This is a genomic window from Ensifer meliloti (assembly GCF_030064585.1).
GTDB lineage: Bacteria > Pseudomonadota > Alphaproteobacteria > Rhizobiales > Rhizobiaceae > Sinorhizobium > Sinorhizobium meliloti.
The window spans coordinates 1,584,881-1,697,252 of record NZ_CP120365.1 but is presented as its reverse complement, the minus strand read 5'-3'; the positions used below and the strand labels follow the sequence as shown (position 1 = coordinate 1,697,252).

105 protein-coding genes, 1 tRNA gene, 1 other RNA gene and 2 pseudogenes are annotated in these 112,372 nt (G+C 63.2%); 66 read left to right on the top strand and 43 right to left on the bottom strand.

What is annotated here, in order from left to right:
- Window positions 1-478 precede the first annotated feature (478 nt).
- From PZL22_RS15330 to tkt, 5 genes are all read right to left on the bottom strand, one after another.
- A complete protein-coding gene (locus PZL22_RS15330) occupies window positions 479-1,642 on the bottom strand; it encodes an IS4-like element ISRm16 family transposase (RefSeq protein WP_003537933.1) in 1,164 nt (387 codons plus the stop codon).
- 357 nt (window positions 1,643-1,999) lie between these two features.
- Window positions 2,000-3,199: a phosphoglycerate kinase gene (locus PZL22_RS15325; RefSeq protein WP_003535994.1), complete on the bottom strand. Its 1,200-nt coding sequence runs from the start codon at window positions 3,197-3,199 to the stop codon at window positions 2,000-2,002.
- Window positions 3,199-3,789, bottom strand: a complete 591-nt coding sequence (locus PZL22_RS15320; RefSeq protein WP_003535993.1) for a putative glycolipid-binding domain-containing protein — start codon at window positions 3,787-3,789, stop codon at window positions 3,199-3,201. Before PZL22_RS15320 ends, PZL22_RS15325 begins: the two co-directional genes overlap by 1 nt.
- A gap of 5 nt (window positions 3,790-3,794) precedes the next feature.
- Window positions 3,795-4,805 (bottom strand): type I glyceraldehyde-3-phosphate dehydrogenase, encoded by a 1,011-nt coding sequence (gene gap, locus PZL22_RS15315; protein ID WP_003535991.1) that lies wholly within the window; start codon window positions 4,803-4,805, stop codon window positions 3,795-3,797.
- A 69-nt stretch (window positions 4,806-4,874) separates the two neighbouring features.
- Complete coding sequence (gene tkt / locus PZL22_RS15310; protein ID WP_003535989.1) at window positions 4,875-6,857, bottom strand: transketolase; 1,983 nt, start codon at window positions 6,855-6,857, stop codon at window positions 4,875-4,877.
- 399 nt (window positions 6,858-7,256) lie between these two features.
- Here tkt and PZL22_RS15305 point away from each other — a divergent pair, with 399 nt between their 5' ends.
- The 3 genes from PZL22_RS15305 to ssrS all read left to right on the top strand — a co-directional run bounded on the left by PZL22_RS15305 (window position 7,257) and on the right by ssrS (window position 8,159).
- Window positions 7,257-7,526, top strand: a complete 270-nt coding sequence (locus PZL22_RS15305; protein ID WP_003535987.1) for a DUF4164 domain-containing protein — start codon at window positions 7,257-7,259, stop codon at window positions 7,524-7,526.
- Between the two features lie 12 nt (window positions 7,527-7,538).
- A complete protein-coding gene (locus PZL22_RS15300) occupies window positions 7,539-7,916 on the top strand; it encodes a cell division protein ZapA (protein WP_003535985.1) in 378 nt (125 codons plus the stop codon).
- A gap of 84 nt (window positions 7,917-8,000) precedes the next feature.
- A non-coding RNA gene (ssrS, locus tag PZL22_RS15295) (6S RNA) lies at window positions 8,001-8,159 on the top strand.
- A 90-nt stretch (window positions 8,160-8,249) separates the two neighbouring features.
- Here ssrS and PZL22_RS15290 read toward each other — a convergent pair.
- Window positions 8,250-9,041, bottom strand: a pseudogene (locus PZL22_RS15290) (LysR family transcriptional regulator); the annotation flags it as partial.
- Window positions 9,042-9,149: 108 nt separating this feature from the next.
- Between PZL22_RS15290 and PZL22_RS31420 the strand changes: the two are divergent.
- From PZL22_RS31420 to PZL22_RS15260, 7 genes are all read left to right on the top strand, one after another.
- Complete coding sequence (locus tag PZL22_RS31420) at window positions 9,150-9,383, top strand: hypothetical protein (RefSeq protein WP_003535981.1); 234 nt, start codon at window positions 9,150-9,152, stop codon at window positions 9,381-9,383.
- A 166-nt stretch (window positions 9,384-9,549) separates the two neighbouring features.
- The gene (locus PZL22_RS15285) at window positions 9,550-10,131 is read left to right on the top strand and encodes a 5-formyltetrahydrofolate cyclo-ligase (protein WP_027993298.1); all 582 of its coding nucleotides are present in this window, start codon (window positions 9,550-9,552) and stop codon (window positions 10,129-10,131) included.
- Between the two features lie 109 nt (window positions 10,132-10,240).
- A complete protein-coding gene (locus tag PZL22_RS15280; protein ID WP_003535977.1) occupies window positions 10,241-11,065 on the top strand; it encodes a TIGR00282 family metallophosphoesterase in 825 nt (274 codons plus the stop codon).
- Between the two features lie 352 nt (window positions 11,066-11,417).
- Complete coding sequence (locus PZL22_RS15275; RefSeq protein ID WP_003535976.1) at window positions 11,418-12,575, top strand: efflux RND transporter periplasmic adaptor subunit; 1,158 nt, start codon at window positions 11,418-11,420, stop codon at window positions 12,573-12,575.
- A complete protein-coding gene (locus PZL22_RS15270) occupies window positions 12,572-15,748 on the top strand; it encodes an efflux RND transporter permease subunit (protein ID WP_003535974.1) in 3,177 nt (1,058 codons plus the stop codon). Before PZL22_RS15275 ends, PZL22_RS15270 begins: the two co-directional genes overlap by 4 nt.
- A gap of 172 nt (window positions 15,749-15,920) precedes the next feature.
- A complete protein-coding gene (locus PZL22_RS15265; RefSeq protein WP_284718705.1) occupies window positions 15,921-16,754 on the top strand; it encodes an MBL fold metallo-hydrolase in 834 nt (277 codons plus the stop codon).
- Between the two features lie 116 nt (window positions 16,755-16,870).
- Complete coding sequence (locus PZL22_RS15260; RefSeq protein ID WP_010970171.1) at window positions 16,871-17,617, top strand: YebC/PmpR family DNA-binding transcriptional regulator; 747 nt, start codon at window positions 16,871-16,873, stop codon at window positions 17,615-17,617.
- 186 nt (window positions 17,618-17,803) lie between these two features.
- On the opposite strand, the gene PZL22_RS15255 is transcribed toward PZL22_RS15260, so the two are convergent.
- Complete coding sequence (locus PZL22_RS15255; protein ID WP_003535967.1) at window positions 17,804-18,793, bottom strand: LLM class flavin-dependent oxidoreductase; 990 nt, start codon at window positions 18,791-18,793, stop codon at window positions 17,804-17,806.
- Window positions 18,794-18,961: 168 nt separating this feature from the next.
- On the opposite strand from PZL22_RS15255, the gene ruvC reads away from it, so the two are divergent.
- From ruvC to PZL22_RS15235, 4 genes are all read left to right on the top strand, one after another.
- The gene (ruvC, locus tag PZL22_RS15250; protein ID WP_003535966.1) at window positions 18,962-19,474 is read left to right on the top strand and encodes a crossover junction endodeoxyribonuclease RuvC; all 513 of its coding nucleotides are present in this window, start codon (window positions 18,962-18,964) and stop codon (window positions 19,472-19,474) included.
- 74 nt (window positions 19,475-19,548) lie between these two features.
- Window positions 19,549-20,166: a Holliday junction branch migration protein RuvA gene (ruvA, locus tag PZL22_RS15245; protein ID WP_003535964.1), complete on the top strand. Its 618-nt coding sequence runs from the start codon at window positions 19,549-19,551 to the stop codon at window positions 20,164-20,166.
- Between the two features lie 171 nt (window positions 20,167-20,337).
- Window positions 20,338-21,378, top strand: coding sequence for a Holliday junction branch migration DNA helicase RuvB (gene ruvB, locus PZL22_RS15240; RefSeq protein WP_003535962.1), 1,041 nt, complete (start codon window positions 20,338-20,340; stop codon window positions 21,376-21,378).
- Window position 21,379: 1 nt separating this feature from the next.
- On the top strand, window positions 21,380-22,282 hold the full coding sequence (locus PZL22_RS15235; protein WP_003535960.1) for a metallophosphoesterase: 903 nt from the start codon (window positions 21,380-21,382) through the stop codon (window positions 22,280-22,282).
- Window positions 22,283-22,421: 139 nt separating this feature from the next.
- Here PZL22_RS15235 and PZL22_RS15230 read toward each other — a convergent pair whose 3' ends face one another.
- The 3 genes from PZL22_RS15230 to PZL22_RS15220 are packed head-to-tail and all read right to left on the bottom strand — an operon-like array spanning window position 22,422 to window position 25,440.
- The gene (locus tag PZL22_RS15230; RefSeq protein ID WP_003527608.1) at window positions 22,422-23,348 is read right to left on the bottom strand and encodes an NAD-dependent epimerase/dehydratase family protein; all 927 of its coding nucleotides are present in this window, start codon (window positions 23,346-23,348) and stop codon (window positions 22,422-22,424) included.
- Entirely contained in the window at window positions 23,345-24,223 is an 879-nt protein-coding gene (locus PZL22_RS15225; RefSeq protein ID WP_003527606.1) for a glycosyltransferase, read from the bottom strand. The genes PZL22_RS15230 and PZL22_RS15225 overlap by 4 nt, the downstream gene beginning before the upstream one ends.
- On the bottom strand, window positions 24,220-25,440 hold the full coding sequence (locus tag PZL22_RS15220; protein ID WP_003527600.1) for an NAD-dependent epimerase/dehydratase family protein: 1,221 nt from the start codon (window positions 25,438-25,440) through the stop codon (window positions 24,220-24,222). The genes PZL22_RS15225 and PZL22_RS15220 overlap by 4 nt, the downstream gene beginning before the upstream one ends.
- Window positions 25,441-25,567: 127 nt before the next feature.
- Here PZL22_RS15220 and ybgC point away from each other — a divergent pair, with 127 nt between their 5' ends.
- Window positions 25,568-26,023: a tol-pal system-associated acyl-CoA thioesterase gene (ybgC, locus tag PZL22_RS15215; protein ID WP_003527598.1), complete on the top strand. Its 456-nt coding sequence runs from the start codon at window positions 25,568-25,570 to the stop codon at window positions 26,021-26,023.
- Window positions 26,024-26,032: 9 nt separating this feature from the next.
- Here the strand turns inward: ybgC and ligD are convergent, their stop codons facing one another.
- Complete coding sequence (gene ligD / locus PZL22_RS15210; RefSeq protein WP_284718704.1) at window positions 26,033-28,630, bottom strand: DNA ligase D; 2,598 nt, start codon at window positions 28,628-28,630, stop codon at window positions 26,033-26,035.
- A gap of 349 nt (window positions 28,631-28,979) precedes the next feature.
- Between ligD and tolQ the strand changes: the two genes are divergently transcribed.
- The 13 genes from tolQ to serA all read left to right on the top strand — a co-directional run bounded on the left by tolQ (window position 28,980) and on the right by serA (window position 44,935).
- Complete coding sequence (gene tolQ, locus PZL22_RS15205) at window positions 28,980-29,699, top strand: protein TolQ (RefSeq protein ID WP_003527594.1); 720 nt, start codon at window positions 28,980-28,982, stop codon at window positions 29,697-29,699.
- A 27-nt stretch (window positions 29,700-29,726) separates the two neighbouring features.
- Complete coding sequence (gene tolR / locus PZL22_RS15200) at window positions 29,727-30,179, top strand: protein TolR (protein ID WP_284718703.1); 453 nt, start codon at window positions 29,727-29,729, stop codon at window positions 30,177-30,179.
- 8 nt (window positions 30,180-30,187) lie between these two features.
- The gene (locus PZL22_RS15195) at window positions 30,188-31,258 is read left to right on the top strand and encodes a cell envelope integrity protein TolA (protein ID WP_003527590.1); all 1,071 of its coding nucleotides are present in this window, start codon (window positions 30,188-30,190) and stop codon (window positions 31,256-31,258) included.
- A 71-nt stretch (window positions 31,259-31,329) separates the two neighbouring features.
- Window positions 31,330-32,640, top strand: a complete 1,311-nt coding sequence (gene tolB / locus PZL22_RS15190; RefSeq protein WP_010970163.1) for a Tol-Pal system beta propeller repeat protein TolB — start codon at window positions 31,330-31,332, stop codon at window positions 32,638-32,640.
- A gap of 265 nt (window positions 32,641-32,905) precedes the next feature.
- Complete coding sequence (gene pal, locus PZL22_RS15185; protein ID WP_003527588.1) at window positions 32,906-33,436, top strand: peptidoglycan-associated lipoprotein Pal; 531 nt, start codon at window positions 32,906-32,908, stop codon at window positions 33,434-33,436.
- A gap of 191 nt (window positions 33,437-33,627) precedes the next feature.
- Window positions 33,628-34,665 (top strand): tol-pal system protein YbgF, encoded by a 1,038-nt coding sequence (gene ybgF, locus PZL22_RS15180; protein WP_003527587.1) that lies wholly within the window; start codon window positions 33,628-33,630, stop codon window positions 34,663-34,665.
- An 11-nt stretch (window positions 34,666-34,676) separates the two neighbouring features.
- Complete coding sequence (tilS, locus tag PZL22_RS15175; RefSeq protein ID WP_003527586.1) at window positions 34,677-36,038, top strand: tRNA lysidine(34) synthetase TilS; 1,362 nt, start codon at window positions 34,677-34,679, stop codon at window positions 36,036-36,038.
- A 99-nt stretch (window positions 36,039-36,137) separates the two neighbouring features.
- Window positions 36,138-38,075 (top strand): ATP-dependent zinc metalloprotease FtsH, encoded by a 1,938-nt coding sequence (gene ftsH, locus PZL22_RS15170; protein ID WP_003527585.1) that lies wholly within the window; start codon window positions 36,138-36,140, stop codon window positions 38,073-38,075.
- A gap of 322 nt (window positions 38,076-38,397) precedes the next feature.
- Window positions 38,398-39,750: a phosphoglucosamine mutase gene (gene glmM, locus PZL22_RS15165; RefSeq protein ID WP_003527581.1), complete on the top strand. Its 1,353-nt coding sequence runs from the start codon at window positions 38,398-38,400 to the stop codon at window positions 39,748-39,750.
- A gap of 304 nt (window positions 39,751-40,054) precedes the next feature.
- Window positions 40,055-40,930, top strand: coding sequence for an outer membrane protein (locus PZL22_RS15160; protein WP_013844837.1), 876 nt, complete (start codon window positions 40,055-40,057; stop codon window positions 40,928-40,930).
- A gap of 211 nt (window positions 40,931-41,141) precedes the next feature.
- A complete protein-coding gene (locus PZL22_RS15155) occupies window positions 41,142-41,942 on the top strand; it encodes an outer membrane protein (RefSeq protein WP_086017687.1) in 801 nt (266 codons plus the stop codon).
- A gap of 137 nt (window positions 41,943-42,079) precedes the next feature.
- Window positions 42,080-43,258, top strand: coding sequence for a phosphoserine transaminase (locus tag PZL22_RS15150; RefSeq protein WP_003527575.1), 1,179 nt, complete (start codon window positions 42,080-42,082; stop codon window positions 43,256-43,258).
- Between the two features lie 81 nt (window positions 43,259-43,339).
- Window positions 43,340-44,935 (top strand): phosphoglycerate dehydrogenase, encoded by a 1,596-nt coding sequence (gene serA, locus PZL22_RS15145; RefSeq protein ID WP_003527573.1) that lies wholly within the window; start codon window positions 43,340-43,342, stop codon window positions 44,933-44,935.
- Window positions 44,936-45,071: 136 nt separating this feature from the next.
- Here serA and PZL22_RS15140 read toward each other — a convergent pair whose 3' ends face one another.
- On the bottom strand, window positions 45,072-45,962 hold the full coding sequence (locus tag PZL22_RS15140) for a DMT family transporter (RefSeq protein ID WP_003527571.1): 891 nt from the start codon (window positions 45,960-45,962) through the stop codon (window positions 45,072-45,074).
- Window positions 45,963-46,166: 204 nt separating this feature from the next.
- On the opposite strand from PZL22_RS15140, the gene PZL22_RS15135 reads away from it, so the two are divergent.
- Window positions 46,167-47,465 (top strand): adenylosuccinate synthase, encoded by a 1,299-nt coding sequence (locus PZL22_RS15135; RefSeq protein WP_003527570.1) that lies wholly within the window; start codon window positions 46,167-46,169, stop codon window positions 47,463-47,465.
- Window positions 47,466-47,528: 63 nt separating this feature from the next.
- Entirely contained in the window at window positions 47,529-49,793 is a 2,265-nt protein-coding gene (locus tag PZL22_RS15130) for a hypothetical protein (protein WP_127516311.1), read from the top strand.
- Between the two features lie 130 nt (window positions 49,794-49,923).
- On the opposite strand, the gene rpoH is transcribed toward PZL22_RS15130, so the two are convergent.
- Together rpoH and PZL22_RS15120 are read right to left on the bottom strand one after the other, a co-directional pair.
- Window positions 49,924-50,829, bottom strand: a complete 906-nt coding sequence (gene rpoH / locus PZL22_RS15125) for an RNA polymerase sigma factor RpoH (RefSeq protein ID WP_003527567.1) — start codon at window positions 50,827-50,829, stop codon at window positions 49,924-49,926.
- Window positions 50,830-51,026: 197 nt separating this feature from the next.
- Window positions 51,027-52,058, bottom strand: coding sequence for an RluA family pseudouridine synthase (locus PZL22_RS15120; RefSeq protein WP_003527565.1), 1,032 nt, complete (start codon window positions 52,056-52,058; stop codon window positions 51,027-51,029).
- Window positions 52,059-52,087: 29 nt separating this feature from the next.
- Here PZL22_RS15120 and PZL22_RS15115 point away from each other — a divergent pair, with 29 nt between their 5' ends.
- Both PZL22_RS15115 and PZL22_RS15110 read left to right on the top strand, forming a co-directional pair.
- Window positions 52,088-52,471 carry a hypothetical protein gene (locus PZL22_RS15115; protein WP_003527564.1) on the top strand — a complete coding sequence of 128 codons (384 nt, stop codon included), beginning with the start codon at window positions 52,088-52,090 and terminating at the stop codon, window positions 52,469-52,471.
- Between the two features lie 4 nt (window positions 52,472-52,475).
- Window positions 52,476-53,303 carry a TrmH family RNA methyltransferase gene (locus PZL22_RS15110; protein ID WP_003527563.1) on the top strand — a complete coding sequence of 276 codons (828 nt, stop codon included), beginning with the start codon at window positions 52,476-52,478 and terminating at the stop codon, window positions 53,301-53,303.
- 230 nt (window positions 53,304-53,533) lie between these two features.
- Here PZL22_RS15110 and PZL22_RS15105 read toward each other — a convergent pair whose 3' ends face one another.
- Both PZL22_RS15105 and PZL22_RS15100 read right to left on the bottom strand, forming a co-directional pair.
- The gene (locus tag PZL22_RS15105; protein WP_003527562.1) at window positions 53,534-54,616 is read right to left on the bottom strand and encodes a coiled-coil domain-containing protein; all 1,083 of its coding nucleotides are present in this window, start codon (window positions 54,614-54,616) and stop codon (window positions 53,534-53,536) included.
- 148 nt (window positions 54,617-54,764) lie between these two features.
- Complete coding sequence (locus PZL22_RS15100) at window positions 54,765-55,367, bottom strand: DUF1134 domain-containing protein (RefSeq protein WP_010970153.1); 603 nt, start codon at window positions 55,365-55,367, stop codon at window positions 54,765-54,767.
- Between the two features lie 367 nt (window positions 55,368-55,734).
- Between PZL22_RS15100 and chpT the strand changes: the two genes are divergently transcribed.
- The gene (gene chpT / locus PZL22_RS15095; RefSeq protein WP_003527560.1) at window positions 55,735-56,397 is read left to right on the top strand and encodes a histidine phosphotransferase ChpT; all 663 of its coding nucleotides are present in this window, start codon (window positions 55,735-55,737) and stop codon (window positions 56,395-56,397) included.
- Window positions 56,398-56,639: 242 nt separating this feature from the next.
- Window positions 56,640-57,008 (top strand): response regulator, encoded by a 369-nt coding sequence (locus tag PZL22_RS15090; protein WP_080573314.1) that lies wholly within the window; start codon window positions 56,640-56,642, stop codon window positions 57,006-57,008.
- Between the two features lie 374 nt (window positions 57,009-57,382).
- Here PZL22_RS15090 and ctrA read toward each other — a convergent pair whose 3' ends face one another.
- A complete protein-coding gene (gene ctrA, locus PZL22_RS15085) occupies window positions 57,383-58,084 on the bottom strand; it encodes a response regulator transcription factor CtrA (RefSeq protein WP_003527557.1) in 702 nt (233 codons plus the stop codon).
- 550 nt (window positions 58,085-58,634) lie between these two features.
- Here ctrA and PZL22_RS15080 point away from each other — a divergent pair.
- Window positions 58,635-58,985 carry a hypothetical protein gene (locus PZL22_RS15080; protein ID WP_003527555.1) on the top strand — a complete coding sequence of 117 codons (351 nt, stop codon included), beginning with the start codon at window positions 58,635-58,637 and terminating at the stop codon, window positions 58,983-58,985.
- A gap of 172 nt (window positions 58,986-59,157) precedes the next feature.
- On the opposite strand, the gene PZL22_RS15075 is transcribed toward PZL22_RS15080, so the two are convergent.
- Window positions 59,158-59,439, bottom strand: a complete 282-nt coding sequence (locus PZL22_RS15075; RefSeq protein WP_003527553.1) for a GNAT family N-acetyltransferase — start codon at window positions 59,437-59,439, stop codon at window positions 59,158-59,160.
- Between the two features lie 150 nt (window positions 59,440-59,589).
- A complete protein-coding gene (gene sciP / locus PZL22_RS15070) occupies window positions 59,590-59,865 on the bottom strand; it encodes a CtrA inhibitor SciP (RefSeq protein ID WP_003527546.1) in 276 nt (91 codons plus the stop codon).
- Between the two features lie 406 nt (window positions 59,866-60,271).
- Between sciP and PZL22_RS15065 the strand changes: the two genes are divergently transcribed.
- From PZL22_RS15065 to PZL22_RS15035, 7 genes are all read left to right on the top strand, one after another.
- Window positions 60,272-61,015, top strand: a complete 744-nt coding sequence (locus tag PZL22_RS15065) for a helix-turn-helix transcriptional regulator (protein ID WP_003527543.1) — start codon at window positions 60,272-60,274, stop codon at window positions 61,013-61,015.
- A 263-nt stretch (window positions 61,016-61,278) separates the two neighbouring features.
- Complete coding sequence (mnmA, locus tag PZL22_RS15060) at window positions 61,279-62,475, top strand: tRNA 2-thiouridine(34) synthase MnmA (protein WP_013844832.1); 1,197 nt, start codon at window positions 61,279-61,281, stop codon at window positions 62,473-62,475.
- Between the two features lie 134 nt (window positions 62,476-62,609).
- A tRNA-Met gene (locus tag PZL22_RS15055) sits at window positions 62,610-62,686 on the top strand.
- A 547-nt stretch (window positions 62,687-63,233) separates the two neighbouring features.
- Window positions 63,234-63,494 carry a hypothetical protein gene (locus tag PZL22_RS15050; protein WP_003527539.1) on the top strand — a complete coding sequence of 87 codons (261 nt, stop codon included), beginning with the start codon at window positions 63,234-63,236 and terminating at the stop codon, window positions 63,492-63,494.
- A 216-nt stretch (window positions 63,495-63,710) separates the two neighbouring features.
- Window positions 63,711-64,046 carry a hypothetical protein gene (locus PZL22_RS15045; protein ID WP_010970149.1) on the top strand — a complete coding sequence of 112 codons (336 nt, stop codon included), beginning with the start codon at window positions 63,711-63,713 and terminating at the stop codon, window positions 64,044-64,046.
- A 601-nt stretch (window positions 64,047-64,647) separates the two neighbouring features.
- A complete protein-coding gene (locus tag PZL22_RS15040; protein ID WP_014526973.1) occupies window positions 64,648-64,881 on the top strand; it encodes a hypothetical protein in 234 nt (77 codons plus the stop codon).
- Window positions 64,863-65,063, top strand: coding sequence for a hypothetical protein (locus PZL22_RS15035; protein ID WP_003527531.1), 201 nt, complete (start codon window positions 64,863-64,865; stop codon window positions 65,061-65,063). The genes PZL22_RS15040 and PZL22_RS15035 overlap by 19 nt, the downstream gene beginning before the upstream one ends.
- 99 nt (window positions 65,064-65,162) lie before the next feature.
- On the opposite strand, the gene PZL22_RS15030 is transcribed toward PZL22_RS15035, so the two are convergent.
- Window positions 65,163-65,363 (bottom strand): hypothetical protein, encoded by a 201-nt coding sequence (locus tag PZL22_RS15030; protein WP_003527528.1) that lies wholly within the window; start codon window positions 65,361-65,363, stop codon window positions 65,163-65,165.
- Between the two features lie 144 nt (window positions 65,364-65,507).
- On the opposite strand from PZL22_RS15030, the gene PZL22_RS15025 reads away from it, so the two are divergent.
- Window positions 65,508-65,696 carry a hypothetical protein gene (locus tag PZL22_RS15025; RefSeq protein WP_003527526.1) on the top strand — a complete coding sequence of 63 codons (189 nt, stop codon included), beginning with the start codon at window positions 65,508-65,510 and terminating at the stop codon, window positions 65,694-65,696.
- 53 nt (window positions 65,697-65,749) lie between these two features.
- A complete protein-coding gene (locus PZL22_RS15020) occupies window positions 65,750-66,004 on the top strand; it encodes a hypothetical protein (RefSeq protein ID WP_003527524.1) in 255 nt (84 codons plus the stop codon).
- A gap of 54 nt (window positions 66,005-66,058) precedes the next feature.
- Here PZL22_RS15020 and PZL22_RS15015 read toward each other — a convergent pair whose 3' ends face one another.
- From PZL22_RS15015 to hutF, 7 genes and pseudogenes are all read right to left on the bottom strand, one after another.
- Window positions 66,059-66,652 (bottom strand): HutD/Ves family protein, encoded by a 594-nt coding sequence (locus tag PZL22_RS15015; RefSeq protein ID WP_003527522.1) that lies wholly within the window; start codon window positions 66,650-66,652, stop codon window positions 66,059-66,061.
- Window positions 66,640-67,964 (bottom strand): annotated as a pseudogene (locus PZL22_RS15010) (YjiH family protein). Before PZL22_RS15010 ends, PZL22_RS15015 begins: the two are co-directional and overlap by 13 nt.
- 31 nt (window positions 67,965-67,995) lie before the next feature.
- Window positions 67,996-69,495, bottom strand: coding sequence for an HAL/PAL/TAL family ammonia-lyase (locus PZL22_RS15005; RefSeq protein WP_003527520.1), 1,500 nt, complete (start codon window positions 69,493-69,495; stop codon window positions 67,996-67,998).
- Entirely contained in the window at window positions 69,488-70,315 is an 828-nt protein-coding gene (locus tag PZL22_RS15000) for a quaternary amine ABC transporter ATP-binding protein (protein WP_003527518.1), read from the bottom strand. The genes PZL22_RS15005 and PZL22_RS15000 overlap by 8 nt, the downstream gene beginning before the upstream one ends.
- The gene (locus PZL22_RS14995) at window positions 70,308-71,165 is read right to left on the bottom strand and encodes an ABC transporter permease (RefSeq protein ID WP_127516307.1); all 858 of its coding nucleotides are present in this window, start codon (window positions 71,163-71,165) and stop codon (window positions 70,308-70,310) included. Before PZL22_RS14995 ends, PZL22_RS15000 begins: the two co-directional genes overlap by 8 nt.
- Window positions 71,166-71,301: 136 nt before the next feature.
- Entirely contained in the window at window positions 71,302-72,336 is a 1,035-nt protein-coding gene (locus PZL22_RS14990; RefSeq protein ID WP_033048507.1) for an ABC transporter substrate-binding protein, read from the bottom strand.
- Window positions 72,337-72,373: 37 nt separating this feature from the next.
- Window positions 72,374-73,771, bottom strand: a complete 1,398-nt coding sequence (gene hutF / locus PZL22_RS14985; protein ID WP_003527512.1) for a formimidoylglutamate deiminase — start codon at window positions 73,769-73,771, stop codon at window positions 72,374-72,376.
- A 128-nt stretch (window positions 73,772-73,899) separates the two neighbouring features.
- On the opposite strand from hutF, the gene hutC reads away from it, so the two are divergent.
- Both hutC and PZL22_RS14975 read left to right on the top strand, forming a co-directional pair.
- On the top strand, window positions 73,900-74,643 hold the full coding sequence (gene hutC, locus PZL22_RS14980) for a histidine utilization transcriptional repressor HutC (RefSeq protein ID WP_003527510.1): 744 nt from the start codon (window positions 73,900-73,902) through the stop codon (window positions 74,641-74,643).
- 30 nt (window positions 74,644-74,673) lie between these two features.
- On the top strand, window positions 74,674-77,604 hold the full coding sequence (locus PZL22_RS14975) for an aminotransferase (protein WP_162098004.1): 2,931 nt from the start codon (window positions 74,674-74,676) through the stop codon (window positions 77,602-77,604).
- An 86-nt stretch (window positions 77,605-77,690) separates the two neighbouring features.
- Here PZL22_RS14975 and PZL22_RS14970 read toward each other — a convergent pair whose 3' ends face one another.
- The gene (locus tag PZL22_RS14970) at window positions 77,691-78,701 is read right to left on the bottom strand and encodes an amino acid ABC transporter substrate-binding protein (protein ID WP_003527506.1); all 1,011 of its coding nucleotides are present in this window, start codon (window positions 78,699-78,701) and stop codon (window positions 77,691-77,693) included.
- A 98-nt stretch (window positions 78,702-78,799) separates the two neighbouring features.
- Window positions 78,800-81,853 carry an aminotransferase class III-fold pyridoxal phosphate-dependent enzyme gene (locus tag PZL22_RS14965; protein WP_003527504.1) on the bottom strand — a complete coding sequence of 1,018 codons (3,054 nt, stop codon included), beginning with the start codon at window positions 81,851-81,853 and terminating at the stop codon, window positions 78,800-78,802.
- 45 nt (window positions 81,854-81,898) lie between these two features.
- On the opposite strand from PZL22_RS14965, the gene PZL22_RS14960 reads away from it, so the two are divergent.
- Complete coding sequence (locus PZL22_RS14960) at window positions 81,899-82,441, top strand: Lrp/AsnC family transcriptional regulator (protein WP_003527502.1); 543 nt, start codon at window positions 81,899-81,901, stop codon at window positions 82,439-82,441.
- 367 nt (window positions 82,442-82,808) lie between these two features.
- Here PZL22_RS14960 and PZL22_RS14955 read toward each other — a convergent pair whose 3' ends face one another.
- On the bottom strand, window positions 82,809-83,750 hold the full coding sequence (locus PZL22_RS14955) for an AraC family transcriptional regulator (protein WP_003527500.1): 942 nt from the start codon (window positions 83,748-83,750) through the stop codon (window positions 82,809-82,811).
- Window positions 83,751-84,001: 251 nt separating this feature from the next.
- Here PZL22_RS14955 and PZL22_RS14950 point away from each other — a divergent pair, with 251 nt between their 5' ends.
- Complete coding sequence (locus PZL22_RS14950) at window positions 84,002-85,045, top strand: NAD(P)-dependent alcohol dehydrogenase (protein WP_284718702.1); 1,044 nt, start codon at window positions 84,002-84,004, stop codon at window positions 85,043-85,045.
- 24 nt (window positions 85,046-85,069) lie between these two features.
- On the opposite strand, the gene PZL22_RS14945 is transcribed toward PZL22_RS14950, so the two are convergent.
- Both PZL22_RS14945 and PZL22_RS14940 read right to left on the bottom strand, forming a co-directional pair.
- Entirely contained in the window at window positions 85,070-85,534 is a 465-nt protein-coding gene (locus PZL22_RS14945; protein ID WP_010970133.1) for an Lrp/AsnC ligand binding domain-containing protein, read from the bottom strand.
- 22 nt (window positions 85,535-85,556) lie between these two features.
- Entirely contained in the window at window positions 85,557-86,720 is a 1,164-nt protein-coding gene (locus PZL22_RS14940; RefSeq protein ID WP_003527494.1) for a M20 aminoacylase family protein, read from the bottom strand.
- A 251-nt stretch (window positions 86,721-86,971) separates the two neighbouring features.
- Here PZL22_RS14940 and PZL22_RS14935 point away from each other — a divergent pair, with 251 nt between their 5' ends.
- From PZL22_RS14935 to vapC, 4 genes are all read left to right on the top strand, one after another.
- Window positions 86,972-88,054, top strand: a complete 1,083-nt coding sequence (locus PZL22_RS14935; protein ID WP_003527492.1) for a D-alanyl-D-alanine carboxypeptidase family protein — start codon at window positions 86,972-86,974, stop codon at window positions 88,052-88,054.
- 13 nt (window positions 88,055-88,067) lie between these two features.
- The gene (locus tag PZL22_RS14930; RefSeq protein ID WP_003527490.1) at window positions 88,068-89,213 is read left to right on the top strand and encodes a CobW family GTP-binding protein; all 1,146 of its coding nucleotides are present in this window, start codon (window positions 88,068-88,070) and stop codon (window positions 89,211-89,213) included.
- A 108-nt stretch (window positions 89,214-89,321) separates the two neighbouring features.
- Complete coding sequence (gene vapB / locus PZL22_RS14925; RefSeq protein WP_003527488.1) at window positions 89,322-89,555, top strand: type II toxin-antitoxin system antitoxin VapB; 234 nt, start codon at window positions 89,322-89,324, stop codon at window positions 89,553-89,555.
- On the top strand, window positions 89,555-89,953 hold the full coding sequence (gene vapC, locus PZL22_RS14920; RefSeq protein WP_003527486.1) for a type II toxin-antitoxin system toxin VapC: 399 nt from the start codon (window positions 89,555-89,557) through the stop codon (window positions 89,951-89,953). The genes vapB and vapC overlap by 1 nt, the downstream gene beginning before the upstream one ends.
- Window positions 89,954-89,986: 33 nt before the next feature.
- Here the strand turns inward: vapC and PZL22_RS14915 are convergent, their stop codons facing one another.
- From PZL22_RS14915 to PZL22_RS14895, 5 genes are all read right to left on the bottom strand, one after another.
- On the bottom strand, window positions 89,987-90,226 hold the full coding sequence (locus PZL22_RS14915; protein ID WP_033048505.1) for a sulfurtransferase TusA family protein: 240 nt from the start codon (window positions 90,224-90,226) through the stop codon (window positions 89,987-89,989).
- The gene (locus PZL22_RS14910) at window positions 90,226-91,668 is read right to left on the bottom strand and encodes a L,D-transpeptidase family protein (RefSeq protein WP_003527482.1); all 1,443 of its coding nucleotides are present in this window, start codon (window positions 91,666-91,668) and stop codon (window positions 90,226-90,228) included. The genes PZL22_RS14915 and PZL22_RS14910 overlap by 1 nt, the downstream gene beginning before the upstream one ends.
- 244 nt (window positions 91,669-91,912) lie before the next feature.
- Window positions 91,913-92,866, bottom strand: coding sequence for an acetyl-CoA carboxylase carboxyltransferase subunit alpha (locus PZL22_RS14905; protein ID WP_003527479.1), 954 nt, complete (start codon window positions 92,864-92,866; stop codon window positions 91,913-91,915).
- Between the two features lie 63 nt (window positions 92,867-92,929).
- Window positions 92,930-93,865: a site-specific tyrosine recombinase XerD gene (gene xerD / locus PZL22_RS14900; protein WP_003527477.1), complete on the bottom strand. Its 936-nt coding sequence runs from the start codon at window positions 93,863-93,865 to the stop codon at window positions 92,930-92,932.
- Window positions 93,862-94,011 carry a hypothetical protein gene (locus PZL22_RS14895; RefSeq protein ID WP_003527468.1) on the bottom strand — a complete coding sequence of 50 codons (150 nt, stop codon included), beginning with the start codon at window positions 94,009-94,011 and terminating at the stop codon, window positions 93,862-93,864. The genes xerD and PZL22_RS14895 overlap by 4 nt, the downstream gene beginning before the upstream one ends.
- Before the next feature lie 285 nt (window positions 94,012-94,296).
- On the opposite strand from PZL22_RS14895, the gene PZL22_RS14890 reads away from it, so the two are divergent.
- The 5 genes from PZL22_RS14890 (at window position 94,297) to PZL22_RS14870 (ending at window position 97,972) form a co-directional block, all read left to right on the top strand.
- Window positions 94,297-94,572 carry a type II toxin-antitoxin system ParD family antitoxin gene (locus tag PZL22_RS14890; RefSeq protein WP_003527463.1) on the top strand — a complete coding sequence of 92 codons (276 nt, stop codon included), beginning with the start codon at window positions 94,297-94,299 and terminating at the stop codon, window positions 94,570-94,572.
- A complete protein-coding gene (locus tag PZL22_RS14885; protein ID WP_003527462.1) occupies window positions 94,569-94,871 on the top strand; it encodes a type II toxin-antitoxin system RelE/ParE family toxin in 303 nt (100 codons plus the stop codon). Before PZL22_RS14890 ends, PZL22_RS14885 begins: the two co-directional genes overlap by 4 nt.
- An 84-nt stretch (window positions 94,872-94,955) precedes the next feature.
- Entirely contained in the window at window positions 94,956-95,534 is a 579-nt protein-coding gene (locus tag PZL22_RS14880) for a shikimate kinase (RefSeq protein WP_003527461.1), read from the top strand.
- Window positions 95,535-95,537: 3 nt separating this feature from the next.
- The gene (gene aroB, locus PZL22_RS14875; protein ID WP_003527460.1) at window positions 95,538-96,671 is read left to right on the top strand and encodes a 3-dehydroquinate synthase; all 1,134 of its coding nucleotides are present in this window, start codon (window positions 95,538-95,540) and stop codon (window positions 96,669-96,671) included.
- Window positions 96,668-97,972, top strand: coding sequence for an HlyC/CorC family transporter (locus PZL22_RS14870; protein ID WP_003527459.1), 1,305 nt, complete (start codon window positions 96,668-96,670; stop codon window positions 97,970-97,972). The genes aroB and PZL22_RS14870 overlap by 4 nt, the downstream gene beginning before the upstream one ends.
- A 276-nt stretch (window positions 97,973-98,248) precedes the next feature.
- Here the strand turns inward: PZL22_RS14870 and PZL22_RS14865 are convergent, their stop codons facing one another.
- Window positions 98,249-98,530, bottom strand: coding sequence for a BolA family protein (locus PZL22_RS14865; protein ID WP_003527458.1), 282 nt, complete (start codon window positions 98,528-98,530; stop codon window positions 98,249-98,251).
- Window positions 98,531-98,669: 139 nt separating this feature from the next.
- On the opposite strand from PZL22_RS14865, the gene PZL22_RS14860 reads away from it, so the two are divergent.
- From PZL22_RS14860 to PZL22_RS14845, 4 genes are all read left to right on the top strand, one after another.
- On the top strand, window positions 98,670-99,305 hold the full coding sequence (locus PZL22_RS14860) for a J domain-containing protein (RefSeq protein ID WP_003527457.1): 636 nt from the start codon (window positions 98,670-98,672) through the stop codon (window positions 99,303-99,305).
- Window positions 99,306-99,380: 75 nt separating this feature from the next.
- Window positions 99,381-100,376, top strand: a complete 996-nt coding sequence (cobS, locus tag PZL22_RS14855) for a cobaltochelatase subunit CobS (protein WP_003527456.1) — start codon at window positions 99,381-99,383, stop codon at window positions 100,374-100,376.
- Between the two features lie 49 nt (window positions 100,377-100,425).
- Window positions 100,426-102,321, top strand: a complete 1,896-nt coding sequence (cobT, locus tag PZL22_RS14850; RefSeq protein ID WP_284718701.1) for a cobaltochelatase subunit CobT — start codon at window positions 100,426-100,428, stop codon at window positions 102,319-102,321.
- A 311-nt stretch (window positions 102,322-102,632) separates the two neighbouring features.
- Window positions 102,633-103,625: an esterase-like activity of phytase family protein gene (locus PZL22_RS14845; RefSeq protein WP_003527454.1), complete on the top strand. Its 993-nt coding sequence runs from the start codon at window positions 102,633-102,635 to the stop codon at window positions 103,623-103,625.
- Window positions 103,626-103,707: 82 nt separating this feature from the next.
- Here the strand turns inward: PZL22_RS14845 and PZL22_RS14840 are convergent, their stop codons facing one another.
- Complete coding sequence (locus PZL22_RS14840) at window positions 103,708-104,346, bottom strand: VUT family protein (protein WP_003527453.1); 639 nt, start codon at window positions 104,344-104,346, stop codon at window positions 103,708-103,710.
- A gap of 135 nt (window positions 104,347-104,481) precedes the next feature.
- On the bottom strand, window positions 104,482-104,772 hold the full coding sequence (rpmB, locus tag PZL22_RS14835; protein WP_003527451.1) for a 50S ribosomal protein L28: 291 nt from the start codon (window positions 104,770-104,772) through the stop codon (window positions 104,482-104,484).
- Window positions 104,773-105,188: 416 nt separating this feature from the next.
- On the opposite strand from rpmB, the gene PZL22_RS14830 reads away from it, so the two are divergent.
- The gene (locus tag PZL22_RS14830) at window positions 105,189-105,980 is read left to right on the top strand and encodes a DUF3108 domain-containing protein (RefSeq protein ID WP_003527448.1); all 792 of its coding nucleotides are present in this window, start codon (window positions 105,189-105,191) and stop codon (window positions 105,978-105,980) included.
- Window positions 105,981-106,114: 134 nt separating this feature from the next.
- The gene (yddG, locus tag PZL22_RS14825; protein ID WP_003527446.1) at window positions 106,115-107,002 is read left to right on the top strand and encodes an aromatic amino acid exporter YddG; all 888 of its coding nucleotides are present in this window, start codon (window positions 106,115-106,117) and stop codon (window positions 107,000-107,002) included.
- A 3-nt stretch (window positions 107,003-107,005) separates the two neighbouring features.
- On the opposite strand, the gene PZL22_RS14820 is transcribed toward yddG, so the two are convergent.
- Together PZL22_RS14820 and gloB are read right to left on the bottom strand one after the other, a co-directional pair.
- Window positions 107,006-107,446: a cupin domain-containing protein gene (locus PZL22_RS14820; protein ID WP_010970112.1), complete on the bottom strand. Its 441-nt coding sequence runs from the start codon at window positions 107,444-107,446 to the stop codon at window positions 107,006-107,008.
- Between the two features lies 1 nt (window position 107,447).
- Window positions 107,448-108,218, bottom strand: coding sequence for a hydroxyacylglutathione hydrolase (gloB, locus tag PZL22_RS14815; protein WP_003527442.1), 771 nt, complete (start codon window positions 108,216-108,218; stop codon window positions 107,448-107,450).
- A gap of 101 nt (window positions 108,219-108,319) precedes the next feature.
- Between gloB and PZL22_RS14810 the strand changes: the two genes are divergently transcribed.
- The 3 genes from PZL22_RS14810 to PZL22_RS14800 all read left to right on the top strand — a co-directional run bounded on the left by PZL22_RS14810 (window position 108,320) and on the right by PZL22_RS14800 (window position 111,237).
- Entirely contained in the window at window positions 108,320-109,084 is a 765-nt protein-coding gene (locus PZL22_RS14810; RefSeq protein WP_003527440.1) for a class I SAM-dependent methyltransferase, read from the top strand.
- Window positions 109,085-109,207: 123 nt separating this feature from the next.
- Window positions 109,208-110,314: a histidinol-phosphate transaminase gene (gene hisC / locus PZL22_RS14805; RefSeq protein ID WP_003527439.1), complete on the top strand. Its 1,107-nt coding sequence runs from the start codon at window positions 109,208-109,210 to the stop codon at window positions 110,312-110,314.
- Window positions 110,311-111,237, top strand: coding sequence for a prephenate/arogenate dehydrogenase family protein (locus tag PZL22_RS14800; RefSeq protein ID WP_027989821.1), 927 nt, complete (start codon window positions 110,311-110,313; stop codon window positions 111,235-111,237). The genes hisC and PZL22_RS14800 overlap by 4 nt, the downstream gene beginning before the upstream one ends.
- A gap of 31 nt (window positions 111,238-111,268) precedes the next feature.
- On the opposite strand, the gene PZL22_RS14795 is transcribed toward PZL22_RS14800, so the two are convergent.
- Window positions 111,269-112,282: a DUF2125 domain-containing protein gene (locus PZL22_RS14795; RefSeq protein WP_003527436.1), complete on the bottom strand. Its 1,014-nt coding sequence runs from the start codon at window positions 112,280-112,282 to the stop codon at window positions 111,269-111,271.
- Between the last annotated feature and the right edge of the window lie 90 nt (window positions 112,283-112,372).

The window sequence follows — 112,372 nt, the reverse complement described above, 5'->3', positions numbered from 1 at the left end:
AGCGTCGTTCGCACCTCAGGAACAAAGGCGCGTTAACAGAAGATACCGTGCGGGAAAATGGCAGTAAAACGGGCTAAAACGATTTAAATAATTTTAATCGTTTGAAAAGGCATAATTATTTTTGATGGTCAGGTCAGAAGCTCTCCTCGAAAGCCCCTCACCCTAATCCTCTCCGTTCCGACGCTACGGCATGCACATATCTCTTGTTGTCCAGCCCTTCGCGGATTTACTCCGGAGTGGCGGCATCTGTATTTTCCAGCAGTGGCGAGGCTTGCGGATGGAACCTCGGGATCAAGCCCATATGCGCTAACATTGGCATTAGCGGTCACCCGCCCCTCATCCGCCTGCCGGCACCCCGCAGGCGGGGAGAAGGGACAAGCGGCGCCGACTGAACCCCGCATTCACCGCCCGCCCGAGGGAGCGAGTGGGCGCGGCATATCCCTTCTCCCCGCCCGCGGCAGGGCTGTCCGGGGAAAATTCATGCATAGCGGAAGACCATTTGGTTTGGGATGGTCCGGGGTTTTGGTCGGCTTGGATTGACCTGCGGCGGCTTGTGGATTTCGGCGATGCTTTTGCGCTGGAACAGGCACTGGGTGACGAGGTCGGTGAAGCGCAGGATCGGTAGAGGGACGCGGGCGAGGCGGGCGGCGATGCGCAACAGTGCATAGGCGATCATCGCCGCGAAGATCTGCAGGCGGATGGCGTTGTCGTTGTTGCCGAGGAACTTGCGGATCTTGAGGTGCTGTTTGATCCAGCGGAACAGAAGCTCGATCTGCCAGCGATCCTTATAGAGCTGGCCGATCTCGACGGCGGAGCGCTCGAGGTCGTTGGTCAGAAGCGTGATCGTATCGCCGTCCTGGCGCTTGACGATTACCCGGCGCAAGCCGATCGGCAGCTTGGAATCGCCCTTGCTGGCGAGGCTGACCTGGCTGTCTTCGAGGACCAGGAAGCCATCGCCTTGAGGTTGCTCAACGGGGCGTTCAGCGACCAGAGCCAGTCCCATGTTGGTCTTCGGCCGGGTGACGAAACTGGCGCCGGCTTCGGCGATCGCCGTCCACCAGCCGTAATGGCAGTAGCCCTTGTCGAAGACATAGGTTGCGCCCTTTTCGATGGTGATCGTGCGGCCGATCTGGGCGTCGTTGACGTTGGCGTCGGTGATGTCGAGGATGCCTGGACAATCGGCCTTGGGATCATAGACGACATGCAGCTTCATGCCGCGGATGCGGCCGTTCGACTTGGCCCAATCGTACAGCTTACCCAGCGGGATCGGGGTCGAATCGATCAGCCGCAGCATCTTGGTGCCCTCCCGGCGCGTCTGCCGGTCGAGCTGACCGGCCAGAAGCGCGAAGGTCTCGGCGAAGACGGCGACCGGGCGGCGGCGGTTGGCGTCCGACAGCGTCGAGCGCATCAGCCGGCCACTGCCGAGATGGTAATGATGCTGACTGTTGGCGTTGAAGCTCGCCTCCAACCCGCGCAGGCTGGTCGTGGCGCTCAACTGGGCATAGATCAGTGCCACCAGATGATCCCAGCTGGTAAAGCACTTGTCGTAGGCATCCCCGGCATGACGATCCACAATCGCCTGAAAGCTGCGGCGATCAATCGCTTTCAGCAGCTGGGCGAAAATGCTAGGGGTGAACCGCATGCTCCGTCTCCTTTTCTGAGTCTCGACAACCAGAAAATAGACGGAAAAACGCCGTCTGACGGGGCATGCGCCTGCGACATTTCGATTCACCCGGAACTTTCCCCGGACAGCCCTGCGCCCGCGGGGAGAAGGTGGCGGCAGCCGGTTGAGGGGCAACCCCGACCGAGCGCGGTTGAGCCGGTTGGGTTCCCGAGGGATCCCTTTCATGAGCAGTATCCGCCGCACCGGCGCGCAAGAGATATGTGCATGCCGTAGCGTTCCGACGGGGAGAGGGGATTGAAAGTCGCCGCGAATATCCTTCGCCCCGCTTGCGGGGAGAAGGTGGCCGGCAGGCCGGATGAGGGGCTAAAGCCGAGCTCAGTTCCGCTGCCGGAGAACATCTACGCCCGGCAAGGGCTTGCCTTCCATCCATTCGAGGAAGGCGCCGCCGGCGGTCGAGACATAGGTGAAATCGTCCGCGACCTCGGCATGGTTGAGTGCTGCGACCGTGTCGCCGCCACCGGCGACGGAGACGAGCGAGCCTGCGCGCGTGCGGGCTGCCGCGTGTTTCGCTGCTGCCACGGTCGCCCTGTCGAAGGGCGCGATCTCGAAGGCGCCGAGCGGACCGTTCCACACGAGGGTTTCGGCGCGCGAGATCCATTCGTTGATAGCCTCGATCGATTTCGGCCCGACGTCGAGCACCATGGCGTCGGCAGGGATGGCCTTGATATCGACGACCTCGTTGTCGGCACCGGCCTTGAACTCACGGGCAACGACGCCGTCGACCGGAAGCACGATTGCGCATCCCGCTTCCGAGGCGGCCGCGAGGATGGCCTTGGCGGTCTCCGCAAGATCGTGCTCGCAGAGCGACTTTCCGACATCGACGCCTTGCGCCGCGAGGAAGGTGTTGGCCATGCCGCCGCCGATGACCAGCGCGTCGACCTTCTTCACGAGGTTCTGCAGAAGGTCGATCTTGGTCGAGACCTTGGCGCCGCCGACGATCGCGACGACCGGGCGCTTCGGATTGCCGAGCCCCTTTTCAAGCGCTTCGAGCTCCGCCTGCATGGTGCGGCCGGCATAGGCGGGAAGGTGATGGGCAAGCCCCTCGGTCGAGGCGTGGGCGCGATGGGCGGCGGAGAAGGCGTCGTTGACATAGATGTCGCCATTGGCGGCGAGCGCCGTCACGAAGTCCGGATCGTTCTTCTCCTCGCCCTTGTGGAAGCGGGTATTCTCGAGCAGCAGCACTTCGCCGTCGTTCAATTCGGCAATGGCGTTGGCGGCCTTGTCGCCGATGCAGTCGGCAGCGAAATAGACGCGCTGGTCGAGGATCTCCTCGACGGCGGAGGCGATCGCCTTCAGCGACATGTCGGCGACGGGCTCGCCCTTCGGCCGGCCGAAATGCGCGAGCAGAACGACTTTCGCGCCCTTCTCGGAGAGCTCGCGGATGGTCGGCGCCACGCGCTCGATGCGGGTGGTGTCGGTCACCTGGCCGTCCTTGACAGGCACGTTCAGATCGACGCGCACGAGAACGCGCTTGCCGGCGATGTCGGTCAGATCGTCGAGAGTCTTGAAAGTCATCAGATGGTCTCCGGTGATAGTCTCTGGAACAGGGTAGGGTAGTCGATGACGAGGCCGTCCTCGTCCACCGTCAGGTCCGCCGTGAAGCTGCCGTCCGCCGCCTCGTAGCGGTAGAGCTTGCCGTCATCGAGGCAGGTATAATGCTGGCCGTCGACGGTCGGTTCGAAGCTGTCGAAGGGCACGTAAAGCATGTTGAGCCTGGCGGTGCCGGATTGCCGGGTGAGGCCCAGGCGGCGGATCGGCAGCGTGTTCGTGAAGGGCGTGCCGGCGAGGTCGATATCGACGCAGCCATCGAATTGCGGCAAGGCCGTTCCGTCTGCTTTGCGCCAATGGCCGTGCCCATCGGACATGAGGTGCAGCCTCTGCCCTTGGGTCGTTTCTATGAGAAAGGAAAAGACGCGCCAGCCGGCATCGCAGTCGATTCGGTAGCGGACGCCATAGGCCGTTGCGCCGCGTTCGCCGATGAGAACGCTTTCGGCGCGGATGGCCGCGCCGAGCGATGTATCGAAAGTCCTGAGCGTCAGATGTTCGAGCCCTTCCCCTTCGAGCGGACGCCAGCGCACCGTCGTTGAGGAAAGAGCCCGGAACATCGGTCTTAGATGAGCTTGCTCAGGGCAACCGCCGTGTCCGACATGCGGTTGGAGAAGCCCCATTCATTGTCGTACCAGGACAGGATCGATACGAACTTGCCTTCCATCACCTTGGTCTGGTCCATGTGGAAGACCGAGGAACGCGGATCGTGGTTGAAGTCGATCGAGACGTTCGGAGCGAGCGTGTAGCCGAGAACGCCCTTGAGCGGACCGTCGGCGGCAGCCTTGATGGCGGCGTTGATTTCCTCCTTGGTCGTCTCGCGCTTGGCGACGAACTTCAGGTCGACCACCGAGACGTTCGGGGTCGGGACGCGCACGGAGATACCGTCGAGCTTGCCCTTGAGTTCCGGCAGCACGAGGCCGACCGCCTTGGCAGCTCCCGTAGAGGTCGGGATCATCGACAGCGCCGCGGCGCGTGCACGGTAGAGATCCTTGTGCATCTGGTCGAGCGACGGCTGGTCGTTGGTGTAGGAGTGGATCGTCGTCATCATGCCGTGATCGATGCCGACGGCATCGTGCAGCACCTTGGCGACCGGTACCAGGCAGTTGGTCGTGCAGGATGCGTTGGAGATGACGAGATGATCCTTCGTCAGCTTGTCGTGGTTGACGCCGTAGACGACGGTCAGGTCCGCGCCGTCGGCCGGAGCCGAGACGATGACGCGCTTGGCGCCGGCTTCCAGATGAGCGGCTGCCTTGTCGCGGGCGGTGAAGATGCCGGTGCACTCCATCGCGATGTCGACGCCGAGTTCCTTGTGCGGCAGTTCTGCCGGATTGCGGATCGCGGTCACCTTGATCGGCTTGCCGTTGTTGATGACGATCGCGTCGCCGTCGACCTTCACGTCGGCCGGAAAGCGGCCGTGGATGGAATCGAAGCGCAGCAGGTGAGCGTTGGTCTCGACCGGACCGAGGTCGTTGATGGCAACGACTTCGATGTCCGTGCGGCCGGATTCGACGATGGCGCGGAGAACGTTGCGGCCGATGCGGCCAAAACCGTTGATGGCGACTTTCACTGTCATATCGGGTCTCTCCCTGTCAGAATGCGTGTGGTGGGAAGGAGGACATCCGGGAATGTCCTCCAGGCTTGATCAGGACAGCTTGGCTTCGGCGGACGCAACCACGACTTCTGGCGTAATGCCGAAGTGCTTGTAGAGATCCTTGTAGGGGCCCGAAGCACCGAAGCTCGACATGCCGATGAAGATGCCATCGTTGCCGATGAAGTGGTCCCAGCCCTGGCGGATGCCCGCTTCGACGGCGATCTTGACCGGCGACGTGCCGATGATCGCCTGCTGGTAGTCCTCGCTCTGCTCGGCGAAGAGCTCGAAGCAGGGGACGGAGACGACGCGCGTCGCGATGCCCTTGGCGGTCAGCGTCTGGCAGGCCTTGACGGCGATCTCGACTTCCGAGCCGGTGGCGAAGATCGTCACCTGCGCGTCGCTTGCGGAGATCAGGTCATAGGCGCCGCGGGCGCAGAGGTTCTGTTCCTCGTATTCCGTGCGCACCGCCATCAGGTTCTGGCGGGTGAGCGCAAGACCGGAGGGGCGCTTGCGGTTTTCCAGGGCAAGCTGCCAGCATTCGGCGGTCTCCGTCGCATCCGCGGGGCGGAACATCAGGAGATTGGGGATGGCCCGAAGCGCGGCCATGTGCTCGACCGGCTGGTGGGTCGGCCCGTCCTCGCCGAGACCGATGGAATCATGCGTGAGCACGTGGATGACGCGGATGCCCATGAGCGCGGCAAGGCGGATCGACGGGCGGCAATAATCCGAGAAGATCAGGAAGCCGCCGGAATAGGGGATGAGGCCGCCATGCAGCGCCATGCCGTTCATCGCGGCCGCCATGCCGTGCTCGCGCACGCCGTAGTGGATGTAGCGGCCGGAGAAATCGTCCGGGGTGATGGAGTGTGTCTGGCTCGTCTTGGTATTGTTGGAGCCGGTCAGGTCGGCAGAGCCGCCGATCGTCTCGGCAAGTACGCCGTTGATGACTTCCAGCGCATCCTCCGAAGCCTTGCGCGTCGCCGGCGAGGGCTTGGTCTCGGCAAGCTTCTGCTTGTAGGCGCCGATCGCAGAGGCGAGGCTGCCTTCGAGCTCGCCGGAGAAGCGGCGGACGAACTGCGCCTTCTTCTCTGCCTCAGCGGCTTCGAGCCGTTCTTCCCATTCCTTGCGCGCCTTGGCCGACCGCAGGCCTGCGATGCGCCAGGCGTCGAGCACGTCGGAGGGAACCGTGAACGCCTCGGCTTCCCAGCCGAGCGCCTTGCGGGTGGCGGCGATTTCCTCGGCGCCGAGCGGGGAGCCGTGGACCTTGTGCGTACCGGCCTTGTTCGGCGCACCGAAGCCGATCACGGTCTTGCAGGCGATCATGGTCGGCTTGTCGGACTTGTGAGCCTCTTCGATCGCGGCGGCGATCGCTTCGGGATCATGGCCGTCGACGGCGATCGTGTGCCATTTGCTGGCGCGGAAGCGGGCGTGCTGGTCGGTCGAGTCGGCAATGGAGATCGGACCGTCGATCGAGATGTTGTTGTCGTCCCAGAAGACGATCAGCTTGTTGAGCTTCAGGTGGCCGGCAAGCGCGATCGCTTCCTGACTGATCCCTTCCATCAGGCAGCCGTCGCCGGCGAGCACATAGGTATAATGCTCCATCAGTTCGCTGCCGAACTCTTCGCGCAGCTTGCGCTCGGCGATCGCCATGCCGACGGAATTGGCAATGCCCTGGCCGAGCGGACCCGTGGTCGTCTCGATGCCGGCGGCGTGGCCGTATTCCGGGTGACCCGCCGTGCGCGAACCCAGCTGGCGGAAGTTCTTGATCTCGTCGATGGTGATGTCGTCGTAGCCCGTGAGGTAGAGCAGCGAATAGAGCAGCATGGACCCGTGGCCGGCCGACAGGACGAAGCGGTCGCGGTTCGGCCAGGCGGGGTTTTTAGGGTCGAAGCTCAGATAGCGGGTGAACAGCACTGTTGCGATATCGGCGGCGCCCATTGGGAGGCCAGGGTGGCCGGAATTTGCCTTCTCGACGGCGTCCATGGAGAGGAAGCGGATTGCATTCGCCATCCGGTCGTGTTTTTCGCGAGAGATCATGACTGTTCCGTTTGCGTTCGGTGGTCAGGGGACGGTCTCTATCCTCCAAAGACCGCATGAGAAGCGGCAGACACATAGCAGGTGCGTGAGCCGAGTCAATAAATACGGGCCCTCCGCGACCAAATGCGGCGGCCCCGGCGCGGCGCCTCTCGATGGCAGAAACGCCGCCGGTCGGTGGCCGGTTCGGGAGGCGAAATCGACCATCCACAGCTTCCGCAGTTCAATGCCGCGCTTGGCATTGTTGAGACTTGCGTAATAGGTTTAAAAAGAAAAGGGCCGAAGTGATGAACGCTCTACGATTCGGCCTTGGAGCGAGGCGCGTCCAGGCAAGGTGCAAGCGCTCCGCACTTTGTTTTAGGGCAGGGCGAAGCCGCTCCCCCTAGAGAGGTATCGGAAGACATGCCGGCAAAGACGGTCAAGGCGGCGATCGACGAGTTGCGCAACGCGGTTCAGTCTCTTGAAATCGCGATCGACGGCCGCTTCGACAAGGAAAGGGATGTGAGCGAGTTCGAAGGCGAGGTCAGGCGGGTCAACGAGGACCGGTCTCGCCTGGCGCAGGAACTCGACCAATCCCAATTCCGCGCCAACCGGTTGGAAGAGGTCAATCGCGAGGTATCCCGTCGTCTGGTGACGGCGATGGAGACTATTCGCGCGGTGCTGGATCGCTGAGGTTCTGAACGTATGGCGCAGGTGACGGTAACGATCGACGGCAAGGCCTACCGCATGGCTTGCGAGGAAGGGCAGGAAGATCACCTCGGCGACCTCGCGACCAGGTTCGACCAGTATGTCGGCCATCTGAAGGCCCAGTTCGGCGAAATCGGCGACCTCAGGATCACCGTCATGGCGGGGATCATGGTCATGGACGAGTTGAGCGAGGTCAATCGCCGGCTGAAGAGCATCGAAGCGGAAGTGGACGATCTGAAGAGAGGCCGCGATACCGCGCTTTCGGATCAGACGAGAAGCGAGGAGGCGCTTGCCTCGGCGCTCGGCGAAGTGACGGCGCAGATTCAGGATATCGCCGCCAAGCTCAACGGGCGGCCGACTCCCTCGGCAAATTGAGCCCCGCCTGCGATTTCGCAGAAATTATGCAGCTCCATCGCATCCGGCTCTGGTGAAAAGCCCCGGGACGCTCTATATCTGCCAGGCGATCTGCGCTTCCCGACAGGAACCACAATCCCCGGGGCCATACACGATCTCAAGGGGACTGTCCCTGGCCGGACCCGTGGGTCCGGGCATACGGTGCCCACCTACCTAGTAGGTACCCGGGATCGTAAATCATCCATCGGTCGTCGTGGATCGCACTTCTTCCTTTTCCTTCTCGGCCGGTGCCCGGAACGCTCGGCGGATGGCATCCGCCATCGCGTCGACCGTCGGCGACCGGTTCCCGCGCCTCGTCCGCAGCACGACATTGGTCATGTCGATGATGCCGAAGCCGTCCTCCTCGGTAAGTTCCCTGCACCCCGCCGGTATGGCGGTTCGCGACAAGGGTGCGATGGCAAGGCCCGAAATGAGGGCTGCGATGAGGCCGCCGCTCGTGCGGCTCACATATGCGATGCGAGACTCTATGCCGCGGCTCTGCAGGCTCCGCCGGGCCAGTTCGTCGCACCAGCCGCCTTCGGCATAGGTATAGGTCGCGATCGGTACCGGCCGGCGCTCATGGGCACCGTGCTGGTCGCAGGTCGCCCAGACTGTAGGGTTCACCATCAGGACCTCGTTCCGGCTGCGCCCGCCCGGCTCGAAGACGACGGCGATGTCGAGTTCTCCGGCGGCGAGCGCTGCCGAATTGGCCATGGAGGTTTCCTGCCGCACCGTCACCTCCACGCCCGGATGAATGGCAGCGAAGGCGCCAAGTGCCTTCGGAAGCGTGGAGTTGACGTATTCCTCCGAAATCCCGATCCGGACCGAACCCTCGAGCGCCGGCGATCGCATGGCCGCCGCGGTGTCGTCGAGAAGAGAGACGATGCGGCGCGCATTGTCGGCGAGCCGCCGCCCGTCATCGGTCAGTATGACGCCGCGCGAGTGGCGTTCGAAAAGCGCCGAGCCGATGAGCTCCTCGAGCTTGCGGATCTGCATGCTGACGGCCGACTGCGTCCGCCGCACCGTATCGGCAGCCCGCGTCAGGTTGCCGGTGTCGGCGACCGCGAGAAAGGTTCTGAGCAGATCGCTGTCGAGCGGAGTTGACATGCAGTCGCCATAAGAAAACCTGATGACAGACATGGTCGCAATTCATTTGTCAGATGTCAACAAAGGAGAGAGGATCGAGGCTGTCGCTTTCCTCCCGAGGGTCTCGCCATGCCCGTTCTGGTCGTGCCAGCACATCCTGCCGCTCGAAGCTCCCCGTCGCTTGCGACGGCGTTTGCGCGTTGGCGGCTGGGGCTCACCCTTTACATGGAATGGTCGATCGTAAGCCGTCGCGCCGACCCGCACCTGCTGGCAGACGCAGCTATCCCGGACACATATCGTCTCGGATGCGAGGAAGCCATGCGCCAGCGTGAAGCGGTTCGGCATCTGCACTGGATGCTGTAAATCAGCTCCCTCCGGGAAATCGCCATAAAGCGTCGCGATACGCGAACGAGTCGCGAAGCAGTGCAAAAGCGGCGGCCGCATGGTTCCAGCCGGAGGCCGTTTTGCGCTATGGCAGGGGCATTCCGATCATGTAAAAGCGGTTCGGTCTGCCCGGAAGGAAGGTTCGATGTCACCCAGGGATTTGAAGGCAGCGTTGAGGAAGGAGCGGCTGGCGCTCCGCGATGCGATGCCGGCGGAAGTGCGGATCGAGGCGAGCCTTGCAATGGCCGATCATGCCGGCGACATTATCGCGCTCGATCCGGGACACGTCGTCTCGGGCTTCTGGCCGATCCGTTCGGAGGCCGACGTCCGGCCGCTGATGGTGCGGCTCAGGGATCGCGGTGCGCGCCTCTGCCTGCCGGTGATCCTGGACAGCAAGGCCATCGTTTTCCGGGAATTGCTCGACGGCATCGCAGTCGTCGAAACCGGTTTCGGCACCACCGGTCCCGGCCCCGATGCGCCGGAAGTCGATCCGGACATCATGCTCGTACCGCTTTCGGCCTTCGATGCCGTGGGCCATCGGATCGGCTACGGCGCCGGCTATTATGATCGGGCGATCGAGCGGCTGCGTCGCAAAGGCCACATGCCGCGCCTGATCGGGATTGCATTCGACTGCCAGGAAGTGGCATCAGTGCCGGCTGAACCGCACGACGTGGCGCTGGACGCCGTATTGACGGAGAGCGGTTTTCGGCATTTCAGAGCGGGATGAGGATATTGTGCGCGGATTCCGCCACATCCTGTTCTAAATTCATGGAACCGACCACGTGCACGATTTGGAGTCGATCCAAATTGCCTTGGTCCAAGCGGGATTGACCGGCATGCGACTTCTGTTTCTGGGGGATATGGTGGGCAAGACGGGCCGCATGGCCGTCTGGGAGCGCCTCCCGGGACTCGTGAGCGATCTCAAGCTCGACTTCGTCATCGTCAATGGCGAGAACGCAGCCGGCGGGTTCGGCATCACCGAAGACATCTTTCTCGAGACGATCAGCGCCGGCGCCGATGTAGTGACCACCGGCAATCACGTCTGGGATCAGAAGGAGGCGGTGGTCTTCTGCGAGCGGCACGATCAGTTCCTGCGGCCGGCAAACTATCCTGCGGGGACGCCGGGTCGCGGTTCCAATCTTTTCTTCGCGCGAAACGGCGCCCGCGTTCTGGTTGCCAATGTCATGGGGCGGGTCTTCATGCATCCCGAGCTCGACGATCCCTTCAAGACGGCAGAGGCGATCCTCGACGCCTGCCCGCTCGGCGAGCAGGCCGATGCAGTCGTCTTCGATTTTCACGCGGAGGCGACGAGCGAGAAGCAATGCTTCGGCCACTTCGTCGACGGGCGTGCCAGCCTGGTGGTCGGCACGCACACCCATGTGCCGACGGCGGACCATCAGATACTCAACGGTGGCACCGGCTATATGAGCGATGCCGGCATGTGCGGCGACTACGACTCGTCCTTGGGGATGGACAAGGAAGAGCCGCTCAACCGCTTCATCTCGAAGATGCCCAAGGGCCGCTTCGAAGCGGCATCCGGCCCGGCGACCATCTGCGGCGTCGGGATCGAGATTTCGGACCGGACGGGGTTGGCGGAGAAGATCGCGCCGATCAGGATCGGCCCGCGTCTGGCCGAGACGATCCCGCAATTCTGGGTTTGAGCGGCAGAGCTTTCTGTTTCTCCACCTGCAATCCTGCCGCGCCCTGCCTCTGCCGAATTGCCTTTTTTCAAGGGTGACAGACCTTTCAAATGGTGGCAGGTTAGCGACCAAATGAGAGCCGCAATCCACGCGGCCGCTATTCGCAAGTTTCCATGCCCAATAGTTGAAGCGGGATGCGGGCGGAGGCGCCCATACTTTCCCTCGTCCCGCCTTAGTGCAACCGAGCCCTATAGCGCCGCACGTCTGTCGGACGCTTAAAGGTCGCTATAGCGCCCCGGTATTGGAATGTCGCCGCGCCAATTGCAGACCCCGGTGCCGGCGATCTGATGTTCAGGTAATTTGGAGAGCGTGCATGTTGCGAAAGTGGCGTCTGCCGGCCATCGCCGGCGTATTCGTCTCCCTTCTCGTTTCGGCACCGGCGGTCGCGCAGGACGCGCAGATGCCGACGGTGACCGTTGCCAAGCCGGTCGTGCGCGACGTCATCGACGCCGACGAATTCATCGGCCGCTTCGAGGCGGTCGACGAGGTTTCGATCCGCGCGCGGGTCGGAGGCTATCTCGATCAGGTCTTCTTCACCGACGGTGCCATGGTGAAGAAGGGCGACAAGCTCTTCGTCATCGACCAGCGCCCGTTCCGCACCGCTCTTTCCCAGGCGGAAGCCTCGCTCGAGGCAGCGCGATCGACGCTCGTCTTCGCGGAGACCACGTTCAAGCGAACGGAATCGCTCGCCGGAACCGGCACGCTCTCCGTGTCCAGGCTCGACGACGACCGCCGGGCGCTGCTCTCGGCACAGGCGAATGTACGCGGCGCCGAGGCGGCGGTCGAGCGGGCCAAGCTCGATCTCGATTACACCACCATCACCGCGCCGCTGAGCGGCCGCGTCGACCGGCGGCTCATCTCCCCGGGCAATCTCGTCCAGGCGGACCAGACGGTACTGACGACGATCGTCTCGCTCGATCCGATCGATTTCTATTTCGATGTCGACGAGCGCCGGCTGCTTTCCTATGCGCGGACGGCGCGGGAACGCGGCAGCGCGCTGCAGGAAGGGGCCGGCTCCATCCCGGTGCTCGTCACGATCGCCGACGCCAACGAGCCGCCTTTCGAAGGCAAGCTCGATTTCGCCGAGAACCGGGTCGACAACGAGACCGGCACGATGCGGGTGCGCGCCCGCTTTGCGAACCCCAAATTCGTCCTGCAGCCCGGCCTGTTCGGGCGTGTGGAAGTCGAAGGCTCGAATACCTATCGAGCGGTTCTCGTCCCTGACGAGGCAATCGCTGCCGACCAGAACGAACGCATCGTCTATGTGGTCGGCGAGGATGGCAGCGTCGCCACCAAACCGGTCCGTCTTGGCCCGAGGCTCCACGGTTACAGGGTCATCCGCAGCGGCTTGACGGGGGACGAGACAGTCGTCGTCAACGGCCTCATGCGCGTCCGGCCGGGGGTGAAGGTCAAGCCCGAACTCGTCGTCCTGCCCCCCGAGGCCGCGCAATCGGCGGAGAATGCCCAATGAGGTTCGCGCATTTCTTTGTCGACAGACCGATCTTCGCATCGGTGCTATCGATCGTTCTGCTGATCGTCGGCAGCATCGCCTATTTTCAGCTTCCGGTGGCGCAGTATCCGGAGATCGCACCGCCAACCATCGTCGTGCGCGCCTCCTATCCGGGCGCGGATGCGGAGACCGTCGCCAATACCGTTGCTACCCCGCTCGAGCAGGAGATCAACGGCGTGGAGAACATGCTCTACATGTCCTCCTATGCCACCGCTGACGGTTCGATGGCGCTGACGATCACCTTCAAGCTCGGGACCGATCTCGATCAGGCACAGGTGCTGGTGCAGAACCGTGTTTCGATCGCCGAGCCCCGGCTTCCCGAGGAAGTCCGGCGCATCGGCGTCACCACGACGAAGAGCTCGCCGGATCTGATGATGGTCGTTCATCTGCTTTCGCCGAACGACCGCTACGACCAGCTTTATGTTTCCAACTACGCCCGCACGCGCATCCGCGACATATTGGTCCGGCTGGACGGAGTCGGCGACGTTCTTCTGTTCGGCGAGCGTGAATATGCGCTGCGCATCTGGCTCGACCCGCAGAAGCTCTCCGCCTACGGCATGACCGCAGGCGATGTCGTTTCCGCGCTGCGCGAGCAGAACGTCCAGGTCTCGGGCGGCTCCATCGGTGGTCCGCCGATGTCGAGCGACAGCGCCTTTCAGTATACGGTGACCACCGACGGCCGCTTCAGCGACGCTCGTCAGTTCCGCTACGTCATCGTCAAAGCGACCGAAGAAGGCAGGCTCGTCCAGTTGCAGGACGTCGCCCGCATCGAGCTCGGTGCGCGCGAATACGTGACCAACAGCTATCTCAACGGCAGCCCCGCCGTCGCGCTCGGCATCTTCTCCCGCCCCGGCAGCAATGCGCTCGCTGCGGCCGATGCGATCCAGGCGACGATGACCGAACTTTCGCGAGATTTTCCCGAAGGGCTCGAATACAGGATCATCTACAATCCGACGGAATTCATCTCGGAATCCATCGACGAGGTCTACAAGACCATTGCGGAAGCCGCGCTTCTCGTCGCCCTGGTCGTGATCGTGTTCCTGCAGTCGTGGCGCACGGCGATCATTCCCATCGTCGCCATCCCCGTTTCGCTCGTCGGCACATTCGCGCTTCTCTATGCCTTCGGTTTTTCGCTGAACATGCTGACGCTTTTCGGTCTGGTCCTCGCGATCGGCATCGTGGTCGACGACGCGATCGTCGTTGTCGAGAACGTCGAGCGCAACCTCGCGCGCGGGATGACGCCGCGCGAGGCGGCGCATGTGACGATGGACGAGGTGGGCGCAGCGGTTATCGCGATCTCGCTCGTCCTGACGGCTGTGTTCGTGCCGACCGCGTTCATTCCCGGTATTGCCGGGCAGTTCTACCTGCAATTCGCGGTGACGATCGCAGTCGCGACGGTGATCTCCGCGGTCAATTCCCTGACGCTCTCGCCGGCGCTTGCCGCAATCCTGTTGCGGCCGCACGAGAACCACGAGCATGAGAGCCGCAATCCCCTGACGCGGCTCGGCCGCGGGTTTGCCAACGGCTTCAACCGCGGCTTCGACCGCATGGCCGATGGCTATGCATGGACGGTGCGCCACCTCGTCAGGACGCGGATCGCGCTGGCCGGGGCGCTCCTCGTCTTCGTCGCCCTGCTCGGAGCCACCTGGTACATGGCGCAGGTCGTGCCCCGCGGCTTCATACCCACGATGGACCAGGGCTATGCCATCGTCGTCATTCAGCTTCCCGACGGCGCCTCTCTCGAGCGCACCGATAAGGTCGTCCGGCGGGCCTCGGAGATGATCCGCGAGGTACCCGGCGTCAAGGATGCGGTCGCCTTTGCCGGTTTCAACGGCGCGACCTTCACCAATGCATCCAATTCCGGCGTGATCTTCACGCCCTTCGACAGCTTCGAGGAACGCCTCGAGCAAAAGCAGAGCGCTGAACAGATCATCGGCCAGATCTTCGGTGCCATGCAAGGCATTCAGGAGGCTTTCATCATCGCCGTTCCGCCACCCTCCGTGCGAGGCATCGGCAATTCGGGCGGCTTCAAGATGCAGATCATGGACCGGCAGAGCGCCGACATGCGCCGCGCGCTCGGGCTCGCCTATCAGATGATGGGAGCGGCCAACCAGACGGAGGGGCTGACCGGCGTCTTCACCACATTCACGGCCTCCAGCCCGCAATTCTTCCTGGCGATCGACCGCGACAAGGCGCGGGCCCTGAACGTCCCGATCCCCAATATCTTCGAGACGCTCTCGATCAATCTGGGGACGTCCTACGTCAACGATTTCAACGCCTTCGGCCGCGTCTATCAGGTCCGCGCCCAGGCCGACCAGCAATTCCGGCTGGAGCGGGAGGACATACTCGCGCTCAAGGTACGCTCCGCCTCGGGCGCGCTCGTGCCGCTCGGAACGCTCGTCGAAATCCGCGATACGAGCGGTCCGGCGCTCGTCCAGCGCTACAACATGTATGTTTCGGTCCCCGTTCAGGGCAATCCCGCGCCGGGCGTCTCGACGGGCAGCGCCCTCGACAAGATGGAAGCGCTTGCAGGTCAGATCCTGCCGCAGGGCACGACCTTCGAATGGACGGAACTCGCTTTGCAGGAGCGCCAGACCGGCAACACTGCGGTCTTCATCTTCGCTCTTTCGGTGGTCTTCGTCTTCCTGGCGCTCTCGGCGCAATATGAAAGCTGGGTGCTGCCGCTGGCCATCATCCTGATCGTGCCGCTTGCCGTCCTCGCGGCACTTCTCGGCGTTTCGATCCGGGGCTTCGACAACAATGTGCTGACCCAGATCGGGCTCATCGTCCTTATCGGTCTTGCCGCCAAGAACGCGATCCTCATCGTGGAATTCGCCCGCCAGGGCGAGGAGGAGGGCAAGACGCCGATCGAGGCGGCGATCGATGCGAGCCGGCTCAGGCTGCGGCCGATCCTAATGACCGCTTTCGCCTTCATTCTCGGCGTCGTGCCACTGGTCATCGCCACGGGGCCCGGCGCCGAAATGCGCCAGTCTCTCGGTACCGCGGTCTTTGCCGGCATGCTCGGGGTCACCTTCCTCGGCCTGTTCCTGACGCCGGTCTTCTACGTGGCCCTGCGCTCCCTGCGCCGCAAGCCCGCACCGGCGGCTGCGCCGGCGCCGGCGCCGGGAGAGTGAGGAGACCAGGTGCATCGGCAATGACGTAATTGTGAGCGGTTGTCCGTCGTTAGACGCTGGACGCGATCATGACCTTGAATGATCCTGCCTGCCGCCCGGCATGAGCGGCAACGCGGGATGCGGGCGGAATGAGAGAGCAAGTTTTTCATCCCCCATATGTGAGAGGTGAAGGATGCTGCTGCGATACCTTGCCTACACCCTGACCGTCATCTGGCTCATCCATGCGCTCTGGCCGACACCGGCTCACGCGCAGCAGGCGAAAGCCCATGTGAGCCAATGCCAGGCGATCGCGGCAGCCACGCCGGCGGCGACGTTCGCCAGCTTCTCGGCCGCCGATGCCACTCCGGTGGCGTCGGCCGACACGAGCGAGGTGACGATCACCTTTCTCGGCCATTCGACCTTCCTGATCGAAACGCCGGGCGGGGTTTCGATCGCCACGGACTACAACGGCTGGTTCCGGACCCCATCGCCGCCTACGGTGGCGACGATGAACAGGGTCCATTCCAGCCACTACACCCTGGCGCCTGATCCGGCGATCGCGCATGTCCTGCATGGCTGGGGCGACAATGGCGAGCCGGCGGATCATGACCTCGTCGTCGGCGACGCCTATATCCGCAATGTGACGACGGATATCCGTTCAGGCTTCGAGGGCATGGAACGGGACGGCAATTCGATCTTCATTTTCGAGATTGCCGGGCTCTGTATCGGCCATCTCGGCCATCTGCACCACGAGCTCGACGAAAGCCATTACCGGCAGATCGGCCGGCTCGACGTGCTCATGGTGCCGGTGGACGGCGGGCTGACGATGGGCGCGGAGAGCATGAGCCGTGTCGTCTCGCGGCTGCGCTCGGCGCTGATCCTGCCGATGCACAGGCCGATGACCAACGACTTTCTGGCGATGTTCGGCGATGACTTCGACAAGCGCTTCGCCACGGAGCCTTCCGTGAAGGTGTCGCTGCGTTCCCTGCCGAGCAGACCGCTCATCTATGTCCTGCAGGGCGTTTGAGGACCGCTGCAGCGCATTTCCCGCCTCCTGAAAACACGACGCGACTGCTGGACTGGACGCGGCAATGAAACTATAAGGCGCCCGATCTCACCAAAATCACGCATGCAGAGGGCGTCATGGCTGGCCATTCACAGTTCAAGAACATCATGCACCGCAAGGGCCGTCAGGATGCGGTGCGCTCCAAAATGTTTTCCAAGCTCGCGCGCGAAATCACCGTCGCAGCAAAAACCGGCCTTCCCGACCCGACGATGAATCCGCGTCTGCGTCTGGCGATCCAGAACGCCAAGGCGCAGTCGATGCCGAAGGACAATATCGAGCGCGCGGTCAAGAAGGCTGCGGGCGGCGATGCCGAGAATTACGAAGAAGTCCGCTACGAGGGCTACGGCCCGGGCGGCGTCGCGGTCATCGTCGAGGCGCTGACGGACAACCGCAACCGCACCGCCTCCAACGTACGATCCACCTTCACCAAGGCGGGCGGTGCGCTCGGCGAAACCGGTTCGGTTTCCTTCTCCTTCGATCGCGTCGGTGAAATCACCTACAAGCTTTCCGCCGGCGACGCCGACAAGGTGATGGAAGCGGCGATCGAAGCGGGTGCCGACGACGTCGAGACCGATGAGGAAGGTCACACCATCACCTGTGGGTTCGAGGATATCGGCGAGGTGTCGAAGGCCCTCGAAGGCGCGCTCGGCGAGGCGGAGACCGTGAAGGCGGTCTGGAAGCCGCAGAATACCGTGCCGGTCGACGAGGAAAAGGCACAGTCGCTGATGAAGCTCATCGACAATCTCGAAGACGACGACGATGTCCAGAACGTCTACTCGAACTTCGAGGTCTCCGACGAGGTCCTGGCGAAGCTTTCGGCCTGAGGAGAGGAAGGGTACCCCCCTCTGGCCTGCCGGCCATCTCCCCCGCAAGGGGGGAGATCGGCAAGCGGCGATGTTCCACTCAATTCAATTAGGCAGCGTGCACGCACTGCATTCACCGTCGGGTAGGACGGGAGAATGCCCGGCAGGGCAAAGCGGGGCGTATCGGGCCGGTTGCGATCAGAGCACTCAACCCGTTCTCCGGATCCCGCCGAACAGCTTCACCGAACGCAATCGCGCTTCCATGTCGAAAATCGGCATCGAGACGATCAACTCGTCCGCCTTGGTGAGATCGAGAAACGCCTCGATCTTTCGGCGGATCGTCTCGGGGCCGCCGACCACGGCGTAGCTCATTGCGTGGTCGACGAAAATCTTCTCGTCCTGGCTCCAGAGGCCGTCCATCGATTTGACCGGCGGCGGGAAGCGCCCGCGCGCATTGCGGCGAAGCGCGACGAAGGATTGCTGCATGGAGGTGAAGAGGTGGTTCGCCTCCTCGTCCGTGTCCGCTGCGACGCCCATGACTCCGACCATGACATGCGGCTTGTCGAGCTGTGGCGACGGGGTGAAGCGCTCGCGGTATATTTCGAGCGCGGAAAGCAGCATGTCCGGCGCGAAATGCGAGGCGAAGGCGAAGGGAAGGCCGAGCATGCCGGCGAGATGGGCACTGAAATGGCTCGAACCGAGCAGCCAGATCGGCACGTTCGAATCCGCGCCCGGAACGGCGATGATCTTCTGGTCTTCGGTCGCCGGGCCGAGAAGCGCCTGCAGTTCCACGACATCGTTGGGGAAATTGTTGGCGCTCGCCTCCATGTTGCGGCGGAGCGCCTGCGCCGTTCTCATGTCCGTGCCGGGCGCGCGGCCGAGGCCGAGATCGATGCGGCCGGGGTAAAGCGCCGCAAGCGTGCCGAATTGCTCGGCGATGACGAGCGGTGAATGGTTGGGCAGCATGATGCCACCTGAGCCGACGCGGATCGTCCGCGTGGCCGAAGCCACATGCGAAATCACGAGAGACGTCGCGGCGCTGGCAATGCCCTTCATGCCATGGTGTTCGGCCAGCCAGAAGCGCTGATAGCCATTCTCCTCCGCCGCGATTGCCAGCCGCTGCGAATTTTCGAGCGACTCTGCGATGCTGCCCCCTTCGGTGATCGGCGACAGGTCGAGAATGGAAAAGGGGATCATGGCGAGGCTTTCAATTAAGAGAAATTGATCTTCCGCAATGTAGGTTCAAGTTTCCTTACGCCAAGGGTGCCCCGGCGCTTTTAGACAGTACGCGACCATTTCTGTGCAATGTTTTTGTTTTGTTCACTTTTTGCTGGCAGCGTCCCGCCGACCGAAATAGGGTGAAGCATGCAGAATACGATTCGCATCATCGGCATCGATCCGGGCTTGAGGCGCACCGGCTGGGGGGTCATCGAAACGCTCGGCAATTCGCTGCGTTTCGTCGCTTCCGGCACCGTCACTTCCGATGGCGAGTTGGATCTTGCCTCCCGCCTCTGCCAGTTGCATGACGGGCTTGCCGAGGTGGTGCACGGCTACCAGCCGCACGAGGCCGCTGTCGAACAGACCTTCGTCAACAAGGATGCGACCGCCACGCTGAAGCTCGGCCAGGCGCGCGGCATCGCCATGCTGGTGCCGGCCCGGGCGGGCTTGAGGGTCGCGGAATATGCGCCGAACGCCGTCAAGAAGGCCGTGATCGGCGTCGGCCACGGCGAAAAGCAGCAGATACACATGATGTTGAAAGTCCTGATGCCCAAGGCCGAGTTCAAAGGCAACGATGCCGCCGACGCGCTCGCCATCGCCATCTGCCACGCCCATAACAGGCAGGCAGTGACGAGCCGCCTTGCGGCGCTTGCGGGGTAGGTCGTGCGAATGAATATGACGGCAAGCGATACGCCCTCTGGCCGGCAGGTCAAAGGGCGTTGGAGGGCAACCGGATGATTGGCAAGCTCAAGGGCACGATAGACGAGATCGGCGAGGACCACGTGGTTCTCGACGTGCATGGGGTCGGGTATGTCGCCCATTGCTCGGCGCGCACGCTCGGAAAGCTCGGAAGCGCCGGAGAGGCGGCCGTGCTCTTCATCGAGACCTATGTGCGCGAGGATCAGCTGAAGCTGTTCGGGTTCCTGAGCGCGTTGGAGCGCGAATGGTTCCGCCTGCTTCAGAGCGTTCAGGGTGTGGGATCCAAGGTGGCGCTGGCGGTGCTCTCCACGCTGACCCCCGGGGAACTCGCCAATGCCATCGCCTTGCAGGACAAGACGTCGATCTCGCGCGCGCCGGGCGTGGGTCCGAAAGTTGCCGTGCGTATCGTCACCGAACTCAAGAACAAGGCTCCGGCCTTCGCCGGCGAGATGGCACCATCGATCGGCCTCAAGCAGGAGCTCGGCGAAGGCGTTGCCGCAGCGCCGGTTGCGGACGCGGTCTCGGCGCTCACCAATCTCGGCTATTCGCGAGACCAGGCGGCCAACGCCGTTGCGGCTGCGCTGAAAAACGGCGGGGAGGGCGGCGACAGCGCCAAGCTGATCCGCCTCGGCTTGAAGGAACTGTCGCGGTGAGGAAGCGGCGAGCCTTCCTGCGGCCACAAAAGCATTGGAGTAGAGGGACGCTGGCCGTTCTCGCTGGATTGATCCGGGCGCCCCAATTATGGTTGAGCGCGGCAGCGGCGGTGACCGGCCTCAACACCGGCACCCCTATGGCCGCGGACAGCCCGAAACGGAAGCAATGACATGAGCGAAGCCGCACGTCTGATCGCGCCGGAAAAGCGAGGCGAAGACCTCGATGCGACCATGCGCCCGCAGACGCTCGACGAGTTCACCGGCCAGGCTGAAGCCCGCGCCAATCTGAAGATCTTCATCGAGGCGGCGCGCAATCGCGGCGAAGCGCTCGACCACGTGCTCTTCGTCGGCCCGCCCGGGCTCGGCAAGACGACGCTGGCGCAGATCATGGCGAAGGAGCTCGGCGTCAATTTTCGCTCGACTTCCGGCCCGGTGATCGCCAAGGCCGGTGACCTTGCGGCGCTGCTCACCAATCTCGAAGAGCGCGACGTGCTCTTCATCGATGAAATCCACCGCCTCAATCCGGCCGTCGAGGAAATCCTCTATCCGGCCATGGAGGATTTCCAGCTCGACCTCATCATCGGCGAGGGGCCGGCGGCCCGTTCGGTGAAGATCGATCTCGCAAAGTTCACCCTCGTGGCGGCGACGACGCGCCTCGGACTGCTGACGACGCCGCTGCGCGATCGCTTCGGCATCCCCGTGCGGCTCAATTTCTATACGGTCGAGGAGTTGGAGCTGATCGTCCGGCGTGGCGCGCGGCTGATGGGTCTCGGCATGACCGACGAAGGCGCGCGCGAGATTGCCCGCCGGGCGCGCGGAACGCCCCGCATCGCCGGCCGCCTCCTGCGCCGGGTGCGCGACTTCGCCGAGGTCGCACGGGCGGAGGCCGTGACGCTAAAGATTGCCGACGAGGCGCTGACCCGGCTGCTCGTCGACAGCATGGGTCTCGACCAGCTCGACCGGCGCTATCTGACGATGATCGCCCAGAATTTCGGCGGCGGGCCGGTGGGGATCGAGACGATCGCCGCCGGGCTTTCCGAGCCGCGCGACGCGATCGAAGACATCATCGAGCCCTATCTGATCCAGCAGGGCTTCATCCAGCGCACGCCGCGTGGCCGCGTGCTCACGGCGAATGCTTGGAAGCATCTCGGCCTCAATCCGCCACGGGATGTCGAGGCAAGCCAATTCCGGCTGACGCTCGAGGACGACTGAAATGATCACCCGGCGGGGCTTCATGAAGGTCCTCGGCGGTGGATTGGTGAGCGCCGTGGCCCTGGGCAGCTACGCCTTCGGCATCGAACCGCTTGCGCGTCTGAGGGTGGCCCGCTACGCCCTGACGCCACCCGGCTGGAGCCCCGGCCTGAAGCTCCGCCTGGTCGCGCTCGCGGATGTTCATGCCTGCGAACCCTGGATGTCTGCGCGCCGCATCGCATCCATATGCGAGCGCGCCAACGACCTCGGCGGCGACGTGACGGTCCTTCTCGGCGACTACGCTTCCGGCATGAATCTCGTGACGCGCTATGTCCATTCGAGCGAGTGGTCGAAGGCGCTTGCCACGCTCAGGGCACCCCTCGGCGTCCATGCGATCATGGGAAATCATGATTGGTGGGAAGACAGGACCGCCCAGAAGAACGGCGGCGGCGATACCTTCGGCCATCGGGCATTGGCCGGCGTCGGCATTCAGGTGTACAGCAATCGCGCGGTCCGCCTTGAGAAGAGCGGCTTCCCCTTCTGGCTCGCAGGGCTCGAGGACCAGCTTGCGCTCCTGCCGGGACGGAAATGGAAACGCGCGTGGATGGGCGGACTCGACGATCTCGACGGCACGCTTGCACAGGTGACGGACGAGGCGCCTGTGACACTGCTCGCGCACGAGCCGGATATTTTTCCGAAGGTGCCCTCGCGGGTGGCATTGACACTATCCGGTCACACGCATGGCGGACAGGTGCGCTTTGCCGGCCACTCGCCCGTCGTGCCATCGCGTTTCGGCGACCGGTACGCCTATGGTCATATTGTCGAGGGAGATCGCAACCTCATCGTCTCGGGCGGCCTTGGCTGCTCCATTGCACCGATCCGTTTTGGCGTGCCGCCGGAAATTGTGGTCGTCGATCTCGGATGACCGGAATTGCCCCTCATCCGGCTGCCGCCACCTTCTCCCCGCATGCGGGGAGAAGGGACTCGCGGTTTCGTCATTGCAACCAATATCGGCCGCGCATTCGCAGGGGGCATGTCCCCTCTCCCCGCTCGCGGGGAGAGGGTTAGGGTGAGGGGCGAAATCTTGGTTCAACGGTCACAGCTTGCACGGCAAGCTCCCGGATCGTCGCAGCCAGTCTTTCCCTTCCGCCCGGCACCCAGCCGAGAGCGCGCAGCTTCTCCGTCGACATCGTCTTGAATTCGGCCGCTTCCGCTGCCGGCGGCAGAGGGTGCGGGCAGCCGCTTGCAGCCTGGAGAAAGGAGAGGATCTCGCGGTTGTCGGTCAGCACGTCGGAGACGTTGAACACCTGACCGGATATTCTCGCCGGTTCGGTTTCTAGCATGAGGCGGACGGCCTGGGCGACATCGTCGCCGTGGACTTCCGTGCCGATGCGCCTTGGCACCGGCCGGCCGGCAATGTAATCGGAAAAGAGATCGCTCCACTTGTGTTTTCGTCCCGAGCCCGCGGGGCCGTAGACACCGGTGACGCGCAGGCTCGTCGTGACGAAACTGTGGTCGGTCATCGATTTCAAGGCGTTCTCGGTGGCGAGCTTTACCTGTCCGTAGAACGTGTCCGGCTCGACAGGTGACGTCTCAGCGACAACCGGCCGCGCCGTCTCGCCATAGACGGCGCGGCTCGACAGGAAAACGCAGCGCCGTACGCCGGCGGCGCGCGCTTCCTCGAAAAGGCGAACGGAGCCGTCGAGATTGGCGCGGCGGAAACTCGTGGGATCGTCACCCTCGCCTCCGCGATATCTGCCCTCGACATGCTCGAAGGCCGCATGGACGAAATAATAGATATCGTCGAAGGCGCCGGCCTGGTCCGCACCCGCGTCGAGACGGAGCGGCACATGGGCCACCCGTTGCGAATAAAAGCCGGCAGGGGGCGGAGAGCGCCCGCCGACCGTGACTTCATAGCCGTTTGCCAGCAGGTGCTCGACGATGAACCGGCCGACGAATCCGGTGCCGCCGGAGACGAGAACACGGGTCATGGGGACACGCGGCCGGCATGCGGCGGATTGGCAAGACCGGCAATATCGGGAATCTGCTCGCCGCTCAGAAAAGCGTGCCAGAGATCGATCAGCGGGCGCAGCGCATCCGCGCGCGGATGATCCTTCTCCCACGGCTTTTCATACTGGTAATGAAGCACCCCGATCGAGCGCCAGTCCCAAAGCTCAGGCAGGTTGAACCACACATATTGCAGCATGTTCATCGTCACCGGCAGGCCATGCCAATCGGGGAAGAAGCTTTGCAGAAAGGTCTGGTCCGTGCGCGGCCAGAAGGCGTCCGGCGCATCAAGGACCGCGAGCATCTTCTCGAAGGTCGCGACTGCCGGCTCGGCGACGAAGACGCCGGAGTTCAGGCGGTGGAAGTCCGCGAGACTCTCATAGACGTTCGGCGCTGCGGCAAATTCCGGATAGAGAAACAGCTTGTCGATGTTGCGCAACACGATCGCGTCGGCATCGATGAAGATGCAGCGTTCGTACTCCACCAGTTGCCACAGCCTTATCTTGCAGAAATTGTCGAGCGGCGAATGGAAATCGGGCTTGCGTCCTTTTGTGAAGGGGGCCTGCTCATGCACGTTGCGGCGCTGATGCCGGGCGTTGAATTCGTCCGAAAGCGGCAGCAGGTCGGTTTGGATCAGGCGGCAGTCGAATTCGGTCAGCGGCTCGAGGGAGGCGGCATCCACCCCGCCGGTATGGAGCACGACGATATCTGCGGGCGTCCGGGTGAGACGGATCGATCTGAGCAGGGCCCGCGCACCGAGCGCGTAGTCGCTGTTGGTGACGAGCGTCACGAAAGCGTGGCGCGCAGTCACCGTGGAGGAGGAACTGAGCCCCTCCGGACTGGCGAAGACGCGGCTCATGAAACGGATTTCAGCCGCTTGCCCTCCGGATCGTGGTTGATCAAGGGGGCGATGTCCTTCGTCCAGGCGGAAACCGCCGGCACGCGCGAGCGATCGACGCGATAGGCGAATTTCTTCGCCACGTCGACGATCTCCGAAAGCAGCCCGTCTTCGAGGCGAACCGGATTGAGGCCGAGCGCGAGGAATTTCTCGTTCCGCACCACGAGTTCGTTCTCGGCCGCTTCCTTGCGCGGATTGGGCAGCCAGGCGATTTTCGCGCCGGTCATGCGTGCGACCATCTCGGCGAGATCGCGGATGCGATGCGTTTCCGTCATCTGGTTGAATATCTCGACGCGGCTGCCGCGCGCCGGCGGGTTCCTGAGCGCGAGTTCGATGCAGCGCACCGAGTCCTGAATATGGATGAAGGCGCGCGTCTGGCCGCCGGTTCCGTGAACCGTCAGCGGATAGTCGATTGCTGCCTGGATCAGGAAACGATTGAGGACGGTTCCGTAATCGCCGTCATAGTCGAAGCGGTTGATGAGCTGCGGATGACGCCGCGTCTGCTCCGTATGCGTGCCCCAGACGATGCCCTGATGCAGATCGGTGATCCTGAGGCGGTCATTCTTCGCATAGAACTGGAAGAGCAGCTGATCCAGGCACTTGGTCATGTGATAGACGGAGCCCGGATTGGAAGGATAGAGGATTTCCTGGTTCACCGTCTCTCCGCCCATGGTCTCGATGCCGACGGGCAGGTAGCCTTCAGGGATCGCCGCCCCGATCGTGGAATAGCCGTAAACGCCCATCGTACCGAGATGCACGAGATGGGCATCGAGTTCGAGTTCGACCAGTGCGTTCAGGAGATTGTGGGTCGCGTTGACGTTGTTGTTGACCGTGTAGTTCTTGTGCCTGTCGCTCTTCATCGAATAGGGGGCGGCCCGCTGCTCAGCGAAGTGGACGACCGCATCGGGCCGATGCTCCGCCAGCCAGTTCTTCAGGAGTTCGTAGTCGCGGGCGAGATCGATCAGATTGAAGTGGATACGCCGGCCGGTTTCCGCGTGCCAGATGCGCGTGCGCTCCTGGATGGAATCCATCGGCGTCAGGGATTGAACGCCGAGTTCCGTGTCGATCCAGCGGCGGGAGAGATTGTCGAGGATGTGAACCTCGTGGCCCGCATCGGACAAATGCAGGGCGGTGGGCCAGCCGACGAAACCGTCACCGCCGAGGACTGCAATCTTCATGCACGATTCTCCTGCTCGGGAAGAGGACAGGGTCCTGATAGGATAGGATTGTGACAAAGCTGCAGTGCTTGCAAATGTCTTTTTGTTCCTGCACAGGAAAACGCAATAAATCCTCCCGGAGAATGCCATGTCACTGATTTCGCTTGCCGGCGAGCTGACCGAGACCGGCCACCGACTGATCCAGCGGGTCTATTACGAGGACACCGATTTTTCCGGCGTCGTCTACCATGCGCGCTATCTGCATTTCATGGAGCGCGCCCGGACCGACTATCTGCGGCTTCTCGGCGTCGAGCAGGCGTCGCTGGCGATCGAAGGCGACGTGGAAGGCCTCGTCTTCGTCGTCCACCGTATGGAAATCGACTTCAAGGCACCGGCGCGCATGGACGACGTCCTGACCATCGAGACCGCGACCGAAAAGGCCGGCGGCGCAAAAATGATCCTGCAGCAGCAGATCAGGCGCGGCGACGCGCTGCTGATCGCGGCCAAGGTAATCATCGCGGTCATCAACGGTCAGGGGCGGCCACGGCGTCTGCCGGAGGCACTGGCAACGAAATTCCTGGCTGCGCAAGCGGCTTCCGCGTGAGCGGCCGGCTCATTCGACCGAGTTCAATATCTTCTTCGTCAGCGACTGACTGATCTTGCCGATCTCCCGCCACGGATCGGTCCCGGCTTCGATCCGCTCGATAATGTCCGGAATCTGAAACCCGTTGGCGGCTTCGAGGCCTTGGAGTTCTTCCCAGCCGACCGGCGTGGCGACCGGTCCGCCGGAGCGCGCGCGGGTGGAATAGGGCGCGATCGCCGTGGCGCCGCGATCGTTTCTCAGCCAGTCTATGAAAATCTTTCCCTTGCGCTTCGCCTTCGACATGGTGGCGACGAAATTATCCGGATCGCGCTCGGCGATAGATCGCGCGAGCGCTTTCGCGAAGCCTTTGGCCTCCTCCCATTCGGCATGGGGGCGGAGCGGAACGATGACGTGGACGCCCTTGCCGCCGGTCACCATGGGCACTGTTTTCAGGCCGATCTCGGCGAGTTCGTCGCGGAGCCTGACGGCTGCCGCCTTGACTGTCTCGAAGTCGACGCTCGGATCGGGGTCGAGATCGAAGACCAGACGGTCGGGTTTCTCCAGCCGGTCGATGCTTGAACCCCAGATGTGAAACTCGAGCGTCCCCATCTGCACGGCGGCGACGAGGCCCTTGGCATCGTGGATGTACATATAGTTCTCGGTGTCGCCCGATGACTCGGTAATCGGCACTTCCCGGATCGCCTCGGGAAAGCCGTCGCTTGCGTGTTTCTGGAAGAAACAGTGCCGCTCGCCGCCCTGCGGGCAGCGCACCAGCGAAACGGGGTGATCGGCGGCAAAGGGGAGCATCCTCTCGGCGACAACGGCATAATAGCGGGCGAGATCGATCTTGGTGATGCCCTGGCCTTCAAAGAGCACCCGGTCCGGATGGGAGATGCGGATGCCGAGGACATCGGCGTCTCCCTGCACAGGCGGCGTCTTGCGCGTCCTGGCGGAGGATTTGCTCTTGGCGGTCTCCGGCTCCGCTTCTGCCGGCTTCGGTGTCTCCAGTTTCACGGCCCTGGCCTCCTTGTCCTCGCGCAATCCCTCGAATGAACCGTGACGGACATGTCCGTCGGCCGTGAATTCGGCGAAATCCACCTCCGCCACCAGGTCCGGCTCAAGCCATACCGAATTTCGCATTCTCTCTCGCGGCACGCTGTCGAAGGGCGACGTATCGCGCTTGCGCTTTGCGAAGGCCGCGGCGAGGTCCTCCATTGTCTTTCCGCTGAAACCGGTGCCGACGCCGCCACGGTAGATCAGCTTCCCGCCTTCGAAGGTCCCGACGAGCAGCGAGGCGAAGGCACGCCCCTTCTTCGAAGACGGGGTATAGCCACCGATCACGAACTCCTGGCGCTTCGTGCATTTCACCTTGAGCCAGCTTCGGCTGCGCCCGCTGCGATAGGGGGCATCGGCCTCCTTGGCGATTATACCCTCCTGGCCGGCCTTGCATATCGCGGAAAGCACGTGCTCGCCATTGCCGCGGACATGCTCGCTGAATTGTACGGTAGAGGTGGCGCCGAGCGTTTGGAGCAGCGCTTCGAGCCGTTCCTTGCGTTCCACGAGCGGCTTCCGGCTCAGATCCTTGCCGTCGAGCTCGATGAGATCGAAAGCGTAAAGCCGTGTGCTGGCCCCCGTTCTAAGCGCCTTCTGCAGGGCCGAGAAGGTCGATCCGCCTTCCGAAAGCGCCACCACTTCGCCATCGATCAGAGCGGACTGGCAGTCGAGTTCGGCAAGGGCGGCGGCAATTGCCGGGAACTTCTCGGTCCAGTCGAGGCCGTTGCGCGTGTAGCAGCGCACGGTGCCGGCACCGACGGCGCAGACAAGACGGTAGCCGTCGAACTTGGCTTCGTTCAGCCATGCGTCGCCGGCGGGCACCTTGGTCACCAGAGTCGCCAGCTGCGGTGCCTTGAAGGCGGGCAGCTTGCCGGAGGCTTTTCGCGTCGCGCGCGTGCCTGCATTGCCGTTTTCGGCGATCGCGCCGGCCTTGAGATTGGCCGAGATGCTTTTGTTGGAATGCCAGACCCGCGCCCGCTTCTCGCCCCTGCCTTCGGCGATCTCCTCCATCGTCCGGCCGGTAACGATGCTGGTGATGTTCTCGTTGATCAGGCTCTCGCCGTCATCGGAGGTGACATCGTCCGTTTCCTTGACGAGCAGCCAGTTCTCGCGCTTTTCGCCTTCGCGTGGCCGCATGCGCACCAAGGCCCAGCCGCCCTTCATTCGGCTGCCATGCAGCTTGAAGGAGAGCTTGCCCTTCTTCAGGGCTTCTGACGGGTCATCCTCCGGCTCCCACCAGCCGGTATCCCAGAGCATCACGGTACCGCCGCCATACTCTCCCTTCGGTATCGTTCCTTCGAAGTCGCCATAGGCAAGCGGGTGGTCTTCGGTACGCACGGCCAGGCGCTTGTCTTCGGGGTTGAGGCTCGGGCCGCGTGTGACCGCCCAGCTCTTCAGCACGCCCTCCCATTCCAGGCGGAAGTCGTAGTGCAGGCGGGTCGCAGCGTGCTTCTGAACCAGGAACCGCATCCTGTTGTCCCCGCTGCGCCGAGCGACCGCTCCCTTGGGTTCGCTCGTCCGCGTGAAATCGCGGCGCCGGTTATATTCGGAAAGCGGTTCATTGCGAGCGGCCATGGATCGTCAGCCCGATTTCGGCTGGAAGGCTATATGTTTCGGGGACCAGGGGCTCATGGCACCGAAACGTGCGACCTGCTGCGAAGTTCCGTATCGCGCAAGCTCACTCGAACTGCGCGCGCGGTAATACTCCCTTAACCATAATGGTGTCTTAATCCGTGTATCAGGATTTGTGCAGTGCACGTCATCCTTTGACCAAAATTGACGGCAAGAAGGCAGGCTGAAGCGAGTAGATCGCAATGCCGCGATCGGTGGCAATACCGGGGCATTCCTGCTGCAGGACATTTGGGCGACCCGGTCACGAGCATGAGTTGCTCTGCCGGGTGTTTGGATTCGGGGACTGAAATCGATGGAACAGGTTGGATTGGCCGCGACGAGCGACGTGACCCTCTGGTCGCTCTTCATGCAAGCGGGCTTGGTCGTGAAGCTGGTCATGCTGGGGCTCATCGCCGCCTCGGTCTGGACCTGGGCTATCGTCGTCGACAAGAGCCTGAATTACGGGCGTGTCCGCCGGCAGCTCGATAATTTCGAGCAGGTATTCTGGTCGGGTCAGTCGCTGGAGGAGCTCTATCGGACCCTCTCGGACAGGCAGACAAGCGGAATGGGCGCGATCTTCGTTTCGGCCATGCGCGAATGGAAGAAAAGCTTCGAGCGCGGCGCGCGCGCGCCGATCGGCCTGCAGATGCGGATCGACCGCGCGATGGACGTGACGCTCGCCCGTGAATCCGAAGCGCTTGAGGCAAGGCTCGGCTCGCTGGCGACGATCGGCTCGGCTGCCCCCTTCATCGGCCTTTTCGGCACCGTCGTCGGTATCATGACCTCGTTCCAGGCCATCGCCGGTTCCAAGTCCACCAACCTCGCCGTCGTTGCTCCCGGTATCGCCGAAGCGCTGCTTGCGACCGCCATCGGTCTGCTCGCCGCCATTCCTGCCGTTATCGCCTACAACAAGTTCACCGCCGATGCCGGCAAGCTGACGGCACGCATGGAAGCCTTTGCCGACGAGTTCTCCGCCATCCTGTCGCGACAGATCGACGAGAAGCTGCAGCCTTCTCGCCAAGCCGCGCAATAACGACCTCAAAGCACGGAGACCACGCTGATGGGTATGGCAGTTGGCGGAGCCAAGGGGTCGGGCGGCGGGCGCCGCCGCCGCGGCGGCAGAAGAAGCGCGATCAGCGAGATCAACGTCACGCCGCTCGTCGACGTCATGCTGGTTCTCCTCATCATCTTCATGGTGGCTGCGCCGATGATGACGGTCGGCGTGCCGATCGATCTGCCGGAAACGCAGGCGAAGGCCATGAACGCCGATACGCAGCCGATCACCGTCTCGGTCAACCCGGCGGGCGAGATCTTCCTGCAGGAGACGCCGATAGCGATCGACGAGGTCGTCCCGAAGCTCGAGGCGATCGCCACGACCGGCTACAATGAGCGCATCTACGTGCGCGGCGACACCAATGCCGACTACGGCACCGTGATGAAGGTGATGGCACGCATCTCCGCGGCAGGCTTCAAGAACATGGGTCTCGTAACGCTTCAAGAACAAGAGAAGTGATCGTCCGAATGAAGGGCAGTATCGCTACATCTGCTGTCCTCCACGCCCTGGTCCTGACCTGGGCGCTGGTGTCGCTTGGCAGCCCGGCCGATTTCGAGGTCGCGGATGTCGAGGCGCTGCCGGTCGACATCGTGCCGGTCGAGTCGATCACGCAGATCCAGCAGGGCGACAAGAAGGCTCCGGCCAAGGAAAAGGCATCGCCCGTTCCGACCAAGAAGCCGACGCCCGTCGAGAACGCCGAGAATGTCGGCGAGAACGACGTCGACCTGAAGACGCCGCCCACGCCCAATGTCAAGCCGGTCGAGAACGAGTCGGCCGCAGCGCCGCAGAAGACCGAAAAGGCCCCGCCGACGCCGGATCCCGTGAAGGAAGAGATCGAAAAGGTCGAAGAGACCAAGCCGGCCGCCGAGCCCGCCACGGAAGTGGCGGCACTCCCCGAGCCCAAGCAGGAAGTAAAGCCGGATACGAAGCCGGAACCGGCACCGGCGGAAGAGCAGCCCGCGGAAAATCCCGAGGCCGAGGCTCTGCCGGACAGGGTGCCGACGCCGCAGGTGAAGCCCAAGGTCGAAAAGCCCGCGCAGACGGCCAAGACGCCAGAGCGCAAGAAGGAAGAGGTCAAGAAGGAGCAGAAGAAGGCGTCCTCCCAGAAGGAGAGCGACTTCAATGCCGACGAGATCGCGGCGCTGCTCAACAAGCAGGAATCCTCCGGCGGCGGCGCCAAGCGCTCGACCGAGGAGGCGGCCCTCGGCGGCAAGAAGACGACGAGCGGCAACACGCTTTCGCAGAGTGAAATGGACGCGCTTCGCGGCCAGATCCAGAACAACTGGTCGATCATTCCCGGAATGGCCGACGCGGCGGATGTCCGCATCAAGGTGACGATGCGGCTCGACCCGAACGGCGACCTGATCGGCGAACCGGAAGTGGAAGCCAGCGGCGGCTCGGATGCGGCGCGGCGGGCACTCATGGGTGGTGCACGCCGGGCCATCCTGAAGTCCGTTCCCTTCAAGGGGCTGCCGGCCGACAAATACGATTCGTGGAGCGAGGTCGTCGTCAACTTCGACCCGAGCTCGATGCTCTAGACAGGTTGGGCCGGTTGTGGGCGGAATATTGCGCCTCATCCTGCTCGGAACACGAAAGGCTGAAAGGCTTTATGGAAATGCTGAGACGCAATTTTTTCCGCCTCCTGATGGTGCTGGTCGCCGGCTGCGGGCTCATTGCCTCGCCGGCAAATGCGCTCGTCGAGATCAACATCAACAAGGGTAACGTCGAGCCGCTGCCGATCGCGATCACGGACTTCCTGCAGGGCGAACTCGCCCAGAAGATCTCCGGCGTGATTGCCGCCGACCTGAAGCGCTCCGGGCTTTTCGCGCCGATCGACAAGGGCGCCTTCATCGAGAAGATCTCCAATCCCGATGCCACACCGCGTTTCGAGGACTGGAAAGTGATCAACGCGCAGGCGCTCGTCATCGGCCGCGTCACGCAGGAAGGCGACGGCAGGCTGAAGGCGGAGTTCCGCCTTTGGGATACCTTTGCCGGCCAGCAGATGCTCGGTCAGCAGTTCTACACCCAGCCGGAGAACTGGCGCCGGGTCGCCCACATCATTGCCGACGCGATCTATGAGAGGATCACCGGCGAGAAGGGGTATTTCGACACGCGCATCGTCTACGTCGCCGAAAGCGGGCCGAAGAATGCGCGCAAGCGCCAACTCGCCATCATGGACCAGGACGGGGCCAATTCCCGGGCGCTCACCAATTCCAACGACATCGTGCTGACGCCGCGCTTCTCGCCGAACCGTCAGGAAATCACCTATATGTCGTTCGAGAACCAGCAGCCGCGCGTTTATCTGCTTCAGCTTGAAACGGGGCAGCGCGAGGTGGTCGGCAATTTCCCGGGCATGACCTTCGCCCCGCGTTTCTCGCCGGATGGCCAGCGGGTGATCATGAGCCTGCAGCAGGAAGGCAACGCCAACATCTATACGATGGATCTGCGCTCGCGCACGACGACGCGGCTCACCAACACCGCGGCGATCGACACCTCTCCCTCCTATTCGCCGGACGGCAGCCGGATCGTCTTCGAAAGCGACCGCGGCGGCAAGCAGCAGCTCTACGTCATGGGCGCCGACGGCTCCGGCCAGACGCGCATTTCCTTCGGCGACGGTTCCTATTCGACGCCCGTCTGGTCTCCGCGCGGCGACCTCATCGCCTTCACCAAGCAGTCGGGCGGGAAGTTCTCGATCGGCGTCATGAAGCCGGACGGGTCGGGCGAGCGCATTCTCACCACCGGCTTTCACAATGAAGGCCCCACCTGGGCGCCGAACGGCCGTGTCCTGATGTTTTTCCGTCAGAACGCCGGTGCGGGCGGCCCGCAGCTCTATTCGATCGATCTGACGGGCTATAACGAGCAGCTTGTCCAGACGCAGGGCTTCGCCTCGGATCCGGCATGGTCGCCGCTGATGGAATAGGGCATCCGCCGCGAGCCCAATCGAGAGAAATGATGAGATTCAAAGATTTCGGGCCAATACGGCCCGAAATTCTTCGTGATCGCGCGTCCACAGTTATGGCAGGGAATGAGGCGAATGTGCCGCTTTCTCGCCGCAAAGTGCTGGTGTAGCAGGCGCCCCGACGCACATTGTCGATTTGTTAACCATATCCGTTGAAAAGCAATTAACCGCTTCCGGTTACAGTCTGGCAACCGTGAATTTGACACTTCTCAAGGAGACCCGGCCCATGAGCCGAATTGACACCCCGGCAGCAAGCCGCATGCAGACCATCGCCCGCAATCCGGTCATGATCGCGCTCGTCATGACGCTTGCCCTTGCTGGCTGCGCTTCGAAGAAGAACCTGCCGAACGATGCTGCCGGCCTCGGTCTCGGCGCAGGCGCGGCGACCCCGGGCTCGCAGCAGGACTTCACCGTCAACGTCGGCGACCGCATCTTCTTCGATACGGATTCGACGTCGATCCGTGCCGACGCGCAGGCGACGCTCGACCGCCAGGCCCAGTGGCTGGCAAAATATCCGAACTACGGAATCACCATCGAAGGCCATGCCGACGAGCGCGGCACCCGCGAATACAACCTGGCGCTCGGCGCCCGCCGTGCTGCCGCGACCCGCGACTATCTCGTCAGCCGCGGCGTCCCCGGAAACCGCATGCGCACGATCTCCTACGGCAAGGAAAAGCCGGTCGCCGTCTGCGACGACATCTCCTGCTGGTCGCAGAACCGCCGCGCCGTTACCGTGCTCGGTGGCGCCGGCAGCTGATTATTCGGCATAGAAGGTGAATTCGAGGGGCGGTCTACGGGCCGCCCTTTCTTTTTTACCACACTTTGGCCGAACTCCGTTGCTTTTTCACGGGAGTTGGAAAACTGTGCGGCACCCCGCCTCGGAATCGGCAAATGTACTGCGCAACGCGATCCAGGGCGGGATAATCGGTTACGAACAGGACAAATGAAATGAAGAAATTTGTCGTGGCAGGACTGCTTGGCCTCGTGACCCTTGCGGGTCTCGGCTCTACAGCAGATGCCATGCCGCTTTCCGGGCTCTTTGCCCGCACGACGCAGACCGATGCCGGCAGCAAGGGCGACCTTCCGGTAATGAAGGTGCAATCACCCGATATTGCGCGGGTCGGTCAACTCGAGGAACAGATCCGCTCCCTCAATGGGCGTATCGAGGAAATGAGCTTCCAGCTCCTGCAGATGCAGGAGCAGATCCGGAAGTTCCAGGAGGACAACGAGTTCCGCTTCCAGGATCTGGAAAACGGCAGGTCCTCCTCCAAGAAGAGCGGCGCGCTTGAAACGCCGAAATCGAATGATCAGGCGTCCGTCACCCCCGGGGTGACGGATAGCCGGCCGTCGGGCGCTCCGGCTGCCGGCGGCGCCGATATGGCGGGTGTCGATCCCAACGCGCCGGGCGCCGCGCCCGCGCCGGCGACGCTGGGGCAGATCATTTTCGATGAGAACGGCAACCCCGTCTCGGCAACGGCGGGCGTAGAGCCGGGGGCCAACGCCACTCTGCCCGGCGTCGATACAGGGCTTGCGACCCAGGGCGGTGGCCTCAACGACAATCCGGGAAGCGTGCCGGACAGCGGACAGGCGACCGCGTCTCTCAGCGATCCGGGCGATCTCTACCAAGCAGGCTACAGCCACGTGCTTTCCGGCGATTACAGCATCGCAGAGCAGGAATTCCGCGATTACCTCGATGCCTTTCCAAGCGGCGACAAGGCGGCGGATGCGAGCTTCTGGATGGGCGAGGCACAGTATTCGCAAGGCAAGTACAGTGACGCGGCCAAGACCTTCCTCAACGCGCATCAGAGCCACGGCAAGTCACCGAAGGCTCCGGAAATGCTCTTGAAGCTCGGCATGTCCCTCGGCGCCCTCGACAACAAGGAGACCGCCTGCGCCACGCTGCGCGAGGTCAACAAGCGCTATCCGAAAGCATCACCCGCCGTGAAGGCGAAGGTGGCGAGCGAGCAGAGCCGTTTCGGCTGCTGAGGCGGGCCCAGATGCCCCATGCCGTCCTCGATACGGCCCGAAATTTTCTCCGATCCTTTATCACGCCCCGCAGGATCCTGGTTGCCGTCTCCGGTGGCAGCGACTCGATGGGGCTGCTTGTAGCCCTGCATTCGGCGATCGCCGCAGATGAGCGACGCGGATTTTCCCTTGCCGCCTGCACTGTCGACCATGCGCTGAGGCCGCAGTCGGCTCGCGAAGCCGAAGATGTGGCGGCCTTTTGTGCTGCGCTCGGCATTGCCCACCGTATCTGCCGCTGGGAGGGCGCGAAGCCGTCGACCGGCATCCAGGCGGCGGCTCGAAACAAGCGCTACGAATTGCTGGCCGAGGCCGCCGATGCGCTCGGCGCCGATTGCATCGCGACCGGCCATACCCGCGACGACCAGCAGGAGACCGTCGCCATGCGCATTGCCCGCGGCAAGGGTGATGGTGCCGGAGACGGGCAGGGCGAGGGGCATGGCGGCGCCGGCATGGCCGCGTCCATGTTATACGGACGGCGGATCTGGGTGTTGCGGCCGTTTCTCGGCTTGGCGCGCGCCGAGATCCGCAGCTTTCTCCAGGCACGCGGCGTCTCCTGGTTCGACGATCCGAGCAATGCCAACCCCGCCTTCGAGCGGGTCCGGGTGCGTGCCCAGATCGCGACATCCGGAGGGATGCCGACGCCCTTGGGCAACGGGCCCCAGCGCGCCGCCTCTTCCGCCAGAGCCGCCGCCCTGATCGAGAAGCGTATCCGCGTTCACGAGGCGCTCGTCGCGGAGGTCTCGGCGCGGCATGCCGGGGAGATCGACGATCCGGACTGGCGCCGTGCGCTCCTGACGGTCGCGTCGGTTCTCGGCGGGCGCGAGCACATGCCCGCTCTCGCCACGGTGCAGCGGCTTTCGCAGTTCCTGCGATCGGGTGAGCCTGGCCGCATGACGGCGGGACGGGTCGTCTTCGACCGGCGAGCAAGCGGTCTCTATCTCTATCGAGAGGCGCGCAACCTGCCGGTGCTCGCCGTTGGACCGGGCCGGCAGGGCACTTGGGATGGGCGGTTCACGGTAAAGAGCTGCGGGCCGGCGGTTACGGTCGCCGCGGACGCTTCGGGGAGGTTGTGGACCCAGAGGCTTATTGACGCAGGGCTGCCGGCGGGGATTGCCAAGCGCGGATCCACGGTGGCACCAGAAATCGCGTCGACGGACGGCGCGGGGCTCGCCTTCGGCGAGGCTTCGGCGCAAGTCGAGTACCACATCGGGCTTTACGACACCTTTTTGCCGGGTTTCGACAGGATCATGGCGGATGCGGTCGCCGTGTCGTTTGGGCGTGATCGATACCCCGCGTCGCCGGTGCACGATGTTTTGATAGAAATGGAAACGTAACCGGCGGTTTTCCTTGGCAAGGTCACCCCGGACACCTATGTTAGGGACAAGAATACAGTCCGGCAAATGCGCGGGCTGCGACAGGTTCCGGGGAGTTCGATGAACCCTAATTTTCGAAATTTTGCCCTTTGGGCAATCATAGCGCTTCTCCTGATAGCGCTATTCAGCATGTTCCAGCAGCCGACCGAACGAGCAGGCTCGCGTGAAATTCCATTCTCGCAGTTCCTCAAGGACGTCGACGCGAGCCGCGTGAAGGACGTGGTGATCACCGGTTCGAAGGTGATCGGCAGCTACACCGAGAGCGGGGCGACCTTCCAGACCTATGCGCCCGCCGTCGACACGGCGCTGACGGAGCGGCTGGAAGCCAAGGACGTCACGGTCACGGTTCGGCCGGAGACGGACGGCTCGTCGGGCTTCCTCAGCTATATCGGAACGCTGTTGCCGATGCTCCTGATCCTCGGCGTCTGGCTGTTCTTCATGCGGCAGATGCAAGGCGGCTCGCGCGGCGCGATGGGTTTCGGAAAGTCCAAGGCAAAGCTTTTGACGGAAGCGCATGGCCGCGTGACCTTCGACGACGTCGCTGGTGTCGACGAGGCGAAGCAGGACCTGGAGGAAATCGTCGAATTCCTGCGCGACCCGCAGAAGTTCCAGCGTCTCGGTGGCCGCATCCCGCGCGGCGTGCTGCTGGTCGGACCGCCCGGCACCGGTAAGACGCTGCTTGCCCGCTCGGTGGCCGGTGAGGCGAACGTGCCCTTCTTCACGATCTCGGGTTCGGACTTCGTCGAAATGTTCGTCGGTGTCGGCGCATCGCGCGTCCGCGACATGTTCGAGCAGGCGAAGAAGAACGCGCCCTGCATCATCTTCATCGACGAAATCGATGCGGTTGGCCGTCATCGCGGCGCCGGTCTTGGCGGCGGCAACGACGAGCGCGAGCAGACGCTGAACCAGCTGCTGGTCGAGATGGACGGCTTCGAGGCGAACGAGGGCATCATCCTCATCGCCGCGACGAACCGGCCGGACGTGCTCGACCCGGCGCTGCTGCGTCCGGGCCGCTTCGACCGCCAGGTCGTCGTGCCGAACCCGGACATCAACGGCCGCGAGCGGATCCTGAAGGTGCATGTCCGCAACGTGCCGCTCGCACCGAACGTGGACCTCAAGGTGCTGGCGCGCGGCACGCCGGGCTTCTCGGGCGCCGATCTCATGAATCTCGTCAACGAATCGGCGCTGATGGCGGCGCGGCGCAACAAGCGTCTCGTTACCATGCAGGAGTTCGAGGACGCCAAGGACAAGATCATGATGGGCGCCGAGCGCCGCTCCTCGGCCATGACCGAAGCCGAGAAGAAGCTGACCGCCTATCACGAGGCGGGCCATGCGATCCTTGCGCTCAACGTCCCCTCGGCCGATCCGTTGCACAAGGCGACGATCATTCCCCGGGGCCGTGCGCTCGGCATGGTGATGCAGTTGCCCGAGGGCGACCGCTACTCGATGAGCTACAAATGGATGATCTCGCGTCTCGCCATCATGATGGGCGGACGCGTTGCCGAGGAACTGACCTTCGGCAAGGAGAACATCACCTCGGGCGCATCCTCCGATATCGAGCAGGCGACGAAGCTTGCCCGGGCGATGGTGACGCAGTGGGGCTTCTCCGACCAGCTCGGACAGGTCGCCTATGGCGAGAATCAGCAGGAGGTTTTCCTCGGCCATTCCGTCGCGCAGCAGAAGAACGTTTCGGAATCGACCGCGCAGAAAATCGACAACGAAATCCGCCGGCTGATCGACGAGGCCTATGAGACGGCACGCCGGATCCTCGTCGAAAAGAACCATGAATTCGTGGCTCTCGCGGAAGGCTTGCTCGAATACGAGACGCTGACCGGCGACGAGATCAAGGCTCTGATCCGCGGCGAGAAGCCGGCGCGCGATCTCGGTGACGATACACCGCCGCACCGCGGCTCCGCAGTGCCTTCGGCCGGTACGAAGAAGGAAGCCGGCACGAAGGGCGAAGAGCCTGAAGGCGGGTTCGAACCGCAGCCGCAATAGGTTCCTACACATGCGCAAATCAAATGCCGCCGCTCCGGAAGGGGCGGCGGCATTTTTGGATGCTCACGGTTTCAATGAAGCAGTGGTGCGCGCCGGTTTTGCGTTCATGCTTCAGGCGACCCGGCCGAAGCGTTGAAAGATCCAGTTGTAACGCGCTGTAATGATTTCTGATGTTATGATCGGTGCCGTATATTGCGGTTTTATGGCAAATATGGCGCAGATCTGCAGGCGGGGTCGCGGAACTATGAAAAACAATAGCGGAACACGCAGGCAGACGCGGCCGGCACAAGAGACGATGCCGAAGCAGGACAATGGAGTTTTTATGAAGCGCAGATATTTCGGCACCGACGGCATTCGCGGCCAGTCCAATATATTTCCGATGACGCCGGACCTCGCCATGCGGGTCGGCATTGCAGTGGGAACCATTTTCAGAAACGGCGCTCACCGACACCGGGTGGTGATCGGCAAGGATACGCGCCTCTCCGGCTATATGCTCGAGAACGCGATGGTCGCGGGCTTCACGGCGGCGGGGCTCGACGTCTTTCTGCTCGGCCCGATCCCGACGCCAGGCGTTGCCATGCTGACGCGGTCGCTGAGGGCCGATATCGGCGTGATGATCTCCGCCTCGCACAATGCGTTTCGCGACAACGGCATCAAGCTCTTCGGACCCGACGGCTACAAGCTTTCGGATGACATCGAGCAAAAGATCGAGGACCTGCTGGAGCAGGACATGTCCGGGCAGCTCGCCAAGCCGGAGGATATCGGCCGGGCCAAGCGCGTCGACGGTGACATCTACCGTTATATCGAGCAGGCCAAGCGGACGCTGCCGCGCGACGTCACGCTGAAAGGTCTCCGGATCGCCATCGACTGCGCAAACGGTGCCGCCTACAAGGTCGCGCCCTCCGCCCTTTGGGAACTCGGCGCCGAAGTCGTTACGATCGGGACCGAACCGAACGGCGTCAACATCAACCTCGAATGCGGATCGACGCATCCGGCGGCGCTTCAGAAGAAGGTGCACGAGGTGAGGGCGGATATCGGCATCGCGCTCGACGGAGACGCCGACCGTGTTCTGATCGTCGACGAGGAGGGGGCGGTCATCGACGGGGACCAGCTCATGGCGGTCATCGCCGACAGCTGGGCGGCAGACGGCATGCTCAAGGGCGGCGGCATTGCCGCGACCGTCATGTCGAATCTCGGCCTCGAACGCTACCTTCAGGCGCGCCGGCTCAAGCTTCACCGCACGAAGGTGGGCGACCGCTACGTCGTCGAGCAGATGCGTCAGGACGGCCTGAACGTCGGTGGCGAGCAATCGGGACACATCGTGCTTTCCGATTTCGGCACGACCGGCGACGGCCTCGTCGCTGCGCTGCAGATCCTCGCGGTCGTCAAGCGCCAGGGCAAGACGGTGAGCGAAATCTGCCGTCGTTTCGAGCCGGTGCCGCAGGTCCTGAAGAACGTTCGCGTGTCGGCCGGCAAGCCCCTGGAGGATGCCGCCGTGCAGCAGGCGATCGCTGAAGCAGAGGCGCAGCTCGCCAAGAACGGGCGGCTGCTCATCCGGCCCTCCGGCACCGAACCGCTGATCCGCGTCATGGCGGAAGGCGACGACCGCGGTCAGGTCGAGCGCATCGTCGACGAACTCGTCAACGTGATCGGCGGCGTGCGCAACGCTGCCTGAAGAAGTAGCCTTTGCCCCTCATCCGGCCTGCCGGCCACCTTCTCCCCGCAAGCGGAGCGAAGGGACAAGGGGCCTGCCCTCGTACGCCATCGCCTCCCGGTGTCAGGGAGTGAAACCGTTGCCACGAGTCACCTTCTCCCCGCTTGCGGGGAGAAGGTGACGGCAGGCGGATGAGGGGCAACTATTGTTGGCTGCGACGACCGAATACTGCCGACAGTTAATATTCAAGGTAAATTTTTGTAGTTAATCAGGGATTAACCATTCCCCTTCATTATGCGTCGAAGCATACGGAACCGCTGCGACTATGATCCGTCAGCCGTTCAAGAATACTCTAATGTATTGGGGTTGGGGCATGAAGAAGATTTTTAGGGGCGTTGCTGCGGCTCTGCTGAGCGGCACGCCGGTATATGCAGCGGACGTCTATCAGCCGCCCGTGGAAGCGCCGTTCGTCGAGCAGCCTGTGGAGGTGGTCGAAGCCAGCGGCTGGTATTTGCGCGGCGACGTCGGCTACGCGTGGAACGATTTGCGCGGGGCCCACTATTTCCAGGGCTCGAACAGCAACCTGGTCGATTTCGACCGCGCCGATGTGGATGATTCCTACGTCCTTGGCGGCGGTGTCGGATACCAGATCAACAGCTATCTGCGTGCCGACGTCACCCTCGATTATCTCGGCGAGTCCGACTTCAACGGTTCTACCAGCGGCGGTTGCGGGGTTGCCGTCAATTGCGTCTCGAACGATGTCGCATCAATGTCCGCCTGGAGCCTGCTCGCCAATGCCTATGTGGACCTCGGGACCTACGGCGCCTTCACGCCCTATGTCGGTGCCGGTATCGGTGGCACCCGGGTAAAGTGGGGAACGCTGCGCAACACGAGTTGCGACGTCACGGATCCGAGCAACTGCGACCCGACGATCGAGCACAAGGGCGAAAGCGATTGGCGCTTCACCTATGCGCTGATGGCCGGTACCTCCGTAGATCTCACCTGCAATCTCAAGGCCGATGTCGGCTACCGCTTCCGCCATATCAACGGCGGCAACATGTTCGGCTACAATCTCAACAGCGGCCCGGCCTACGACAAGGACATCTATGTGCACGAGGCGCGCGCCGGCTTGCGCTATTCCTTCGGCAACAATTGCGAAGCGGCCTATGTGCCGCCGGCCGAGCCGATCGTATACAAGTGATCCGAGCTAGACCTAGACTGCGGAGTTTCGAAGGGCCGTCCCATGGGGCGGCCCTTCCGTTTTGTCGCCCTTTCCACATTCCTAAGAGACATGGTTAACCCATAGTTAACCCGTGCCTGCAATAGTTAACGCGAATGGTCAGCTTCATGCTGCAGCGCTTTGCGTCCCCATATGCGCAAGCCCGCAGCTTGGCCGAGCGAAAGGGCATGGCATGGATTGGCGACGGGGATTTTGCAGCATGGCGTTCTGCGCCGGCCTGTTGGCGCCGTTCTCCGCACAGGCCGCCGACGAAGAACTGCTCGACGCGCCCGAGATAACGATTTCGCCGGAAGCGACCGGCGGCGGCCGCCTTTATCTGCGTGGCGACATCGGCTACGCGGCCTGGCTGGACGAGGGCGATCCCTTCTACCGCTCCTTTGGCGGCACGGGAGAAGTTTCCTTCGACAACGCACGCTTCGACAAGCCGCCCTCCGCCACGATCGGTCTCGGCTATCAATTCACCGACGTCATTCGTGCCGACCTGACGGCCGAATATTTCGAGGGCCGCTTCGACGGGTCGTCGCTGTCCGCCAGTCCGTGCGCGGGCGAGGGCGCTGGGACAAGGTGTGCCCTTTCCCACAGCGCCAATTTTTCCGCGCTCGGCCTGATGGCAAACGGTTATCTCGATCTGGCGACGCTTGCCGGTTTCACGCCGTATCTCGGTGCCGGTATCGGAGCAACCCGGATCGACTGGAAAACGACCCATGAAACCTCGACTTGCGTCGGGGCAGGCGGGGCCTGCTCCGGGGCGGCGGGCGGTGCTTCCTACGGCGGGCGGGACAGCTGGCGCTTTACCTACGCCCTCATGGCGGGTGTCTCCTACGATGTCACGGATCGGCTGAAGTTCGATGCGGGCTATCGCTATTCGCAAATCGCGGATGGCGACATGTTTGGCTCCGGGGGCGCGAAGGGTCATGACGACGGACTCTCACGCCATGAGTTCCGAGTCGGCCTGCGTTTCGCGCTTTGGTGATGCAGAGCGGGTTTGCTCGAAACGGCAAAAGTTTCTTCAATCGCGACGCGACCGCTTGACTTCCTCTCCGAGCCGCAATATTCCCGGCGGCGGGACACCCCTCCCCAACGAGGGGCTTCTATCTGAGAGGATAGCATATGACGAAGCCTGCCAAGCCGGCCATGCGCCCGGCCAATACTCATTTTTCTTCTGGTCCTTGCGCCAAGCGTCCCGGTTGGACGCTCGAAGCTCTCTCCGATGCCCCGCTCGGTCGCTCGCACCGTGCCAAGATCGGAAAGACGAAGCTCAAGCAAGCGATCGACCTTACCCGCGAAATTCTCGAAGTTCCGGCCGACTACCGTATCGGTATCGTCCCCGCTTCGGATACCGGTGCCGTTGAAATGGCGCTCTGGTCGCTGCTCGGCGCCCGCGGCGTCGACATGCTGGCCTGGGAGAGCTTTGGTGCCGGCTGGGTGACCGACGTCGTCAAGCAGTTGAAGCTCTCCGACGTACGCCGCCTCGAAGCCGATTACGGCGAGCTCCCGGACCTGTCCAAGGTCGATTTCGACCGCGACGTAGTCTTCACCTGGAACGGCACGACCTCCGGCGTGCGTGTCCCGAATGCCGATTTCATTCCCGCGGATCGCAAGGGCCTGACCATCTGCGATGCGACCTCCGCCGCCTTCGCGCAGGCGCTCGATTTCGCCAAGCTCGACGTCGTGACTTTCTCCTGGCAGAAGGTGCTCGGTGGAGAGGGCGCCCATGGCGTGCTGATCCTCAGCCCCCGCGCCGTCGAACGGCTGGAGACCTATGTCCCCGCCTGGCCGCTGCCGAAGATCTTCCGCATGACCAAGGGCGGCAAGCTGATCGAAGGTATCTTCACCGGCGAGACGATCAATACGCCGTCCATGCTCTGCGTCGAGGACTATATCGACGCGCTTCTCTGGGCGAAGTCGGTCGGTGGCCTCGAAGGTCTGGTGGCCCGCGCCGATGCCAATGCCGAGGTCATTCACCGTTTCGTTGCAGCCAATGACTGGATCGCCAACCTCGCGGTGAAGCCCGAAACCCGCTCCAATACGTCGGTCTGCCTGAAGATCGCCGACAATGATGTGTCGGCGCTCGACGCGGACGCACAGGCCGCCTTCGCCAAGGGCGTCGTGGCCCTCCTCGAGAAGGAAGGCGTCGCATTCGACATCGGCCACTATCGCGATGCGCCGTCCGGGCTTCGCATATGGGCGGGCGCGACGATCGAGACGTCCGACATGGAAGCGCTGATGCCGTGGCTTGCCTGGGCTTTCGAGACCCAGAAGGCGACGCTTTCGCAGGCTGCCGCCTGATCCGATGCGATCCGCTTCGCTCTCCCTGAGGGCGAAGCCTAATCCCCAATGGTTCAGACCTGTTTTTTCAAGGAGGCCTTCATGGCACCTCGCGTTCTCGTATCCGATGAACTGTCGGAAACCGCTGTCCAGATATTCCGCGACCATGGCGTGGAAGTGGATTTCCAGCCGAAGCTTGGCAAGGACAAGGAGAAGCTTGCCGAGATCATCGGCAATTACGACGGCCTCGCCATCCGCTCAGCCACCAAGGTGACCGAAAAGCTGATCGCCGCCGCGACCAATCTCAAGGTCGTCGGCCGCGCCGGCATCGGCGTCGACAATGTCGACATTCCCGCCGCTTCGCGCCGCGGCATCATCGTCATGAACACGCCCTTCGGCAACTCGATCACCACCGCCGAGCATGCGATCGCCTTGATGTTCGCCGTTGCCCGCCAGCTTCCCGCTGCCGACGGCTCGACCCAGGCCGGCAAGTGGGAAAAGTCGAAGTTCATGGGTGTCGAGATCACCGGCAAGGTGCTCGGCGTCATCGGCGCCGGCAATATCGGCTCGATCGTCTGCGCCCGCGCGATCGGTCTCAAGATGCACGTCATCGCCTATGATCCGTTCCTGTCGAAGGAGCGGGCGGAGGAAATGGGGGTCGTCAAGGTCGAGCTCGATGAACTCCTCGCCCAGGCAGACTTCATCAGCCTGCACGTGCCGCTGACGGACAAGACCCGCAACATCCTGAACGCGGAGGCGATCGCGAAGGCCAAGCCGGGCATGCGTATCATCAACTGCGCCCGCGGCGGTCTCGTCGATGAAAAGGCGCTTGCCGAGGCCCTCAAGGCCGGCCACGTCGCCGGCGCAGGCTTCGACGTCTTCGAGGTCGAGCCCGCCACCGAGAGCCCGCTCTTCGGCCTGCCGAACGTCGTCTGCACCCCGCATCTCGGCGCATCGACCACCGAGGCGCAGGAGAACGTCGCTCTGCAGGTCGCCGAGCAGATGTCGGAGTATCTCGTTAAGGGTGCGGTCACCAACGCCATCAACATGCCGTCGATCACGGCGGAAGAGGCGCCGATCCTAAAGCCCTTCATCCGGCTCGCGGACGTTCTCGGCGCCTTTGTCGGGCAGGTCACCGAAAGTGCGATCAAGGAGATCGAGATACTCTACGACGGCTCGACCGCGGCGATGAACACCAAGGCGCTGACGAGCGCGGCGCTCGCCGGCCTGATCCGCCCGCAGGTGGCCGACGTCAACATGGTTTCGGCGCCGGTCATGGTCAAGGAAAAGGGTGTGATCCTTTCCGAGGTCAAGCGCGACAAGACCGGCGTCTTCGACGGCTACATCAAGTTGACTGTAAAGACGGCGAACCAGACCCGCTCGGTCGCAGGTACCGTCTTCTCCGACGGCAAGCCGCGCTTCATCCAGATCAAGGGCATCAATCTCGATGCGGATGTCGGCAATCACATGGTCTACATCACCAACACCGACGTTCCCGGCATGATCGGCTTCATCGGATCGACCCTCGGCGACGCGGGCGTCAACATCGCCAACTTCCAGCTCGGCCGTGAGAAACAGGGCGGCGATGCAATCGCGCTGCTTTACGTCGATGGCCCGGTTTCGGAGATCGTGCTCGACAAGCTGCGGGCGAACGAAGCGATCCGCCAGGCAAAGCCGCTGGTGTTCAATATCGACTGAGCACGGTCGCCCCCCTCATCCGGCCTGCCGGCACCTTTCCCCATCGTGTGGGGAGAAGGGGCCGGCAGGCGGATGAGGGGCGGGTTACTACAGCGCGGCGCGATTTCTCACGCGCGCGAACATGCGAGCCTTTATGTCACCGCGGCAGCTTCGGCCGGCCGCGTTCGGCGATGGCGATGCCGCCGAGGACGAGTGCCAACGCCGCGAGATGAAACGGGTGAAATATCTCGCCGACCAGAAGGACGGAGAGAAGGGTCCCGAACACCGGAATGGCGTTGATGAACAGACCGGCACGGTTGGCGCCGATCATCTCGACGCCGCGAACATAGAGAACCTGCGACATCAGCGAGGGGAAGATCGCCGCATAGATCACGATCGCCCAGCCGGTCGCATCCGGCATGATCGCCGTGCCTTTCCCCATCTCCCACAAGAGGAGCGGTATGGCGCTCAGCAGCGCCCCGAAGGCCGGGGCGGCTATGAAGCTCTGCCAATGCATCGCCGGTTTCCACCGCAGCGCAACCGTATATGCGGCATAGACGATGCAGGCGAGGATCATCAGCGCGTCGCCGAAATTGAAGCTCAGGCGCATGAGGCTCGCGAGATCGCCATGGGCGGCGGTAATGAGCACGCCGATCAATGTGACGGTAAAGCCGATGACCTGGGCGAGCGACGCCTTCATCTTGAAAAGCGCGAAATTGAAGATGAAGATCAGCATCGGAATGCCGGCCTGAAGGATGACGGCATTGATGGCGCTGGTGTATTGCACCGCGGAATACAGGAACGCATTGAACATGGTGAAGCCGACGGCGCCATAGGCAAGCAGCTGCAGCCAGTGCTGGCGGATCTTTTGCCAGTCGCGGCGGATCTGCGGAGTCATCAGGACCAGGATGACCGCAAGCGCGAGCAACCAGCGCAAGGTCGTCAGCATCATCGGGCTGACGTGCCCGACGGCCATCTTGCCCGCTACCGAATTGCCGCCCCAAAAGAGCGCGGTAATACCGAGATAGAAATAGGCCCTGGCGTTCACGATGATACGGTCCGTGCGGGATGGAGGAGGATTGCCGGAATGGCACGAGAGTTCGAGATATAGGCGTTAAATCCGCGGTTTGTCATTCAAAAAGGACTGACCACCGCTCATAACGGGGTCGCTTTCCGAAAGACAACACAGTATAGATGCGCGGGTTTGAGAACAGCGCACCGTCCGCATGCGCGCGTGAACAGGAAGAGAATTATGACGAATGTCGTGGTGGTCGGATCCCAGTGGGGCGACGAAGGCAAAGGCAAGATCGTGGATTGGCTCTCGGAGCGCGCCGACATCGTGGTGCGCTTCCAGGGCGGCCACAATGCCGGCCACACGCTGGTGATCGACGGCGTCAGCTACAAGCTGTCGCTGCTGCCTTCGGGTGTCGTCCGTCCCGGCAAGCTCGCCGTCATCGGCAATGGCGTGGTGATCGACCCCCATGCATTGCTCGCCGAGATCGACAAGCTTGCGGCCCAGGGCGTCAAGGTCACGCCCGAGAACCTGCGCATCGCCGACAATGCCACGCTCATTCTCTCGCTCCACCGCGAGCTCGACGGCATACGCGAGGATGCTGCTTCCAACAGCGGCACGAAGATCGGCACGACCCGCCGCGGCATCGGTCCGGCCTACGAGGACAAGGTCGGCCGCCGCGCGATCCGCGTCATGGATCTCGCCGATCTCGACACCCTTCCGGCCAAGGTCGATCGGCTGCTGACGCATCACAACGCGTTGCGCCGCGGCCTCGGCGAGGCGGAAATCAGCCATCAGGCGATCATGGACGAGCTGTCGTCGGTTGCCGAGCGCGTGCTGCCGTTCATGGACACGATCTGGCTGCTCCTGGACCGGGAGCGCCGCAAGGGCGCACGGATCCTTTTCGAAGGCGCGCAGGGCACGCTGCTGGATATCGATCACGGCACCTATCCCTTCGTGACCTCGTCGAACACGGTCGCCGGTCAGGCCGCCGCCGGCTCGGGCATGGGCCCCGGTTCGCTCGGCTATATCCTCGGCATCACCAAGGCCTATACGACGCGCGTCGGCGAGGGGCCGTTCCCGACCGAACTCGACGATGAAATCGGCCGCTTCCTGGGAGAGCGCGGCCATGAATTCGGGACGGTGACGGGTCGCAAGCGCCGCTGCGGCTGGTTCGATGCTGCGCTGGTGCGCCAGTCGGTCGCCGCCAACGGCATCACGGGCATAGCGCTCACCAAGCTCGATGTGCTCGACGGGCTGGATGAGTTGAAGATTTGCGTCGGCTATACTCTGGATGGACAGCAGATCGATCATCTTCCCGCAAGTCAGGCACAGCAAGCTTCGGCAAAGCCGGTCTATATCACGCTCGAGGGATGGAAAGAATCGACGGTGGGTGCCCGCAGTTGGGCCGATCTTCCGGCGCAGGCGATCAAGTATGTTCGCCAGGTCGAGGAACTGATCGGCGCGCCGGTCGCGCTACTTTCGACCAGCCCGGAACGGGACGACACGATACTTGTGACGGACCCTTTTGAGGACTAGTGTCGGCGCAGGGAAAGCGGCGACGCGGCAATTGCCGCGGGTCTCGAAATTGAGAAAGTACTGATGGCGGATTTTGTTGCAGTTATTCGCAGGACGGTCGACGGCCTGTCGGAAAACACACTGGAAATGCGAGGCAGGGTCTACGAGAAGGCGCGCGGTGCCGTACGCCGTCAGCTCGAGAGCATGAATCCCAGGCCCTCGGACGACATGATCAACCGCCAGCTCAACAAGCTGGAACAGGCAATCTCCGAGGTTGAAAGCGAACACGCCGAAGCCCTGCCGCCGGTCGAGGAGACCGAAGCTATCGAGCCGGATACGCTCGAAGCACCGCCGAGCGACGAGGCCGCCACACCGGTAACACAGGAGGCGGAGCCTGAGGGACTGCCGGCCGCATCCGTCGAAGCGGAACAGACCGCTCCAACTCCGGTCGAAGAGCCTGCTTCGGACGCCGCCCCCGAAGAACCTGAAGATCTGGTGCAAGCGGCCCCCGATGAGGAGCCGCCTGCACCGGTTGCCGAGGCGCCCACGGTCGACACGCGCGAAGAGGCACCGCTTCACGAGGTGGAGCCGGTCGACGCTGCCCCCGCCGCTCCGCAATGGGATGAGCCGGCCGAGGAACAGCAGCCGGCCGCCGAGGCCGATGCGCAGCAGGAACATCCGGCCGAAGACGTGACGGCCGCCGAGCCCGATCCGCAGGATGTCAGCCGCGATGAGGCTGAGATCGAAACGCATCAGGCCGAGCCGGCGCCGGTGGAGGTCCAGGCCGAGGATGTGCCGGACAGGCCGGGACCATCCGAGTGGGCCTTGCCCGAATGGGAGGATACCACCCCCCCGGCACGGCCGAGCGAGACCCCGGCCGAGCCGGAAGACCATAGGCAGGACGAGACATCGCCGGCCGAGCCTGAACGGCTTGGCATACATCCGGTCGAGCCGGAAAAGGCGGAAACGCAGCAGCAGCGCGGCGAGGCCGACGCAGCGCGCTCCTGGTCATTCGACGACAGCGACCCCTTTGCCCAAGGAACCGAAGGCACGAAGGACCGGCCGGCCGACGAGCCGGAAATTTCCGAATGGTCGTGGCCCGTCGAGAAGGCTCCGGCGGCCGCGAACCAGGAAGAGCGTGCCGGCACGGCCTGGGACCATGTCGATGATCTGCTCGGTTTTGACGACGACGGGCGAACGGCGAATGGTCCGACGAGCAACAAGGACAAAGACAGCAGCCTTGCCGCGCCGCCGGCGGTCCCTGCTCGCCCCACTTCCTATCGCACCACGCCCAAGCCCAGCCGGTTCAGCATCAAGCGCCTGTCGATCGGCGCGGCGGTCGTGCTTCTCCTCGGCGCCGGCGGCTACGCCTACTGGCAGAACAGAGAGGCGGGCAATGCCTGGCTCACGGGCATGGTCGCGAAGCTCATGCCGGGTGATCCCGCCGAGGCACCGGCACCGGCGACGCCCGGTAGCGAGGCCGAGCCGGCGAACCGACCGGCCGAACAGTCCGGCATCGAGGAAAATGCAGCGCTTTCGGATGCTGCATCCACCAAGTTCACTCAGCGGCTGCTTGCCGATGGAACGGAAATGGACGAGGGACCTGCCGTCGCGAACGAGACGGCAGCTTCTCAGGAAGGCAAATCCGTCGCCGCACGGACGCATGCGGTAGAGCCGCCGAACGCCAATGCCGGCGTGCAGCAGGCGGCAGCGGATCAGACAGCCTCGCCGGTGCCCGGCCAGGCCGCCAGCGAGGCAGCGCAGCCCGAGGTTTCCGTCGCCGATGGCGAGAAGATGTTCCTCTATGAAGAGAGGCTCGGCCAGTCCTCACCGACCGCGATCCCCGGCACCGTTGCCTGGTCGATCAAGGAGGAATCGCCCGGCGGCGATGCCAAGCCCGAGCCCGCGATCCAGGCGCAGATCACGGTTCCCGATCGTGGCCTCACGGCACTGATGACCATCAAGCGCAATGCCGATCCGTCCTTGCCCGCAAGTCACGTGATCGAATTCGTGTTTTCGCTGCCCGAGAGCTTCGAGGGCGGCGCCATCGACGGCGTCCAGCGCGTTTCGATGAAGCGAACCGAGCAGGACCGCGGCGATCCGCTGATCGCAGTCCCGGCAAAGATCACCGACGATTTCCACATGATCGCGCTCAACGATTTTGCCGAAGCGGTCAGCAACAACACCGAGCTTCTGCGCAGCCGCAGCTGGATCGATATCCCCATCACCTATCGCAACGGCCGCCGCGCGCTCCTCACCTTGGAGAAGGGGCAGGGCGGAGCGGACGCCTTCAACAAGGCCTTGCAGGCATGGGGCAGTCCCGGCAGCACAGCTTCCAGCGGGCAGTAGAGCACTTCCTGGAAAAGTGGGTAACGGTTTTCCGTCCGGTAGTGCGTGGTTTCAGAGCACATGAAGACATGAAAAAATCCCGGCTGGGTGTCCAGCCGGGATTTTCGTTTGTCGAGAAATGAGTGGTCCTTTAAGCGCCTTCAACCACGCGCAGCGCACTGGCTCGTTCCAGCGCAGCCTTGCGCACGGCCTCCTGCACCTTTTCGAAGGCACGAACCTCGATCTGCCGCACGCGCTCGCGGCTGATGTCGAACTCGGTCGAAAGATCCTCCAGCGTTATCGGTTCCTCGGTGAGGCGGCGGGCCTCGAAGATCCGGCGCTCACGATCGTTCAGAACCTTCATGGCATTGGCCAGCAGTGCGCGGCGGCTCTCGAGCTCGTCCTGTTCGATCAGGATTTGTTCCTGATTGTCGTGATCGTCCACCAGCCAATCCTGCCACTGGCCGGAATCGCCTTCGCTCGCCTTGATCGGCGCGTTGAGCGAAGCGTCGCCCGAAAGGCGACGGTTCATCGAGACGACCTCTTCCTCACTGACCTTCAGGGTCGTGGCGATCTCCTTCACCTGTTCCGGCTTGAGATCGCCTTCATCGAGCGCCTGGATGCGGCCTTTCAGCCGTCTCAGGTTGAAGAACAGGCGTTTCTGGTTGGCCGTCGTGCCCATTTTGACCAGAGACCACGAACGCAGGATATATTCCTGGATGGCAGCCTTGATCCACCACATGGCGTAGGTCGCGAGGCGGAAGCCGCGATCGGGCTCGAACTTCTTGACCGCCTGCATCAGGCCGACATTGCCTTCGGAAATGACTTCGCCGATCGGCAGACCGTAGCCGCGATAACCCATCGCGATCTTGGCGACGAGGCGAAGATGGCTCGTTACGAGCTTGTGCGCGGCCTTGCGGTCGTCATGCTCCTGATACCGCTTGGCGAGCATGTACTCTTCCTGCGGCTCGAGCATGGGAAATTTGCGAATCTCGTCGAGATAGCGGTTGAGACCGCCCTCTCCAGCAGCAATGGTCGGCAAGGTATTGCGGGCCATGAAGCACCCCCTTTGTGCGTCGCCGGCCTCCGGGACGGCAGGCCGGGCCTGTGGGTCTTCATCCAAGACCCCACGAGGCTAATAGATAAGTGCGGCGAAAGCATGATTCAAGGAATCCAGTTTCACGCTGTCGTGAAACTGGAGAAAGAAATCGGCGAATTGAAACGCCTATAAGATCGGAATCTTCACACGCAAATTCAAGGGGCTCCGGCCCGCAGCGCCGCGATCAATTCCTGCATATCCGCCGGCACGGGCGTTTCGAAATGCATGGTCTCGCCGGTTGCGGGGTGTTCGAATTGCAGCATGAAGGCGTGCAGGGCCTGTCGCGGAAAGCGATTGACGGCGGCCCTCGCCGGTTCCGGCAGCAGATTGGCCTTGGTGCGGAAGGCCGCGCCGTAATCCGGATCGCCGATGAGCGGATGACCGATATGGGCCATGTGCACGCGGATCTGGTGCGTACGCCCGGTCTCCAGATGGCACTCGACGGTGGAGGCGAGAGAGGTGCCGTCCGGTTTCTCGTGATAGCGCTCGACCACCTCGTAATGCGTGATCGCCTCGCGTGCATCGTCGCTGTCTTCGCGTTTGACGGCCCGTTTCGTCCGGTCGCCCGCCCGCCCCAGCGGTGCGTCGATCTTGCCCTTCAATTGGCGCGGCCGGCCCCAGACTACGGCGCGATAGGCGCGCTCGAGCGGCCCGTTGCGGCCATGGTCGGCGAACTGATCCGAAAGGTGGCGGTGTGCGGCATCGTTCTTCGCGACCACCATGACGCCGCTCGTGTCCTTGTCGAGGCGATGCACGATACCGGGGCGCTTGACGCCGCCGATGCCGGAAAGGCTGTCGCCGCAATGGTGGATGAGCGCGTTGACGAGGGTTCCCGTCCAATTGCCGGCGCCCGGATGCACGACCAGACCGGCCGGCTTGACCAGTACGATCAGATCGGCATCCTCGTAAAGCACGTCGAGCGGGATCGCCTCACCCTTGGGTTCGGGATCCTCCGGCTCGGGCAGGGCAATCCGGAAGGAGTCGCCGGGATGAACCTTTCGCTTCGGTTCGGTGACGGTCGCGCCGTTGATCGAGACGGCTCCTTGCTCGATCAGGCTCTTGATGCGATTGCGCGAAAACTCGCCCGCAAGCGCTTCCGTCAGGAAGGCGTCGAGGCGCCCGGCCGCGTCATCGCCTGCCGTCAGGACTTTCCTATTGCCGGGCGCTTGTTTAAAGGGATCGTTCATTCCGTTCCAATTCCGATAGAAAGCCGACCATGACCGCAATCGAGCCTGAAGAACAGGAAGACAAGCCGCTTGACCCCGCGATGGAGAACGTCCGTCGCAAGATGGTGCGCCTGCAACTCGTCTCGGCCGGCGTGATGCTGGTGATGCTTATGGCCGTCCTCGGGGCGATTGTCTACAAGCTGACCCGCACGGACGGAAGCGCCGAGGCGGCGCAGCCGGCCCTGAGCGTGCCCGGCGATGCGCCGGTAAGTGCCATTGCGGCGCTGCCGGCCGGCTTCTCGGTGAGCAATGTGGCGCTTTCCGGCTCGCAGCTCGTCTTCTACGGCAGTTTGCCCGGTGCGGAGCCGCGTGCGATCGTTTTCGACATCAGGGCCGGCCGCATCGTCGCCGACGTCACGGTCAGGACCAACTGACGACATGACTGAGCCTCTCCTTCGCATCGACGACCCGGCGGACCCGCGCATAGCCGGGTTCCTGTCGATCAAGGAGCGCGATCTGACGGGACGGCAGGGCCGCTTCATCGCCGAGGGGACCGTGGTGCTCAGGATGCTTGCAGCTGCGCATCGCGAAGGGCGCGGCATCGCAGCCGAGGCGATCCTGCTCCTCGAGAGCCGGGTCGCCGGCGTCGCGGAGCTGCTCGCGCAGTTTCCGCCGGACGTTCCGGTCTATGTGGCCGCCAGCCGCGTCTTCGACGCGATCGCCGGGTTCAACATGCATCGCGGCGTGCTGGCGCTCGGCCGGCGCGATGCCGCGCCGGGCCGCGATGCGCTGATTGCAGGCTTACCGCAGTCGAGCCTCGTGCTCGCCGCCTGCGGCATATCGAACCACGACAATATGGGATCGCTCTTTCGCAACGCTGCGGCCTTCGGGGTCGATGCGGTGCTGATGGACTCGACGAGCTGCGATCCGATGTACCGCAAGGCAATCCGCGTATCCGTGGGGTCGGTGCTGACGCTGCCCTTCGCGCGCGAGGGTACGGCGGCGGAGCTGATCGAACGTCTTCAGACGGCAGGTTTCGTCGTCTGGGGTTTGTCCCCGCGCGGCACCGCCGACATCAACGCAATCCCGCCGGCGCCGCGCACCGCATTGCTTGTCGGCACCGAAGGCGAGGGACTGCCCGAAACGATCCTTTCGCAAATCCGCACGGCCCGCATCCGGCAGCGGCCCGGCCTGGACAGCCTCAACGTGGCGATGGCGGCGGGCATAGCGCTGCATCAGGTTGCAAGCATCAACGGCAGGATTTGAGCGCAACGGCGAGCGTTTAGGCAAGATGGGTGCGGATGCTGCCCCTCATCCCGCTGCCGCGACCTTCTCCCCGCCATGCGGGGAGAAGGGGCCAGCCGCAGGCTTGAAAGCTGATCTCCAGGGAGGACAATCCAGGCGAGACATCGCCGCTTGTGCCTTCGCCCCGCTTGCGGGGAGAAGGTGCCGGCAGGCGGATGAGGGGCATGCCGCCTTCGCCAGGCGCCCTGATCTCATTCGGGCTCCAGCATCTCCTTCACCCGCCGCGCCAGGCTCCTTCGGCCTGCCTGCCCTTCGGCATCTTCGCCGGCAAGAAGGCCGTGGATGGGCGAGGTGTCGCCCTCGCGCGTCGCCGTCAGGGTGACCATGCCAGCCGCGATTTCGGCCATCTCCTCGCGGAGCGCCTCGTCGTGAGCAGCCGATTTGGAGCCGACAAGGCGTTCGGAGAGCGCTGTCGCCCGGTTTCTGAGATCGTCGGAAAGCGCGGTCGTGTCGAGGCCTTCCGTCGCGGCGTCGTGCCCGTCCGCATGCTTCGAACGCTTCGCACCGCGCGTTTTGACCTGCGACCTCAAATGGGCGATCTCTGCTGCGCGCTGTTCGAGGGCACTTTCGCGGTCGGCATTGGCCGCCGTTTCGCGGGCGAGCCGGTTTTCGAGTTGATGCATGCGTGCCTCGTCTCCGGTGAGGCGCAGCTCCATTTCCCCGGCGCGGGCGGTTTCTGCCTTCACGTTGGCGCGCAAAGTCTCGCGCTCGTCATGCATCGCTCTCATCCGGCTCTTCAAGTGCTCGATTTCGGTGTCGCGCGCCGCAAGGTCTATCTTGAGGCCGTCGAGGTCCGCGCTCTGCTTGTCGATCCGGCTCTGCAGCGAGCGCACGGTCTCGGAATTCGCACCGTTCTCTCGTGCCGAGCTTTTGGCAGCCGCCTCCATGCTTTCCAGGCGTTGTTCCAGTTGACGGATGGCAGAGCGCATGGTGGCCGCCTCGACGTTCATATCCGCCAGCTGCGCCTGAAGTTCGGTGTTTTCGCTCACCAGATGGCGCGTGTCCCTCAGGGTCCTTTCATGCTGAACCATCAGCGCGACAGCCTTGTCGCGCTCGCGGCGCAGCGCCTGAAGCGTCTTGGCGTTTTCGACGGCATAAGTCGCGCGCGCCGCATCCCTTTGCGCGCGCACTTCCTGCGGGCTCAGAGGCATCGTTGCCTTCAGCCTGTCCTCCGCAAAGCGCACGATGCGCCTTTGGATGGCAGGCGCGACGAGAAGGCCGATGACGACCGCCGTCAGGAAGCCCAGGGCAAAGAGGAGCGCATATTCAATCACGTGCGGGCCGTTTCAGTGTGGACCGGGTCTGCAGCAGGCAGTCATTCGCGTTCATGCAGTAAGCATGATGCAGGAAATGCTGCAACAATTACCGCAAGCTTGCACGTCTTTTCGAAGGGCAGTTCATCGGCGCCGTGCCGCGGGCGCCTCAGAAGGGGTTCCAGGTCGGCTGCTGCGTCAGCTTGAGATAGCCGACATTGATACCGAGCCTCGCGCCGATGCCGGTGCGGATCGGCACCACCACGACATGTTCGTCCGTCAGCACCGTCATGCCGACGCCGGCGACCACGTAAGCCGAACCGGAGACGCCGCCGAAGCGCTTGTAAAGAGCCGGGACGCTCGGCAGATTGTAGACGAGCATCATGGCGCGGCTGCCCTGGCCGCCCCAGTCGAGCCCGAGTGACGGGCCCTGCCAGAAGACGCTGTGCTGCCCCACATTCTTGGTATGGAGCTCGCCCTCGCCATAGGTGACGCCGGCGATGAAGGCACCGGATCCTTCCTGACCGAGGATATAGCCGTTCGGCAGGCCATAGCGCTCGAAGGCCCGCTCGACGACCTTGGCAAGGCCCCCGGACGTTTCGCCGAAGAAACCATGACCGGCGTCGACGATCTCCTGCATCGTGTACTGGCTTGAGTTTTGCGATTGCGCCTGCGCGCCGGAGGTGCCGGCGATCAGGGTGCCGGCCACCAGGGCCATCATGGTCACAATAGCGCGGACAGCCATCAGGGTGGTCTTCATCATCGGCTGCATCGTTTCCTCCGTCGGGGCGCGAAAGCGGCTCGCGCGCCGGCCGTCATGACCGGCTCTTCCATCGGCTGCGCCGTCGGTGCCGGCACGGGCCATTTTCACAAGCATGCGCGCGGGACGCACTAGCATTTGGAACGAGTGCACCTTATCGGCTTCCAGGAACCCACCTGAAATCGGGGTGCTCCGACAATTTGAACGGATCATCTTAACAATCGGTTTACCAAATGTGATGTCATTATGGCTTATCGACATATGGCACGACCGCCCGCCTCATGATCTTACTCACGACCGTGCGGGAGCTGCGTCGGGCTTATGCGCGCCCGGCGCCGCGACAGCCCGTGATCCGGTTTGAAGCGAGCAAGGAAGAATGATGGCAAAGAATCCGAATCTGACGTTGACGGGACACGATCTGGCCGCGCTGCTGTGCAGCCGCGTCTGCCACGACATCATCTCGCCGGTCGGCGCCATCAACAACGGTCTCGAACTCCTCGACGAGGGCGGCGCCGATGCGGACGCGATGGACCTGATTCGCACCAGCGCGCTCAATGCCTCGGTACGGCTGAAATTCGCGCGCCTTGCCTTCGGGGCCTCGGGCTCGGTCGGTGCCTCGATCGACACCGGCGAGGCCGAGAAGGCCGCCAAGGATTTTGCCGCTTCGGAGAAGAAGACCGAGGTCAACTGGAACGGACCGCGCGCGATCATCGCCAAGAACCGCGTCAAGCTGCTCCTGAACCTGTTCCTGATCGCTTACGGCTCGATCCCGCGTGGCGGCGTCATCGACATCACTCTGGAAAATCCGGAGTTCGACGCGATATTCACCCTCAATGCCAAGGGTCGGATGATGCGCGTGCCGCCCAAGCTGGTGGAGCTCATCTCCGGCACGCCGGAGGAGGCGGTCGACGCACATTCGATCCAGCCCTATTACACGGTGCTCCTGGCGGAAGAGGCCGGTATGGCGATCGACGTCGTATCGACCGGCGAAGCGATCGTCTTCACCGCTCGCGTCGTAGCGCCCGAAACGGTGAGCGCCTGAGGCGGAACCAAGCGCGGCTTTCGGCAAATCTGGCCGATTTCCATCGTCTCATTGCTCCGGTGACGGGAGGACCCATGCGCCCTCCCGTATGCTTCACGACCGCATCCCTCCGACCGACCGGAAGCGTCGGCGGTTTTCAGCGCGGCGGGTGATGCCGCGTCACCGCGGTAACTGTTTCTTTGCCAAATCCGTATAGGATTGCTTCATGGAGATGGTTTCGCGTGTGGCGGAGCGGGAAGGAGATGGACGTGCGGCGCTTGATGATTGCTGACGGATCGGATGTTGTGCGTAAGGTCGGGAAGCGCATCCTGTGGGGAATGGGATTCCTGGTTTCCGAGGCGCCGAGCAGCCTTGAGGCGCTGGTGCGATGCGAGGCCGAACTGCCGAACATCCTGATCGTCGATGCGGGCCTGGACGGTGCGCTCGAGCTGATCGGCAATATCCGTCGCCTGCCTGAGGGCGCTTCGGTGCGGATCTATTACTGTGTCGTCCAGGCGGATCTCAAGAAGATGATGGCCGGCAAGCGGGCCGGTGCCGACGATTTCCTGCTGAAACCGTTCGACCGCAAGATACTGACGAGTGTTTTCGCCGGTCAGTCCATGGCGGCCTGAAACAGAGCCGGTCCTATGGGGCCACGCGGGGCTTACCCAAGCGCTCACCTGCCCCATCTTCCGATAGAGCAAGGCTTTCTCTCTTGATTCCTCATTCCTGTGCTCGTCACAGGAATCCAGCCAGGCCAAGTCCTTGGGCTGAAAAGACCCTCCCGCGCCGCAGACGCAGCGCTGCTGGATTCCTGTGACACGCACAGGAATGAGGCAGAGAGAAAAAATGTATCCGCCACTAATCGCTGCTATGCGGCGTCACGTACTTGCTGTGACGGGTCAATATGCGTCGGCAACAAAAAACCCGCCCTGACTAGGCGGGTTCGGCTGCGGTTCGGGCGAGGCGGCAGATGCGGGTATGTCGCCTACGGGAATGCCGGAAATCAGGCGGTTTCCAGGTAGTCGCTGCCTTCCGGCTCGCGCAGCACGTAGCCGCGGCCCCAGACGGTTTCGATGTAGTTGGCGCCGCCGGCGGCATTGGCGAGTTTCTTGCGCAGCTTACAGATGAAGACGTCGATGATCTTCAGCTCCGGCTCGTCCATGCCGCCATAAAGGTGGTTCAGGAACATTTCCTTGGTGAGCGTCGTGCCCTTGCGCAGCGAGAGCAGCTCCAGCATCTGGTATTCCTTGCCCGTCAGATGCACGCGCTGGCCGCCGACTTCCACGGTCTTGGCGTCCAGGTTGACGATCAGCTCGCCCGTCGAGATGACCGACTGGGCATGGCCCTTGGAGCGGCGCACGATCGCGTGGATCCGGGCCACCAGCTCGTCCTTGTGGAAAGGCTTGGTCATATAGTCGTCGGCGCCGAAGCCGAGGCCGCGCACCTTGTCCTCGATACCCGCCATGCCCGAAAGGATGAGAATCGGTGTTTTGACCTTCGACAGACGCAGCGTTCTGAGAACTTCGTAACCGGACATGTCCGGCAGGTTCAGGTCGAGGAGAATGATGTCGTAGTCGTAAAGCTTGCCGAGATCGACGCCTTCTTCCCCGAGATCTGTGGTGTAGACGTTGAAACTTTCGGACTTGAGCATGAGCTCGATGCTCTGAGCCGTCGCGCTGTCGTCTTCGATCAGTAGAACCCGCATAGTCTTCCCCTTTTCCGCCGCCCAAGGTTGTCGTGGCATCCTTACGCGATACGGATCCAGTCGTTGCCTGATTTGGAGGCTGCCACCAAATGGTTAACAAATTCTGATTCACTCTGGCAAGGTGTATCGAAAATGTTAAATATTTTTAGCAGTCTCCTGATTCAAAACGTAAATCTGAAATTGCGCTCCTCATGTGATACATGAGGGAATGCCGTTAACTGACTCTTCCGACTCGTAAATGCGCGAAAGTCCACATTTCATGCATCAGCATTTACGGAGCCTTAAATCATCGCACCTATGATTAACGATGCCCGTAAACGAAAGGTTACCAGCGGTAGGCATTTGTTAAGGCCGCGGTCGATTTTTGTTTCCGGCTCGGTTGGGCCGGCACAACGGGCCGCAGATCACGGGGATTCCGGGCGAACCGGCTTCTCTAGTGGTCGATTAGAAGGAGTTAGAGCGGGATGCGGGCGGAGATCTCCTTCACAGCTTTCCCTTATCCCGCTCGGGAACAGTAACCGGGGTCTCGGTATCCACGGGAGTATTGCGTATGAAAGCACGTGAGAGCCTAGTCCGACTGAAGGAATTTCAGGTTCGGGAAAAGCAGCGCCAGCTCAGCCAGCTTCAAATGATGATGGCCGAGTTCGAGCGCATGACCAAGGATCTGGAAAACCAGATCGTCTTCGAGGAGAAGAAGTCGGGTATTTCCGACCCTTCGCATTTCGCCTATCCCACCTTCGCCAAGGCTGCCCGCCAGAGGGCCGATAATCTCCAGGTTTCCATTCGCGAGCTGAAGATGCAGCAGGATGCGGCCGAGCTCGCGCTCGAGGAGGTGCAGGCGGAATATGCGAGGGCAGCAGCGCTCGAGGAGCGGGATACGGGTGCGCGGCTGCGCGCCTGAGAGAGCAGCTACGGCACCGCGTATCTGATGAGACGCGCGGTGCCTTACAGCGCCGCGGGTCTTATCAGAAGCACAAAGGGCGCTCTAACTTGTTGAATCGGCGCATTGTGCTTTTCGAAGATCGATTCCGATTGTCGGGCCGATGCGGCAGGAGAAGGGGTCCCTTGCACTATCAACCCTGGATCACATCCCGCCACTCCGGATGGCGCATGACCTGAGCGCGCATGAAGGGGCAGAGCGGGATGATCTTCCAGCTGCCCTTTCGGGCCTCTTCGATCGCGTGAAGGGCCAGCGCCTGGCCGACGCCCTTGCCGCGCAACGCGTCCGGAACGAACGTGTGGTCCACGATTATGAGATGCGGCGACGACCTGGAATAGGTCATCTCACCGGTGTGGCCGTCGAGCGTCGCCGTGTAGCGGCCTTTTGTATTCGTTTCTTCCTGGGCGATGTCCATCGGGCGTCCTTCGTTCCCATGCGTTGGTGGCGATACGGTAGCTGCAGCATGATCTGATGGATGGTTTTATCGTCAAATCGGCTGAAACGAAACCGGCGGCTCAGGAGCACCCAAGCCGCCGGTTCGAATTATGGCCCTGCAGGGGATTGATCAGTGGCGATATTGCTGGATGCGCGTCGTGCGCAGGCCGGCGAGACCATGGTCATTTATCGAGGATTGCCAGGAGAGGAATTCCTCTACGGTCAGCGTGTAACGCTCACATGCCTCTTCGAGGCTCAAAAGGCCACCACGCACGGCGGCGACGACTTCAGCCTTCCTGCGGATGACCCAGCGCCGGGTATTGGCCGGCGGCAGGTCCGCGATCGTCAAGGGGCTGCCATCGGGGCCGATGACATATTTCACGCGTGGACGCATCATTTCGGTCATGGGACTCTCTACACAAACTCAAGACCATATGGCTGTGACCTTAGCTTGCCACATTTAATAATTGCCTAAACCGTTGATAACCATTTGATCATCATTTGAGCGGCCTCGGCCGCGGATGGTTCGCAAGGGTGGCTGTTCGTGACGGAAGGAAACGGCAGGCCTTCCTAGAATTTCGGGACGCGGGCCATGCAATCACCACATTTCGCTTCGACTGGAATTCGCGACAGCGAGGCGCCGGATCAAACGGGCGTCCACGTGTATGCTCCCGGAATAAACCGGGGCGTCACGAAGTTTGCGGGCGGCGCGGCTCATGTCTGCGGCGCGGGCAGGGGGGCGCTTTCAGCCACCGGGCCAAGACCGCTTTAGTCTCCATAGCGGCGGCAACGCCGGCAGCACGGTGACCGGAATGAAGGATTCGAACGAACCGGCCTCGCGGCGCGAGGCCGAAGCAAACATGCCTTTCGAGATCGACCCCGCATCGGTGCGCACGGAGTACGAGCTCCTGCATCTGATGCGGCGGCTGATCTCCCGCTACGGCTTCGCGCATTTCATGATCGCGCGTCTGCCTCTCGCCGACGAGCAGCGCTTTTCCGAACGTCTCGTGCTGAGCAATTGGCCCGCGGAGCTGGTACAGCAGTATGACGCCGGCGAGACGTTCCAGACGAGCGAGCTGGTAGAGCGCCTGCGCCAGACGAAGCTGCCCGTCACCGGCGGCCCTGAACTCATGGAGCCCGCGGGCAAGGGCGCCGGCAAGGCCGCGTTTATCCGCCTCCCGCCCCATGCCGGTATGGGTCACTTCGCGGTGCTGCTGCACACGACCTATGGTGAGCCTTTTGTGGCAGTGCTCTCCGGCACGCGGGACGAGCCGGCCGGCGCGGAGCGAGCGACGCTCTATCTGGCGCTATTGCAGCTTTTCGAATGCCTCGAGCGTACCTTCGATGCCGGCAGCGGCGCCCGCGAGAAGCTCTCGAGCCGGGAGGTCGAATGTCTGCGCTGGGCGGCGGCCGGAAAGAGCAGCGACGAGATCGCCATCATTCTCGGCATATCCGCCTATACGGTGAGCAGCTATTTCAAGAGCGCGACCCGCAAGCTCGACGCCGTCAACCGCATGCAGGCGATCGCCCGGGCGATGCGGATGAAGCTGATCTGACGGGTCGAGTGCTCGGCCGGCGTTCTGCCGTCCACTCTTGCCGTGACGGGCGCAAGTTTCTATATGTCGCGGCACGGAAAAGTCTGATGCATGCCGCCCGACACCGAGCAGCGGTTTTGGGATGACGGCATGCACGAAGAAAATACCAGAAGGGCGTAGACCCTACAGAATATGCCGCGTCGCCCTCATGTGCCGCCGTGCGGCCTCAAGCGTGAAACAGGGTGCCGGTACAGGAGCCGCGCCCGGATGCCGGATTGGATCCCGTGAACAGTCTCGATTTTGACCGCAAGCCCGAAGATACGCGCGTCGTCGTCGCCATGTCCGGCGGCGTCGACTCTTCCGTCGTGGCGGGGCTTCTCAAACGCGAGGGCTACGACGTTCTCGGCATCACGCTGCAGCTTTACGATCATGGCGCGGCGGTGCACAGGGCCGGCTCCTGCTGCGCCGGTCAGGATATCGACGACGCCCGCCGCGTCTGCGAGACGATCGGCATTCCGCATTATGTCCTCGATTACGAGGCGCGTTTCCGCGAGACGGTGATCAACCCCTTCGCCGAAAGCTATATCGCCGGCGAGACGCCGATCCCGTGCGTGGCCTGCAACCAGACGGTCAAGTTCGCCGACCTGCTTGCGACCGCCAAGGAGCTCGGCGCCGATGCGCTCGCCACCGGCCATTACATCCGTTCGCGGCCGAGCCCGAAGCCGCGTTATGCCGGCCAGCGCGCGCTCTACCGGCCGGCCGACGCCGAGCGCGACCAGAGCTATTTCCTCTTTGCGACAACGCAGGAGCAGATCGACTATCTGCGCTTCCCGCTCGGCGGTCTTCCGAAGAGCGAGACCCGGGCGCTCGCCGAGGAGATGGGCCTTGTCGTCGCCAAGAAGGCCGACAGCCAGGACATCTGTTTCGTGCCCCAGGGCAAATACAGCGACATCGTCTCGAAGCTGAAGCCGAACGCGGCGCTTGCCGGCGAAATCGTCCATCTCGACGGTCGCGTACTGGGCGCGCACGAGGGCATCCTGCATTACACGATCGGTCAGCGCCGCGGCATCGGTGTCGCGACCGGCGAGCCGCTCTATGTCGTCTACCTCGACGCCCGCTCGCGCCGCGTGATCGTCGGCCCGAAGGAGGCGCTGGAGACGCGCCGCGTCTACCTGCGCGACGTCAACTGGCTGGGTGACGAGGAACTGGAAGCGGCAGCCGGGCAGGGCTTCGAATGCTTTGCCAAGGTGCGCTCCACCCGCCGCCCCGCGCCGGCGGTCCTCAAGAGCGATGCCGAAGGGCTATATGTCGAGCTCGTCGAAGGCGAGGCGGGTGTCGCGCCCGGCCAGGCCTGCGCGCTCTATTCCGGCACCGGCGAGGATGCGCGCGTCTATGGCGGCGGCTTCATCCGCAGGTCCGAGCGCGAGCCGGCCGCGGAAGCGGCGCTGAAGGCGCTCTTGCAGGCGCCGGCGGCAGCGTAAAGCGGGCGATTCCGGCGTGGCGGGAAAACATCGCTTTTTCCCGAAGACATTGCTTGACACTAGCCGGAACAGCGCCTTATAAGCCGCCCGACCAGCCAAGACGGGCTTCGTTCAGAAGCTTTCACGGCACCGGCGGCGGAGTAGCTCAGTAGGTTAGAGCAGAGGAATCATAATCCTTGTGTCGGGGGTTCGAATCCCTCCTCCGCTACCAAGCCTTCCCGGTCCATTCTGGACACATTGGTTACGGTTTATTCCTGAGACATTGGCCGGTGCGATCCTGCATATTGTCGCTGGGCGCGAGCAAGGTTCACCAAAACGGCTTGCCGGATCTACGAGGGAGTGCCGGCCCTCCCGTCCACTCGATGAGCTTTCTTTTTTTCGAGCGCGCTCTATCACTCATAGCGCCTCGCTCTCGCTCTTGCGTGAAAGCTCTGAAGCCGCCACTCCTTTCCTTTATTCGCCGTTTCGACCACGAGCCGCCACCAGAGGCCAGTGGAAGCGCCGAGTCTTCTGCACTGAATTCTAACGTCGTTAAATGAGTTACTGTCAAAGGCCATACTCGAAAGATCATTAGAGTAGATTTCTGCTGGTTACTTGATCAATACGGTTTTGGCCGTCGGTCGCTCCTGCGCCGGATCCATTCTCCCAACTTTATGACGAGAACTGTCATCGGCGTTGTCTACCCTTGTTTCTCGCTCTGGAACTTAATTCTGCTGTAGTGGTTTCCCTGGAGGAAAGAACCTAAAGGAGAACTCCAAATGGCAGACAGAGGACCAACAGTAGTCAACACCGGGGGCAGCGGCGGTGGGTGGGCCGTTGCGGTAATCGTGATTCTGCTAGTTGTCGGAGCCTTGTTCCTGTTTGGCGGCGATCTCTTCGACGGCAGCGGCGGTGGTGGAAATACCGACGTCGACGTGAACGTGCCGAACGTTGAAGCGCCGCAGGCACCTTCAGGCGGACAGGAAACGCAGGCGCCTTCAGGCGGCGAGGGAACGTCGCCGGGCGGCGCTCAACAGTAGTCATCAACGTCGAGCCGTCCCTCGACGGCTCTTCCGGAACCGGCGAGCGCGCCCGGTGAGGCGTGGTTCATTTCTCCCGAAGCGCTCGCCCTGATGTCCTGCCGCTTGGTCCGTCCTCCCCGGCTCAAAGACGCGGAAGGGCGGAACTAATCCGCTCCCCTGCCGTTCAGATATGAGTTTAAGAAAGCTCTCAAATGAGAGCATGGAGGAGAAGTCATGAACATCGGCAGGCTTTTCGCGGCCGGGTTGATTTTGGGCGGCGCGGCGGCTGCTGTACCTTCTGCTTCGTCAGCCCAGTCATTCGACCTGTATATCGGTCCGGACGGTCCGCAGCTGCGCGATCGCAGATACGACGATGATGACTACGATTATCGTCCGTCTCGCGGCTGCAGCGAACGTCAGGCCATCCGTCGCGCCTATCGGCTTGGAATCCGCGACCCGGATATCCGGTCGGTCACGCGGCGCGAGGTGGCGGTCGACGGTGTCGGCCGGCGCGGCCGGCTTACGACCGTCTATTTCGCAAATCGGCCGGGATGTCCTCGCATAGGTTGAGCCTCGTCCGCTACAGCGCCGCGCGTCTTATCAGACGCGCAGAGGTCGCTGTGGCACTTTGATCTGCTGCATGTTTTTGTCCTTTAATCGGATACGATTAAAGGAAACATGCAGTATAGCCGAACGGTCGCCATCATAGGGCGCCGCGCGTTTCCGGACGCACGGCGCCATTTGGCATGCTGCTACAAACGGCAGCGCTCGGGCAACGCGGTGCACTGGCTGTATGGACGAGGAGGGCGACGGAACTTCCCGGGGCCGGCCTTGTTAGAGCAATTCCAGGAAAAGTTCGCAGCGGTTTTCCGTCGGGAGTTGCGGCAGAAGGGTGAGCAATTCCAGGAAAAGTGCGCAGCGGTTTTCCGTCCGGAGTTGCGGCAGAAGGGTGAGCAATTCCAGGAAAAGTGCGCAGCGGTTTTCCGTCTGGAGTTGCGTCAACGAAAGGTTAGAGCATTGCCGGAGCGGAAATGCTCTGGATCACGATGTTTTTAGGTCTGGTTGACCTAAAAACATGACCGTGATCGATTGCACGAAGTTGGAGCCGGATGCGGGCGGAAAACCGCACACACTTTTCCTCATCCCGCTCCGGGTCGGTCAGGAGGATCGCATGCCGGCGCCGAAAGAGATGGATTCCGCATTGACCAGTCTTCCCCTGAGAATCGGGGCCTATGTCCCCGACGATCTCCTGGAGGACTGGTTCGCCCCGGGAACGGGAATGAACCCGCCCTCGGAAAAGGCTTTGACCGAGGCAGCCGCATACGGGCGGCGGTTCGAGTGCGAATTCAAATATTATCCCGAGCGAAAGGAAGGGGTCTTCTGGAAATGGGTACCAGCCATCTGAACGAAGGCAATCTGGAGGCGAAGGCCATCAATGCCGTTATCGAAGAACTTCAGCGGCAGGCGGCAGAAAACCCTTCGAAGCTTCAGGTCCGCCAGGCGGGAGACAAGCTCGCGGTCCACGGAGAGATCGACGTCGATGCGGTGGTGATGGTGGTGGTGGGGTCGATGGCAGGCGGCCCTTGAGCCGCTTCCGCCCTTCCTTCGGCCCTATGCCGTTGTGCCGAGCCGGTCCGTTTCGGGCCTGCGCGAGCGCGTGCCATGCGAGCTCGCGAGGGGAGGGCCTCAGGAGGGATTGTCCTTGTCGCCCGTGGCGCTCGGCGGATTTTCGTCGATCGTATTGATGCCGTCGGCATTGACCTTGGTGTCCTCGATCCTGGTGGAATTGGTCGAGGAGAAGCGGTCGACATAGACGTAGAAAATCGCACTGGCGATTATGATGACGGCGGCGCCGATCAGCGCCAGTCGTTCCCAGGTTCTGCTCATGACATCACCTCCGGTCGCTCATGGTCGGAAACCGCAGCCGGCCGCAAAGGTTCCGGCCCGCGGGAGCGGCCGCCGGACTTCACGCGACGGGGGAACCATTTGTGCCCGTTCGACGTTAGAACCAACGCAGTTGGGAGGCGCAGGATGAGACACGCGGAAATCGGAAAGCTCGACAAATCCCAGGCCAGGCATGTCTGGGACGTGGCGGAGTATTGCAGGCGCACCGGCATCAACAAGGCCGAGGAACGCCGCCTGATCAGGGTTCTCGGACGATTTGCATCCAGCCACGAGCTTCAGATGAACATCGTGCGTCCTCAGACGCGCATCCGCTGACATCTCCGCGTCTCCATCGCCATTGAATCATTCACTGTTTCGTCGAACAGTGAATGCAGCCGCAGGAGGCGCGCGTGTGGGCAACCCTGGCCGGTGCACTTCTTTTCATCAGCGGGCTTCTCTACATGGCATGGGAGGCGCTCGGACGGCGACGGCTGAGCGAGCCGCCGCAGCCCGCGGAACGCAATCCCAAGCAGACGCTTGAGCCGCGCGGGCAAGGCCTGCGCTTTCTGAGCCCGTTGCGCAACTGGCTGGGCGTCGCGCTCATGCTGGTCGGCGGAATTCTCCTGCTCTTCGGCATGCGCTGAAGCGGCGTGCCTTCATATTTCCGGCCGAACAAAAGACGGCTGACGGCGCGGCGCTCAGGCCGGGCCGATCTCTATCAGGAAAGCTTCCGAAGCGATGTCGGCCGAGAGCGTGAGCGTGCCCGGCTGGACGAGGACCGCCGCGTCGAGCCCGTGCAGGGTTGCGGAGACGCCTTCGGTCACGAGCGCAACGCTGCCGCGATGACAGAAGAGAACGAGATCGCGGGCGCTCGTCGTCACCGGTTGCGAGCCCTCGACATGAATCCTGCGCACGCGGTGTTTCAAAGCCTGGCGGCGCGTCATCACATTGAGATCGGTGACCGGGCCATCCACGAGCGTCGCGGACGTCGGCACGTCGGCGGGGAAGGTGAGGGGGGTATCCGAGGTGGTCAGCAGTTTCGGTTGCCGGCCCTCGATCGCAAGCGTCATCCCGCTGCCCTCCAGGATCGATAGGGTGCGGTCGATGCCGGGAAAGATCGAGAAGGCGCCATTGGTGGCGACGGTCGCCATGCTTATGCGCCAGTCGAAATCGGCAATGGTGGCACGGTCCGGAGAGACGGCGATTTCCACCGTCTCTCCGCCGCCGTTCTTCCACGGCATATGCCTGTACTCGCTCGAGCGCAGAATTCGCATCATCGTCAGCCGAGCCATCCCATCGACGTTCCGACCCAAATGATCGGCGCCGTCACCAGTATGCTCAATACGACGCGAATATACCAGATCACCAGAAGATCGCGAAAGCTGAGCGGGATCGAGGTCGCCAGCATGCAAGGGACCGAGGCGGACAGGAACAGGACCTGACTGACCGATACCACCGCGGCCAGGAACTTCACCTCGGGCACGGCCTCCTTGAGCAGGATGGCGGGCAGGAACATCTCGGCGAGCCCTGAGGCGAGCGCCTTTGCCGCCTGCATCGGCTCGCCGAACTGCGCGAGCCAGGTGAAGGGGTAGAGCGTCAGGCCGAGAATGTCGAAGATCGGCGTGAACTTGGCGGCGAGAAGCCCGATGAGCCCGACGGCCATGATGCTCGGCAGGATCATCGCCGCCATGCGCAGTCCGTCGAGGAAGCTTTCGCGCAGCAGCGTCGGCAGGGCCTTGGCGATTGCTGCCTGTTCCAGGCCCGTCTCGACAGCGACGCTCAGGCGGCTGCGGCCCGGGGGCAGCGGCTGGTCCCGATCGCCCTCGTGCGCAAGCCGGAAAGCGGCCAGATCCGGGCGGTGATCGCAGAAACGATGAATGTGACGACAAGCGTCGTCCAGAAGTAGAAATTCCAGATGTCCATGAGCCCCAGCGTCTTCGCCACGATGATCATGAACGTAGCCGACACGGTGGAAAAGCCTGTCGCGATGATCGCCGCTTCGCGCACCGTGTACTTGCCTTCGCGGAACACGCGGTCGGTGATCAGGAGCGCAAGGGAGTAGCTGCCGACGAAGGAAGCGACGGCGTCGATGGCGGACCAGCCCGGCGTACGCCAGATCGGCCGCATCACGGGCTGGACGAGCACGCCGGTGAATTCGAGAAGGCCGTAGCCGATCAGGAAGGCGAGTGCCAAAGCGCCGATGGGTACGATCAGCCCGACCGACAGCACCAGCTTGTCGAAGAGGAAGGGCAGCATGTCGGGGGCGAAGAAGACCTCGGGCCCGATGCCGGCGAGATAAAGGCCGGCAAGGACCAGTCCGAGGACGCGCAGGACCGAAAACACGGCATCGGTCGTCGTCTTGCGCCAGGTGCCCTTCGCGATGGGGCCGAAGGCGCCGTAAGCCATCAGCAGCAATACGAAGCCGATCGCCACCGGCCGCGCATGGGTCGATATGGCGGTTGCCGCATGGTCGAGCAGGATCGTCGACTTGCCGTTGATTTCGACCGGCACGAAGAACAGGAATATGCCGATGAGGCTGAAAAGGATGAGCCGCAATGCGGCGCCGCCGCGCGAGCCCCCTGCCTCGGTGGTGATGTGCGTCATGTAGTCTCCTCCCTTCCTTGTTCAGAGCGGGTTACAGCTGCCCGTGTGCCGGCGCGGCTCGCATCAGCCGCCGCATCCGGTCAAAGTCTTCGTTCATCGGGCGATCGTCGCGATAGGCGGGGATCGCCGAGCGTATGTGCCCGTAAAGGGCAGCGGTGCGTTGCGCCTTGCCCTGCGCTTGCGGCTGCAGCTCATAGGCCTGTGCGGCCGCAAGCAGTTCGATCGCCAGGATCCGCTCGAGATTGTCGACGATCGAGAGCGCTTTCCAGGCGGCCGGTGTCGCATGGGTGAGCATGTCTTCCTGAAGCGCGGAGGTGATGCCGCCGTCGAGACTTGCGGGTGCCGCGAGCCGCCGGTTTTCCGCTACGAGCGCGGCAGCCGTGTACTGCGCGATCATGTAACCCGAGGAAACGCCGCTATCGCCGGCGAGGAAGGCAGGAAGACCGCTCACCAGAGGGTTCACCAGCCGGTCGATGCGGCGCTCGGAAATTGCTGCGACTTCCGCCACTGCGACGGCGAGGCTGTCCATTGCAAGGCCAAGCGCGGCACCGACGGCATGGGCTTGCGAATGCACCTCGGGTGCCTCCGGCGAACCGGCAACGGCCGGGTTGTCGGTAACGCTTGCGAGTTCGCGGTCGACGATTTCGGCCACCTGGCCGAAAGCGTCGCGGACGGCGCCATGCACCTGCGGTACGGCCCTGAGACTGAGCGGATCCTGGGTGCGGGTCCCGGCCGTACCTGCGAGCATCGGGCTATCCGCCAGCCAGCAGCGCAGGCTTTCGCCGACTGCACTCAGGCCAGGGGATTGCCGCAGTGCCAAGGGCAACTCGGCAAAGGCATTGGCTTGGCTGCCGAGGTTTTCGTAAGTCATCGCCGCGGCTGCATCCGCCCAGGCGAAGAGCCTTTCCGTGCGTGCGAGCGCCAGCGCCGCCAGACCGGTGGCGCATGGGGTCCCGTTGACGAGGCTCAGGCCTTCTTTCGCTTCGAGCCGCAAGGGCGCAAGCCCCAGACGGGCGAGGGCATCGGCGCCGCTCAGTCTTTCCGTCCCCTGCATGGCCGAGCCCTGACCGATCAGCACGAGGCCGATCGCGGCGGCGTGGGTTAGATATCCGACCGAGCCCCGCGACGGAATGAGAGGGATGATGTCGGCATTGAGCAGCGCCAGGAGCATTTCGGCCGTCTCGACCCGCACGCCGGAATAGCCGTGGGCGAAGTTGGCTATCTGTGCTGCCATGACGGCCCGGGCTTCCACTCGACCGAGCGGATCTCCGACGCCGCAAGCGTGGCTCAGGATGATGTTGCGCGAGAGCGCCTGCTGGTTCTCACGGCTGATGATGACATCGCATAGCGCGCCAACGCCGGTGTTGATGCCGTAACCGCGGATGCCGCGCTCCACCAATGCGTCGACGATCCGGCGGGCGTGGGCGATCCGCCGGCGCGCCGGTCCGGACAGGTCCAGAGAGGCGCCCTCGGCGATCGAAGCGATCTCGCGCCAGGTAAGCGGTCCATCGAGCGAAATCATCTCACCCATGGGTCTGCGGCCTTTCGTGCCGGCGCTGGACGAATCGGGCAACATAGTCGTTGGCAGGGTTGTCGAGAATATCGTTCGGTGTGCCGACCTGAACGACCTGACCGTCCCTCAGGATCGCGATCTCCGACCCGATGCGCAGGGCCTCGTCGAGATCATGGGTGATGAAGACGATGGTCTTCGCAAGATTCCGCTGGAGTTGCAGCAACTGGTCCTGCATGTCGCCGCGGATCAGTGGGTCAAGGGCACTGAACGCCTCGTCCATCAGGATCACATCCGTGTCGGCAGCGAGCGCTCGTGCAAGGCCGACGCGCTGCTTCATGCCGCCCGAGAGCTGATGAGGAAATTTCGCGTCGTAGCCCGAGAGGCCCACAGTATCGATCCATTTCATGCCGATTTCGCGGGCATCGTCCTTCGACACGCCGCGCACGCGCTGGCCGTAGACGACATTCTGGAGCACGGTCCGATGCGGCATCAGGGCAAAACTCTGGAAGACCATGCTGACGCGCCGCATGCGGAAGGCGCGCAGCGCCTTCGCACCGAGGTCGAGGATATTGTCGCCGTCGAAGAGGACCTCGCCGCTCGTCGGTTCGATCAGCCGGTTGATGTGGCGCACCAGCGTCGACTTGCCCGACCCGGAAAGCCCCATGATCACGAAGATCTTTCCGGCGCCGATCTTCAGGCTGACATCGTTGAGGCCCACGGTGCAGCCGGACCTGGACAGGATGTCGGCTTTATCGAGCCCGTCCTCGAGCATGGCGAGCGCCTTCTTCGCGTCATGCCCGAAGATCTTGTAGACGTTCCGGATCTCTATATCAGCCATTGCGGGCGTCCTCCGTCCGGGGCTTGCCGAAGCCTTGCGTGATACGGTCGAGCACGACCGCGAGAATGACGATGCCGATGCCGGCCTCGAGGCCCTTGCCGACGTCGAGCGTCTGAATGCCGTTCAGCACCTGTTCGCCGAGGCCGCGTGCGCCGATCATCGAGGCGACGACGACCATCGACAGCGCCATCATGATCGTCTGATTGAGGCCGGCCATGATCGTCGGCGTCGCAAGGGGCAGTTCGACGCCGAAGAGAATCTGTCCCGGGCTGCCGCCGAACGCCGTCGCAGCTTCGACGACTTCCGCATCGACCTGGCGGATGCCGAGATCGGTGAGCCGGATCAGCGGCGGGACGGCGTAGATAATGGTCGCGAGGATTGCCGGGACCTTGCCGAGCCCGAAGAGCATCAGCGCCGGGATGAGATAGACGAAGCTCGGCATGGTCTGCATGACATCGAGCACCGGCAGAGTGATGTTGCGGACGACGCGGCTCTTCGTGACGAGAATCCCCATGGGCACGCCGATCACCACCGAGACGATGGTCGCCATCAGCATCAGGGCGAGCGTCTGCATCGTCAGATCCCAGAGTCCGAGGACGCCGACGGTAACCAGCAACGCGCCTACGGCCAGCGTCAGCGACCAGCGCCGCGAACTCCGCCAGGCAAGCGCCATGAAGGCGAGAATGACGAGCCACCAGGGCAGGCCGCGCAGGATCCATTCGATGAACAGAACGGCCTTCAGGATGACGCCGCTGATCGCCTTGAAGACCCAGCCATAATTGGTGACGAGGGCCTGGATGAAGTCGTTCACCGGCGCGCGGATCGAGAGATTGAGAGAGTCCGGAAACATCGGATATCGTTCCTTGTTCAGGTGGGAGGCGGGAAGCCAAGACCCTCCTGGCCCGGGGAAGCAGCCTTTCGCCTACGATCGCAGCGCCCCGCCTGGTGGCGGGGCGCTGGCGATTGCCGGCCGGAAAGGGCCACCGTTACTTGAGACCGGCTTCGATCTTGCCGCGCGCCTCGTCCGAGACCCACTTGCTCCAGATGTCGCCTTTGGTTTTCAGGAATTCGGCGGCAGCCGCCGTGGCGTCGACCTTGTTGTCGGCCATATAGGCGAGGCTGGCGTTGACCTCATCGAGCGGGAATGTTGCCTTTTCCAGGATCTCGACGATTTCCGGAGCTTCGGAAGCGAAGGTGCTGTTCACGCCATAGGCCACGTCGACGGAGGGAAAGGCGCAGCCTTCGTCGCGTTTGCCGTTGGCGCTGCTCAGTTCTTTCCAGCAGGCTTCGTTATAGGCCGGCTCTTCGAGCTGGATCAGCTTGAATTTCCCCATGATCGCGGTCGGCGACCAGTAATAGAAGAGGATCGGCTCGCCCTGGAGATAGGCAGAGGTGATCGCCGCGTCGAGCGCTGTCCCCGTTCCGGGGCGGAAGTTCACATAGGTCTCACCGAGCTTGTAGGCCTCGAGCTTGGCGGTGCTCACGCCCTCGCAGGTCCAGCCGGAGGGGCAGTTGAGGAAGCGGCCTTTGGATGGCTCTTCCGGATCGGCGAAAATCTCGGCGATCTTCGGATCGGTAAGCTGTGATACGCTTTTCAGATCCGGCGCCTTGGCTTCGATATTGCGAGCGGGATCGCCGTGGACGACGTAGTCCGGCACGAACCAGCCTTCGCTGGCGCCTACGAAGGTCTTTCCGACTGCAATCACCTTCTTTTCTTCCACCGCCTTGTTCCAGACGTCCGAACGGCCGAGCCATTCCTCGGCGAAAATCTGCACGTCGTTGTTGGCGGTTGCCTGTTCGAGAGTCACGGAATTGCCGGGGATCGAGTCGACCTGGCAGTCGTATCCCTTGGAAAGGATCGTTTTCATGACCTCGGTGATGAAGGCGCCGCTTTCCCAGTCGATGCCGGCGAAGGTCACGGTCTTGCCGTCGCCGCAATAGGAAGCATTGGCGCCGCTGGCGGAAGCCGCCAGCATCAGGCCGGCGGCAGCGAAGGTGAGTCTCATTGTGCTGATCGACATGCGCATTCCCCTTTTTTAAATTGCGATTCTTCGATTGCTATTTGAGCTTGTTCAGAACGCGCGCGAAGGCGCGGTCGATGTCTTCCTCCCGGTCATGCCGTCCATTGCGGATCTTCCATTCGCCCGCGATCATGACGTCGCGAACCGTATCCCCGCCGAGTGCGAAGAGCCAGCGGTCGAGGATCTGGTTGCCGCTTGCCGCGGCGATATAGGGATTGGAGCCGTCGAGAACGACGAGGTCGGCCATGGCGCCGGCGCGGATGCCCGGCTCTTCCATTCCGGCGGCTTGTCCGGCCGCTTGTCCGGCCGCTTGGGCGCCGCCCGCAAGCGCCGCATCGAAGATTGACCTGCCGACGGAGGCGCCGGGCGCGGCGAGCCGGTTGCGCCTGCGGTCGCGCAGGCGCTGGCCGTATTCGAGGAGCCGAAGCTCTTCCGCGACGCTCGTCGCGACATGGCTGTCGGTCCCGACCCCGAAGCGGCCGCCTGCCGCAACAAAGTCGACCGCGGGAAAAATTCCGTCGCCGAGATTGGCCTCGGTCGCGGGGCAAAGGCCGGCGACCGCTCCCGAATGGGCGAGCCGTCTCGTCTCGTCGGGCGTCATGTGCGTCGCGTGGATCGCGCACCAGCGCTCGTCCACCGGCATGTTGTCGAGGAGCCATTCGACCGGGCGCCGGCCGCTCCAGGCCAGGCAATCTTCCACTTCGCGGGGTTGCTCGGCGACATGGATGTGGATGGGGCCGGTGAGGGGCGACGATTGCAGGATCTCGCGCATTTCCTCCGGCGTCGCCGCCCGCAGCGAATGGATGGCATAGCCAAGCCTCGCGCCTGTCGCATTGCAAGCGGGCGAGAGCCGCTCGAGCAGCGCGAGGAAGCGGTCCGGATCATGAAGGAAGGGGCGCTGCCCCGCGCTCGGCGCAGCTCCGCCGAAATTGGCATGGGCGTAGAAGACCGGCAGATGGGTGAGGCCGATGCCGGTCGTCTGCGCGGCCCTTAGTATCCGCAGCGACATTTCCGCCGGGTCCGCGTAAGGCGTGCCGTCGAGCTGATGATGAAGGTAGTGGAATTCGACGACACGGCCGAAGCCGCCCTTCAGCATTTCCACATAGAGCTTGGCGGCGATCGCCTCGAGATCGTCCGGGTCGACCAGACCGACGGTGCGATACATCTCCTCCCGCCAGGTCCAGAAGCTGTCGTCGCCTGTTCCGGCCACTTCCGCAAGGCCGGCCATCGCACGCTGGAAGGCGTGGGAATGCAGGTTGGCCATCGCCGGCACAATGGGTCCGGATAGATGCTCGTCGCCCGGCGCCTTCGATTGCCCTGCTTCCACCGCGAGAATGCGTCCCGCCGCGTCGACGGAGATCGCGACGTTCTCGGACCAACCGGTCGGCAGCAGCGCCTGTTCGGCAAACAGTCGATGGGCGGACGAAGCTGTCATGAGAGCCGTTCCTGTACGTGGTTGTATATGGAACTATAGATATTTTGTTGTGGCGCGCAAGTTGGAAATAAAGGAAAACAATCGCTGATTTGCCGGGCCGGCGGCGCCCGGCCGCAACGGAGCATCGCATGGCGGTATTGGGGCGCAAGAGCGACAGGGCGGTTTTCGACGACGGGCCGGTACCGCGCTATGAGGCGGTCAAGCAGTTCATCCGCAGCCGCATCGAAAGCGGCGAATGGCCGCCGCACCATCGCGTACCGTCCGAAAACGATATCGTCGCCGATCTCGGCGTCAGCCGGATGACCGCCAATCGCGCACTTCGCGAACTGGCGAGCGAGGGTGCGATCACGCGGGTCCAGGGAGTAGGGTCCTTCGTGGCTGCCCACAAGGGCAGTACGGCCCTTCTCGAGGTGCGCAATATCGCCGACGAGATTCGCGAGCGCGGACACAGGCATACCTCGCGGATCACGCTGCTTGAGGAGGAACAGGCAAGCACCGAGGTCGCGGAGGCGCTCGGGCTTGCGGCGAAAGCGCGGGTCTTTCACTCGATCATCGTCCACGCGGAGGACGACGTTCCGATCCAGATCGAGGATCGTTTCGTCAATCCCGCAATCTGCCCCAATTACCTGGAACAGGATTTTACGAGCATGACCCCGAACGTCTATCTGACGTTGGTGGCGCCGATCACGCGGACGGAGCAGATCGTCGAAGCCGTTCTGCCGAAGCCGTGGGAATGCAAGCTCCTTTCGATCGGGCGCGGCGAACCGTGCCTGATGATCCGTCGACGGACCTGGTCGGAAGCTGCAAATGTAACGGTCGCGTGGCTCACCTATCCGGGCACGCGCTATCGTCTGGAAGGTGTTTCGCAGTAAGAACGACACCATCGCAGAGACGGGAAGGAAATGATGGAAGACGAATTGCTGAAGCGCCGCACGCAGCTTGCGAGGCCGGACGTGTCGATCGAAGAGGCGCAGGCAATCCTGGCCCAACATTACGGCCTTTCCGGCGATCTCACCGAACTCGGCAGCCAGCAGGACCGCAACTACCGCGTCGACACAAGCGAGGGGCGTTTCGTCCTGAAGGTCGCGCGTGCCGAATATGCGCGGGTTGAGATCGAAGCCCAGAATGCCGCGTTGCGGCATGTCGCCACCAGGCCCGATGCTCCCAAAGTGCCCGAAGTGGTGCCTGCCTTGAGCGGCGAGGAAATCGTTACCGCAGCCGTTCGCGAGGAAACCTATCAGTTCCGCTTGCTCACCTATCTGGACGGCACGCCTCTGACGCGCCGCAGGCACCTGGCCGTGGAAACCGTGGCGGCACTCGGCGATGTTGCAGGCCGGTTGGCGGTCGCACTCAGGGATTTCGATCATCCGGGGCTCGAGCGGGAGCTGCAATGGGACCTCAGAAGGGCAGGGCCGGTGGCGCTTCACCTGCTTTCGGCCATGAGCGACGTCGATCTGCGCAAGCGCATTGCCGAGGCGATGGTCGGCGCCATGCGCAGGGTTCAGCCGCTGATGCCGGAGCTGCGCCTGCAGGCGATCCATCAGGACGTCACCGACGACAACGTCGTGAGCCGCGCGGACAGGAGCGGGCGCCTCATCCCGGACGGCGTCATCGATTTCGGCGACGTGCTGAAAGGGTGGGTGGTCGCCGATCTTGCCGTTACCTGCGCATCGCTGCTGCATCATGCGGGCGGTGATCCCTTCCAGATCCTGCCGGCGGTGAAGGCGTTCCATGCCGTCTGCCCTTTGACGGATGCCGAATTGAAGGCGCTCTGGCCGCTGATCGTCGCGCGTGCCTGCGTTCTCGTGGCAAGCACGGCGCAGCAGCTCGAGGTCGATCCGGAAAATGCCTATGTCGAAGGCAATGCCGCGCATGAGCGGGAAATCTTCGACGTTGCCGTTTCCGTGCCTCTCGATCTCATGGAGCATGCGATCGGAGAGGCTGTGGAGCGGTCGCCGCAGCTTTCTCCGCCCGGGATGGGCGGCCGGCTGCTGCCCGAGCTCGACCCTTCGGAAATCGGCATCGTCGATCTCTCCTTGCTCGGCCCGCACCTTCCTGCCGACCGCTGGCATTACGAAGACACCGAAGCCCTGCTCCTGCAATCGGCGGCGCGTGCTGCCGGTGCCGCGGCCACGCGCTATGGCGAATACCGGCTGACGGAAACCAGGCTCCTGCAGGCGAGCGCCCCCCGGACATTCGCCCTGCACGTGGATTTATGCCTGCATGGGCAGACTGCCGTGCACGCGCCTTTTGCCGGCCGGCTCCACCAGCGCGGCGGCAAGCTGATCTTCTCGGGCGAAGGTCTCCATCTCCATCTTTACGGCGTCGAGGCAGCCGACCTCGCCGAAGAGGCGTTGGAGGCGGGCGCACGGATCGGCGTGGTCCCCGGCGATCCGTCGGCCCTGGGGTTCATGCGCGTTCAGCTTTGCACTACGCCGGAGTTGGACCCGCCCGCCTTCGCGGCATCGCATCAGGCGGGGGCATGGCGCCGGCTTTGCCCGTCGCCCTCGCCCATCCTGGGCTTCGATTGCGATGCGGCCTTGCCGGACGCGGCCGGGCTCCTCGAGCGCCGCCGCCGGCACTATGCCCGGCCGCAGAAGAACTATTACCGCACGCCGCCGCAGATCGAGCGCGGCTGGAAGGAGCATCTCTTCGACGTCGAGGGCCGCGCTTACCTCGATATGGTCAACAACGTCACCCTCGTCGGCCACGGGCATCCGCGCCTGTCGGCTGCGGTCGGGCGGCAATGGTCGCTGCTCAACACCAATTCGCGGTTCCACTATGCTGCCGTGACGGAGTTTTCGGAGCGCCTTGCGGCGCTTGCGCCGGAAGGGCTCGACACTGTCTTTCTCGTCAACAGCGGATCCGAGGCGAACGATCTCGCCATCCGGCTCGCCTGGGCCCATTCCGGAGCGCGCAACATGATCTCGCTGCTCGAGGCCTATCATGGTTGGACGGTCGCGAGCGACGCCGTTTCCACCTCGATCGCCGACAATCCGCAGGCGCTGACGACGCGCCCCGACTGGGTCCATCCCGTCGTCTCGCCGAACACCTATCGCGGCCCGTTCCGCGGGGAGGATTCGACGGTCGGCTATGTCGATGCCGTGTCTCGAAAGCTCGCGGAATTGGACGAGAAGGGCGGGAAGCTCGCCGGCTTCATCTCGGAACCGGTCTACGGCAATGCCGGCGGCATTCCGTTGCCTTCCGGCTATCTGGATGCGGTCTACGCCATGGTCCGGGAGAGGAGCGGCGTCTGCATCGCCGATGAGGTGCAGGTCGGCTACGGGCGGCTCGGCCATCATTTCTGGGGTTTCGAGCAACAGGGCGTCGTGCCCGATATCATCACCGTCGCCAAGGGCATGGGCAACGGCCATCCGCTGGGCGCGGTCATCACCCGGCGCGAGATTGCCGATGCGCTGGAGAAGGAAGGCTATTTCTTCTCTTCCGCCGGCGGCAGCCCCGTGAGTTCCGTCGTCGGCTTGACCGTCCTCGACATTCTTCACGACGACGCCCTGCAGGAAAATGCCCGCGCGGTCGGCACCCATCTCAAGAGCCGGCTCGAGGCGCTCGAGGGCCGGTTTCCGCTCGTCGGCGCCGTTCACGGCATGGGGCTTTACCTGGGCGTCGAATTCGTCCGCGACCGCGAAACGCTCGAACCGGCCACCGAGGAAACCGCGGCGATCTGCGACCGCCTTCTCGATCTCGGCATCGTCATGCAGCCGACCGGAGACCATCTGAACGTCCTGAAGATCAAGCCGCCGCTTTGCCTCGCCCGGGAGAGCGCCGATTTCTTCGCCGATATGCTGGGCCGGGTGCTCGAAGAGGGATGGTAGGAAAAAGGCGCCGCCGGGATTCCCGGCGGCGCGTGCTGCATGTTTTGGCCCTCAATCGGCTGCGATCGAAGGAAACATGCAGTAGGTCAGCGGACCGGCGGCGCGTAGATCAGGCCGCCGTTGTTCCAGAGCTTGTTGAGACCGCGATCGATCCTGAGCGCGCTCTCCTTGCCCAGGTGGCGCTCGAAGATCTCGCCATAATTGCCGACCGCGGCCACCGTCTGGTAGGCCCATTTCGGATCGAGCCCGAGCGCCTTGCCGGCTTCGTTGTCGATGCCGAGGAAGCGCTTTTGTGCGGCGGTTCCGCTTTCGAGGAGCGAAGCGGCATTTTCCCGGGTGATGCCCAGCTCCTCTGCCTCTATCATCGCGAAGAGCGTCCAGCGAACGACCTTGAACCATTGATCGTCGCCCTGGCGGACGGCAGGGCCGAGCGGCTCCTTGGAAATGACCTCCGGCAGGACGACGAAGCGGTCAGGGTCGTTGAGCGTCAGCCGCTGCGAATAGAGCGCGGAGGCATCGGTGGAATAGACGTCGCAGCGCCCGGAATTGAAGGCCTGGATCGTCTGGTCCGCCTTTTCGAAGGCGATCACCTGATACTCGATCTTGTTGGCGCTGAAATAGTCCGCCATGTTCTGTTCGGTCGTGGTGCCGGTCTCCGTGCAGACGGAGGCGCCCGAGAGCTCCTTGACGCTCTTCACGCCGATATCGCCGCGCACCATGAAGGCCTGGCCGTCATAATAGTTCACGCCGACGAAGCTCATGCCCAGATCCGTGTCGCGCGAAAGCGTCCAGGTGGTCTGGCGCGAAAGCAGGTCGACCTCGCCGGACTGCAGCGCGGTGAAGCGCTCCTTGGTCGAAAGCGGCACATATTTCACCTTGTCCGGGCTTCCGAGCGTGGCGGCCGCGACCGCACGGCAGAAATCGATGTCGAAGCCGGACCACTCGCCCTTGTCGTCCGGGGCAGAGAAGCCGAGCACGCCCTGGCTCACGCCGCAACGCAGCGCGCCGCGTTGCTTGACGACGTCGAGGGTTGCGGCCTGCGCCGTGGTGCCGGCAAGAAACGCCGTCGCAAATAATGCCAAAATTCCGGTTTTCATCGTCCCGTTCTCCTCCGTTTTTTGAGACGCAACTATCGGGTTCCGGAACGCGTGCGTCCCGAGTTGTCTGGTTTTTCGGTGGTGCTTCTACCTCGTGCTTATCCCGCTTGCGCCAGCACGGCCCCGAATGTTTCCTCGAGCACGGCAATCAGATGATCCGCATCCCGCTTCGAAAAGATCATCGGCGGTCGCATCTTCAGCACGTTGTCATGTGGGCCCTCCGTGCCCATCAGCACGCCGCGCTGGCGGGCTCCGTTCGCGACGGCCCGGGCGATCTCCGTCGCCGGCGCCCTGGTCCTGCGGTCGCTGACGAGCTCGATGCCGAGGAAAAGGCCGAGGCCGCGGACGTCGCCGATGACCTCGTAGCGCTCCTGCATGGTCCGGAAGGCGGTGAGAAGATGATTGCCGATATCGAGCGCATTGCGGCGCAGGTCCTCGCCTTCGATGACGTCGAGCACGGCGAGACCGACGGCGCAGGATACCGGGTTGCCGCCGAAGGTGTTGAAATACTCCATGCCATTGTCGAACGACGCCGCGATCTCTCGCGTGGTGACGACCGCGGCAAGCGGATGACCGTCGCCGATCGGCTTGCCCATGGTGACGATATCAGGGACGACGCCTTGCGTCTCGAAAGCCCACCAATGGCTGCCGACCCGGCCGAAGCCGACCTGCACCTCGTCGGCGATGCAGACGCCGCCGGCCTCCCGAACCATGCGGTAGACGTCCTTGAGGTAGCCGTCCGGCAGAAACACCTGGCCTGCGACGCTCGGAATGGATTCGGCGAGGAAGAAACCTGGCGCTTCGCCTCGGGCGCGCATCGCCGCGATCAGCTCGGCCACGTTTTCGGCGAAGCGCTTGCCGTGTTGCTCCGGCGGCCAGGCGGCCGGCGCGTGGTAACTGTCCGGAACGGCCGCCACGTGAACATACGGCTTCTGGCCCTTTCCGCCCTTGCGGCGAAATTTGTATGCGCTGAGATCGATCAGCTCCTGCGTCGTGCCGTGATAGGCCCAGTCCAAAACGACGGCGTTTTCGCGGCCCGTATGGGCGCGCATCAGGCGCAGGGCGAGACTGTTGGCTTCGGAGCCGCTGTTGGCGAAGGCGGCGACGGCGAGTTCCTTCGGCATCGTGGCCGTCAGCCGCTCGGCATAGGCGACGATGTTGTCGTGCAGGTAGCGCGTGTTGGTGTTGAGCGTCCCTGCTTGCCGGGCCAATGCCTCCACCACGGCCGGATGGGCGTGGCCGATGTGGCAGACATTGTTGAAGCAGTCGAGATAGGCGCGGCCGCGATCGTCGATCAGCCAGACGCCTTCGCCGCGCACGAACTTGATCGGTTTCTCATAGGAGATCGAGAGGTTCGGCAGCAGCAGCTCTTTCCGCCGCCTGATGATCTCCTCGTGGGGGCGGCCGCTCTGGTCGTAGAATTCCCGCGCAATGCCGGCAAATGTGCTCGCGTCGGGGAAGAGCTCCGCCCAGACGTCGAGATAGCGCTCCTCGCCGACGCCGAGGATGTCCGTCGCTGCGAGACTTGTGTCGGTGGAGATCTGCAGATGCAGATGCGGCGCCCAGCCGCCGTTTTCTTCCGGTGCGCCCATTTCACCGACAAGCGCGCCGGCCTCCAGCCTGTCGCCGGCCTTCAGCCGACCGACGGCCTCATGGGCAAGATGCCCCCAGAGTGTCAGGAAAGGCGGGCAACCATCGGGTTCATGGCGCAGCGCGATAAGGCAACCGTATCCGAGCGGATCCTTCTCGATCTCGACGCTCGCGATGGTGGCTGCAAGCGGCGTATGGACCTTGGTGCCGGCGGTCTTGAAGAGGTCGAGGCCGAGATGGCGCGTGCGGCGGGTCTCTTCGATCAGGCGGGAGACGAACATCTCGCCCGAATAGACGGTGCGGGCTTCACCCCAGGGGCCGATGCCGAGCTCGACGCCGGTCGTGCGGCAATGCTCTTCCCATACCGATTGCGCGTCATGCGGCCGTCCGTCCGCCGAACTGACGGTCATCGGATGCGTCGGATCGCCATAGGGGACGAGAGCGGCGGGATAGGTCGCCGCTGGACGATCGAGAAGCGGCAGGAGGCTTTTGCGATTTTCGCCGATCCAGGAGGCGACGGCGTGCGCTCCGGCGACTGTCTCGAAACCGCAGGCCTTTCTCAGGATGGCCGTCGCGAAGCGCGGGTTCATCGCATCGAGTTTGCGCAGTAGCGCCCAGGCAGGTCTTTCGCTGATCGCGAGATAGGGATTGTCGGCGGTATGCGCCCGGCGTGATGCGGAGATTGTCACCGAGGTGACCAGCCGCATGGCAATCAGGTCGAAGAGGAGATCGACTTCCTCTTCGAGAAGGGGGTATTCGGCATGGTACCCATTGGCGATCGCAGCCGCAGCGCCGATCGGATCGGGGTGGTCGAGGCCGGCATAGGCGGCGGCGATCGCGACTTCGGCAATGACGGGTGCGTAGAGGGCGTCGCCGAAGTCGATGATACCGGAAATGCGGTCTCGGTCGTCCTCGTCGATGAGGACGTTCCAGTCGTTTGCGTCATTATGGATGACGGCGGAGCGCAGCATCGGGAGCCGCGGGGCGACCCGCTCGTCGAAGCGGTCGAGAAAGCGCTGGAGAAGAGCACGATCCTGGAGATCGGCCACATGTGCGAGCCGTCCGGCAGAACGTCCGGCATTGCGGATGTCCCAGTCGAGGTCGCGCAGTGCGCCCGGATGCATGAAGCCCTTGAGCGAGGCATCGAAGCGGCCGAGCATCCGGCCGAGGGAGTGAAGCGCTCCGTCGCTGCGATCGGACTGTGCGAGCGGAGTTCCTGGAACCCAGGTGACCAGCCGCAATCGATGGACCATCCCGCGCCTGGTGGTCGTCGCGAGGTTCGCGCCGGACAGTGTCGGCTGCAAATGCGGAACCGGCAGGTCCCCTGCATTTTTGCCGGCGTGCTTCAGCAGCGCTGTCTGGAAGTCGCTTTCGATTTCCGGCTCGGCGCCGTTGACGATCTTCAGAATGTAGCAGCGGCTCTCGCCGGTATTGACCTTGAAGTTCTGGTCCCGCTCGCTGTCCAGCGGCTGAAGTGACCCGTTCAGGCCGAAGTGCTGCTTAAGGAGGGCCTGCGCTTCCTCGGTCGTGAAATCCGGCGTCGTTTTCAGCATGTCGTTCATGGAGACCCCCGCTCTTGGTCCACGAGAGTTGCACGCCCGCCCGGCATGTGCATCCGGCATTTCGCCGGTTGCACCGGCACTTTGTTTATAATAACCGTCATCTTGCCGGCGCCGCTCGACAGCCGCCCGGCAGTCCCTCTGGCCGGCCGCAGGAGGCAGGAAATCGACGCGACAGACCGAACGATACTCAGCATATTGAGCCGCGAGGCGCGTATTCCCATGAAGTCGCTTGCCGGGCGTATCGGGTTGTCTCGCAGTGCGACGGCCGAGCGCGTCGCGCGGCTGGAGAAGGCCGGCGTCATTCGCGGCTATCGCGCCGACATCGGCCAGTTGGAGGAGGGGCAGATCGAGGCTTTCCTGCTGGTGACGCTGAAGCGGACGCCCTCGCTCGGCGTGCTCGACCGGCTGGCCGGGTTTTCCTCCGTCAGGCGCGTTTTCTCAGTCAGCGGCCAGCTCGATCTCGTGGTGGAAGTGAAGGTCGCGTCGATCAATGCGCTGAACGAACTGCGCAACGAAGTGGCGCAGCTCGACAATGTCGAGGATCTGACGACGTCGATCGTCTTGCGCCGTGATATCGAACGAAGCTGAGCGTCTACGCTCTTCCAGGCGGAAAACCGCGCATTTTCCTCATCCCGCTTAGTACCGACTGCGCGGCCTGCTGCATGTTTCCTTTGATCGTAGCCGATCAAAGGACAAAAACATGCAGCAGATCAAAGTGCTACAGCGACCTTTGCGCGTCTGATAAGACGCGCGGCGCTGTAGGACACCTATCGGAAGACTGCAATCTCTCCTCACCCTCATCTCTGTGCTCGTCACAGAGATGAGGGCAGCGCCGCGTCTGCGGCGCGGGAGGAGTTCTTTCAGCCCAAGGACTTGTCTGGCTGGATCCCTGTGACGAGCACAGGGATGAGGAAATCAAACAGGCCGCGGCGTGTATCCCGAATCTCAACAGGCCTTAACCCTCGCTCAGCATTTCAACCTCGCCGCTCGAACGGCCGATGAGGCTGCGGCGGACGCGGCCGACGTCGCGCCTCGGCGGCTCACCGAAATGGCGGGCATATTCGCGGCTGAACTGGGACTGGCTCTCATAGCCGACCTTGTGGCCGGCATCGCCGGCATCGAGGCGCTCCTCGAGCATCAGCCGCCGTGCCTCCTGCAGGCGCAGCTGCTTCTGGTACTGCAGCGGGCTCATCGCCGTGATTGCCTTGAAATGGTGATGAAGCGAGGAAACGCTCATGCTTACGCGGCTTGCGAGGTCGTCGATGCGCAAGGGGCGGGAATAATGCTCCTTCAGCCAGGACACCGCGCGGCCGATCTGGTGCGGCTGGCTCTCCGTGGTCGCCATCTGGCGGAGCCTGGCGCCGTGCGGTCCGAGCAGCAGCCGATAAAGCAGTTCCTGCTCGACCAGCGGCAGCAGCACCGCAATGTCGTCCGGGCGGTCGAGGAGCCGCAGCAGCCGAAGCGCCGTGTCCTCAAGATCGGGAGTGAGCTTGCTGACCGTCATGCCGCGCGGCGAAGCCGGAGCTTTCGCAGCCTCCGGGCCGATGGCGTCGAGGAGCGCCGGAAGCCTCGTCGTATCGATCTGGAAGACCATGCTGAGATAGGGCTCCTCGGGCGAGGCGAGCGATATCTGAGAGAGAACCGGCAGGTCGATGGAGGTCAAAAGGTAGTCCGAGGCGCCGTAGACGAGGGTTTCCTCACCGAGCACGACACGTTTGGCTCCCTGGACGATGATCGCCAGGCTCGGCTTGTAGGCGGCGCAATTCGGCTTCGCGGAAACGGAATGCCGATGAACGCTCAGCCCTGGAATAATCGTCGGATGATCGCCGTCCTCTCCGGCGATCCGGGCAATGATGTCGATCATTTCCTGACGCGGGATGCGCTGTGATTCTGTCATATTCGGTGGACTTTCCAATACCTTAGATCCGTGCGGAGACAGGGGGCAGATAGGTTGTCGGCGCTGTCCCGCCACCTGGCTTCCACGATTCTCGCAGAATCGTGCAAAAGTTTTGCAGGATCGCACTAACGCAATGGCCTTGTGAGACAGCATAGTCCGCCCTGCCGCCTGCGGTCCATAGACCAATGGGCGCGCCACTCCCAGACATGCCACTCTCAGACATGCCACTCCCAGACATGAAGGACAGACCCATGGCCATTGCAAGAGGATATGCGGCGACGGACGCGTCGAAGCCGCTCGCACCCTTCACCTTCGAGCGTCGCGAACCGCGCGAAGACGACGTGGTGATCGACATCAAATATTGCGGCGTCTGCCATTCCGACATCCACCAGGCGCGCGACGAATGGGGCAATTCGACCTTCCCCATGGTACCGGGCCACGAGATCGTCGGCATCGTCAGGGCAGTCGGCTCCCAGGTCACCAGGTTCAAGATCGGCGACCGGGTGGGTGTCGGCTGCTTCGTCGACTCCTGCACGACCTGCGCCAAGCGTGATCTCGACCTGGAGCAGTATCTGCCCGGCCTCGTGGTGACCTACAACGGCGTCGAGGCCGACGGAACCCCGACCCAAGGCGGCTATTCCGACCATATCGTCGTCAAGGAAGGCTATGTGCTCTCCATTCCGGAGAACCTTCCGCTCGATGCTGCCGCACCGCTGCTTTGCGCCGGCATCACGCTCTACTCGCCGCTGCGTCACTGGAAGGCCGGCCCCGGCAAGAAGGTGGCGATCGTCGGCTTGGGCGGTCTCGGCCATATGGGCGTGAAGCTCGCCCATGCGATGGGCGCGGAGGTCACGGTGCTCAGCCAGACGCTTTCGAAGAAGGAGGACGGGCTTAAGCTCGGGGCGGACCACTACTACGCGACGAAGGATCCGGAGACATTCACGAAGCTCGCCGGCAGCTTCGACCTGATCATCTGCACGGTCGCCGCCGAGATCGACTGGAACGCCTATCTCAACCTCCTGAAGGTCGATGGCGATCTGGTGCTCGTCGGCATTCCGGAGAATCCGGTGCCGGTCCATGCCTTCTCGCTGGTGCCGGCACGGCGCAGCATTTCCGGCTCCATGATCGGTTCGATCAAGGAGACGCAGGAAATGCTCGATTTCTGCGGCGAGCACGGAATCGTTTCGGAGATCGAGACGATCCGCATGGAGCAGATCAACGAGGCCTATGAGCGGGTGGTGAGAAGCGACGTGCGCTATCGCTTCGTTATCGACATGGAATCGATCAAGGCTTGAGCTTGGGCGGGCCGCTGCCGCTACTCAAAGCAGCGGCAGCGGCCCGTCGTTCTTGATCTCTTCCATGACCGCATAGGTCCGGGTCTCCTTGACGCCCGGGAGCGTCCAGAGGACCTGACCGAGGAAATTGCGGTAGGCGGCCATGTCCTCGAAGCGGGTCTTGACGAGATAGTCGAAGCCGCCGGCTACCATGTGGCATTCGAGCACTGCGGGCGCCTGCTTTATGGCGGCCGCGAACTGATCGAAGACCTCCGGCGTCGTCTTGTCGAGCATCACTTCGATGAAGACCAACAGCCCGAAGCCGAGTTTGTGGGGGTCGAGACGCGCACCGAAGCCGGAGACGTAACCTTCCTTCAGAAGCCGCCTCAGGCGTTCGCTGGTCGCCGTCGGGGAAAGCCCGATCCGGTCCGCCAGCTCCAGATTGGTAATCCGCCCGTCCGCCTGCAGGATATTGAGGATTCTCCGGTCCGTCTTGTCGATCTGGTGCATGGCCGCCTCCGCTTTCGGTGCCTCAGGCGGCAAGCCGTGTTTCGGCGAGCTTCACCCAATAGGAAATTCCGTGCGGAATGGCTTCGTCGTTGAAGTCGTAAGCCGGGTGATGCAGTCCCGCCGTATCGCCATTGCCGATGAAGACGAAGGCGCCCGGCCGGGCCAGCAGCATGTAGGAAAAATCCTCGCCGCCCATCATCGGGTCGAGCGCTGCGTTGACGTTGCCTTCGCCGGCGATCGTGGCGGCCACGGCAAGCGCGTGACCGGCCTCGGCGGCGTGGTTTACCGTCACGGGATAGTTGCGGCCGTACCAGACGTCGACGGTGGCCCCGTAGGCGGCTGCGATGTTCTCGGCGATCTGGCGGATACGGGCTTCGCCGGTGTCGCGCACTTCCGGCGTCAGCGCGCGCACGGTGCCGGCGAGTACGGCCTGTTCGGGGATGACGTTGTGCGCGAAGCCGGCATTGAACTTGGTGACGGAGACGACGATGGAGGCAAGCGGATCGACGGTGCGCGAGGCGATCGTCTGCAGCGCGTTGACGATCTGGGCGCCGATGGCGATCGGGTCGATCGTCTTGTGCGGCTGAGCGGCGTGGCCGCCGCGGCCCTTGACGGTGATGTTGAACTCGTCGGTTGAGGCCATGATCGGGCCGGCGCGGCTGCCGAAATGGCCGACCGGCATCCCCGGCATGTTGTGCATGCCGTAGACCTCTTCGATTGCGAAGCGCTCCATCATGCCGTCCTTCACCATCTCGTTGCCGCCGCCGCCGCCTTCCTCTGCCGGCTGGAAGATCACCGCGACATTGCCGGCGAAGTTCCGCGTTTCGGCGAGGTACTTCGCCGCGCCGAGCAGCATGGCCGTATGGCCGTCATGGCCGCAGGCATGCATCTTGCCGGGGGCCGTCGAGGACCAGGCCCTGCCGCTTGCTTCGGTGATCGGCAGGGCGTCCATGTCGGCCCTGAGCCCGACGGTGCGGCCCGGGCCGCGATTGCCGCGGATGAGGCCGACGACCCCGGTCCGGCCGAGGCCGGTCACGATTTCGTCAACGCCGAATTCCCTCAGTTTTCTTTCGACGAAGGCTGCCGTATTTTCGACCGCGAACAGGAGCTCCGGGTTCTGGTGCAGATGGCGCCGCCATTCGGTCACTTCGTTCTTGAGCTCGGCGGCACGGTTTAGAATCGGCATTGTTCGTTCCTGTCGATCTGTTCGTTCACTTTGGTTCGGCACGTGAGGCCCGACGCTTCTGCATCCGGCTGGAGTCTCGCCGGCGGAGTGTCCGGGCGGTGGATTGGCGCGGCAGCCAGATGAATGGGCTTTGCCATCTCCTTGCCATATAGGCTAAATAGCGGGACGATACGAGGCAACTCCGGAATTTCGAGGTTTGGATTGTGGCAATAGCACGATTCCCGTTGGGCGACAGGTTGGGCAGGATGGGCATGCTCGCGGGGGCTTGCGCCGTCTTCTTGGCTGCGGCGCTGCCTGCATCGGCCAATCCGCGGCTGGTGATCGACGTCGATACGCTCAAGGTCTACGAGCATCAGGACATCTTCCAGAAATGGTATCCGGCGTCGCTGACCAAGCTTATGACGGCCTATACCACGTTCCGGGCCATTCAGGCGGGACAGCTGACGCTGCAAAGCCCGGTGGTCATGACGAAGAACGCCGCTTCGGAGCCGCCGAGCAAGATGTTCTACAAGCCCGGCCAGAAGATGACGCTCGACAGCGCGTTGAAGATGATGCTGATCAAGTCGGCGAACGACGTCGCCGTCGCGATCGCCGAGACGGTCGGCGGATCCGAACAGGCCTTCATCGAGAAGATGAACGCCGAGGCGCGACGCATCGGCATGACCTCGTCGCGTTTCATCAATCCCAACGGCCTGCCCGGCCAGGGGCAATATACGACCGCCCGGGACCTTGCGGTGCTCGCGGTCACGCTGAAGCGCGAATTCCCGCAATATGCTTCCTATTTTGCGCTGGAAGGCTTCACCACCGGCAAGAAGGACTATCCCAATTACAACATGCTGATCGGCCGTTTCGATGGCGCGGACGGCATGAAGACGGGGTTCATTTGCGCCTCGGGCTTCAACCAGGTCTCCTCGGCCAGCCGCGGCGGCCGCAGGGTGGTATCGGTCGTGCTCGGTGAAGACAGCCTTGCAGCGCGTGCCGACGAGTCGGCCAGGCTCCTGCAGATGGCTTTCACCACGGTGAGCACGGGCAAGCCCTCGCTTGCGGAGATCGTCCCTTATGGCGAAACCCGCGGGGTGGTTGCCGACATCAGCAAGGAAATCTGCTCGAAGCAGGCGGCGAAGGTACGCAGCGAGGGGCGTGACGAGGCCGGCCGGCAGAAGCTGCTTTCACCCTATATCCACGAGATCGACCGCCCGCTGAAACTTGCCTTCGCCGGCCTCATACCCGGCAGCGACGACAAGACGGCCAAAGCCGGCAGCGATGCCACGGCACAGGGTGACGCGGTCGAGATCGCCAATGTGCCGATTCCGGTCCCGCGCCCGAGCTTCTGAACGGAGTCTTTTCATGAACGGTCCAATGCGGGTGGTGCCGGTCTCGATCCTCACCGGCTTTCTCGGCGCGGGCAAGACGACCCTTTTGAACCGGGTGCTCAAGGATCCGGCGCTTGCCGACACGGCAGTCATCATCAACGAATTCGGCGATGTCTCCATCGACCACCTCCTGGTCGAGGCGTCGAGTGACGGCGTCATCGAGCTTTCCGACGGCTGCCTGTGCTGCACCGTGCGCGGCGAGCTCGTCGATACGCTGGCCGATCTCATGGACCGGATGCAGACCGGCCGCATCAAGCCGCTGAAGCGCGTCGTCATCGAAACCACCGGTCTTGCCGATCCGGCACCGGTGCTGCAATCCGTCCTCGGCAATCCCGTGATTGCCCAGAATTTCCGGCTGGACGGCGTCGTCACCGTCGTCGATGCGGTCAATGGCGAGCAGACGATCGCCAATCATGTGGAAGCCATGAAGCAGGTCGCGATGGCCGACCGGCTGGTGATCAGCAAGAGCGCGCTCGCCAAAGATGATGGTGCCGGCAGGCTCGAGGCGCGGCTCAGGGATCTCAACCCGCGCGCGCCGATCATCGACGGCGATACGGAAGAGGCGGGCCGGGCCGATCTCTTCGTCTGCGGTCTTTACGACGCCTCAACCAAGGTCGCCGATGTCGGCCGCTGGCTTCAGGACGAGGCCCATGCGGACGGCCACGATCATGACCACCACCACCACCACGAAGATGGTCACGGCCATGGGCACCATCACCATCATCACGACGTCAATCGTCATGGTTCGGACATTCGCTCATTCAGCATCGTGCATGATCGGCCGATCGAACCGATGGCGCTGGAGATGTTCATCGACCTCCTGCGCTCCGCCCATGGGGAAAAGCTCCTGCGCATGAAGGCTATCGTTTCCGTCTCCGACAATCCGGAGCGGCCGGTGGTGCTGCACGGCGTGCAGACGGTCTTTCACGCGCCGGAGCGGCTTGCCGCCTGGCCGGATCCGGCCGATCGCCGGACGCGAATGGTGCTGATCACCAAAGGCCTGGACGAAGCATTCGTGCGCGACCTCTTCGACGCATTCACCGGCAAGCCGCGCGTCGATCGACCGGATGCGCAGGCCCTCGCGGACAACCCCCTGGCGGTGCCGGGGATGAAGTTCTGAGGCCTCCGGCCGGGCTTTCTTCATCACCCCCTGCTCGCGGGGGGCTTGATTTTCAGACCCCTCAGCGCTACGTATATCCCACTCGTATATGGCAAAAAGGAATGGACCTTGGCCAGTTCGACCGTATTCATCAGTAACCGTAGCCAGGCGGTGCGGCTGCCAAAGGCCGTCGCCTTTCCCGAGGGCGTGCATCAGGTCGATATCCTCAAGATCGGCCGCAGCCGCGTGATCGTGCCCCAGGGCAAAAGATGGGACGATCTGTTCCTCAGCGGGCCGCGCGTCAGCGAGGATTTCATGAGCGAGCGTGAGCAGCCGGTGGCGGAAACGCGCGAATCCTTTTGATGCTCACCTATATGCTCGATACCAATATCTGCATCTATGTGATGAAGACCTATCCGCCGGTCGTGCGCGAAAAGTTCAACGGACTGGCGGAGCAGCTTTGTATATCGAGCATCACGCTGGGAGAATTACACTATGGCGCCGAAAAATCGGCCCGGCGCGTCGAGAACCTTACGGCTATCGAACATTTCGTGGCACGGCTGGAGGTGCTGCCGTTCGCAGACAAGGCAGCGGCCCACTACGGGCAGGTTCGGGCTGAACTGGAGCGGACGGGAACGCCATGCGGCCCTCATGACATGCAGATCGGCGCGCATGCGCGCAGCGAAGGGCTGATTGTCGTGACCAACAATATACGCGAGTTCGTCCGCATGCCGGGTGTAAGGGTCGAGAACTGGCTGTGACCGATCCGAAGGCGCGGGAGTGCTTTAATTTGGTTAGCTACACCGCTTGCGGATAAGGAAACGATGTCCGCCTGCGATCGGCTCAGCCTGTTCCAGCCGATGCCCGTCCTCGTTGCAGAAATGCGGGATGTCTATCACGGCCAGCGGGTCCGTCGTTTCGATCTCGATGAGTGCGCCGGGCGTCAGGTTTTCCATTCGCTTGCGCGTCTTCAAAACGGGAAGAGGGCATTTCAGCCCCCTCAGATCGTAGCGTAGCCTCGTTTCCTCGGGCATCAATTGCCCCAGAGTTTCCAAAATGGGCGCTTTTTCGGCTGCTCGGCGGGCTGCTGCTCGGGTGCCGGCGCTTGCGCATTCCCGGCGGGAGCGGCGGCCACCTGAGCACTGTCTTGCGCCGGCGGTGCTGCCTGTTGCCCGCTGGCGGCGGCTTGCGGCTGGCCCGGTGCGGGCTGTTGAGCGGTCGGCTCGCCTGTGCCTTGCTGCGCGGCAGCCTCGGCGGCGGGTGCGGCCGGCGCGGCCGCGGGCTCGCTGCGAGAGAACAGACCCCAGAGCGACTTCCTCGCGGGCTCGGCTTGCACCGCTGCCTGCTCCACGGGGCGCTCGAGCGGGTTGGCCTGCGGCACCGGCAGGCCCTTGCCTTCGCGGGCCGCCTTTTCCAGCGCTTCCTTCTGGATCAAGGTTGCCTGCTTGGCTTCCTCGGCCTCTTTCTGTTCGGCAAGCTTCTTCTCGAGATCGCTCACCTTGAGCAGCTTGCCCGCATCGAGCGAGGTGCCGGTCGGCGCATAGGCAAGCTCGCGGCCCTTGCGCTGGTCGGCGACGACCGCCTTGCGTTCGGCCTCGGTCGGCTCATACCAGACCATGCCGTCGAATTTCTTCAATGCCTTCTCGTAGTCACGCCGGTAGTCCTTGTCGTAGCTGGCCATCGCCATCTGCAGCGCCGGCGGCGTCGTCATGGCAGGGCACTGGCCGGCCGCATTGAACTGCCCCTCGGCCTGCTGATTGAAGACGTATTTCCTCTCGCAGACATTCACTGCCGGCGGGCGCTTGGTCACTTCGAACTGGTCGTAGCCAGCCTTCAGCATCTTCCAGAAGTCGATGTTCGGATTGTCGCGGTGGCGCGCCATGTTTTCCGCCGTCATGCGGAAGGGAAAGGCTTGAAGCTGCACGCTTTCCTGGCCGCCCTTGAACGCGTCGCGGGCGAGCGCGAAGATCTCGATGATCTGCTCGTTCGTCATCGAATAGCAGCCGGCCGAAGAGCAGGCACCGTGGATCATCAGATGCGTGCCGGTGCGGCCGTTGGCCTTGTCGTAGGTGTTCGGATAGCCCGTATTGATCGCCAGGTAGTAGCTCGAATTCGGGTTCATCTGGTGCGGATAGAGCGGATAGAATCCCTCCGGCGCCTGCCGGTCTCCCTCCTTCACCTTGGGCCCGAGCTTGCCCGACCAGGCGCAGATCTTGTAGCTCTTCAGAAGCTGGAACCGGTTCGCCGTGTTCGCCTTCCAGACTTCGAGCGTCCCTTCTTCCTTGAAGATGCGCAACAGGATCGGGGAAGTCTTCTGCATCCCCAGCTCGCGCATCTTGCTGACCATCTTGCTGGAAAGCTGGTACTCGGTCTTGTTCTTGACGGACGACAGGTTGACCGAATCGAGCGTCTCGTTGGTGCAGCCCGCAAGAGCGGCTGCGACAGCGGCGGTGAGGACAAGGTTCCTGAAACGCATCGGCAAAAGCCCGTTCTAGCCACATTTTATCCGTGCACGCCGGTTCCACGAAGGACAGGCGTCAACGAATCAGTACGTCATTATTCTTCACGAAATCTTAACCGTGCAGGCGCCCCCTGCGAATGGCCATCTCTCATGACCTCATGAATATGGCCAAGATTTGGCCACAGTCCGATTTCCGGTTGCTGACGTCAGGGAATAATCGCAATGGTTCGGATGGGAACGGCTCGGGCCGGAGCCGTAATCAGAGGTTACGGCCGATATTCAGATATTTCTGCCGCCGGTCGGCCCGCAATTCGTCGCCATTGCGTGCGGAAAGCTCCTTGAGAGCGTCGCCGATCACGGTTTCCGTGCGGCTGATGACCGCGTCCGGGTCACGGTGGGCTCCACCGACAGGCTCCGGGATTATTCCGTCGATGACGCCGAGCGACTTCAGGTCTTCGGCGGTGATCTTCATGTTGCTGGCGGCCTCCTTGGCGCGCGTCGAGTCGCGCCAGAGGATCGAGGCCGCACCTTCCGGGGAGATCACGCTGTAGATCGCGTGCTCCAGCATGTAGACGCGGTTGCCGGTCGCGATCGCGATCGCGCCGCCCGAACCGCCTTCGCCGATCACCACGGTGACGATCGGCACCTTGACGTTGAGGCACATTTCGGTCGAGCGGGCGATCGCCTCGGCCTGGCCCCGCTCCTCGGCGTTGACGCCCGGATAGGCGCCTGCCGTGTCGACCAGCGTTATCAGCGGCAGGCCGAAACGGTCGGCCATCTCCATTATGCGCGTCGCCTTGCGGTAGCCCTCGGGTCGGGGGCTGCCGAAATTGTGCTTGATGCGCGACTTGGTGTCGTTGCCCTTCTCCTGGCCGATGACGGCGACGGGCGTGCCGTGAAAGCGGGCAAGCCCCGCCTGGATCGCGTCGTCATTGGCGAAATTCCGGTCGCCGGCAAGCGGCGTGAACTCGGTGAAGAGGCGCGAGGCATAGTCCAGGAAATGCGGACGCGAGGGGTGGCGAGCGACCTGGGTCTTCTGCCAGGGGGACAATTTGGAATAGATCTCGACCATCGCATCGCGGACGCGCCCTTCCAATCGGGCGATCTCGTCTGATGTGTTAACGCTCTCGTCTTCGCTGGCGAGCTTCTTCAGTTCGAGAATCTTGCCTTCGAGATCAGAGATGGGTTTTTCGAAGTCGAGATAATTGTGCATCAGACGCGTTTCCGATCGTTTTTCGACAAGGGCCGCCCTGCCAAGCCATTCCGTCAGGCGGACCTAATCCTGTTTTTTCGCCTGTTTGGCAAGGGGGTGATGGTTTTGCACGAGGTCGTGAAGCCGTTCCTCCAGCACATGCGTATAGATTTGTGTCGTGGAAATGTCCGAATGGCCGAGCAGTTCCTGTACGGCGCGAAGGTCGGCGCCGTTGGCGAGCAGATGACTGGCGAAGGCGTGGCGCAGCACGTGCGGCGAAATCGCTGTCACCCGGATGCCTGCCCGTGCCGCAAGGCTCTTGAGGTCGCGGGCAAAGACCTGCCGCGGCAGATGGCCGGACTTGCCATTGGAGGGGAACAGCCAGGGGCTGTCCGCACTCTCTTCCTGCAGTGCTTCCCCATAGGCCCGCATGGCGCGGATCGCCGCCTGCGACAGCGGTACGAGCCTTTCCTTGTTACCCTTGCCGCGAATGATGAGAAAACGCCCGTTCTGCGCAAGCACGCTCGCCGGCAGCGACACGAGCTCGCTGACGCGCATGCCTGTCGCATAAAGGAGCTCGATCAGCGCGTGCATGCGCAATTTCGCCATCGCGTCGTCGCTGCCGGATTTCGCCTCCGCTTCCGCCTGGCCGATCAGCCGAGTGACGTCTTCGATGCTGAGGGTCTTCGGAAGGGTGCGGACTTTCTTCGGCGCGTCGAGGATGCCCGTCGGGTCGTCCGTGCGCAGCCCTTCCGCATAGAGGAACTTGTAAAATTGCCGGAGGGCCGAGAGCCGCCGCGCCTGCGACGACGCTTTGAAGCCCTGGCCTGCGAGATGGGAGAGATAGCTTCTGAGATCGTCGGCCGAGGCGTCGGTAAGCCCGGTGCCGCGCGAGCGCAGGAAGGAACGCGCGTCCTCGAGGTCGCGCTCGTAGGATTGCAGCGTGTTCGCCGCCGCTCCACGCTCGGCGCTCATCATTTCCAGGAAGGCTTCGACGTAGGCTGCGGACATATCCGTCATTGCGGCTTGTTGACCCGTTCGGAGGGAATGCGCACCGTCACGTCCCGCTCAACCGGGACGACGAAAGTGACGAGCGCCACCATCGTGCCATAGACCATGCCGGCCGCGACGGCGCAGATGAACAGGAAGCGGAAGAGGGTGGGCATTCAAGTCTCCTCTGCATGGCGCCGGAAAACCGGACCTTTTCGCGGGCGGACCATGCAGCCGTTCGAAACGCTGTCGCGCGTCCAATATGAACGCCGCAGCGGGTGCGTGAACTATATGAACGGCGCCGACCAAGAGTGCAAGAAGCCGGCCCCCGATCCTTGCAGCGCCGCGCGTCTAATCAGGCGCAAAGGCCGCCGATCCGCACCTCCAAGCGAAGGCGCCGAAAATCATTGAATCGGATAAGTGGGAAGTGGTAGTATCAAGTAGTAGTAGAGGGATGTGCCATGCAAACGGAAAAGCTCAGTATCAGTCTGCCGGTCGACATGGCGCGCATGGTGCGCCGCCGGGTCGAGGACGGGGCTTACGCCTCAAACAGTGAAGTCATCCGTGAGGCATTGCGACTGTGGCAGCAGCGCGAACAGGAACGCGGGCATCGCCTTGATGTCATCCGCGCCAGCCTCGATGCCGCTGCCAACGATCCGGCACGCCATGGCAGCGCCGAGGTTTCGGCTCATTTTGACCGTCTTCTGACCGAGGCAGAGAAGACTGCCAAGTCGTGAGCCGCGAACTCGTCTTTACGCCGGCGGCGCTCGCCGATCTAGAGGAGACATTTTGGTTTGTCGCCGCCGATAATCCTCGTCGCGCCCGCAGCTACGTCGCAGAGATCGAACAAGCCTGCCGCAATCTCTGCGAGACGCCGTTGATGGGCCGTGGAAGACCGGATTTGCGGTCGAACCTGTTTATCTTCCCGCTTTGGCGACGTGTTCTGATCGCCTACGAACTGCCGGACAATCGCGTAGATATTCTGCGCGTGTTTTCAGGCGGGCAGGATTACGAAGCAATCATGTCTGGCGAGTAGGTAGGCCCTGATCTGCAGTGCCGACGGCTTGACGCTCCCCCCCGATTTGTCGATACCGGAGAGGAATGGGGAATTTGAAGCGCAATGAACGATGTGACCGAACCGGTTTCCGCGACGCTGGCCGAAAGGGCGAAGCGCACTCTCGGTAAGCGCAATCTCGTTTTCATCGGCCTGATGGGGGCAGGTAAATCGGCAATCGGTCGGCTGACCGCCCAGGCGCTCGGCGTTCCTTTCGTCGATTCCGACCACGAGATCGAGCGGGTCTCGCGCATGACGGTCAGCGATCTCTTCGCGACCTACGGCGAGGAAGAGTTCCGGGCGCTGGAGGCCCGCGTGCTGAAGCGCCTGCTCAGGTCCGGCCCGCGGGTGGTGTCGACCGGCGGCGGCGCCTATATCAACGAGCGCTCGCGGCGGCATATCAAGAAGGGCGGCCTGACGATCTGGCTCAACGCCGAGCTTGACGTGCTATGGGAGCGGGTAAACAAGCGCGACACCCGGCCGCTTCTGAAGACCGAGAATCCGAAGCAGACGCTCGAGAACCTGATGCGCGCGCGCTACCCGATCTATGCCGAGGCGGACCTGACCGTTCTCTCGCGCGATGTGAAAAAGGAAGCGATGGTCGAGGAGGTTCTCGCCGCCATCGCCGATCATCAGAAAGCCTGAAGCATGACCAGCCATGTGATGCCAACCGCCGAGCGCAAGGTCCGCGTCGATCTCGCAGAGCGTTCCTACGATATCCTCATCGGCCCCGGTCTGATCGCCGCGGCAGGCAGGGAGATCGCTTCCCGGCTCAAGGGCCGGAAGATGGCGGTCATCACCGACGAGAACGTCGCGCCGCGTTATCTCGAGCCACTGATGGCGAGCCTCGGGGAAAGCGGCATCGAGGCCGTCTCCCTCATCCTGCCGGCAGGCGAGAAGACCAAGAGCTTCGAGCACCTGATCCCGGTTTGCGAAGCCATCCTCGGCGCCAGAATCGAGCGCAACGACGCGGTGATCGCGCTCGGCGGCGGCGTCATCGGCGATCTTACCGGCTTTGCCGCCGGTATCGTCCGCCGCGGTTCGCGCTTCATCCAGATCCCGACATCGCTGCTGGCGCAGGTCGATTCCTCGGTCGGAGGCAAGACCGGGATCAATTCGCCGCATGGCAAGAACCTGATCGGCGTCTTCCATCAGCCCGACCTCGTCCTCGCCGATACTGCCGCGCTCGACACGCTGAGCCCGCGCGAATTCCGCGCAGGCTATGCCGAGGTCGCGAAATACGGCCTTATCGACAAGCCGGAGTTCTTCGAATGGCTCGAGAAAAACTGGCAGGCGGTGTTTGCAGGCGGACCCGCCCGGATCGAGGCGATTGCCGTCAGCTGCCAGGCAAAGGCTGACGTCGTTGCCGCGGACGAGCGCGAAAACGGACGTCGCGCCCTCCTCAACCTCGGCCATACCTTCGGTCATGCGCTGGAGGCCGCCACCGATTACGACAGCAAGCGGCTGGTGCATGGAGAGGGCGTTGCGATCGGCATGGTTCTGGCGCATGAGTTTTCAGCCCGGATGAATCTTGCGAGCCCCGACGATGCGCGGCGGGTGGAGGCCCATCTGAAAACCGTCGGCCTGCCGACGCGCCTCGCCGACATTCCCGGTGCATTGCCGCCGGCCGATCGGCTGATGGAGGCGATCGCCCAGGACAAGAAGGTGAAGGGAGGCAAGCTCACCTTCATCCTTACGAGGGGCATAGGCCAGTCCTTCGTGGCGGACGACGTGCCCTCCTCGGAGGTGTTGAGCTTTCTTACGGAAAAGCATCCGCGATGACCGATGTGCTCCTGGGCTTTCTGACGGAATACTGGCTGTCGCTGCTTTCCGTTATCTGCCTTCTCGTTATTTCAGCCTTTTTCTCCGGCTCCGAGACGGCGCTGACCGCGGCCTCGCGCTCGCGGATGCATACGCTGGAGAACAACGGCGAGGAGCGGGCCGGCATGGTCACCCGGCTGATCGAGCGTCGCGACCGTCTGATCGGGACGCTGCTCATCGGCAACAACCTCGTCAACATTCTGGCCTCGTCGCTGACGACGAGCCTGCTGATCGGCCTCTTCGGCGATTCGGGCGTGGCGATCGCCACAGTCGCCATGACGGTACTGCTCGTCATCTTCTCCGAGGTCCTGCCGAAGAGCTGGGCGATCGCGTCGCCGGACCGGTTTGCGCTGGCGGTTGCGCCTTGGGTTCGCCCCTTCGTTGCCGTCGTGGGTCCGGTATCCTCCCTCGTCAACGCAATTGTCAGGCGCATCCTGCACCTCTTCGGCATCAATCTTTCTTCCGACCTGCCGATGCTCACCGCGCATGAGGAACTGCGCGGCGCGGTCAATCTGCTCCACCGCGAAGGGTCGGTCATCAAGGCGGACCGCGACCGGCTCGGCGGGGTGCTCGATCTCGGCGAACTCGAAGTTTCCGACGTCATGATCCACCGGACCGGCATGCGGGCGATCAATGCGGATGATCCGCCCCAGACCTGCGTGCGCGAGATCCTCGAAAGTCCGTTTACACGCCTGCCGTTGTGGCGCGGCTCGGCCGACAACATCATCGGCGTCGTCCATTCCAAGGACCTGCTCCGGGCGCTCGCCGAGCCGAATGTGGAGCCCGAGACGCTCGATATCGTCAAGATTGCGCAGAAACCCTGGTTCGTTCCGGATTCGACCAATCTCAAGGACCAGCTCAACGCCTTCCTGCGCCGCAAGCTGCATCTTGCGATCGTGGTCGACGAATACGGCCAGGTGCAGGGGCTCGTCACGCTGGAGGATATTCTCGAAGAGATCGTCGGCGACATTGCCGACGAGCACGACATCGACATCCAGGGCGTACGTCAGGAGGCCGACGGTTCGATCGTCGTCGATGGTTCCGTGCCGATCCGCGACCTCAACCGGGCGCTGGACTGGTCGTTGCCGGACGAGGAGGCGACGACGGTTGCCGGCCTCGTGATCCATGAATCGAAGAGCATTCCGGAGGAACGGCAGGCCTTCACGTTCTACGGCAAGCGTTTCACGGTGATGAAGCGGGTGAAGAACCGGATCACCAAGCTGCGCATCCGCGCGGCCGAGGACGAGGGGCAGGTGGGTTAGGACCTGTGGACACTTATGGATAGGGGTTTGATTTTGCACAAATCGGTCAATGCCAAGGATTTTTCCGCAGCAAAGGGTTGTCCCCTTTGCAAGGGAAAAGCCGCCGGCAGTGGGCGATTTGTGCAAAACCCTTCGGGCGGCCCATATTGCGGTGCCTTGTCGCGAAAAATCCGGCTTGCAGGCGGACGGCCTGCGGCGCCGTATTTTCCACGAAAGTCCCTCGCAATTTGGGCCGTCAAATCCCTATCCATAAGTGTCCACAGGTCCTAGGGCAGTTCACCAGCGCGTCGCTTCCCCTGGCGCAGCCGGTTCCACCGCCAAAGCATGGAGGCCGGCATCGAGCTCCGGCTTCAGCAGATCGTTTATGGCGCGGTGGCGCGCCACACGGCTCATGCCGGTAAAGACGCTCGAAACGATGCGGACGCGCATATGCGTTTCGCCGCCGCCGTCGAATTCCGGCTGATGACCGGCATGCTGATCGCTCTCATTGATCACCATCAGCCGCTCGGGATGGAAGGCTTGCATGAGCTTCTCTTCGATGCGGCGTTGCAGCGACATGTCTTCAGTCCCATTTCCCTGTTTTGCTGCAAGGGGCGGAGCCAGGCGGCAGCGTCTCCCATGCAATGCAAAATGCCCGCACAAAGCCAGTAACATTCCGTTTTGTCAATTCTTGTTGTCGCCCTCTGCAAACCCCATAATGTGCGTCATGAAGCTCGATTCAAAATATTTCGACCGCATCCGAACGCGCCCCCGGGGTCAAGCGCGCGTGGAGCCGTCTGCGCCGGTGTGCCAATGGGATGGCTGCGACAATACGGCAGTTCATCGGGCACCCGTCGGGCGCAATGCCGAGGGCGAGTATTTCATGTTCTGCTTCGAGCATGTGAAGGAGTACAACAAGGGCTACAACTATTTTTCCGGCCTCTCCGACACCGAGATCGCCCGCTACCAGAAGGAAGCGGTGACCGGCCATCGTCCGACCTGGACGGTCGGTGTCAACAAGAGCGCCCGCAACGGCCCGACACAGTCGCAGATGCGCTCCGGCACCGCCGGCGCACAGGCGCGCATGCGCGATCCTTTCGGATTTTTCAACGAGGCGCGCGCCCGCCAGGCACGGCACGAACCGCGCATGCGCAAGCTGAAGACACTCGAGGCCAAGGCCTTCGAGACGCTGGGGCTTGCGGCCTCGGCGACGACCGCCGACATCAAGGCGGCATACAAGGAGCTCGTCAAGAAGCACCACCCCGACGCAAATGGCGGAGACAGGGGGTCGGAAGACCGCTTTCGGGCGGTTATTCAAGCCTACCAATTGTTAAAACAGGCTGGTTTCTGCTAACAACCCGGATTATGACAGAAGCACACTTTGCAGGCGAATGCGCGGGTGCCGGCGGGCGTCCGCTCTGGAGTTATGATGAGCAAGATTGACCTCGACATTTCCAACCTCCCCGACACGACGGTCTCTGTCCGGGAGGCTTTCGGCATCGACACGGATCTGCGCGTTCCGGCCTATTCGAAGGGCGATGCCTATGTGCCCGAAATCGACCCGGACTACCTCTTCGATCGTGAGACGACGCTCGCCATTCTCGCCGGCTTCGCCCACAACCGGCGCGTGATGGTTTCCGGTTATCACGGCACCGGCAAGTCGACCCATATCGAGCAGGTCGCGGCGCGGCTCAACTGGCCATGCGTGCGCGTCAACCTCGACAGCCATGTCAGCCGCATCGATCTGGTCGGCAAGGACGCGATCGTCGTCAAGGACGGGCTTCAGGTGACCGAGTTCAAGGACGGCATCCTGCCCTGGGCCTATCAGCACAATGTCGCGCTCGTCTTCGACGAATACGATGCCGGCCGGCCCGACGTCATGTTCGTGATCCAGCGCGTGCTGGAGTCCTCCGGCCGCCTGACGCTGCTCGACCAGAGCCGCGTCATCCGCCCGCATCCGGCCTTCCGATTGTTTGCGACGGCAAACACCGTCGGTCTCGGCGACACGACCGGCCTCTATCACGGTACGCAGCAGATCAACCAGGCCCAGATGGACCGCTGGTCGATCGTGACGGCGCTCAATTACCTGCCGCACGACAAGGAAGTCGACATCGTTTCCGCCAAGGTCAAGGGCTTCGTCGCCGACAAGGGCCGCGAGACGGTCTCCAAGATGGTCCGCGTCGCCGACCTGACGCGTGCCGCCTTCATCAACGGCGACCTGTCGACCGTCATGAGCCCGCGCACAGTCATCACCTGGGCCGAGAACGCCTATATCTTCGGCGACATCGCCTTTGCGTTCCGCGTGACTTTCCTCAACAAGTGCGACGAGCTGGAGCGGGCGCTGGTCGCCGAGCATTATCAGCGCGCCTTCGGCGTCGAACTCAAGGAGAGCGCTGCCAACATCGTGCTGGAAGCGACCGCCTGAAAATCGATGTGCTCGCATAACGGCCGATCCGGTTGAAGAAGGAATTGTCGTGAGTTCGAATTCCAAGGCGAAACCGACTACGAGGGAAAACGCCGCCGAACCGTTCAAGCGGGCGCTTTCCGGCTGCATCCGGTCGATCGCCGGTGATGCGGAGCTGGAGGTCGCTTTCGCCAATGAGCGGCCGGGAATGACAGCCGAACGCATCCGGCTGCCGGAGCTCTCCAAGCGCCCGACCCGTCAGGAGCTGGCAGTGGCGCGCGGCCTCGGCGATTCCATGGCGCTGCGCAAGGCCTGCCACGATGCTCGGGTCCATGCGACGATGTCGCCGCAAGGGGCGGACGCCCGGGCGATCTTCGATGCGGTCGAGCAGGCGCGCGTCGAGGCGATCGGCGCACTCAGGATGCCGGGCGTGGCGGGCAACCTCTCCTCCATGCTCGAGGAGAAATACAGCAAGGCGAATTTCGCTGCGATCCACGCTCAATCGGACGCGCCGCTCGAAGAGGCGGTGGCACTGCTCGTGCGCGAGAAACTGACCGGGGAGAAGCCGCCGGAGTCCGCCGGTCAGGTCCTCGACCTCTGGCGCGACTTCATCGAGCAGAAGGCCGGTCCCGACATGCGCAATCTGGCCGGTACGATCAACGACCAGCAGGCCTTCGCCCGCGTCGTGCGCGACATGCTGTCTTCGATGGATGTTGCCGAGAAATACGGCGAGGACGATAACGAGCCGGACGAGCAGGAGAGCGAGACCGACGAGGACCAGCCGCGCAGCCAGGAGCAGGACGAAAACGCCAGCGACGAGGAAGAAGGCTCCGACGCCGCGCCCGCCGACGAAAACCAGTCTGCCGAGGAGCAGATGGAAGAAGGCGAGATGGATGGCGCGGAAATTTCCGACGACGATCTCCAGGACGAGAGCGATGAGGACAGCGAAACGCCGGGCGAGGTGAAGCGGCCCAACCATCCCTTCGCGGATTTCAACGAGAAGGTCGACTATTCGGTCTATACCCGGGAGTTCGATGAAACCATCGCCTCCGAGGAGCTCTGCGACGAGGCGGAGCTCGACCGGTTGCGCGCCTTTCTCGACAAGCAGCTCGCCCATCTCCAGGGCGCGGTCGGACGCCTTGCAAACCGCCTGCAGCGCCGCCTGATGGCGCAGCAGAACCGGTCCTGGGAGTTCGATCTCGAAGAGGGCTATCTCGACTCCGCCCGCCTGCAGCGCATCATCATCGATCCGATGCAGCCGCTCTCCTTCAAACGCGAGAAGGACACGAATTTCCGCGACACGGTCGTCACGCTCCTGATCGACAATTCCGGTTCGATGCGCGGCCGCCCGATCACCGTCGCCGCGACCTGCGCCGACATTCTTGCGCGCACACTGGAGCGCTGCGGCGTGAAGGTCGAGATCCTGGGTTTCACGACCAAGGCGTGGAAGGGCGGACAATCGCGCGAGAAATGGCTTGCCGGCGGCAAGCCTCAGTCGCCGGGCCGCCTCAACGACCTGCGCCACATCATCTACAAGTCCGCCGACGCGCCCTGGCGTCGCGCGCGCCGCAATCTCGGCCTGATGATGCGCGAGGGACTGCTCAAGGAGAACATCGACGGCGAGGCGCTGATGTGGGCGCATGATCGTCTCCTGGCGCGGTCCGAGCAGCGACGCATCCTGATGATGATTTCGGACGGTGCGCCGGTCGACGATTCCACTCTGTCGGTGAACCCCGGAAATTACCTCGAGCGGCATCTGCGCGCCGTTATCGAGCAGATCGAGACGCGCTCGCCGGTCGAGCTGCTTGCGATCGGCATCGGGCATGACGTCACACGCTATTATCGCCGCGCCGTGACCATCGTCGATGCGGACGAACTGGCGGGGGCGATGACGGACCAGCTTGCGGCGCTCTTCGAGGACGAGAGTATGCGCCGCCGCCCGGGCGGAGCGCGTCGCGCCGGTTGACGGATTTCCGGCCGCGGCCACCCCCTAGGACCTGTGGACACTTATGGATAGGGATTTGACGGCCCAAATTGCGAGGGACTTTCGTGGAAAATCCGGCGCCGCAGGCCGTCCGCCTGCAAGCCGGATTTTTCGCGACAAGGCACCGCAATATGGTCCGCCCGAAGGGTTTTGCACAAATCGCCCACTGCCGGCGGCTTTTCCCTTGCAAAGGGGGCAACCCTTTGCTGCGGAAAAATCCTTGGCATTGACCGATTGGTGCAAAATCAAACCCCTATCCATAAGGGTCCACAGGTCCTAAGGTCATTCCTCAGATGTTCTGCCGAAACTTTGCCGTGCTTTTCCTGCTGATTTCGGCTGCTGTCGCGCGCGCGGAGCCGGCGCGCGAGATCGTGCCCGTCAAGAGCCGGCAGATATCCCAGTTCAAGGTCGGTTCCGACAAAACGGTCTTCGGCGCACTCGAATTCATCGGCGGCATCGAGATGACGTCGGCCAACCCTTTGTTCGGTGCGCTGTCGGCGATCCGGTTTCTGCCGGACGGCCAGTCCTTCGTCGCGGTGATGGACACGGGCCACTGGGTCGAGGGGGCCGTCATCCGCGACGATGCGGGCGGGCTCGAGGGGCTGAGCGATCTGACGGTCACGCCGATGACCGACGCAAACGGCGAAGCTCAGCTCGAGAAATGGCGGGTCGATTCCGAAGGGCTGGCCTTGCGCGAAGGTCAGGCGATCGTCAGCTTCGAGCAGTCGCCGCGGATCGAAATCTATCCCTATCCGGGGTTCGCCAAGGCGCGTCCCCAGGGGCAGATGGCCTTGCCGTTCCCCGTCGAAGAGCTGCGCAGCAATGGCGGAATCGAGACGATCGCGATCGCGCCGAAGAACGGCCCGCTTCGCGGCGCGGCCGTGGTCGTCTCCGAGCGCAGCGTCGACAAGGCGGACAACCTTTTTGCGGGGATATTGGAGGGGCCGATGAAAGGCGCCTTCACGGTCGTGCGCGCCGATCCCTATTCGGTCACTGACGGCGCATTCCTGCCCGATGGCGACCTGCTTCTCCTCGAGCGGCGATTCAATTTCGCCTCCGGTCTCGGCATGCGTATTCGCCGCATCGCCGCGGGGGACATCCGGCCTGGCGCCGTGATCGACGGCGACGTCATGCTCGAAGCGGACATGAGCTACCAGATCGACAATATGGAGGCGCTCGACGTCATCTCGCAGCCCGACGGCGAGATCCGGGTGATCTTGGTTTCGGACGACAACCACTCGATCCTCGAGCGAAACCTGATGCTCGAATTCCGGCTGATCAAGTGAAACGGGGCCGAATGCCCCGCCGCTCCAACGCGTTGAAACCACGCACTTCCGCATGCGGAAGTGCTCTACCCGATGAGGGTTTTCAGGTCGTTGCTTTTACCGCCGGCATGGGTTTGACGACGCTCATCAGCGCGCCATAGGGAAGCAGCAGGACGATACCGCAGAGTATCTTGACTGCGAGATCGCCAAGAGCCCAGGAAATCCAGCGCGGGGCATCGGCGCTGAGCAGGCCGAGAACGGGCGCGGTTTCCAGCGCAAAGCCGTCATTCGCACCTAGGAACACGAAGAACGGCGCAAAGGCGAAAGAGAAGAACATCGCCGTATCGAGGGCCGAACCGATCAGCGAGCCTGCGAGCGGCGCCTGCCACCAGGTCTGGCGCCTGAGCCGGTTGAAGACGGAGATATCCAGAAGCTGGCCGAGCAGGAAGGCTGAACCGGAGGCGATCGCGATGCGCGGCGTCGCGGCGAGAACGGAGAGCACGACGGCAACCGCGAAGCCGGCAACGACGACGCGGCGCGCGATTCGCGGCCCGAACTGACGATTCGTCAGGTCTGTGACGAGGAAGGCGAAAGGATAGCTGAAGGCGCCCCAGGTCAGGAGGTCGCCCAGTTGCATCCCGGCGATCGAACCCGGGAGCGGATACTGGACGAGGAAGTTCGACGCCACGACCACGAAGGTCATCAGCGCCACATAGAGGTAGAACGTACGGTTGATCAGCATTTTTTTATCCTGGGTTATGCCACCAGTTGACGGATGCGCAGGCAGGTGCTTGCACGGCGATGGACGACACGAGAAAAAGGCTTGCCGGGCGAACCCGCAAGCCTCTTCAAGGTCTCGGCAGAAGTACCGGCGCTATCAGGCGGCTTCGGCAGCCTTCTTGACGATCTGACGGCGCAGCAGGCGGGCGCGCATGCTGAGCTCGTTTTCGTCGGCCTTCAGCAGGAAGGCGTCGAGACCGCCGCGGTGTTCGACCGAGCGGAGAGCCGCAGCGGAAACGCGCAGGCGGAAGCGCTGGCCGAGAGCATCGGAAATCAGCGTGACGTTGCACAGGTTCGGCAGGAACTTGCGCTTGGTCTTGTTGTTGGCATGGCTGACATTGTTGCCCGACTGGACGCCCTTGCCGGTCAATTCGCAACTACGGGACATTGTACACCTATTCTCTTATCGCCGCCGGACAATGCGGTAGCGGGCCCAGAGCCCAGGCCGCGTTCCTGTTGGCCATTATTGGAAAGTCGCGGTTCTATAGTCACAGGTGGCCCGCCAGTCAAGTCAAACCTTTGCATTCCCGAGCGAACGGGGCGATTTCGCCTGTTCTGCACTCATTAGCACGGTCGTTCCGGCGCGCAAGACGCATTCCAAGAGAGCGGCCGATGCGCTATCTTTTCCATGAGGACCGCGCCAGATTTCCAGCGGGCGCAGAAATGCCGCAAACCGCCTGCATTCCGGGGGATTGCGACATAAATGCGCCGACTTTCCTCGGCGTCGGCAAGGTGTTGTAACACTATGAACGCTGCATGGTTCCGTTTTGAGCCGTTCCGGTATCGAGGATCATGCAGGACAGAATGGGGCTTTCGGGCATGAAGTTGTGCATTGGTTTTCGCGCGCCGGCTTTCCTGGCCGCCATGATGTTTTCCACAGCCCCGCTTGCTGCGGAAGTCTCGCATCAGACGGACTACAGCATCGCGCTCGCCGGCCTGCCTTTGGCGCGGGCATCGTTCCACACCGAGGTCGAAAAGAATCGCTACACGATCTCGGGAACCCTGAACTCGGCGGGACTCGTGGATATCATCAGCCGCACCACGGGGCAGACGCGTGTCTCCGGAGTAATCGACCGCGACCATCTCCGGGCAAGCGAATATTCCATGTCCTACCGCAGCGGCCGGAAGGGCCGGGCCATCAATGTAAGCTTCCGAAACGGCAATGTCGTCCGGGCGAGCATGGTTCCGAAGCGTAATCCCTTGCCGAAGAACTGGGTGCCGGTCACGAGCCGGGACATGCGCAATGTGCTGGACCCGCTTTCCGGTCTGCTCATTCCGGCAAGGGCCCGGGTCTGCCCCAACACGCTGCCGATCTTCGACGGGGAATCGCGGCTCGACATAAGACTGTCTCCGAAGGGAACGCGAAACTTCAAAACCAGGGGATTCGAGGGCGAGGTGATCGTCTGCGGCATCCGCTTCGTACCGAAGGCGGGATACCGGAAGGGCCGCGAGGACGTCGAATATCTGCGCCGCCTGGGAACGATGGAGATCTGGTACGCGAAGGCGAACGGCGTGGACGTCTATGCTCCGGTCTATGCCCGCATACCGACGAAGATCGGAGCGGTCACGGTTTCGGCGACGCGCTTCGGCGATTGAAGCCCGCCGGCGGGCTCTTTCCTTACGCGCCCCCGAGGATCGCACCCCTCTTTCCGGAATCACGTAAGCGCGATAGATCAATGGGATTCGGGTGGGGTGATGGCCGCGCCGGAGTCTGGGCCGCGGAGGCGGGAATGAAGTTCAAGGCAACGCTGATCGGTTTCACCGCGATCCTCATGTGGTCGCTGCTGGCGCTCTTTACTGCCGCATCCGGCAAGATGCCGCCGTTTCAACTTTCGGCCGTCTGCTTTCTGATAGGCAGTCTGCCCGGCATCGCCGTCCTGGCGTCGAAGCCTGAGCGCCTCGCACTTCTGAAGCAGCCGGCAAAGGTGTGGGTCATCGGCATTGCCGGTCTTTTCGGCTACCACTTTCTTTATTTCACGGCGCTTCGCAATGCGCCGGCCGTGGAGGCGGGGCTCATCGCCTATCTCTGGCCGCTCTTCATCGTTGTCGGCTCGGCGCTGCTGCCGGGCGAGAGGCTCCGCTGGCACCATGTCGCAGGCGCCCTTGCAGGGCTCGTCGGAACGATCCTGATCGTTGCGCGCAACGGCATCGCCTTCGACGACGCCTATGCACTCGGCTACGGCGCGGCATTCCTCTGCGCCTTTACCTGGTCCGGCTATTCGCTGATCACGCGCCGCTTCGACGCGGTATCCACGGATGTCGTGACCGGTTTCTGCCTTGCGACATCGGCTCTGTCATTCCTCTGCCATCTCGGACTCGAAACGACGGTCTGGCCTGAAACCACCTTCGAGTGGCTCGCCGTGGCGGGGCTCGGCCTGCTGCCGGTCGGTGCGGCCTTCTATGCCTGGGACTACGGCGTGAAGAACGGCGACATCCAGTTCCTGGGCGTTGCGAGCTATGCGGCGCCGGTGCTTTCGACCCTGATCCTCATTCTGTTCGGCTTTGCCGACCCGTCCTGGCGGATCGTGGCCGCCTGCCTGCTGGTGACGGGCGGCGCCGTGCTTGCGGCAAAGGACATGATCTTCCGCAAGGGCAGGGCCGCGCAACCGGCGGAGTAGAACTCACTCCTCAGCCGGCCGCCAATCGGGGTGCGCCATTTCGAAGGAGGCGAAGTCGAAGCCGGGTGCGACGGTGCAACCGACGAGCGTCCACTCACCAAGCGAAGTGGCGGATTGCCACCAGCCGGCGGGAACGACCTGTTGCGGCCTTTCTCCGCCGAGCAGGTCGGGACCGAGCCGGGTCTGCGAAGCGGCCCTGCCGGGCTCGGCAATGCTGAGCTCGAGCGGGGCGCCAGCGTAGTAGTGCCAGACCTCGGCGGCATCGTGGACCCGGTGCCAATGCGACCGGTCGCCGCGTTCGAGAAGGTAGTAGATGGCCGTCGAGTGGCCACGCGCGCCACCATTGGCATCGCGGAACGTCTCCCCGTACCACCCGCCTTCCGGATGCCGGGCAAGACCCAGCGTTTCAATGATAGCTGCCGCCGTCATTTCCCGAGTCGCCATTTCAGAAATTGTCCTTGCGCTTGCGTATTTCCGCGAAGACGGCGGCATCGCTCGCCTTTTCCATACCGAGCAACGCGCGGATCTTCGGATCGCCGGCGCGCAGGAACGGGTTCGTCCGCTTTTCGAGGCCCATCGTCGTCGGCGCGGTGAAGCCGCCATCCGAGCGGGTCTCCTCGATCTCTGCCGCACGCTCCTTCAGCGCCGAATTTTCCGGATCGACCGTGATGGCGAAATGGGCGTTGGCAAGGGTGTATTCATGGCCGAAATAGATGGCCGTGTCGTCGGGAAGCGCCATCAGCCGGCTCAGCGACTGCCACATCGTATCGGCCGTTCCCTCGAAGAGACGGCCGCATCCGAGCGCGAAAAGCGTGTCGGCGGCGAAAAGCAGCTTGTCCTCGGGCAAATGGTAGCAGACGTGGCCGGACGTGTGGCCCGGCGTTTCGATGACATCGACCGGATGGCCGGCGAAGTCGAAGCGGTCACCATGTCCGACGGTCCTGTCTATGCCGGGGATCTTCGACGCCTCGTTCTTCGGGCCGATGATGGTGAGGCCGAAGCGTTCCTTCAGACTGGCATTCGCAGCCACATGATCACCGTGGTGATGCGTGGTGAGGATGTGCGTCAATTGCCATCCGCGCCGTTCGAGCGCGTCGAGGATCGGCCGCTCCTCCGGTGCGTCGATCGATGCCGTAGCGCCGCTAAGCCGGTCGTGGAGGAGCACACCGTAATTGTCGGTGCGGCAGAGGAAGAGGTCGAGTTCGAGCGCGGCCATGTTTCGGTCCTCCGATCGGTGCGGGGTTATCGGAAAGCGGCGATCCCGCTCGGTTCGAATGTAGCGAGGCTCGCCTTGAAGTCTACCGCTTGGAGTCTAACATGTTGCCCATGCACACCGATATCGTCGATCTCCGCCAATTCTATCACTCCGAGCTCGGCCGCATGGCGGAACAGTCGGTCAGCTCAGCGCTTGCTTCCATCTGGGCACGCCTGCCCGAGGAAAGGCTCCTGGGGCTCGGCTACGCGGTGCCCTATCTCGAGCGCTTCCGTGCCGATACGGAGCGGACCTTCGCCTTCATGCCGGCCGGGCAGGGTGCGGTGAACTGGCCGGTCGCCGACCTGTCCTCGACGGCACTGGTCTTCGATGAGGAATTGCCGCTGCCGGATGCCTCTATCGATCGCGTATTGATGGTCCATTCCCTGGAATTCGCCGAAAGCCCGCGCGAAACGATGAAAGAGATCTGGCGCGTGCTGGCGCCCGGCGGACGCCTGATCATCGTGGTACCGAACCGCCGCGGCGTCTGGGCGCAGATGGAGCACACGCCTTTCGGCTCGGGGCGGCCCTATTCCCGCGGGCAGCTGACGGCGCTCTTGCGCGAGACCAACTTCACGCCCGGCGCCACGACGGAGGCGCTCTTCTTTCCGCCCTCGAAGCGCAAGCTTGCCCTTCGGCTGCGCCACGGTCTGGAACGGTTCGGCCGGTCGCTGTGGCCGGCCTTTTCCGGGGTGATCATCGTCGAGGCGCAGAAGCGGCTTTATCAGGGCCTGCCGGTGGCCGCACGCGCCTCGCGCCGCGTCTTCGTCCCGGTGCTGGCTCCGCGGGGCGTGCCCAGCACGCGCAGTCGAGCAACGAAAGCGCCGTAGGCCGCAGTCTGCTGCCCGTCACCCCGTTGCTTGCTCCCGCACCGGCCGCGTTACGTCGCACTCGACAAATATCACCGTCCCCGGTATTGGCTGGACCGCATTCTTCCCGTGAAAGCTGGTCCGATGAATCTTGCCCTGAAAAGCCCTGCGCCGCGTTCCGGCATCCTGGACATCGCCGCCTATGTGCCGGGCAAGGAACATGCGCCCGGCGTCGCCAAGGTTCACAAGCTGTCGTCGAACGAAACGCCGCTCGGCGCGAGCCCGCGCGCGATCGAGGCTTTCCAGAAGGCGGCTTTCAATCTCGAACGCTACCCGGACGGTCAGGCGAATGCGCTCAAGGAAGCGATCGCGGCGGTTCACGGGCTGAACCCCGCCAACATCCTTTGCGGCAACGGGTCGGACGAACTGCTCGGTCTTCTCTGCCATACCTATCTCGGCCCCGGCGACGAGGGGATCGTCACCGAACACGGATTTCTCGTCTACAAAATCCAGATCACCGCGTCCGGCGGGACACCCGTCACGGTCAAGGAGAGGGAAGAGCGCGTCGATGTCGATGCGATACTTGCGGCCGTGACCGAGCGGACGAAGATCGTCTTCATCGCCAATCCGGCAAATCCGACCGGTACCTATATCCCCGTCGAGGAGGTCCGGCGTCTGCATGCGGGCCTGCCCGCCGGCGTCCTGCTGGTGCTCGATGCGGCCTATGCGGAATACGTCCGGCGCAACGACTACGAGGCGGGACTGGAACTCGTTTCGTCCAACCGCAATGTGGTGATGACCCGAACCTTTTCGAAGATCTACGGCCTTGCGGGTCTGCGCATCGGCTGGATGTACGCGCCGCGCGACGTGGTGGAGGCATTGGACCGCGTCCGCGGTCCCTTCAATCTCAACGCGGCGGCAATCGCAGCCGGTGCCGCGGCGATCGGCGACCAGGCCTTCGTTGCCGCGGCGGTCGACCACAATCACACCTGGCTGGCGAAGATCGGTCAGGCGTTGACGGATATCGGCCTGCGCGTCACCCCATCGGTCACCAATTTCGTGCTGATCCACTTCCCCGAGGAAGCGGGCATGTCGGCCAGCGACGCGGATGCCTATCTGACGAGCCGGGGCTTCATCCTGCGCGCCGTCGGCGCCTACGGTTTCCCCAATGCGCTGAGAATGACGATCGGCTCCGAAGAAGCGAACAAGGGCGTCGTCGCGGCACTGACTGAATTCATGGGACGGAAATGATGGCTCAGCAGTTCGAAACCATCGCCCTTATCGGCATCGGCCTGATCGGGTCGTCCATCGCCCGGGACATTCGCGAGAAGCAGCTCGCCGGTACGATCGTGGTTACGACGCGCAGCGAAGCGACGCTGAAGCGCGCCGGCGAGTTGGGCCTCGGCGACCGCTACACGCTTTCGGCGGCCGAGGCTGTCGAGGGCGCGGATCTCGTCGTCGTTTCGGTGCCAGTCGGTGCATCCGGCGCTGTCGCCGCCGAGATCGCAGCCCATCTGAAACCGGGTGCGATCGTCACCGATGTCGGTTCGACCAAAGGGTCGGTCATCGCCCAGATGGCGCCGCACCTGCCCAAGGACGTCCATTTCGTGCCCGGTCACCCGATCGCGGGTACCGAGCATTCCGGCCCGGATGCCGGCTTTGCGGGCCTCTTCCGCGGGCGCTGGTGCATTCTGACGCCGCCGGCCGGCACGGACGAAGAGGCGGTCGCCAGGCTCAGGCTGTTCTGGGAAACGCTTGGCTCGATGGTCGACGAGATGGATCCGGAGCATCATGACAAGGTGCTGGCGATCGTCTCGCATCTGCCGCATATCATCGCCTACAACATTGTCGGCACCGCCGACGACCTGGAGACGGTGACCGAGTCCGAAGTGATCAAATACTCGGCCTCGGGCTTCCGTGACTTCACCCGCCTTGCCGCTTCGGACCCGACCATGTGGCGCGACGTCTGCCTGCACAACAAGGACGCGATCCTGGAAATGCTCGCCCGCTTCTCCGAGGATCTCGCCTCACTGCAGCGCGCGATCCGTTGGGGCGACGGCGACAAGCTCTTCGATCTCTTCACCCGCACGCGGGCGATACGCCGCTCGATCGTTCAGGCCGGTCAGGACACCGCGATGCCCGATTTCGGCCGGCACGCGATGGACCAGAAGTAGGCTGCCGGAAGCAGGCTGTGAAGACCGGCGCTCACAGCGCCGGCAGCATGCCGATCGGAACGAAGGCGAGGAAGGCGGTCCCGTCGCGGACGTTCAGTTTGACTGTCGCTTCGTTCTTGCCGCCCGCAAGCGCCTTCAACATGTTGGCGACGTTGTCGATCAGGTCGGTTTCGTCCGGAGCAATCTTCACGAAGTTTTCCCGCCAGGCATCGATGTTCGCAAGCGTGAGAGAGAATTCCCCCGAAATCAGCCCCTGATCATTCACCGAAAAGGGGCCGGTGAGTTTTGCGCTCATTCCGGAGCCCGCATCGAGCGTCAATTGCCGCAACTCGCCTCTGGTGCCGCGGAGCATATAGGGCGGCAAAGTGCCCGCCTGAAGCCACTCTGCCTTGTCCGCAACGGTCAGGTCCATTGCGACATCGGCCGGTGCGGCAAGACTGGGTCCCTGGTCCGGGCGCAGGTCGAGCTTTTCGATGCTGAGTGCCGCGTCTAGGTTACCGCCGTTCTGGCGCAGATGGAGCTCGCCATGGCTGGCGCCGAAGCCGAGGCCCTTGCCCGTCAGGGGGGAGCGCGCGGTGCCGGTCAGATTGTCATAGGCCAGCGAGGTGCGGTCGATGCCGGAGAGGGTCGCCGCGACACTTGCGCGGAGCAGCGTCCAGTCGGCGGAAATCGTGACGCCGGGGGAAACGCGGATTTCGGCGGGGCCGTCGAGCTCGAGGACCGCACGCCCGGGCTGATAGACCTGCGCCGCCGTTCGCAGCGCGCCGAAGGACGCGGAGGCGCCGCGGCGCGTATCGTCGAGGCGCACCTTGTCGCAGAACAAACCGAGGCGGAAGGGAAAGCCGCGCACCTCCATCTCGGCGCATTCGCCGCTGAAGCCGATCGCCTGGCCCTTCGTCAGATAGGCAGTCAGCCGCTTCTGGATCTGGTCCGCGGCAAGAAACCAGCCGGCGGAATAGAGGCCGCCCACGAACACGATACCTGCTGCCAGCCACAAGAATTTCCTGCCGGTAGGCGATGGCTTGGCGACGGCGGTCACAGTCATGTTGTCTGGTACTCCACACTGGATCACGATGATTTCAGGTCGGGTCGACCTAAAACTCATCTCGCTCTTGCCGCCGGGAGCGGCCTTTCG

Excerpts from the sequence above, each read along its gene's own strand:
- PZL22_RS15330 (WP_003537933.1), bottom strand. The coding sequence starts at position 1,642 with ATGCGGTTCACCCCTAGCATTTTCGCCCAGCTGCTGAAAGCGATTGAT.
- PZL22_RS15325 (WP_003535994.1), bottom strand. The coding sequence starts at position 3,199 with ATGACTTTCAAGACTCTCGACGATCTGACCGACATCGCCGGCAAGCGC.
- PZL22_RS15320 (WP_003535993.1), bottom strand. The coding sequence starts at position 3,789 with ATGTTCCGGGCTCTTTCCTCAACGACGGTGCGCTGGCGTCCGCTCGAA.
- gap (WP_003535991.1), bottom strand. The coding sequence starts at position 4,805 with ATGACAGTGAAAGTCGCCATCAACGGTTTTGGCCGCATCGGCCGCAAC.
- tkt (WP_003535989.1), bottom strand. The coding sequence starts at position 6,857 with ATGATCTCTCGCGAAAAACACGACCGGATGGCGAATGCAATCCGCTTC.
- PZL22_RS15305 (WP_003535987.1), top strand. The coding sequence starts at position 7,257 with ATGCCGGCAAAGACGGTCAAGGCGGCGATCGACGAGTTGCGCAACGCG.
- PZL22_RS15300 (WP_003535985.1), top strand. The coding sequence starts at position 7,539 with ATGGCGCAGGTGACGGTAACGATCGACGGCAAGGCCTACCGCATGGCT.
- PZL22_RS31420 (WP_003535981.1), top strand. The coding sequence starts at position 9,150 with ATGCCCGTTCTGGTCGTGCCAGCACATCCTGCCGCTCGAAGCTCCCCG.
- PZL22_RS15285 (WP_027993298.1), top strand. The coding sequence starts at position 9,550 with ATGTCACCCAGGGATTTGAAGGCAGCGTTGAGGAAGGAGCGGCTGGCG.
- PZL22_RS15280 (WP_003535977.1), top strand. The coding sequence starts at position 10,241 with ATGCGACTTCTGTTTCTGGGGGATATGGTGGGCAAGACGGGCCGCATG.
- PZL22_RS15275 (WP_003535976.1), top strand. The coding sequence starts at position 11,418 with ATGTTGCGAAAGTGGCGTCTGCCGGCCATCGCCGGCGTATTCGTCTCC.
- PZL22_RS15270 (WP_003535974.1), top strand. The coding sequence starts at position 12,572 with ATGAGGTTCGCGCATTTCTTTGTCGACAGACCGATCTTCGCATCGGTG.
- PZL22_RS15265 (WP_284718705.1), top strand. The coding sequence starts at position 15,921 with ATGCTGCTGCGATACCTTGCCTACACCCTGACCGTCATCTGGCTCATC.
- PZL22_RS15260 (WP_010970171.1), top strand. The coding sequence starts at position 16,871 with ATGGCTGGCCATTCACAGTTCAAGAACATCATGCACCGCAAGGGCCGT.
- PZL22_RS15255 (WP_003535967.1), bottom strand. The coding sequence starts at position 18,793 with ATGATCCCCTTTTCCATTCTCGACCTGTCGCCGATCACCGAAGGGGGC.
- ruvC (WP_003535966.1), top strand. The coding sequence starts at position 18,962 with ATGCAGAATACGATTCGCATCATCGGCATCGATCCGGGCTTGAGGCGC.
- ruvA (WP_003535964.1), top strand. The coding sequence starts at position 19,549 with ATGATTGGCAAGCTCAAGGGCACGATAGACGAGATCGGCGAGGACCAC.
- ruvB (WP_003535962.1), top strand. The coding sequence starts at position 20,338 with ATGAGCGAAGCCGCACGTCTGATCGCGCCGGAAAAGCGAGGCGAAGAC.
- PZL22_RS15235 (WP_003535960.1), top strand. The coding sequence starts at position 21,380 with ATGATCACCCGGCGGGGCTTCATGAAGGTCCTCGGCGGTGGATTGGTG.
- PZL22_RS15230 (WP_003527608.1), bottom strand. The coding sequence starts at position 23,348 with ATGACCCGTGTTCTCGTCTCCGGCGGCACCGGATTCGTCGGCCGGTTC.
- PZL22_RS15225 (WP_003527606.1), bottom strand. The coding sequence starts at position 24,223 with ATGAGCCGCGTCTTCGCCAGTCCGGAGGGGCTCAGTTCCTCCTCCACG.
- PZL22_RS15220 (WP_003527600.1), bottom strand. The coding sequence starts at position 25,440 with ATGAAGATTGCAGTCCTCGGCGGTGACGGTTTCGTCGGCTGGCCCACC.
- ybgC (WP_003527598.1), top strand. The coding sequence starts at position 25,568 with ATGTCACTGATTTCGCTTGCCGGCGAGCTGACCGAGACCGGCCACCGA.
- ligD (WP_284718704.1), bottom strand. The coding sequence starts at position 28,630 with ATGGCCGCTCGCAATGAACCGCTTTCCGAATATAACCGGCGCCGCGAT.
- tolQ (WP_003527594.1), top strand. The coding sequence starts at position 28,980 with ATGGAACAGGTTGGATTGGCCGCGACGAGCGACGTGACCCTCTGGTCG.
- tolR (WP_284718703.1), top strand. The coding sequence starts at position 29,727 with ATGGGTATGGCAGTTGGCGGAGCCAAGGGGTCGGGCGGCGGGCGCCGC.
- PZL22_RS15195 (WP_003527590.1), top strand. The coding sequence starts at position 30,188 with ATGAAGGGCAGTATCGCTACATCTGCTGTCCTCCACGCCCTGGTCCTG.
- tolB (WP_010970163.1), top strand. The coding sequence starts at position 31,330 with ATGGAAATGCTGAGACGCAATTTTTTCCGCCTCCTGATGGTGCTGGTC.
- pal (WP_003527588.1), top strand. The coding sequence starts at position 32,906 with ATGAGCCGAATTGACACCCCGGCAGCAAGCCGCATGCAGACCATCGCC.
- ybgF (WP_003527587.1), top strand. The coding sequence starts at position 33,628 with ATGAAGAAATTTGTCGTGGCAGGACTGCTTGGCCTCGTGACCCTTGCG.
- tilS (WP_003527586.1), top strand. The coding sequence starts at position 34,677 with ATGCCCCATGCCGTCCTCGATACGGCCCGAAATTTTCTCCGATCCTTT.
- ftsH (WP_003527585.1), top strand. The coding sequence starts at position 36,138 with ATGAACCCTAATTTTCGAAATTTTGCCCTTTGGGCAATCATAGCGCTT.
- glmM (WP_003527581.1), top strand. The coding sequence starts at position 38,398 with ATGAAGCGCAGATATTTCGGCACCGACGGCATTCGCGGCCAGTCCAAT.
- PZL22_RS15160 (WP_013844837.1), top strand. The coding sequence starts at position 40,055 with ATGATCCGTCAGCCGTTCAAGAATACTCTAATGTATTGGGGTTGGGGC.
- PZL22_RS15155 (WP_086017687.1), top strand. The coding sequence starts at position 41,142 with ATGGATTGGCGACGGGGATTTTGCAGCATGGCGTTCTGCGCCGGCCTG.
- PZL22_RS15150 (WP_003527575.1), top strand. The coding sequence starts at position 42,080 with ATGACGAAGCCTGCCAAGCCGGCCATGCGCCCGGCCAATACTCATTTT.
- serA (WP_003527573.1), top strand. The coding sequence starts at position 43,340 with ATGGCACCTCGCGTTCTCGTATCCGATGAACTGTCGGAAACCGCTGTC.
- PZL22_RS15135 (WP_003527570.1), top strand. The coding sequence starts at position 46,167 with ATGACGAATGTCGTGGTGGTCGGATCCCAGTGGGGCGACGAAGGCAAA.
- PZL22_RS15130 (WP_127516311.1), top strand. The coding sequence starts at position 47,529 with ATGGCGGATTTTGTTGCAGTTATTCGCAGGACGGTCGACGGCCTGTCG.
- rpoH (WP_003527567.1), bottom strand. The coding sequence starts at position 50,829 with ATGGCCCGCAATACCTTGCCGACCATTGCTGCTGGAGAGGGCGGTCTC.
- PZL22_RS15120 (WP_003527565.1), bottom strand. The coding sequence starts at position 52,058 with ATGAACGATCCCTTTAAACAAGCGCCCGGCAATAGGAAAGTCCTGACG.
- PZL22_RS15115 (WP_003527564.1), top strand. The coding sequence starts at position 52,088 with ATGACCGCAATCGAGCCTGAAGAACAGGAAGACAAGCCGCTTGACCCC.
- PZL22_RS15110 (WP_003527563.1), top strand. The coding sequence starts at position 52,476 with ATGACTGAGCCTCTCCTTCGCATCGACGACCCGGCGGACCCGCGCATA.
- PZL22_RS15100 (WP_010970153.1), bottom strand. The coding sequence starts at position 55,367 with ATGCAGCCGATGATGAAGACCACCCTGATGGCTGTCCGCGCTATTGTG.
- chpT (WP_003527560.1), top strand. The coding sequence starts at position 55,735 with ATGGCAAAGAATCCGAATCTGACGTTGACGGGACACGATCTGGCCGCG.
- PZL22_RS15090 (WP_080573314.1), top strand. The coding sequence starts at position 56,640 with ATGGACGTGCGGCGCTTGATGATTGCTGACGGATCGGATGTTGTGCGT.
- ctrA (WP_003527557.1), bottom strand. The coding sequence starts at position 58,084 with ATGCGGGTTCTACTGATCGAAGACGACAGCGCGACGGCTCAGAGCATC.
- PZL22_RS15080 (WP_003527555.1), top strand. The coding sequence starts at position 58,635 with ATGAAAGCACGTGAGAGCCTAGTCCGACTGAAGGAATTTCAGGTTCGG.
- PZL22_RS15075 (WP_003527553.1), bottom strand. The coding sequence starts at position 59,439 with ATGGACATCGCCCAGGAAGAAACGAATACAAAAGGCCGCTACACGGCG.
- sciP (WP_003527546.1), bottom strand. The coding sequence starts at position 59,865 with ATGACCGAAATGATGCGTCCACGCGTGAAATATGTCATCGGCCCCGAT.
- PZL22_RS15065 (WP_003527543.1), top strand. The coding sequence starts at position 60,272 with ATGAAGGATTCGAACGAACCGGCCTCGCGGCGCGAGGCCGAAGCAAAC.
- PZL22_RS15050 (WP_003527539.1), top strand. The coding sequence starts at position 63,234 with ATGGCAGACAGAGGACCAACAGTAGTCAACACCGGGGGCAGCGGCGGT.
- PZL22_RS15045 (WP_010970149.1), top strand. The coding sequence starts at position 63,711 with ATGAACATCGGCAGGCTTTTCGCGGCCGGGTTGATTTTGGGCGGCGCG.
- PZL22_RS15040 (WP_014526973.1), top strand. The coding sequence starts at position 64,648 with ATGCCGGCGCCGAAAGAGATGGATTCCGCATTGACCAGTCTTCCCCTG.
- PZL22_RS15035 (WP_003527531.1), top strand. The coding sequence starts at position 64,863 with ATGGGTACCAGCCATCTGAACGAAGGCAATCTGGAGGCGAAGGCCATC.
- PZL22_RS15030 (WP_003527528.1), bottom strand. The coding sequence starts at position 65,363 with ATGAGCAGAACCTGGGAACGACTGGCGCTGATCGGCGCCGCCGTCATC.
- PZL22_RS15025 (WP_003527526.1), top strand. The coding sequence starts at position 65,508 with ATGAGACACGCGGAAATCGGAAAGCTCGACAAATCCCAGGCCAGGCAT.
- PZL22_RS15020 (WP_003527524.1), top strand. The coding sequence starts at position 65,750 with ATGCAGCCGCAGGAGGCGCGCGTGTGGGCAACCCTGGCCGGTGCACTT.
- PZL22_RS15015 (WP_003527522.1), bottom strand. The coding sequence starts at position 66,652 with ATGGCTCGGCTGACGATGATGCGAATTCTGCGCTCGAGCGAGTACAGG.
- PZL22_RS15005 (WP_003527520.1), bottom strand. The coding sequence starts at position 69,495 with ATGGGTGAGATGATTTCGCTCGATGGACCGCTTACCTGGCGCGAGATC.
- PZL22_RS15000 (WP_003527518.1), bottom strand. The coding sequence starts at position 70,315 with ATGGCTGATATAGAGATCCGGAACGTCTACAAGATCTTCGGGCATGAC.
- PZL22_RS14995 (WP_127516307.1), bottom strand. The coding sequence starts at position 71,165 with ATGTTTCCGGACTCTCTCAATCTCTCGATCCGCGCGCCGGTGAACGAC.
- PZL22_RS14990 (WP_033048507.1), bottom strand. The coding sequence starts at position 72,336 with ATGTCGATCAGCACAATGAGACTCACCTTCGCTGCCGCCGGCCTGATG.
- hutF (WP_003527512.1), bottom strand. The coding sequence starts at position 73,771 with ATGACAGCTTCGTCCGCCCATCGACTGTTTGCCGAACAGGCGCTGCTG.
- hutC (WP_003527510.1), top strand. The coding sequence starts at position 73,900 with ATGGCGGTATTGGGGCGCAAGAGCGACAGGGCGGTTTTCGACGACGGG.
- PZL22_RS14975 (WP_162098004.1), top strand. The coding sequence starts at position 74,674 with ATGATGGAAGACGAATTGCTGAAGCGCCGCACGCAGCTTGCGAGGCCG.
- PZL22_RS14970 (WP_003527506.1), bottom strand. The coding sequence starts at position 78,701 with ATGAAAACCGGAATTTTGGCATTATTTGCGACGGCGTTTCTTGCCGGC.
- PZL22_RS14965 (WP_003527504.1), bottom strand. The coding sequence starts at position 81,853 with ATGAACGACATGCTGAAAACGACGCCGGATTTCACGACCGAGGAAGCG.
- PZL22_RS14960 (WP_003527502.1), top strand. The coding sequence starts at position 81,899 with ATGTGCATCCGGCATTTCGCCGGTTGCACCGGCACTTTGTTTATAATA.
- PZL22_RS14955 (WP_003527500.1), bottom strand. The coding sequence starts at position 83,750 with ATGACAGAATCACAGCGCATCCCGCGTCAGGAAATGATCGACATCATT.
- PZL22_RS14950 (WP_284718702.1), top strand. The coding sequence starts at position 84,002 with ATGGCCATTGCAAGAGGATATGCGGCGACGGACGCGTCGAAGCCGCTC.
- PZL22_RS14945 (WP_010970133.1), bottom strand. The coding sequence starts at position 85,534 with ATGCACCAGATCGACAAGACGGACCGGAGAATCCTCAATATCCTGCAG.
- PZL22_RS14940 (WP_003527494.1), bottom strand. The coding sequence starts at position 86,720 with ATGCCGATTCTAAACCGTGCCGCCGAGCTCAAGAACGAAGTGACCGAA.
- PZL22_RS14935 (WP_003527492.1), top strand. The coding sequence starts at position 86,972 with ATGCTCGCGGGGGCTTGCGCCGTCTTCTTGGCTGCGGCGCTGCCTGCA.
- PZL22_RS14930 (WP_003527490.1), top strand. The coding sequence starts at position 88,068 with ATGAACGGTCCAATGCGGGTGGTGCCGGTCTCGATCCTCACCGGCTTT.
- vapC (WP_003527486.1), top strand. The coding sequence starts at position 89,555 with ATGCTCACCTATATGCTCGATACCAATATCTGCATCTATGTGATGAAG.
- PZL22_RS14915 (WP_033048505.1), bottom strand. The coding sequence starts at position 90,226 with ATGCCCGAGGAAACGAGGCTACGCTACGATCTGAGGGGGCTGAAATGC.
- PZL22_RS14910 (WP_003527482.1), bottom strand. The coding sequence starts at position 91,668 with ATGCGTTTCAGGAACCTTGTCCTCACCGCCGCTGTCGCAGCCGCTCTT.
- PZL22_RS14905 (WP_003527479.1), bottom strand. The coding sequence starts at position 92,866 with ATGCACAATTATCTCGACTTCGAAAAACCCATCTCTGATCTCGAAGGC.
- xerD (WP_003527477.1), bottom strand. The coding sequence starts at position 93,865 with ATGACGGATATGTCCGCAGCCTACGTCGAAGCCTTCCTGGAAATGATG.
- PZL22_RS14895 (WP_003527468.1), bottom strand. The coding sequence starts at position 94,011 with ATGCCCACCCTCTTCCGCTTCCTGTTCATCTGCGCCGTCGCGGCCGGC.
- PZL22_RS14890 (WP_003527463.1), top strand. The coding sequence starts at position 94,297 with ATGCAAACGGAAAAGCTCAGTATCAGTCTGCCGGTCGACATGGCGCGC.
- PZL22_RS14880 (WP_003527461.1), top strand. The coding sequence starts at position 94,956 with ATGAACGATGTGACCGAACCGGTTTCCGCGACGCTGGCCGAAAGGGCG.
- aroB (WP_003527460.1), top strand. The coding sequence starts at position 95,538 with ATGACCAGCCATGTGATGCCAACCGCCGAGCGCAAGGTCCGCGTCGAT.
- PZL22_RS14870 (WP_003527459.1), top strand. The coding sequence starts at position 96,668 with ATGACCGATGTGCTCCTGGGCTTTCTGACGGAATACTGGCTGTCGCTG.
- PZL22_RS14865 (WP_003527458.1), bottom strand. The coding sequence starts at position 98,530 with ATGTCGCTGCAACGCCGCATCGAAGAGAAGCTCATGCAAGCCTTCCAT.
- PZL22_RS14860 (WP_003527457.1), top strand. The coding sequence starts at position 98,670 with ATGTGCGTCATGAAGCTCGATTCAAAATATTTCGACCGCATCCGAACG.
- cobS (WP_003527456.1), top strand. The coding sequence starts at position 99,381 with ATGAGCAAGATTGACCTCGACATTTCCAACCTCCCCGACACGACGGTC.
- PZL22_RS14845 (WP_003527454.1), top strand. The coding sequence starts at position 102,633 with ATGTTCTGCCGAAACTTTGCCGTGCTTTTCCTGCTGATTTCGGCTGCT.
- PZL22_RS14840 (WP_003527453.1), bottom strand. The coding sequence starts at position 104,346 with ATGCTGATCAACCGTACGTTCTACCTCTATGTGGCGCTGATGACCTTC.
- rpmB (WP_003527451.1), bottom strand. The coding sequence starts at position 104,772 with ATGTCCCGTAGTTGCGAATTGACCGGCAAGGGCGTCCAGTCGGGCAAC.
- PZL22_RS14830 (WP_003527448.1), top strand. The coding sequence starts at position 105,189 with ATGGGGCTTTCGGGCATGAAGTTGTGCATTGGTTTTCGCGCGCCGGCT.
- yddG (WP_003527446.1), top strand. The coding sequence starts at position 106,115 with ATGAAGTTCAAGGCAACGCTGATCGGTTTCACCGCGATCCTCATGTGG.
- PZL22_RS14820 (WP_010970112.1), bottom strand. The coding sequence starts at position 107,446 with ATGGCGACTCGGGAAATGACGGCGGCAGCTATCATTGAAACGCTGGGT.
- gloB (WP_003527442.1), bottom strand. The coding sequence starts at position 108,218 with ATGGCCGCGCTCGAACTCGACCTCTTCCTCTGCCGCACCGACAATTAC.
- PZL22_RS14810 (WP_003527440.1), top strand. The coding sequence starts at position 108,320 with ATGTTGCCCATGCACACCGATATCGTCGATCTCCGCCAATTCTATCAC.
- hisC (WP_003527439.1), top strand. The coding sequence starts at position 109,208 with ATGAATCTTGCCCTGAAAAGCCCTGCGCCGCGTTCCGGCATCCTGGAC.
- PZL22_RS14800 (WP_027989821.1), top strand. The coding sequence starts at position 110,311 with ATGATGGCTCAGCAGTTCGAAACCATCGCCCTTATCGGCATCGGCCTG.
- PZL22_RS14795 (WP_003527436.1), bottom strand. The coding sequence starts at position 112,282 with ATGACTGTGACCGCCGTCGCCAAGCCATCGCCTACCGGCAGGAAATTC.